The sequence below is a fragment of the Halosolutus sp. DAT137 genome, from assembly GCF_059736405.1.
The window spans coordinates 449,474-562,234 of the sequence record NZ_JCAQID010000007.1 but is presented as its reverse complement, the minus strand read 5'-3'; the positions used below and the strand labels follow the sequence as shown (position 1 = coordinate 562,234).

The following is a 112,761-nucleotide window of genomic DNA, read 5'->3' as shown; positions in this document are numbered from 1 at the left end:
CAGATAGATCAGTCCGACCTCCCCGAGGAGAACGATCGCATCCCCTCGCTCGATAATACCAGCTGCATTCGGACCGATCGCAGCCCCAACGAGGATGATTCCGATAATGCCGGGTAATCGATGGCGTTCCAAGAGGAGTGGCGCGACGAGAAAGATGACCATCGCCAACGCGAAGATTGTTACCGGATCTTCGACAGGAATGGTTTGAAACAGTGTCACTAGGAGTTCACCGTCGATCAAACGTCATACCACCGCTTCACCTATCCTCTCTCCGGTCGTTTTCGGCGATATCTTTGCGTCACAAACAGACAAGGGCCGGATTCCACGGCGAAATAGAGGTCTATTTGTCAATCTGGCGGAATCGATAGCGACTGGGTGTATCACCCTCTTACAGTTGTTCGAGGAGAAAGCCCACGACTTCAGTCGTGAGAGGAAGTCAGGTAGATGAGTAGATCGTTTTGTTGGAGTTCGAAATCGTGATCAGGTGCAAGGTGCAACTCGTCATTTCGAGTGACACCGATGATGCGGTCAATGTCGAGTGCTGAGAGTTCTACGTCCGGGTCGCTCAGACGAGAGAACAGGAGATCACTGTCGGTACCGCTAACGGGCTCGTCGAGGACAGCAGCAGCGACCATCTGTCCAGAGATATCCGATAACTCAAGGACGTAGTCAGCGCCTGCTCGTTTGACTCGTCCAACTGCCTCGCTCTCCGTCACTCGCACAAAAATATCGACTGTAGAATTCAACTCACGGGCGAGTAGTGTTGAGTACAGTGCTTGTCGGTCTTTCGGAAGCGAAATGATGACTGCGTCTGCATTTTCTACGCCCGCTTCTTGAAGTGTCTTCGTAGTGGTTGCGTCGCCGACGACATCTACGTGTTCGTCCTCGTCAATGTCTACGACGGTCGGATCCGCACCCCAGGTTTCCAACGCCGACCGAACGGTACTGCCAACCGTCCCGTGACCAAGGATAACGATTCGATCGGACGGTATTCCCCCACTCATCGCATAGTGCGTGGCGAGCGCTTGTCCGATTACCTGTCGTGGCTGTACGACGTACTCGACGCCAGCCGAGTGCAGATACTGTCGGAGTGTCGCGTCCTCAAGCGTTGCGGTTATCGGGACCATCGATGCCACATCGTGGACAGCGAGCGCAGCGTTCAGCGTCAACTGATCGTCGCCAGCGACGACCGCTGCCTGTGCCTTCTCGACCGAGGCTTTCCGGAGGTCAGATTCGGATTCTGGATCTCCGTGTAACACGGTGTGTCCGAGGTCGCGGAGTTCTGCTGCGCGATCTTGGTCTGTTTCGATGATTACGTAGGGGTGTTGATGAGCGTGTGACTCAATCTCGGTGATGAACGTGTGGACGAGCGGCGTGTGTCCGGAGATTACGACGTGATTTTCGAGTGGCTCAACAGTATCGAACCGTCGTTGCTGGATGAATTGACTAAACCAGGGCACGACGAATAGTGGCAGGAGGAGAAAGAGGAGCAGGATGCCAGTGAATTGCATCAGAATCGTGAACAGGTTCATGATCGTCGTTTCCCATGGTGCGTCTTGCCCGTATCCCGTGGTCGTCAACGACTGGACGACTGTCTGGAGGGCGGCAGCGAGAGAGAGGTTGCGGTCCTCGTATACAGCCATACCATACCAGTAAAAGGCCGTATAGACGCTCACGATGACGGCCACGATGACGATGTACACCGCGATGCGATACCCGAGGCTCAGCTTCGTTAACCGACGCGTCGTCTTCGTTGCCCAGCGATCGATACTCATCCCCATTCATCTATTCTCGCCATAGCCGAAGACTGCTGGGTCTTTCATCAGCAGTTGGGTGCTACTCGGCTCTCTTATCAGGAATGTACGTCGTCTTCTTCTCTCATTTCGAGCATATTCAGGTGCATAATGTGCAGGTGTGTTCCGACGCTGTATAGAAGCAGACCGAGTCCAACGAACAGCGCGGGCATCACGATCACCTCGTATATCGGGATCAGGTTCGGAACCGCGATCACCAGCAGTCCGACTAGGAAGGTAAGGACGATGATACTGAACCCGACCTGAAGGTACCTGTAGCACGTCTTCGCATCTGGTAACAGTTCTATTTTGTACTTCTCAGACATAGCCTTCTTTTCTATCAACCGTATACACGTGTCATCATTGTTAATCAGCACACCAAAGCGAGAATTAGATTGACTCGAACCTTCGATTGACGAGGAACCGTAATCGAAATTGTCGGTACCGATAAAACACGTTCGCGTACACCCAGATGAACGGCGTGAGTATTCCGGCGTCAACCGTGATTTCATCGATGTACTGAGTGTGCCCTTCTTCGGTCTCAGCGATCGTGATGGTGTGGTCCCAGTGAGAGACGAGCGTTCCCTCACCGTCGTCTCGGATTCGGTATCGCTGCCCTCCGGGAGTCGTCTCGACCGTCGGCTTGGAGACGTCTATCCACTGTTTTCCAAGTGGAAGGATCCCCATTGCGCGTAACGAAACGAGGTACCGCCCGTCGTCCCAGATCGCTGGAAACGACTCGGGATCGAGCGGAGCGAATGTCATCAGCGGCCACGAGACGAATAGCAGCAACTCGGGTCGGAGCACTTCGACCCACGCTCGCTCCGGCGTGCGCTCCAGTTCCGTAGCGATACGTGCCTGCATAGTAGATTACTACAACATCCCGGCTAATGAATTCGTGAGCGTCTCTCACCGTCTTTCAACGGTCTTCCTTGACCGTAAGCTACTGATTGTTGGCCAACTTATACTGTGAGATCTGCCCGTCGCAGGAGTTGGGCGTTGATTGCGACGATGACCGTACTCGCCGACATCAGGACGGCACCAAGAGCAGGTGAAAGCAGGATACCGATCGGAGCGAGGATGCCGGCTGCGAGCGGCAGCGCGAACACGTTGTAGCCGGCTGCCCAGACGAGGTTCTCCTGCATCTTTCGGTAGCTCTTCCGACTCAACCGGACGAGATGCGCGACGTCTCGCGGATCGTTCTCCACGAGGACGACGTCTGCGGACTCGACGGCGACGTCAGTTCCCGAACCGATGGCGATTCCGACGTCAGAACGCGTCAGTGCGGGTGCATCGTTCACCCCATCGCCGACCATCGCCACGAGCTTTTCCTGTTCTTGCAGCTCGATGATTTTCTTGTCCTTATCCTCCGGGAGGACTTCAGCGAAGTACGTGTCAATATCGAGTTCCTCAGAGACGGCCCGAGCGACGTCCTCAGAGTCACCGGTGAGCATTGCGACCTCGACGCCCATCTCGTGGAGGGCTTCGATCGCCTCGTAACTCTCGTCACGGATCACGTCCGCGAGTGCGACTGCGCCCACCACCTCGCCGTTCCGAAGCAGGTAAACGACGCCCTGTCCGCGCTTGCCGGCCTCGTCTGCGAACGCTTCGAGCCCCTCGTTTGGTTCGACATCGAGGTGACGAAGCAGGTTCGGCCCGCCGACGTAGACCGTCTCACCGTCTTGTACACTGTTTCCATCCACGCCGGGGGTCGCAGTGGCTTCGACTTCCACGGTTGCGCGAACCCCTCGACCTTCGAGCGCCTCGAACTCGCGGACGCTCGGCACGGAGAGGCCCCGCTCATCGGCTTCTTCGCGGATCGCTTCGGCGATCATGTGCTCGGAGTCGCCTTCGGCGGCGGCCATCACCGCCAGCAGTTCGTCCTCGTCCCTTTCGCCGGCTGTAATGACATCGACGACGCCTTGTTCACCCTTCGTAAGGGTGCCCGTCTTGTCGAAGACGATCGTATCCAGATTGCGCGCTTCCTCCATGGCGATTCGATCGCGGATGAGCATGCCGTTACGCGCTGCCATCGTCGTATTGATGGCGACGACCAGTGGAACGGCGAGTCCGAGCGCGTGCGGACAGGCTATCACGAGCACGGTGACGACCCGCTCGACGACCGCCAGCCCGAAGCCGGCCGCGACGGTCCACGCAGCGGCGGTGACAGCCGCCACCGCGATCGCCGCGTAGAACAGCCAGCCCGCCGCTCGGTCGGCGAGCACTTGGGTTCGGGACCGACTTTGCTGGGCCTCCTCGACCAGCCGCATGATTCCAGACAGCGTCGTCTCTTCGCCCGTCGCGGTGACGCGGACGCGGAGGCTGCCGTCGCGGTTGGTCGTCCCGCCGATCACCTCGTCGCCCGGTTCCTTTTTGATCGGCCGGGACTCGCCGGTGATCATCGCCTCGACGACGTTCGACTCACCCTCCTCGACGACGCCATCGGCGGGAATGTTAGCCCCGGGTCGCACGAGCACCAGATCGTCTTCCGCGAGTTCATCGACGCGGACTTCTTCGACCTCACCGTCCTCGATGATGCGTTCGGCCGTGTCCGGCATCAGCTCGGCTAACTCGTCGAGCGCGCCCGATGCCCGGCGCACGCTTCGCATCTCGATCCAGTGTCCGAGCAGAAAGATGACGATCAGCGTGACGAGTTCCCAGAAGAACGGCTCGCCGATCCCGAACGCGACTGCGGCAACGCTGTAGACGAACGCGACGCTGATAGCCAGCGAGATCAACAGCATCATTCCCGGTTCGCGGTTCCGGGCCTCAGCGGCACCCATCCGCAGGAACGGAACCCCACCGTAGAGGAAGACGATCGTGCCGAGAACTGGCCCGACGAACATGCTTCCGGGGAACGTTATGGCGGCGTAGCCAAACCACTCCTGGAGCATCGGGCTGTAGTAGAGAACTGGGAGCGAGAGGACGAGGCAGACGAAAAAGCGTTGCTTGAACATCTCCTCGTGACCGGCGTGATCCACGTGCGCCTCGTGGTCGGGGCCGGGGTGCTCTTCGTGTGCGTGATCGGACGGCTCGTGAGCGTGTTCCGTGTGTTCTTCCTCCCGATGCTCGCGTCGAGCTGACGGCGCTTCGGTTCCTTCGGTCTTCTCGGCAGTCAGTCCACAGACTCGACAGCACGGGCAATCACGGTCGGTCGGCTTTTCAGCCCGTGTTTGCTCTTCGTGGACGTGATGCGAATCGGGTGTGTCCGCGGGATCGTATTGTGACATGGGTAGTGCCTCCGTCGCAGCCGTTCCCGGGGTTCGTTGAGTCCTTCACTGAAGAGCCGCCCGCGAGGGACTAACGGAGTGGTTCGGAGACGGTCGCTGTTCCTGTTGTTCGCTACACAAGATCCTAATTATTGTGGGGTGTTTTCCCTCGTTCGGACAGAAATTCCCGAGAGAGCCCGAATAGTGGATTCGGGCATCAACAATCCCAGTCATCTTGCCACCCCTCCATCAGTTCGATCTCTTCTTGCTGGGACTCGATAATATTCTCTGCGAGGTCGGCAACGCGCTCGGATTCACCCTCGTCGAGAACGTGCTCGGACATCACGATGGCACCTTCGTGATGGCGAATCATGTGTTTGGCGAACAGGCAATCGAACTCCTCGTTTTCGGCGCGGCGGAGTTCCCGCCCGTCGTCATGGGTCATCATGTGCTCTCGCGGCATCATCTCCTCCATCTCGTCGGGGTGCATCCCGTTTCCCATCTCGTCATCGTCGTCGTGCATCCCATCTCCCATGCCATCACCGCGCATCATGCCACCCATCTCATGAGGCATCATACCGCCCACCTCGTCACAGCCAGCAACTTCGGCGTCGTCGAGCAAGTCACACATGAGATCGATCTCTGCTTCTTGCTCCTCGATGATCTCCATCCGGAGATCGAGTAATTCCTCCCGATCGGTTCGCTCCGGGATGAGTTCGGCCATCTGGATCGCTCTCTCGTGATGGGGAATCATCATCCGCACGAACATGATATCCACATCGTTGAACTCCTCATCCTGTGCGAACGCGATCGGCACCTGTGTAAGCGCCAGCGCGCCAGCCGCTACCTGTAGTAACTCACGTCTCTCCATTGCTGATCAGAACACAGCGATCCGTGTTCTGTCCGTAGCAGCACGGCTGCGAGGTTAACATTCACAGTCAGATTATGAGAGTGTAACTAAGCCTGAACGGTAAGACCTATCCACGATTCGATGAATGCTGATCCATTTCAACATACATTTCCTCTATGCCCGAAAACCGCCAGGTCTGGAGCTTTACGGGAGTCATCTTCGCAATCCTGTACGCATCGAACGTGTCGATAATGTATATCGTACAACTGTTCGTCTACATTCCGAGGGAGCAACGTGGTGACCTGAGTGAGAGTGAAGCGATTTTGCTGTCGGATACATTCGGGTCGTTCCTCCAGGCAGTAGACGGGCTCGGCTATCTGTTCATGGGACTGGCGTTCTTGGCTGCCGCTCCAGTCTTCATCACTCGCGGCCCAGAGCGGTGGATTCGATGGGGTTTCATCGCTAACGGTCTCGTCACCGTTCCGGTATTCCTCACGTATTTCGTCGATCCAGCGTTTATCCTGGTGGCAGGATCGTGGATCATTGCGGTTCCCGCTGCGACCGGTCTCGTTGCGATCAATTTCCGTCGGCAGCGTCGTGCCGTCACGCCGTAACGGGTCGCTCATCCCGAGCTCAACGGTACGGACAGCGATCACGCACTCGCATCAGACTCTGTTGGCCGGGCTGAGGAAATGCTCTCGTCACGATCGAGGCGTTCAGCGCGGACTTTGATCCCGCGGATCAGTCCACGCTCCATGATGAAATGCGGGAGTTCGTACGCCAGATATCGGAGGGCGTACCCGATGACTGTTCGGGGTTTTGGCTTTCGCCCCCGAACGATGAACCGCGTCGTCTCCCCGTTCGTCGAATCGAGATGGAACGTCCACGTCCCGTCGTCGTGTCCCTGGAGGACGAGCGTTCGGTTCGGTTCGATTCGTTTGACGATCATCGACGTGACCGGACTCTGTAGCCAGTACTCTTCGTGAACCATGCGAATCGTATCACCCTCTTCCAGTTCCTGAAGCTCCGAGACGATTCGATCGACGTTGTGGATGTCGGCACCGACGAGATTTTCCAGCCAGGTGTAACTGTAGAAGCCACCGCGTCCCTGTCCGAGTTGAACGATCCACGGCCACACGTCGTCACGTGGTGCCTCAACCGTGATCGCGCGGGTGGTTTCATCGCTCGGTTCGGGAACGAGGTCGTCGCCCGGCAGCTGTCGGCCGATCTCCTCGTCGGTGGCACCCCACGTTCTGTGCCACGGCCGGAGAAGAACATGATAACTCGTTACGAGCCCGGCCAACAGGAGCAGAATCAACGCACCGTCGTGCCGACGGGGTGCCGTCGAGGAAACTTCCGTTGTTTCTTCCCCTCGTCGAAAATGCGTGGCTGACTCGGATCGTGCGCGTTGATGAAATCGTCTCGGTATGGCTCCAAACATGGTCCTCACTGTAGCTCAATAGACCTCACGACGACAAATAACGGAACGTCGAGTTCATCGGGTGGATCGCTTGATGCCGATGGGAATACACTCTTCCACCTAATTTGGTTTCGAGATCAGCTCTTAGAGGCTGTTCGACTAAGAACTTCTATGACTAACGGACAAGCGTACACGGCAGCTGGGGTCCTCGCGTGTCTCGTGACGTCTGCTCTGGCGTTGGCGTTTGCCCCGATGCTCATGCCGGCGGGCTATTCCGGGATCTCCCATACGACGAGCGAATCGGCGGCCCAGGGGATTAACGGGGCGTGGCTCACACGTCTCGGATTCCTCCTCTTCGGCCTCGGCGTTATCTGGCTGGCAGCGCTGAAACGCCGTGCGTGGGGCCGCTGGGGGACAGTCCTCCATATCAGCTTCAGGATATTCATGATCGCTGCGGCTGTGTTCTCCGCCCGCCCGTGGGACTCGAATCTTCCCTACGATCCAATTGAGGAACTCCTGCACTCTGTTGCCGCAACGGTAGTAGGTTTCAGTTTCGCTTTTGGCGTGGTAGCGATCACCTTGCGACGTGCGAATCACGACTTGACATTTCGCTGGCTCGATGCGGCCGCCATCGCCGCGTCGGTAGCGCTTCCAGTAGGTATGATGTTGGCAACTGATGTCGCCGGCGCGCTGCAACGGGGAATATTCCTCGTAGCGTACGCTTGGTACGCACGAGAAACACTGCTGCTTATGAGGCGGGTAGCTGGCGAATAGAGGGGGATAACATCCACATCTCCGAGACGTATGTCAGTTAATCGTCCGGGAGATACTGCCGGCGCTGTCGAAGCTTCTCCCGTTCAGATCGCTGGTCATAGTGACGGTCCAGAACCGCCTCGCTGGCATCCATTCGATCGCTGACTACGTTCTCAGGAACGTCCGATTTCAGAAAATGAGTGATCGCGCCCCGTCGGACTGGATGGGGACTCAATGAGGAAGGACACGCATGTGAGTGTTCAGTAGGTTGGGCATCACAGCTGTCAAGATCCCGAGCGTGAGGGCAACTATCAGTGTAGACGCACGGACGCGTGTACTGGTAGACGATCGTCTGGCCACGGGTTCGACTCAAGCGATCGATTTTCGTCGCAAACAGCGGCTCACGGTCATGCTGATCAACGATTCTCGGATGGTTGACGGAGAGCCAGTCATCTAAGACTTCGCAGACCGGGTCACTTAGCGCGACGAGTCGTTCGCTTTTTTGCCCATTCTTGAGTGAGGTCCCTTCCTCGGGCCGGTGAACAAGCGTGAGGTACTGCTCATCGCTGTTATAGTCCTTCCTATCGAGCCCAATCGCTGCGCCGATACGGAGTCCCGTGTGCCAAAGGACCTCCATTAGTGCGTGTTCTAAGCGCGCGTAGCGATATTGGGCGAGGAACTGGAGCACCTGCTGGGCACGATCGGGATTCAGTAATTCGGATCGAGCATCGTCTTCGGTCGTCGTCGGAAGGATGATTTTCTCATCGAGCCCTGGTTCTACCGCATCGATCGTCGAACAGAATCGGAGGAACATTCTCAGGGTTGCCAGCTGCCCCTTCATGCTGGCGGTTGCCAGCCCGTCCTCATTCCTCCGTTTCACACGAAACCGGTGGATGTCTCGCCCGCTAAAGTCGTTGAGATTGTCGATACCGTCCTGTTCACACCACTGGACGAACTGCTTGAGACGATACCGGTGAGACTGGATTGTCGCGTCTGCGAGTTCGTGTCGCCGTTCGTCGAGGTACATCTGCATAGCCTCTGCTGGTCCGAGAGGTTCGAGGTGGTCTGTCATGGTCTCTCACTGAAGGCCGAAGACAGCGAGTTCTAAACGCTAGTTTAGGCGCTTCTCGCGTCCACTAACAGCTGGCTGAGAGTCCCGAAGATTCTGGACCTTCCCCGTCAGGGCCCATGGTTTGGGTGAATTGGAGTAAGAGGCTCACTGGGGGCCAAAAACGGCGCTTATTCAATTGCAGAACTCTTTGATCTGACGAGAGCATCCAGCATGTGCAGGGTTCTGAGCCAGTGGAATTTGGTACTTCGTATCTCGCACGACTCACCCGTCTTATACAGCAAATGGCAGAATTGGCGTATAACATTCAGAGGTTACATCCATCAGGAAAGCTATCTTCAGCGGACGTGACGAGGCCTACATCTGGAGTCTCACTAATCAACTACGGGAACTGGGTGCGTCACAACTAGAGGGATCAGTGGTTCTCACCGGATAGGTGCTGCAAGTAAAAGCTAATCCCCTTCGTTGCTATTTTTCAATACAATGGTCCGCCAGCTCCACCGATGGCATATCGTCTCGACGGTCGTCATTCTCGTTCTTGCTGCTGTTTCATCACTGCTCGGATTGTTCCGTACTGGTCACTATCGGGCCCCACCAGAACTCGTAGAAGCGTATCAAATACAGGACCTTACGATCCTCGTCGTCGGTATTCCTGTACTCGCTGCTGGGCTCTGGTACGCAATTCGGGGCTCGGTGCGGGGGCGAATCATCTGGATCGGTGGTTTAGCATATATGACGTACATGTGGGCTAGCATCGCCATCCAAATCCCGTTCAACGAACTGTTTCTCGTCTATACCGTACTGTTTGGGCTCTCACTCTTCACGTTCGTCGATGGGATGGTATCGACTGACGCTGAGAGAATCCGACAGACAGTGGAAGGACAAATCAACGTGGCACTGTACAGTGGAGCGCTGACCGCCATCGGACTCGGTCTTGGTGCACTCTGGCTGTCGGATGTCGTACCGCCGCTACTCACTGGGACGACACCGAGCCTCATCGAAGAGTCCGGCCAACAGGCGATGGCGACTCACGTCATCGATCTCGGCGTCGTGGTACCGTCGATCCTCCTCTCTGCAGTGTGGTTGTATCGCGAGCGCACTTGGGGATACGTCTTCGCCGGGGTCGTATTGGTCCTGGGTGCAACGCTCGCGGCACCAATTAGTATCATGACGCTGGTGTTTATGATGGGTGACACCGTTAGTGTCAGCCCCATCGCAGCCGTATTCACGTTTCTGCCGGTCCTCGTATCAGTGTTGTTGGCCGTAACCTATCTCCGCTCAATGGGGAGCCGAACGCATCCCTCAGCGGACGAGAACCATAAGCAATCTGTCTAACCTCGCACTCAGCACCACCCTGACAACGTATCCGTGTCAGATGAAATAGGAATACACCACTGCGACGAGGATTCCCAGGTTGACGACGATGCCAGCGTAGGCGACTGTGTAGTCAAGGGTGGTAAGGGCCAGCGAAAAGATCGCAACCGCACCCACCACCAACGGCCAGTAATCCCAGTCTACGAGTACTGCGGCGGCGGCAGCGACGAATCCGATGGCAGCCACTGCCCAGAGCATCCCGAACACACGGATACCCACGTCTCCTACATTCACCGCACTGCCGAGGAGCGTCGTCTTGTACGGGAATTCGGCGACATCGGCAAGTTCGAAATACACGGCGGTGCCGAAAAGATGAACCATCCCATGTCCAACGAGGATGATCGGTCCCACGTACGTCAGAAGACTCTTCATGTCTTAAACGATACAGTGTCTCAGAATGATTGTTCCGGTCTATGAGCTCCTGTGCCGAATGCAGCGTCCCGTCACCGCCCGCGTCGAAGGCTGCACTGGCGCACCGCGGTGCCAACCGGAGCGACTCCTGAGGCGGTGAGCGTGTATAGGCCACCGATCCCCCGCTCGTACCGTCTCGCATCGCTCACGACGCTGATACTGACGACAGTTGCCACCAGCGTCGGACTGTTCGTCCCGAACTTCTACCACGATCATCCAGTGTTGCTCCCGCAGATATACGGACAAGACCTGTTAACGCTCGTGGTCGGCGTTCCAGCCCTCGCTATTTCACTGTACTACGCGAACCGTGGATCACTACGGGGCTACGTCGTTTGGCTTGGCGTGACTGGCTACCTGTTGTATACCTACGCTTCGTACGCCTTCATGACTGCGTTCAACGAACTATATCTCGTGTATACGACGTTAGTCTGGCTGACGTTGTTCACGTTCGTCGGCGGGATGGCTCGGCTCGACGCAGCGACGCTGAAAGGGGACCTCGGTGAGGCCTCCGTTCGCCCCTACGTCGCCTTCCAGCTATCGCTGGCCGTATTAGTCTCGTTGCTATGGTTCTCAGAGATTCTGCCGGCGACCCTCTCGGGGACGACACCGGCGAGTATCGCCGAACCGGGACTCCCGACGTCAGTAATCTACTCGCTGGATCTTGGTATCATCGTTCCCGCATTTGCCCTGACGGCCTCCTGGCTCTGGAACCGTCGGGCCTGGGGATACGCGTTCACCGCCGTCCTGCTCGTGAAGATCGCCACGCTCGGCGGCGCAGTCTTAGCAATGGTCGGGTACATGATCCTCGATGGGCAGGCCGTGCCGCTGCCCCAGATCCTCATCTTTGGAACGCTGACGGCCATCAGTCTGTGGCTGATGGGTCGATTTCTGGTGGCAATCGATCCCGAGTCCGACCCGGTCCGGGCAGGAACATCGTAGATGAGCCCTCTGCGATCCGACGCTGTCAGTGGAATACCCTTAAGACGCGGGCCGCGGTCCTGTACCCATGCGACACGCACGTATTCTCAAACGCATTATCAGTGCGTCCGTTGCTCTCTTTATCCTCGGTCTCGCCGGCACCGTCTGGCGCCAGCATGAGACGGCCCGGCGTGTGGACGAACTTCGTCAGTCAGCGAACAGTGGGAGCGAGGCGGTGTTCACGGAAGATGACGTAGAAGGATTACCCGACCCTGTCCGTGAGTACCTGACCAACGCACTCCCGCAGGGACAACCGTACGCTGATCTGGTCCAGCTCGAACAGAACGGCAAACTGCGCCTGGGTGATGCGTCGTCACCGTGGAAGCCGTTCACCGCGACACAGCACGTCACCGTAGATCCGCCGGGATTCTATTGGGACGCGTCGATCAGACTCGCCCCGCTTCTCTCGTTGCGCGTCCGTGACCTGTTCTGTGACCGTGAAGGCACTGCGAGCCTGTCCCTGTTGGGCGTCATCCCGCTCGATAGAGCCAATTCGAGTCCGGAGTTAGAAGAAGCAGAATTGATGCGCTATCTCGCCGAGGCCGTCTGGTATCCGACCGCGCTCCTTCCCGCGGCGGGAATCGAGTGGGAGTCGATCGACGACAGTACGGCGAAAGCGACCGTCAAAGACGGACACGTGTCCGCCTCCCTGACGTTCTCGTTCAACGAGGACGACGAGGTGACCAGGGTCCACGCCGATCGGTATCGACGCGTGGATGACGGGTACGAGCTGACGTCCTGGTCGGGCTACTGGCAGAACTACGAGACGCGAAACGGCGTACGTGTGCCGACGGAGGGGGAGGTCGTCTGGCATCTTCCGGACGGTGACGTGCACGCATGGCGGGGACGGGTCACAGACATACAGTACGACGAATTCCGATCCTGTCGTGGACGTGAGCGACGACCCTGACTCTCTTCGCCTCGTCTGAATTCGATACCGGACAACGACTCCGTCTTCGTCCACCGACACTGCACGGGGTGTCGATGGGACTACTCGGACCATCGAGGGGGACTGGATGCGGTTGTCATCGGCTGGACCGTACTCGCGCTCGTGACGCTTCTGATAGTCCAACGATAGCCGTCACGAAGACTACCACAGAGAAAGCAACGATCGCACCGTGAACCGGTGGTTGTTCTAGTATCGAAAAACTATTCATCGGCGTACAGTGGAGATAGTATTCTACTGCTCCGTGACGGATACACAAGAAGACCTCAAACATATTTGAGTTACATTGCTGCCAATATGTAGGGATAGAGACAATATTTATGCCAGATTGAGGATTACAGCACGCTATGAAACTCTTCGAGTTTACCCGTGAGCGCCAGTGGGTCCCCATCACTGGATATCTGATCTACGTGTCTGCGCTCACGGCAGGGTACTATTACAACCTCACGTTCGTCCAACTGGGGCTGACCGATCTCGGAACGCAGAAGATCGGTATGCCCCCCGGGGACGTGTCGATAGTGATGGCCATACTTGCGCTGCTCACTCTCGTTGCAGCCGTCGTCAGCGGCGTCCTGATGGACCGGCGTGGATGGAGCACTGACCTGTACGTGAAGTTCCGGTTGCTCTTTCTGGTCATTTTTGTCCAACTGCTTCTGACGGTCGCTGCCCCACACGTGAGTACGATCGAACTGTTCGTGCTCTGGGTGATCGTCTGTTCGATGGCGCTCGGCGTCGGAATTCCGGTGTCTTTCAGCTTCATGCTCGATTTCGTTCCCGTGAGGGACCGCGGATACGTCGCTGCCGTCGTGGCAGGATTGTCGTTCTTCGTCGCAGCCCTGTATCCGATCGAGTGGCGAATCGACGAGTTTAGTCTCGTCATGAGTGCAATGATGGTTCCAGCTGTCCTCGTTCTCGCCGTTCTCTCTGTCAAGCGGTTCCGATTCGTCGATAGCCTCGCCAGTCAACACGAACGCGACACGTTCGGAACTGGCCGATTCTGCCGACCGGTACCGGTTCGGACGGTTAGTTTCGCGTTCCTGGGACCGGTTCTGTTGATGTTCGGCGTCTTCTTCATCGATAGCCTGGGCTTTCTCCGGATCATCGAAACGCCGCTGTACATCTACACGTCCTGGCAATCCCCCGACCTGAGCGTCCGGTTGTTTATCGCTGGCTTGCACGTCGTTGGGGCGCTCGCCGCTGGCGTCATCTACACGAATTTCGACCGAAATTGGCTGTTCTTCTGGGTGTTCGGCCTGTTCGCGTTCACGCACCTCCTGTATGTATTCCATATTCAGTTTGGAGCGGGTGATACCCCACCACTGGCACTGCCGATGTTCTACGTGCTCGCCGTCAGTTTCTACACGACACTCAACTTTGCGCTCTGGCCGGATCTCTCCACGCCCGAGACGATCGGCACGCACACGGCCCTCGGCGTCGGGATAGCGGGGTGGCTGGCGACCTTCTTGAGTACCTCGCTAGCGCTGTACTCCGAGGGGGTCGGACTCTCACTGCTGAACCATCTGACGTACGTGAACGCGCTGGCACTGCTGTTCGTCGTCGCACTTCCGGTGCTGCTATACGTGCATCGGATGGTTGAATTGGCTCGTGGAGGGACGACGCCATGAATCTGGAACTCATCCCGCTCTTGATAATCGTGCTACTCATGATTTCGGCGGGTGGTGCAGACGTCGAAACCACCGAGTTCGTTATTGAGGGAGACCACGAGATAACCGAGCACCGAGGGGCGTTGATCGTCGGGGATGCGACGGTCACGGTGCCGGCCGACGAAGCGGTGTCCGGTCCAGTCTACGTTATCGGTGGCGAGTTCCGGGTCCATGGAACAGTCGACGGTGACGTGACGCAACTCTCTGGATCACTCGTCGTCGAGGACGGTGCAACGATCGATGGAGAACTCCAGCACATTGGTGGGAGCGAGGAACTGTCTACCGAAGCAACAATTATGGAGCGGACCACTGTCGCGTTTGAATCCGCCGAACCCGGCCCGATCGCCGCGTATACGCCGATCGTGCTGACGACATTGATACTAGCGCTTGTGGGAGCGTTGCTCTCCCGAAAACAGGAACTACTACTCGATAATGTCGGGGCAGCCGCGAAAGATCATCCACTGATCAGCCTCACCGTGGGAGCACTCCTCTCCGTAACGTTCCTCTCCGTGTTTGTCTTCATGGCGTTTACCCTGATCCTCCTTCCTGTGAGCATACTCGGTCTTCTAATTGGTTTGTTGATCATTGCTTACGGAATCATCGCACTGGGATATCTCGCTGGTCGACAGTTGAACACCCCGCGAGTTGGGCTGGCGACCGGTCTCGGAGTCGTTGTTGTCATGGTGCTCTTACAGGTGATCGGGGTGATTCCGATCCTCGGGGACCTGATCACGGGTGGGCTTCTCCTGACCGGGCTGGGGGCTGTCGTACTAACGTACTTCGGACTGCAAGAATTCGAACCGGTATCGCTTCCGGAGTGACGTGGAGATTAACAGGCAGGAAGTAGCCGAATCGTCTCCTCACATTGCAATTATGACTGGACGCCCGCTGTCTCCGTAGGCGTAAGAGACGACACAGTGATCTTCGAGGACTCACTCACACGTCGGCAATCGAGCGCTGGATGTGAGTCCGTAGTGCGGCAGTGGCGAGTGAACCGGTGACGTGGCCTTTCTCCAAAACCCCAATATCGATCCCGTCGTATGCTGATCGTTGCTTTTCGAACTCGATGATCCGATCGTAGCGAGCGAGTAACGGATCACAGTCGTCGGAATCGGCGTCGGTGAAGCGGTCCTCAAAGTCGAGAACGTTGCGAAGTACTTCCGGGCTGGTTAGCGCTGGTTCAGCTGCCAGTTTTCGATAGATTGACGATACGAACATTTCTCCAAGTCGTGCCCCCGCAAACATCGGAACGTACCGATCGATACCCACACAGTAGGTGCGATGGAGATTGACAGCCCAGCCACCGAGACTGATACCCGCGGCAAGGATAGCAGGGCAGCCAGTCTCTCGTAATCGATCGGCCAGTGCCTCCATGAGCACAGCCGACGTAGCGAGCATCCCAACGAAGTTTTCGAGGTCGCCCATTGCCCGTATGTACTCCCTGTTCGAGCGGTCGTGAAACGGGGCTCGGAGGGCGATCAGGTTGACGTCTGGGTCGGCGTTTGTCCCAAAGAGGCGACGGAACGAATTTGAACTGAATCGCCCGAAGTCGAACGGTTGCTCGCCGCTTCCGTGATGATACAGCAGGGTCGGTACATCTGGCCCTCGCCACTGAGCGACGAGATATGCTGCCTGGAACTTCCCAACTGGAGTGGATGCAGATACTTCCTGAACACTCCCGGTCCGAACGTCTTCGATATCGATCGCGGTACCACTGACGACGTCACCGATTGGAGCGCTGGAGAGTGACCGCGAAAAGAACCCGGAATTTCGCACGAGTAGCCCACTCATCGAGATCGTCGCAACGTCGAGGAGTTCGTGTCTGTTCATCGGTCTCGTATCCCCATCTCATCGTAGCTCATTATAAGTTAATCACTACTGTCAGTAACCCGTGACCGCGACAATCTGGCTGGCTTCGCGGTAGTTCGCGGCGGCGAGGAGTGCAATATCAGCAACGAAGACGACGAGTTCACGTCGAGAAACGGTCCAGTCCCGGGGAACGGGTGTGCTCGAAATCCTCGCACCACCGGAGGCGGCGATCGCTGGTGTCGGATCATCACTTCTCTCGTTGCGACCGCGATGAGCACGAACGCGGTTAATTCGAATACTCCGTTCCGTCCCGGTATCGTCGCAAGTAAGGGAGATCCGCACCGTAGCGAGTGTGGGGCCTCGGTATCCAGACGAGCGCGCCCTGAATGGTCGTTACGACGACTACCAACATTTCAGGGGTACGTTCATCGACCAATTGGATAGTGATAGATGGATACTCAATATTCCGCTAGCTCGTAAGGCATACAATCATGTCAGCGTATCATCTCAAATTCGGAACCGTGATTGTGTTGATAAAACATAACCAAAACGACATGTTTATCAATATAGTCCAGTTTATTACGTCACATGTCGAGCAATCGGTTTCCCTGGATAGATACTCATCCCGTTGTTGCATTTGTCGTTGGCGCTTACGCATTCACATGGATGGTCTCGGCTCCAGCCGCGTTCATGGAAGAAGGTTGGACTCCGTGGATCCTCATCTACATCGGCAGTTTTGGCCCACTAGTGAGCGCAGCGGCAGTCACATGGTTGCGGGGCGACGAGGTCAGGGTCTGGGCACGCCAGATCCTCCGGTGGCGGGTCGGCTGGCGCTGGTGGATAGCCGCGTTCGGGGTCCCGATCACTATCGTGATGGTCACCACAGTCATTCTCCTGATTATTGGCGGACCAGTCGATCTCGATCAACCCTTCCAGTCGCCCGTTCTGATCGCCATCGTCTTCCTATTTGGTCTCACCGTTAGCGGTGGGTTGAACGAAGAGCCAGGGTGGCGCGGGTTCGCGCAACCCTATCTCAACGACCGATACGATGCGCTGACGGCGAGTCTCATTATCGGCGTGATCTGGGCCGTCTGGCACCTCCCGTACTTCCTCATCCCTTTCGCCCCCCATTCCGGATTCACCGTCGTCAATCAAGTCGGTTGGTTCGTCGGTATTATCCTATTGTCAATCATTCTCGCGTGGGCCTACAACAGCACTGGGAGCGTGCTGATCGTGATGGTCCTCCACGCCATGGTGAACACCGCCGACATCCTCCTCCCGCTGGCTCCCGATCAACTCGTCGTGGATGATGTCATCGTCGAAACCGCCGTCGCAACGGTCACCGTCACACAGCTCGCGGTCACACTCCTCGTCGTCATCGCTATCGTGGCGTACTTCGGCCGGGAATCTCTCGCTCGCGGTGAGATACCGGGAGTAGCTTACCTAAGAGGTGAGAAGCGATGAGTGGAAACGGACAATCCTCCTCACACTCACTGATTTCAGTACGAACATTCGGGTCGTTGTTCGGGCTGGGATTCGTCGGGATCGTCGCACTGGTGCTCACGATGCTCGTTCTAGATCCGAGTTACGCGGAACAGGCGGACCAACTCGGGGTGTCACTCGAACCCCTGGCGATCGCAACCGGTGTTCAGTCGGCCGTTATGCTCGCGGCCAGCGTGCTCGTAGGGCTGTTTCTCACACCACGAGTCGGATTTCAGTCCCACATCGTGAATCGCGTCGTCACCGGAAAGACCATTCTTTCGAACGTTCGATCGGAACTCAGACCGGCCGTCGGCGGAGGCATCGTAGTCGGCGCTGTCCTCATCGTTAGTAACTGGCTCGTGCCGACAGTCAGCGAGTCGGCACCAGAGATGACCGTCGGATCGTTGCTACAATCGGTTCCGCTTCGGATCCTGTACGGTGGTATCACGGAGGAACTCCTGCTTCGCTGGGGCGTGATGACGCTGATCGCGTTCGTCCTCTGGCAACTTACTGGGAAGCGGTCTGATGAGCCCGGGTCACGGCTGGTCTGGACCTCGATTATCGTCGCCGCCATACTGTTCGGCGTTCTTCACCTTCCAGCAGCTATCTCCGTGTACGGGCAACTCACCGGAGGGATTGTCGGGTTCATCGTCGGATTGAACGCGATCGGCGGGATCGTGTTCGGCTGGCTCTTCTGGCAGGAGAGTCTCGAAGCAGCAATCATCGCTCACGCCCTCGCTCACGTCGTCGGCGTCTCGTTCTGGCTCGTCACACTACTCGTCTGAGTTAGCGAGCTACCATTTCGTACGGTTGCTGAGTTATGATGACCGCGTCTTTGTTCCTTTTGTTCTCGTTCTTAGTCAGCATCTAGGGGTGGCCGTGGCACCGTATCTGCGTGAGATCTGGCGGCTCAATCGATGAACTGCCGCCGATTCTATGGTTCGAAAGATCAATCACGGATTTCTATGTCGCCGAAGAAAGCGACGCCTGACACGATCAGATCCGGATCTCCATCCGCATCACGACCTTCAGCGCGACGTGGTCGGCGGTCAATAATGTCGCCCAAGATAGAGATCGTCTCGAAGCGAACCTCCCACTCGGGCGGGACGCGCAGTTCCGCATCACCGAACACGGACACGACCTCTACGCTCGCAGGACGCGTTCTGACGCTCGCATCACGGAGGTCGAGTTCGCTATCACCGAAGACGGCGACGAGTTCCGCACCAGTGAACCGATCCGTGGTGATTCGTCGCTCGTCGCCCCCGAAGACGCTCACAACGGACACTTCGCCGATTGCATCGATACCCTCCAGTCGAACACGTTGCCGTCGCCGCGAGCGACCGATCATGAGCAGAAGGCCAAACAAGACGACGAACAGCGGCCACCAGGTACCGATCGCACCGTCCGGGAGGACACCGACGTTTCGAAGGAAGAACGTTCCTGCGATGGCGATGATCATGACCGGGCCGACGAGGTTGCGGAATTCGCTCCGAATCAAGGCCCACGCGCCCACCAAAACGAACAGCGCCGCGATCCAGCCCCACACCGAACGCATCTCGACGATTCCCGTCGTCGAGAGTAACAGCACGAGTCCGATAAGTACGATCACGCTCCCCGTCGTGAGACGTTCCGATAAGTTCCGCGTCATTACTGTAGATCACGATCAGGATACATAAGTGAATTGTTCAAATACAGAACAACAACAATTGGCTCGCCGAGTAGCCCGGTACTGTAGGGCTAAGACACTCAAGCCCGATATGTAACCGCTTCCCGTCACGATCTCTCGGTCTTACCATTGGCTATAGCATCCGTTCGAATCCATCGATACAGCCTGTTTGTCTCCGGGTTCGATGATCTCGCCGTGACCAGGGATGACTCGGTCGAAATCCCATGCAAGCACGTCCTGAATAGACCTGCGAAACGATGCGTCATTGGCGATCGTTCGCGCCACGCAGCCGGCAGGGTCATCGGTTACGAGCCTCGATCTCGCAGAACTCAGTGTTGGCTGGATCGTCTTGTTAGCGCTGCTGGTCGGATACTGGAATCTCGTCCAGTTCCTGTTGTTCCCGTACGAGGTTCGCGGGATGGAACGCGATCTAAATTGAGAAACGTATCTCCGATTGGAGATATCCCAGTCTGGCCACACCAGCAGCGAGGTCGGTAGTCAAATTTCGACGAATTGCGTTATAGCTCCTCAGGCTCTTCAATAACCTCCTTCAGCCGTTGAACGAACCGGGTTGCCGGTGCTCCATCGACAACGTCGTGGTCGAACGTCGCCGTGACGGACAGGTACTCGCGGGGCTCGATCTCGCCGTTGACGATCCCCGGCTTCTGGTCACTCCCGCCAACCGTGAGTTGAAGTGTGTAGTTCGTCGGCGTGATTCCCCACCCACTGCCGGTTCCGAACATTCCGACCGACGACACTGCTACGGTGCCTGCGATACGTTTCCAGCGTCGAGGAAACCACTGCGGGAGCCGAAAGAACAGCCGACGTATGGGTCCGGGTAGGCGAAAGGCCAAGGAGGCAAACCCCGGCTGTTGTCGTTCGCCCGGGTCCGTCTGGACTGTTCGAATTTCGTCGTGAATCGACTGCAGTGACCGCCGATTCGCCGCTCTGATGACGTGCGGAACGCCGATTCGGTTGCCATCGATTTTGACTTCGATGATGACCATCACGTCAACGTCGTCGAACTGAACGATCCGTCCCCGCCAGTCACGGTATGCGTTGACGCTCGGGTGATCTTCGATGGTTCGGGCCAGACAATGCACGAGAAACGCGGTGAACGAGAGTTGCTCGCCCGTTCTTTCCTCTCGGTCGTGAATACGCTGCTTGGCCTCGGTTACGTCGAACTCGACGAGCCCGTGAATGACGCTTCGACGGCCAGCCATGCGCATCGCGTCAACGGTTCCTCGCCGTTGTCTCGGGAACGTCTCGATCGTATCACGTGGCTCGCTCATTCGAGTTGTGCCTGGTCGTCAGCAGTCGGAGGTGTGATTCCGAGTCGTCCTTCGACGAATGCAGCGACGTCGGCGGCGAACGCCTCGACTTCGTCCCAATCCGTGAATTCGACGTCCCCGGACGGAGCCGCCTCGGGCATCTCGGTCATGTTTCGCTTGGCAATCTGTTTGATGACCAATCCTTTCAGGAACCCGTACTTCGTGTACCGCAACGCGCCACCGAACAGACCAATTCGATCGGGATGCCAGTCGGTTCCCTCGATGAACTCCTCGACGTAGCCAGCCGCCTGGGCTTCCCCGCCTTCGTCGGCTGAGGACAGCGATACCTGAAAGAAGGCGGTTGGTTTCGTCGCCAGCGTATCGCGGTTAGTTGTGACGAACTCACGGACCGATGGCTGGTGTTTGCCGGCGTGAATAGACGCGCCGACGAGGATCGCGTCGGAGTCGTCGACAGCGAAATTCGGCGAAATCTCACTTGCGTCCACCATCGTGGCTTCGTGGCCACGGTCGGTGAGCACGTCACTGATGCGAGTTGCAACGTTTTCCGTCTGTCCCTCACCGGTTCCGTAGAGCACGAGAAACGATGCCATGGTGAATCCCGTTGATCTAGCCCTGCAATGGCAATAAAGGGATAGCGGGTTTCAGAACTCATCCTCGTTCGGGTTGGCCTCTACCAGCCACCCGATGAACGTACTCTTCGGAGCGATAGTTCGTGATTGAGGGAGGCAACTGTTCTTATCTCAGTGGACGCACAGATGGGAAGTAGGACCTATCCATGGGAGTAAATCAAAACGATCAGATCGATCAGGAGGTGGTTGACGCTATCAGCGCGCTCGGAAATTCTCAGCGTTTGCAAATTTTACTGGCGTTAGGTGAGGTGGAACGAGAGCATCACGAACAGCGGTTCACGATGACGTTTACGGAATTATATAATGCGGTAGACGTCGATAGTTCGTCTCAGTTTTCGTATCACCTGAATCAACTCGTTGGACAGTTCGTCAGTGAGACACCAGACGGATACCGCCTGACGTATAGTGGGACCAAGATCGTCCGAGTTATTCGCTCCGGTGTCTACGAGAGTGCGGCAGCGTTTGAGGATCAGGAGATTTCCGGAGCCTGCGTGTTCTGCGATGAAACGACACTTCTGGCAACGCTCGACGTCGATCAGTTTCGTATACTATGCACGTCGTGTGACGCGATTCTCATTACTGATTTCTGCCCGCAAAGCCAAACTCGAAACCGAACCTCCGCGGAGATAATCGAGAGTTTTTGCTATCGTATCTGGAGTATGTACATTGACCTCCGAGGTGGTATCTGCCCGGAGTGTTTCGGCCCTGTCGATACTGTTGTTAGCCGGTATGAACACGGTGAAAACGCCCACCACATCTACAATAGCTCGTGTCGTGAATGCCAATTCTTGGTCAGTATGCCGGTCGAAGTACCGATTGCGTTTCACCCTGCTGTCCTCTCCCTATTCTGGGAACACGGTATATCGGTACTCGATGTTCCTCTCTGGGAACTGTACGAGTACATCACATCCGACGTGATTGCAATGGAGGTCGTCTCTGACGACCCGTTCGAAGCACGGTTCACTGTTACACTGAACGACGAGTCACTGTCTCTCAGAATGGACGATACCGTGACTATCACACTCGAACCGTGATCACGGGGAACCCTATTTTGCACGGCTAAGCCACTGAGATCTCGAACCGGAGTACCGGCTCATCGAAGCGAAGTTCGCGTAGGTGCGTACAGATCGTCTCAAATCTATTTGAGTTGAGTACCTGTCAATATGTAAGATAGACAACAATATTTATGCCAAAGCGATGATTGAGTGCCCCTATGGACAATCGAACACCAACTCTAAACTCCTTGTTGAGGTGTGACTATGGCCGCGATTGAAATCGAGAACCTCACCAAACGGTTCGGCGATGTCGTTGCTGTCGATAATCTCTCACTCCGGATCGAAGAAGGAGAGATATTCGGGTTTCTCGGCCCGAACGGCGCGGGAAAATCAACGACGATCGATATCTTGCTTGATTTCATCCGACCGACCGATGGGACCGCGACGGTACTCGGCCACGATGCCCAGATGGAGGGTGAGGCGGTCCGGCGGCGAACGGGAGTCCTCCCTGACGCCTACCACGTATACGATCGACTCACCGGTCTCCAGCACATCGAGTTCGTCCTGGAGATGAAAGGGGTAGACGAAGATCCGATGGCACTCCTCGAACGGGTACGAATCGCCGATGCTGCGGACCGAAAAGCGGGCGGGTACTCGAAAGGGATGCGTCAACGACTCGTCCTTGCGATGGCTCTCGTCGGCGATCCGGATCTACTCGTTCTCGACGAACCATCGACAGGGTTAGATCCGAATGGGGCCCGCGAGATGCGCGAAATAATTCGAGAAGAGAACGATCGAGGAACGACCGTTTTCTTTTCCAGCCACGTCATGGAACAGGTCGAGGCAGTGTGTGATCGTGTGGCGATCGTTGATCGGGGACAGCTCGTCGCCGTTGACACGATCGATGGACTCCGTGATGCGACCGAAACAGGAGAAACCCTGTACATCTACGTCTCTGAGATCGATGATGGGATTGTAGAGCAAGTGTCGGAACTCGACGGGGTCGGACGTGCCTCAGTTGATGATGGCCGGCTTCGGGTCACCGTTGATGGTGTCTCGAAGTTCGCCGTGTTGCATGCAATAGACGCTGATGTTGTCCCCATCCAGGATTTCTCGGTTGCCAAATCCTCGCTCGAAGATCTGTTCGTTCGGTATACCAATGACGAACAGGAGGTGCAGGCATGACTTGGTTTGTCATTTCGAAGAAGGATTTCCGAGACGCCGTCCAGTCACGGGCGTTGTGGGCACTCGTTACGGTATTTGTATTGCTCTCGGTGATCTCCGCGTACGCGTACATCGAAGTGCCAGAGATGTTCGGCGAGCCAGCGGGGGCAACGTTTGGTGGACTGATCTTTTTTATTGTCGGTCTCACTGGGCTATTTGTTCCCATCGCAGCCATCGTCGTTTGCTACAAATCTCTTGCTGGGGAGCGTGAATTGGGAAGCATCAAACTGCTTCTTTCGTTACCGACCACACGGTTGAACGTCTACGCAGGGAAAGTCGTTGGACGAGCGGCGGTACTTGCATTTGGGTTGGGTGTTGGACTCGTAATTGGACTCGGATTCGGGTCCTTACTCCTTGGTGGGATCCATGTCCTGTCGGTGCTGGTCTTCGTTCTCGTTACAATCGCATTTGCAGCGATCTACGCCGGAATTATGGTTGGGCTGTCGGCCACGACAGGATCCACGTCACGAGCCACGACACTCGCTCTCGGCTTCTTTGTCGTGTTCGAACTGTTCTGGGACGTCGTCCCAATGGGGATTCTATATGTCACCGAAGGCTTTTCGCTGCCGGCCGAAATCCCAGATTGGATCTTCCTCGTCACTCAGGTTTCGCCGTCGTCTGCCTACTTCACATCAATCGTTGCGCTGTTACCCGATCTTGCAGACGACGTTGGTGCTGATCCAGCGCAGGCTGGCGGAGGCGTCGAAGTAACGCTTGCCGAAGCCGACCCCTTCTACGTAACTCCCGAGGTCGGTCTCATCGTACTCGCCCTCTGGCTCATCGTTCCGTTCGCCGTGGGATACTACCGATTTAATTCTGCAGATCTGTAGCGCCGCAGTCATCAGTTGTCAGGGAGATACCGTCGTCGCTGCCGAAGTTTTTCGCGTTCTGATCGCTGACCGTAGTGGCGGTCCAGAACCGCCTCGCTGCAATCCATCCTATCACTCACGACGTTCTCGGGAACGTCAGATTTGAGAAAATGCGTGGTCGCACCACGTCGAACTGGGTGAGGACTCAACGAGGAGGGACACGCATGCGAGCGTTCGGTGGGTAGCGCGTCACAATTATCCAGATCCCGCTCATGAGGGCAATTATCAGTGTAGACGCACGGGCGCGTGTACTGGTAGACGATCGTCCGGCCACGCGTTAGACTCAAGCGAGCGATTTTCGTCGCAAACAGTGGCTCGCGTTCGCACTGATCACGGATTCCAGGGTGATTAACTGAAAGCCGGTCATCTGAGATTCCGCAAACTGGGTCACTCAGCGCGACGAGTCGTTCGCTCTTTCGCCCATTCTTGAGCGAGGTGTCTTCTTCTGGCCGATGAACGAGAGTGAGGTACTGCTCGTCAGCGTTGTAGTCGTCTCCATCAAGCCCGATGGCTTCTTCAACGCGCAGGCCAGTGTGCCAGAGGACTTCCATCAGCGCATGCTCCAAGCGTGCGTAACAACAATTGGTCAAGGAACTGGAGCACTTGCTGAGCACGATCGGCATTCAGTAATTCGGATCGAGCATCGTCTTCGGTCGTCGTCGGGAGGATAATCTTCTCGTCAAGTCCTGATTCTACCGCATCGATCGTCGCACAGAAGCGGAGAAACATTCTCAGGGTCGCCAGCTGTCCTTTCATACTGGCTGTTGCAAGATCGTCTTCGTTTCTGCGTTTGACGCGGAATCGGTGGATGTCTCGCCCGCCAAATTCGTTGAGATTGTCGATACCGTCCTGTTCACACCACTGCACGAACTGCTTGAGACGATACCGGTGTGACTGGATTGTCGCGTCTGCGAGTTTGTGTCGCCGTTCGTCGAGGTACATCTGCATAGCCTCTGCTGGTCCGAGAGGTTCGAGGTGGTCTGTCATGGTCTCTCATGAAGGCCGAAGACAACGAGTTCTAAACGCCACTCTTGGCGCTTGTAGCGTACACTAACAGCTGGCTGAGAGTCCCGGAACATTTCGGGCGTTCCCCGTCAGGGGCCCCGATCTATACACTCGCTCTATCACCACCCGCGGGAGCGGTGTGCAATGCGATTTAGTTTATCTGGATGACGTTCCCGTTCGACGTAGCGTGTAGATCCTCCCCGAGTGTGTATCCCTGATCGGATGCGAGATCTACGTATCCCGAAAATCCGCTGAGATCCTGGTGTGCCGGGATGATGTTCTCTGGTTGAAGCGCATCGAGCATCGTGTAGTGTCCTTCCTGGCAGAGGTGGCCCGAAACGTGAATGTCGGAGTAGACGCGCGCTCCTTGCATGCCGAGCAATTTCTCCGCTTGATACCGTTGCCCCTCGTTGGTCGGTTCGGGAATGACGCGTGCGGAGTAGACCACTTTATCGCCAGGTTCGAGTTCGAACGCGGTTTCACCGCGAGCCATTCGCGTGAGGAGCGCCCGCGGTTCGCCCTGGTGGCCCGTGACGATCGGCAGGAAATTTTCTTTGCCGTCGTTCATGATCCGCTCTAGAGTCTGTTCGATCGAGCGGCGGTAGCCAACCATCTCGACGTCCGATGGGAAATCGACGCCGATTCGCTTCGCCGTCCCCGAGTACGTTTCCATCGATCGACCGAGCAAGACCGGCGTCCGTCCGATCTCTCGTGAAAATTCGATGAGCGATTTGACCCGGGCGATATGGCTTGAGAACGTCGACGCGAGGATTGCACCATCGTAGTCTTCCATGCTGTAGAGGACGTCCCGGAGGTGTTCTCTTGCGACGCTCTCGCTGGGAGTCCTGCCTTTCTTGTTCGCGTTCGTACAGTCTTCGATGTAACAGAGGACACCTTCACGACCGATCTCACGGAAGCGGTTCATATCGATCGGGTCGCCAATGACCGGCGTGTGGTCGATGCGTTTGTCCAGTCCGTAGACGACCGCACCCTCTGGCGTGTGCAAGACCGGGTTGATCGCCTGGATGATCGAGTGGGTGACGTTGACGAATTCGAGTTCACAGCCGTGGTCACCGATCGGCATCGTTTCGCCAGCCTCCATTTTGACGAGCTCGTTATCGAAGTCGAACTTCTGTTCTTCCTCGATCTCATCGCTCACGAGTTCGATCGTAAACGGCGTCCCGACGATCGGTGCGTCGTACCGGTGAGCGAGTTTGCTGATCGCCCCGATGTGATCGAGGTGGCCGTGCGTTGGGACGATCGCCCGGACGTCCCCTTCGAGGTCGCTCATGACCCGATCGTCGGGGATCGCACCCATGTCGATCAGGTCGAGACTGTGCATCCCTTCCGTTCGGATGTTATCGTGGATGAGGACCTTCGACAGGTTCAGTCCCATGTCGAAGATCACGATGTCGTCACCGGCGCGAACAGCGGTCATCTGTCGTCCGACTTCCTCGTACCCGCCTATTGTCGCAATTTCAATTTCCATTGGTAGACCCGATCATAGCAATCCGTCGGAACGGTTCGCAGCCAGAATGGCCGCCTTCGTGGGAATCCGAACGTTCGGTGACGTGAGCGATCGAGTCGAACACGTCCTTGGCAATCCCAAAATCGAACGTTCGGTCCCAACCGTGTCCAAGGAGAGCGCCTCTTTCGGTTAGGTTGACAACGTCGCTCCGCACGTAAGTACTCCCGGATTGTCGGAGCGATACATCTCCTGTAGTAGAGGCGCCTCTCTTCGAGGTACATAGATCAGTGCGCGACGATTCGTCTTTCAAAGTCGATGCGGTACGAACGTCGGCACACTCACGGTGGAGTCTCCGACCTCGAGACCGAGACGGCTGTCAGGATCATCAGTGGCGAGGGGATTCGGCCGTCTCGGGTAGTCGCTTCGGTTGCCGCGCCGTCGGAATCGTCGTGTGCGGTCCAACGAGGGCGTTTTCCAGAGCGGTGTCAGTCACCGTCGCTTCGTGACCAACGAGCGTCGACTCGACGGCAGCGTCTTCGACGACGGCGTCTCGAAACACGACGGCGTGTTCGATCGATACGTTTCGCAACTCGGCGCCGGGCATGACCTGAACGTTCGGACCGAAATCGACGTTCGACAGCGTTGCCGTGTCGTGGACCCACTGCCCGCCGTCGAGATGCCAGTCGGTGGCAGCGAGGTACTCGCGTCGCGTTCCGATGTCGAACCACGGCTCGGCAAAGGTGAACGCCGACACCGCCGTGCGATCCTGTAGCCACTGAACGAACCAGCCCGGTTCGTCGGGATTGTTTCCACCGTCGAGATACGAGTCGAGACGGTCGAGCGTCTCGGGTGGAAACCCGTAGCACGCGATCGAAACCAGGGTGCTCTGTGGATCGTCGGGTTTCTCCTGAAAGTCGACGACGCGATCGCCGTTGCAGTCGACGAGACCGTAGGATTTCGCCTGCTCGGGCGAGCCGATGTCGTGAGCCGCGAGTGACGGAGTTTCGGTCTCTCGAAAGAACGTGACGAACTCGCGTACGTCGAACCCGAGCACGTTGTCGCCCCCGATTACGATCGTTTCGTCGGTAATATTCTCCCGCTCGACGAGTTCTGCGAGGGCACCGACGACGCCGAGTTTCTCGTCTTCTGCCGTCGTGCCTTCGACGGATACGGTGAGGCTGGCGTCCGTGGGTTCCTCGAGATGGTCGCGAAAGACCGACTCGAATCTAGCGTTCGTACTCACGTAGATGTCCTCGATCCGATCGTCCGCGGTGAGCTGTTCGAGGGTCTGATCGATCACCGTCGTCTCGCCGATCGGTAAGAACATTTTCGGCCGGTCTCGGGTGATCGGCCAGAGCCGCGTCGCGTACCCTCCTGCCAGCAGTATCGCATCCATACACTCACACTGCTATTTCATACATTTATATCTTTGTAATATATTATTAGTCTAATACAGTCTATAAGTAATAATAATACGTGGGTGGAATGCGAGATTTTATCACTGACCTGTTCGTGAATAGGACAATGGCATCGGACAAGCGCGTCTGTCTCGTTTCCGTTCACTGCGACCCCGCGATCGATATCGGTGGCGAGGAAGCGGGCGGTCAAAACGTGTACGTCCGGGAAGTCGGCGAGCAGTTGGCTCGATGCGGGTGGAACGTGGACCTGTTCACCAGGAAAACGGATCCGGGTCAGGAAACGGTCCACAGACACTCTCGGAACTGTCGAACGGTGCGCCTTTCGGCCGGTCCGGAGACCTTCGTCCCTCGCCAGGAACTTGCCGAATACACCGACGAGTTCGCCGCCGCCGTGAGGGAGTACTACGACGATCGCGGAGCGAAGCCGGCGGTCGTTCACACGAATTACTGGATATCGGGCGCGGTTGGCCTTGCGCTGCAGGATGCGTGGAACGTCCGCCTTTTTCACACATACCATTCGCTGGGCGCGGTCAAATACGACGCCGTCGAGGACGTTCCGCCGATCGCGGAGACTCGTCTCGAAATCGAGAACGCGTGTCTCGAACGCGCTGACGCCGTTATCGCGACGAGTCCGGTCGAAAAAGCCCACATGGAACGTCTTCTGGAGGCGTCGGGAACGATCACGATCGTCCCGTGTGGCACCGACACCGATCGATTCTCGCCACGCGATCGGCGCCGGGCTCGAGCGGAACTCGGTCTCCCGATCGAAGGCGACCTCGTCTGTTATCTGGGCCGCTTCGACAGGCGAAAGGGGATCGAAACGCTCGTCAGGGCGGTCGGAGACTGCCTCGAGGAGTCTCGGGATCGATCGCTCTCGCTGGTCATCGGCGGCGGCTGGAGTTCGGATAAGCCCGACGAAGCCGAGCGAAAGCGAATCGGTGAGATCGTCGACGAACTCGGAATCGCCTCGGTGACGACGTTCACCGGGCGACTCCCCGCCGACGCGCTTTCACAGTACTACTCCGCGGCGGACATCTGTGTCGTTCCGAGTCACTACGAACCGTTCGGCCTGGTCGCGATCGAAGCGATGGCGTGTGAAACGCCGGTGATCGCGAGCGACGTCGGCGGGTTGGGATACACGATCGAGCATCGGGAAACCGGACTGCTGGTTCCACCGCGGGACGTAAACGCGTTTGCCGATGCGATCGACGAGGTACTGACTGACGACGAACTCCGTGCAACGCTCGGCGCACAGGGTCGAACGCGCGTCGTCTCGAAGTTCAGTTGGGAATCGGTCGCAGCTGCCCTCGTTCGACAGTACGAGACCGCTGGGACGACTCCACAGCCAGAAGCCAACACGATTCCACAGCCCGAAGCAGACGCGCAAGCGAATCACGAGGGGAGCGACGAATGACGGCCGGTCGGGACTCGAATACACCGGAGGTGATCGGCGTCGATATCGATGGCGTCCTCGTCGATCACATCTCCACCCGATGTAAACTCATGCGAGACCTTTACGACGTGGATATCCGCCCTGAAGACGTCGAGACGCCGCGCCCGCCGATTCCGGTGGAGGGCATCTCGAGAGCGGATTTCAATCGTGAACTGCACGAGAATTATCCCGAGCTGTTCGTCCAGATGACTCCCATCGAGGGGGCGATTGCGGCGTTAGACGAACTGCGAGGAGCCGATCGCGAAATCTGGCTCGTCACCCATCGACTGACCTCGATCGAGCAGTACAGCGATCGGTGGCTCGCAACGCACGACGTTCCCTTCGATACGGTCATCTACGAGGCTCCGGAGAATAAGGCGGATATCGCGGAAATCGACCTGCTAATCGACGACACTCCTCGGGTCGTCCGCGACAGTTCTCGATCGGGGCTCCCGTCGATACTGTTTACCAGACGGTACAACCGCCACGTCGACCTCACGCATCCGGATGCGTATCGAATTGCGAACGCACCCACGCTGGAACGGCAGTGGGAGCGGATCGTTCGATTGATCGAGGAACGGGCACCGTCTCGGTGACTACAGGGACGTGAAGTACCTCGGGGACAAGCCCCGAGGCTTCACCGTTTTGAGCGCACGTCCCAAAACGGGCCGTGCCGTCGCGGGCGAATGTAATTCCCCCCGACCTTCCCAAGATGAGTCGGCTGGAATTACCACCCGAACGTTCGCTGCGTCGTGAGGGTCGGTCGCTCCACTCGACCCGACAACACCCGTCTCACCCGGATGCTATGACCCTCACGATGCTACTTCATCGGTAGGCTTTACAATTGATACGTCGTACTGTTCGGTATGAACGTTGACGAACTCCTCGAAGGGGAATCACTCACGGGCCGACAGGCAGCAATCATTTTCTTTACGTTTCTCCTTCTCATCGTCCTGGCTGGGCTCTTTCTGATCGTCTTCAGTGACCTGTTCCGAGGGATCATCGGAGCCGTCTGAAATGGATGCGTACGGCGATCCGAGGACGAATACAGCAGCGCACTCCGGCGTTTGTGCCACAAGCAGTTGGCAGGGGTCTAACACAATCAAAAACCATCAGAACAGGGCCGACGACGCCGTCTCTCCTTACGACTCCGGTCTGGGGTGCCGTGGCGAGGTCGCCTCGACCGAGACGTCTCGAGCGGTCCGGAGCGAGCGATCGAAGAACTCCGCGTGAGCGCGGATTTCGGTCTCGTCCCACTCCCACCACGACAGCTCGAGCAGCGCCTCCCTGACGGGCTCCGGGAACCGCCACCCGATCCGTTCGGCGGGCGTTCCGGCGACGATCGCGTACGGTTCGACGTCTTTCGTAACGATCGCCCCGGCGGCGATGACGGCCCCGTGGCCGATCGTCACACCGGAGAGGACGGTCGATCGGGCACCGAACCAGACGTCGCTTCCGACCGTGATCGGGCCTTTCGTAGTGTACGGTAACTCGCTGTCGAGAACCGTCTCGTAGAGGCGACGCTGAACTGATGGCTTCCCAGTCTCGTGGTTTGGTTCCTGAAAGATCGTGTTTCGGGCGATCGCACAGTAGTTTCCGACGGCGACGTCGCCGATGAGTTCACACCCAGGTTCCAGATTCGTCCCTCGTCCGACCGTGACAGTACCACTGAGAATCGTTCGTGCACTCAGTCTCGCACGCGCCCGGAGGTCGATGGTTCCCCGAAGCAGACACCGCGGTGCGATCTGGGCGGACGGTGCGACGCGTAGCGTCGTCTCGCTCAGTGCGTTGACGAGTCCGTGAGTCCGCTGTGGATATCCGAGCATCGAAAGAACGGTCTCGGAGAGATCGTCGAGGGGCATGAGATCTACTACAGCCATTCGTCCGCTTAATAAATCACGACCGTTTCACCGTGTTCGGTGCGTGTACTTTGACAAGCGATAAAAAAGCAGTACCTACCAGTCTGCAGGTCGCAACCGGGTGTCGAGCGATTACGTCTATAGTAGCTACTGAACGTCGATGCACACCTGATCGCAGGACGGCGTTGCGATCAGTGTGTAACTCGTTTCGGTGGCTCCTATAGCTGGGGTGACCGTCGCCCCCTCTTGGACATCCTTGCGGCGGCGTCATCGCACCACTGACGCGGACGAGCATACGCCTTCGAGTGATGTCGGACCGGGAGCTACAGCTCGTCGAGATACTGTGCTTCCCACTCTCGGCGGTGCTCGATCTGGCGACGCCCATCGTCGCTGATCGCGTAATAGTTCGTTCGGCGGTCGAGTTGGCCTTTTTCGACGTAGCCTTTGTTGACGAGGGTATCGAGGTTCGGATACAGTCGACCGTGATTGATATCGCTGCTGTAGTAGGTCTCAATCTCGTCTTTTACGTCCTGTCCCGACGGCTGGTCGGCTCCCGCGATGACGTACAGGAGGTCTCGCTGGAACCCGGTCAGATCGTCCATGGGGTATCTATCTATTCCCACCGGCAGACTGCGTGTTTGTTATCGATAACGTATTAGTTGTTTGCCGTTCGGATCCGGGTCCGTAATCGACGGGCCGATCCCGATGGTGGGCCCTTCTTATCGTAGCCGTCGACTACAACGTGCGATCGGTGGTCCGTCGGATCGACTGACCAGTCGCTCGTCGAACAGTGTTCTGAAGAATTGAAAATCGATACGGTACCCGTTACCGAACGCAGAAAGCCGTGTTACAGGCGGTTGACGTTGGTGGCGCGGGGGCCTTTGGGGGCCTGTTCGATATCGAATTCGATCTCTGTGCCTTCTTCGAGGTCCGGACCGCCAACGTCTTCCATGTGGAAGAATACGTCATCGTCCGCGTCGTCCGTCTCAATGAAACCGTAGCCGCCTGTGTCGTTGAAGAAATCAACGTTTCCTTTCGCCATTGCAATTCAATCAAACCCCGACACACGTATAACAGTTGTGTTATAGATTTCCTCTCGAAACGAAAATAACTCACGTCGGATACTGCTGTCTCTCGACTCATTTTCGTAAAAACGCGTGGAACGAGTTTTCTCGGACAGCCGAAATGATGGCTCTCACCGCAACAGAACGTCGACACTCCTGTTGCGAGAGCTGACCGGAGACCAACCCTCGAGCGCTGTGTGGCGGTGACAGGTCGCTCCCCACGAGACCGCGTCGAGGGCGAGAGAACCGCTATCGGCAACAGTGCCGACCGACCGTTCGTCCAGAACTGCCGCGTCCTGATACTGGTACGAAACCGCACGGGTACCGTTCACACGGCCCTGACCATCGCTGACGAGTATTGGAGTCGCCCCGAAATCCGACCTGAATAGCACCGTTTAGGTACGTTGACTGGAAACGCAGGAACTATGACTCACCGTTCCGACACACCGACGATCGCACAGGTGTCGCTGATCGGACTGTTCGTGGCGGCACTCGTCACGGCACAGCTGACCGCCTCGAAGGTGCTCGCGTTCGACCTTCCGTTCGCGCTTCCGATCACGGGTGGGGAACTCGTACTCCCCGGTGCCGCGCTCGCGTACGCGCTGACGTTCCTCGCGAGCGACTGTTACACCGAACTGTACGGCAAGCGAGCGGGACAAGTCGTCGTCAACGTTGCCTTTGCCCTGAATTTCGTCGTGCTGGTGCTCGTCTGGTCGACCATCGCCGCCCCCGCCGCCGAGGCGAGCGTCGACCCCGCGGCCTTCGAGACGGCACTCGGCGCGTCGACGAACGTCGTCCTCGGCAGCCTCGTCGCCTACCTCGTCAGCCAGAACTGGGACGTCTGGCTCTTTCACAAGATCCGTGAGGAAACCGGGACCGAGAAACTCTGGCTCCGAAATATCGTCTCGACCGGCACGAGTCAAGCCATCGACACCGTCATCTTCGTCTCGATCGCGTTCGCCCTCGCGCCTGCCCTCCTCGGCGTCGGCATCGTCTTGCCGCTCGACGCGATTCTGGCGTTGATCGTCGGCCAGTACCTGCTGAAACTCGCGATCGCGGTTCTCGACACGCCGGTCGTCTACGCCGTCGTCGCGCTCGTCCGATCGCGGGACGGCTCGGACGCCGGCGACGCGTCGATCGCGTAGTCGACGAGCGCCCGCTTCCTGTCGGACTTTTAGTTCCCCGCGCCCGAGCCACGGGTATGGACGATCGCGTTCGCGAACACGCCGAGGTACTGGTCGACTGGAGTGCGCGGGTCCAAGCGGGCGACAACGTAGTTCTCACGGTCGGGCCCGACGCCCACGAACTTGCCGTTGCAGTCGCGGAGACGCTCGGCAAGCGAGGGGCGAACCTGCTCGCAACCTACAGTTCCGGGGAGATTATGCGCGCGTATCTTCGGGCACACGACGGCGAGTTCGACGAAAACCCGGTCCACGAACTCGCACTCCTGGAGGAAACCGACGTCTACCTCTCGCTGGGTGGTGGCCGAAACACGAGCGCGACCGCCGACGTTCCGGGCCAGACGCGGCAGGCTTTCGACAGCGCGCGCACCGAGATCCGCGAGGCCCGGTTCGATACCCGCTGGGTCTCGACGGTCCACCCGACGCGATCGCTCGCCCAGCAAGCGAACATGGCCTACGAAGAGTACCAGGAGTTCGCGTACGACGCCATCCTGCGAGACTGGGAGTCGCTGGCCGAAGAGATGGCCCAGCTGAAAACGCTTCTCGACGAGGGCAGCGAGGTGCGACTCGTCTCGAACGGAACGGATCTCACGATGTCGATCGAGGGCCGGATCGCCGTTAACAGCGCGGCTTCGGTCGCCTACGACTCGCACAACCTACCGAGCGGCGAGGTTTTCACCGCACCCGCTGCTACCGAGGGTGAGGTCACGTTCGACGTTCCGATGACGATTCGCGGGACGCCGGTTCGGGACGTTCGGCTCACCTTCGAGGGCGGTGCGGTCGTGGACTACGCGGCCGACCAGGGCGCGGACGTGATCGGAGAGATCCTCGAGACGGACGAGGGTGCGCGCCGTCTGGGCGAACTCGGCGTCGGGATGAACCGCGGGATCGATCGGTACACGGACAACATCCTGTTCGACGAAAAGATGGGCGAGACGGTCCACCTCGCGCTCGGCAGAGCCTACGACGCGTGCCTCCCCGAGGGCGAGTCGGGCAACGACTCCGCCGTCCACGTCGATCTCATCTGTGACGTTAGCGAGGAGTCTCGACTCGAGATCGACGGTGAGGTCGTCCAGCGAGACGGACAGTTTCGGTGGGAAGAGCGCGATTCGAAGCGAACGGAGTGAGCGAGAATCGCGGATAGCGAACGGCGACCACCGGGAGCCGTGAGTAGCGGGACTCGGAGCGAGCGCGGTTCGGAGCGAGCGCGATTCGAAGCGAACGGAGTGAGTGAGAACCGCGGATACTGAGCGGCGAGTGTAGCGGGCAGCGAGAAGGCGCTCGAAACGTAGCCCACAGGCTCGACGAACGATGCCCGTGACGAAAGACACGATCGAGCAGAAACACCTTAACGACGGTAATCACAGCCTACCACCCGTCTCTCCGGCCTTGAGATCGTCGAAGCCGCCGCATAGTAATGTGTGGGAGCGGCTTCCGTGCTGGTACCGCCGTGGCTGGTGGCGGTCAGTAACCGGCCTTGGGGCGGGCCGTTGTGCACCGCCCCTGTCCCCCGTTCGACAGTTGTCTGCCCGCCCTGCCGGAGGCGGTACGTATCCGGCGCTCACCGGTTCCATTATTTTCATTCGTCGCCAACTGGCGCTATGCGCAACCGACTCCGGGCGGGCGTCGCAATCTACAATGACGGCTACTACCACGCCGCACACGACGCCTGGGAGGGGTACTGGCTCGACCTCGAGACCGGCACCGACGACGAGCGCCTGCTACACGGGTTGATTCAGTTCACGGCCGCCGTCTATCACGCCCGCAATCGAAACTGGGCGGGTGCCGTCGGCCTCGCTACGAGCGCTCGCGAGTACCTCGCGGCCCTCCCCGCGGACTACCGCGACGTTGGTCTCGACCCGGTTCGCTCCGCTCTGGAGACGCTGGCGACCGATCCCGAAGTCATCGAGCGTCGCCCCCCGCAGTCGATCGAACACGAGGGAACCGTCCCCACTCTCGGGACCCTCGATTTCGAGGCGATGGCGGTCGCGGCGACCGTCCTCGCCGCGGAACTCGGGTTCGAGGCGGAACCGATCGCGCGGGCACGAAGCTACGCGGAACGCGACCTCGCGGCCGGTAACGACGGGAGCCGGTTCATTTCGCTGCTGTTCGATTTCGTCCGCGAGGACGACCACCGCGGGATCGTGTTCCAGCGGTTGCAGGCCCACGTCGATCGGCGGTGCGCTCGCGAAAGGGACGTTGACGCGCTGTTTTGACGTAGACTGCTCCGGAGTCCGATCGCTCGCACGGTCGATATCGCTCTCGACACCTGATAGCAGGCTGTCAGGCCGAATCCCGGACGCGTGACTCCGAGGCGATTCACCGCGGAGGGGCTGTCATACGAATCAGTGTCCGTATCAGAGGTTCGGATCGACTTCGATCAGGTTAAGCTCCGAATTTCGGAACGATGCGGAGTCGTCGAACGTTCCCGAATCGCCTTCGTCGACGTCGAGTTCGTCTTCGTCGACCAGGATATAGCCGAGGATACCCACCGACCCGCCGACGTCGATCTCGATGGCGTAGGCCTGCCAGTCGTCGGGACTGTCGAACTCGCCGTCGAACGACGCCAGGATTTCGTCTTTCACCGACGTATCGAACTGGGCGAGGACCTCGAAGTCCACGTCCGGCAGGTAGTACTGGCCGGGGACGACGACTTCCTCTTCGTTCTGGGCGGTCGCTGTCCCCGTTACGGCGCTGGCACCGACTCCGAGCGCGGTGGCGGCGAGCGCTCCCTCTTTCAGCCGGCTGCGATCTGAATCCGTAGACGGGTTCTGGTGTTCCATTGTCATGGTGTTTCACCCCATTTTCGGGCTCGGGACTATTGGCCGACGCGACGAATAAACGCCTTCGATCGTTCCCCCCTACCCCGATCGAGTAATACCCAACTGAGTCAGGTCGGGTCGCTCGCTTGCCGTCCAATCGCCCGTTTGCGCCTGATGCCTCCGAATCACGCCCGCGGCGAAAATATATCGACAACCGTTGTTTTATCCGAAAATAATTCTGGTGTCTCTGATACGTCAGCAGAATCGTCACATCTCGGTCGGCGGCCGCGTCGGAGACTGCGAGAACTCGATCGTCAGTCGTGTCGGGCCGAGTTGTCCCGTGGCTCGTAGCCGAGCACATCGCGGGCGCGATCGATCGAGTAGTACTTGCGATCGTTGTCGGAGATGCCGTAGACGATCTCGTACTCGTAGTCGGCGCGGATGCAGCGATCGAAGAGGTGGGCACAATCCCGGTAGGAGAGCCACATGGCCTGCCCGCGCTCGTAGTCGATCGGCGGGTGGCCTTCGGTGAGGTTGCCGATGCGGACGTTGCTGACGGAGATGCCGTACTCGTCGTGGTAGTACCGACCGAGCGATTCGCCGGCGACTTTCGAGACGCCGTAGAGGTTCCCCGGTCGGGGGAGTTCGGTGCCGTCGAGCAGGTAGTCGTCGTGGGAGCGGTACATCTCCGGCGTGCGCTCGTCGGTTTCGTAGGCCCCGACGGCGTGGTTCGAGGAGGCGAAGACGACCTTTTCGACGCCGGCGTTGACGGCGGTCTCGAAGACCGTCTGGGTCCCGTCGATGTTGTTCGTTAGGACGCTCTCCCACGGTGCTTCCGGACGCGGGTCGCCCGCGAGGTGGACTACCACGTCGATTCCTTCCATCGCCTCGCGGACGGCAGTTTCGTTGGTGATATCCGCGACGACGAATTCGCCTGGGTGGTCGTCCGTCGGCGGGTCGCGATCCATCAAGCGCCACTCGTGCTCGTCGGCGAGGCCGCCGAGGATCGCCTCTCCGACGCGCCCCGCAGCCCCCGTGAGCAGGACCGACTGTGCCATTCGTTCGGTGTGAGGCAGAGAGCCGATAAGTACCATGCGATTCCGGGTTCGTCCGATCGTCACTGACACACGTCGGCGGGTTGCCATGCTGACCCGAGGCGGCGCCGTCACGTGCCACCGGTCCAGACTGCAAGCACGGACCGGAACCCCCTTGCCGACCGCCGGCAAGAACTCGAATATGTCCGATGGCCCACCGGCAGACGCCCAGCCAACCGACGCCGAAACCGCCTGTTTCGAGGCCGGGATCAAGTTCGGCTCGCTCTATCACCAGTTCGCCGGCGCGCCGATCTCGCCCGACAGCGCGTCCAGTCTCGCGCGAGCGATGGAGGAATCGATCGAGAACCAGCCCCACTGCGTGGACGTCACGGTCGATGTCAAAACCGACGAGGTCGAAGCGGCTCTCGCGGATTCGACCGCCAGCTACACGGAACTGACGGGCCGGTTTATCGACGCCGAAATCGTCATCAAGTACGAGGGCTGTACGGTCGTTACCCGCATGGAGATGGACGACGGCTACCCGCTGATGCGCCTCGAATCCGTCCGCGATCGGAACTGATCGCGATCGGCCGTCGCGTTGACGGTTTTTCCGATCACCTTCCTTTCGAAACCTCGCTGCCGATCGATCGATACTGTCTCGCTGCCGTCCGTTTTCACTTTCACTTTCGGGCTATCTTTTAACCCCAATCCCCGTGAAGGTGGTACCATGAGTCAAGCGACGCTCGGTGACGACGACGAACTGTTCGGTGAAGCGGCCAACGAGATGCGTGAGGACGTCGAATCCTCGCTCGAAGCGGCCTGGGATGCGTTACCCGACGCCGACGACATCTGGGAGAGCGACGCTGACAACGTTCTCGGGGTCCTCAACGGACTCAAGTCCGCACTCGACGCCGGCGACGCCGAGGACCATCTTCGCGACGCCAAAAAGTGGTTCACGATGGGGCAGCGAGCCGACGCCTTCGACGACGCCGACGATCTCGAGGAAGAGATTGGCGACCTCGAGGACGCGGTTACGGACATCTCGGATGCGGGCGAGCAGGTCGGCGATCTCACGTCGACGATTCCCGGCCTTCGGAGCACGCTCGAAGCCGCCGGTCCGGACGACGACGCTGACGACGCCGAGGGTGACGAGGACGAGTAACGATCGCTCCCGGACACCCGCTGTCGTCACCGTGCCGTCACCGGCGTTCAGCGATCGTCGGGTCGAGAGATATCCCGTTCGGCGACCGCCTCGAGCAGCCTTGCGAGTGACTCCGCTGCCAGGTCGAGCAGTGTCTTACCGAGTTGTGCGTCGCCGGCCGTCGGATCGCCGACGACGCCGTTTCCGGTAAATTCTGCCGAGTCGTAGGCCAGATTCGCGTGACTCGTCCACTCGCCCCAGCGATCGGCCCGACCGTCCCGCGCGTCTTCCATGCGGTCCTCGCGGACGAGTTCCGGTTCGACGTGGCGAAGGAGTGCCGTTTCGAGCGGGCCGCCGTGGCCCATCTCGGCGGAGTGCTCCCCGACTGCATCGAACCACGTAAACGGGACGGCGTAGGCCGCCCCCGATCGAGTCAGGCCGCCGCCGACCTCCCGTAGCGCGTCGATATTCCCACCGTGACCGTTGACCAGCACGACCCGATCGAACCCGTGATAGGCGAGGCTCTCGACGGCGTCGCGGACGTACGCTCTGAACGTGTCCTCGGAGACCCACATCGTGCCGGGAAACTGGCGGTGTTCTTCCGCGATCCCGATCGGAATCGCCGGCGCGCGAACCACGTCGCGATCGAACCGATCGAGAGCCGCGTCCGCGACGGCCTCGGCGGTAATCACGTCCGTTCCCAGCGGCGCGTGGGGCCCGTGTTGTTCCGTGCTGCCGACGGGGACGACCGCGAGGTCGGTGTCGGCGTCCCGAAGGTCGGTCCAGGTCGCCTCGGAGAGGTTCATACCAGTGTGCTCCGAGCGAGCGGACATGAAACCACGGGTGGAGCGTCCGCGAACAACGGATCGGGCATCCGCGAACCACGAGTCGGACGTCCGCGATCGTCTTTCACGATCTGCTTGCGAGCGCCGATCGGGTGGTTTTCTCCCGCCGAGTCGAACCGGTTTGCATGTACCGCGGTGGGGACCTCCTGGAGGTCGTTCACGGCACCGTCCCCGACTGGCTACTCGTGCTCGCAGCGATCGTCACGCAACTCGGTAACGTCTGGGTTCTCGTCGGGATCACGATCGTCGCCTCCTGGATTCTCACGGTAGGCGGGGGGCGAAACGGGGCCAGTCGTGGAGACGATTCTGAGGTTCCTGACGGCCTCGATCGCGACGTGAGCGGCCCCTGGACGGTCGGCGTGCTCTTCGGCGCGTTTGCGCTGTTGACTGCCCTGAAGTACGATTTCGCACTGGCCCGGCCGCTACTCACTCCGGTGGCACCCGCCCTGTTGCCGGCCACGCTCGAGTCGCTGTTCGTCGCAACCGTGACCATCGGCGGGTACGGCTTTCCAAGCGGGCACGCCCTCGGATCGGCCGTCGCGTACGGACTGTTGGCGACGACGCTCCGGGTCGGGTCCTGGCGTGTGCGGTTCGCCGTCGCTGCAGTTCTGACCGTCTCGATCGCGCTCTCGCGGGTGGTCCTCGCGGTACACTACCCGACCGACATCGTCGTCGGACTCGCCGTTGGCGTCGCCTACCTCGGCGGCGTCCTGTGGCTTCTCGATCGAACCGCGATCGATCGAACGACGGTCGCGTTCGCGCTCGCACTCGGACTCTCGATCGTCGCGATCGTCAGTAGCGGTGCCGGCGGCCGGTCGGTCACGTACGGCGCGTTCGCCGCGAGCGGACTCGCAGTTTGGTCGATCGGCCGGCCGCCGGATCGAGCGCCCCACCGGATATCGCTACGCGGCGGGGTAACAACGGTTGCCCTCGTTGCGCTCGCCGCGATTGGCGTTCTCTGGGGCGGTCCCGTCTCGATCGCTCTGGGTGCGTTCCTCGGTGTTGTGACTGTTCTTCCAGCGGTTGACGTGAACCGCCGGACGGTGGCGAACGCAGGGCCAACCGGTATCCCTAACGGCCCGCAGTATCCGACCATGGCCGACGAAAACCGCGAACTCGGCGTCGAACTCGGTGACCTCGAGCGGGAACTCGAGAGCCAGGAGTATCCGGTCAGCCAGGACGACCTGCTCGAAGAGCACGGCGACGAAGAGATCGACATGGGCGAGGAGACGATGACGCTCGAGGAACTCATCGGGCCGCTGAACGAAGACGAGTACGAGGACTACGGTGCGGTCAAGCAGGCGATCATGAACATGGTCAGCGACGAGGCGATCGGCCGGAAAAACTACAGCGATCGGACGCCGCCGGCGACCGGCGAGCAGCGACAGGACGAGGGCGCGCCGGACCAGGAGGGCCAGAGTGGACAGGAGTCGTTTTGAAATCGGGCGGTCGAATCGCGGGGACCGCCGCGGCATCGTACGGTCTGGTGCACCTGTAACCGGTGTCCCTGCATGACGGGGCGGAGGTAGGCCGAAACTGACGGACAGGGGTTCGTATCGGGAGTTGCATCGATCGACACTTTCTGGTAGCCTGCGATTAGTTACCAGCCTAATGAGACGTGGACCAGGGGAGCGGCGGATCAAACTCGGCGGATTTGCGGTCGCACTCGTGGGATTTCTGCTCACGAGATTTATGGTTGCAACCGCGTTCGTTTTCGAGGATTCGTTTCTCCGGTTCGTCGTGACCGGTGGGATCCCGTTGGTTGTCGGCCTCTCGCTGACCGTTTTCGGTGTCGGACTCGCGATCAGTACGTTCTCTCGGGCAACCGTGAACACCATCGCGAAGTGGTGTATGCTCGGACTCTCCGGAATGGCTGTTATTGCCGGTGCCAGCGTCTTCGATACGGGTTCGATGGATGTCATCTCCGAACTGTCGGCACCGTTGCTCGCCAACATCTTACTCGGCGGTGCCGTCGCCGGAACGATCATCGGTGTTCGATCCGCACAGCGGCAGCGACAGCGTTGCGAACTACAGCACCACGTCGATCGAGCGACGCTCGTCAACCGCGTGCTTCGCCACGAAGTTTTGAACGCCGTCACGATCGTTCGGGGCTATGCCGGCCTGTTCCGTGAGGCGGACGGGACCGAGGGAGCGACCGTCGACGCGGCGAACGCCATCCGCGACGAGTCAGTCCGCATCGAGAGCGCGATCTCACAGGTCGAGTTCCTCAACGATCGCGCAGGGGCGAAAATCGAGGGCGCGGTCGACCTCGGTGCGGTGCTCGAGGCAGAACTCGAGGCGATCCGCGATCGATATCCGGACGCCGAGATTAGGGTCCGAGGCGAGCTCCCCGTGTCCTGTCCGGTCGTCGGCACCGATCGACTCGGAACGGTCTTTGAACACCTCCTCGAGAACGCGGTCGTCCATACCGATGACGGGGTCACGGTCTGGCTGTCCGTCGTCGAGGACGCCGCCGGAGTCACCATCAGGATCGCAGACGACGGCGACGGACTCGATCGCGATCAGCGCCAGCTTCTCGAACGCGGTGTCGTCCCCGAGTACGACGATCCGTCCTCGGGGTTCGGACTTACGTTCAGTCGACTACTCGTCGACCGAACGGGCGGAGCGATCACCATCGGTGATGTCGAGTCCGGGGCGGATGGAACCGTTCTCGACGTTCGACTCCGCAAGCCGTCGCCGGGCAACGGTCGCGACCCCACGGTTACGCCGTATGGTATTACGTCGGCCGAGCTGTCGATCGCCGCCGCCGTTTCGGTCGTCGCAGGGGTTGCGATGGGCGTCGTTCTGAACACGCTCGCTGGTCTTCTCCCCGTTATCGGTTCGCTGTACGGCGTCTCGAATCCGATCGTCGGGTGGACGACGCACCTGTTTCACAGCGTCGTTTTCGGACTGCTTTTCGCCGGAGCGGTGACGCTCCCGTCGCTGGAACGGCACGGTGACAAACTCAGTATTTCGACGCTCCTCGGAATCGGATACGGATCCATCCTCTGGCTCATCGCAGCGGGGCTGATCATGCCGGTCTGGCTCTCGCTCGTCGGGATCGACGCGTCGCTTCCCAATCTGACCGGCGTGAGCCTGCTCGCCCACGTCGTCTGGGGGGCAGTCCTCGGTGGGGGCTACGCGATCGGGAGTTCCCGATTCGTCGAGTAGGTTCTGACCCTTCGCCCAGACGGACTCCTGTCCGTTATTTCCGGTGTACCTGCCTCCATCGTGGGGGGACACCGGTTCACAGGTACAACAGTCCGCCTCAGACGGATTCGTGTCATCGATTACCGCCGATCGGCCAAGACGGTTCGCCGTTCGGCGGTACCGACGGACACGAATCCGTATCAGTCGTCGTCGTCGCCAACGTCTGCGTCGACCTCCGTCCGCGCCTGCCGGCGCTGGGCGCGCTCGATGAACTCCTGTGGCAGGTTGTCGATCTCGCCGGCCTGGACGCCCCAGAGGTGCGAGTAGAGTCCGCCGTTTGCCAGGAGCGCCTCGTGAGTGCCACGCTCGACGATCTCGCCGCCTTCGAGGACCAGAATCCGATCGGCGTCTTTGATCGTCGAGAGGCGATGGGCGATCGCGAACGTCGTCCGATCCGCGGCGAGGTCGTCGATCGACCGCTGGATGAGCATCTCAGTTTCGGTGTCGACGTCGCTGGTGGCTTCGTCCAGCACGAGAATGTCGGGGTCTTTGAGGATCGCACGAGCGATCGAGAGCCGCTGGCGCTGGCCCCCGGAAAGTTTGACGCCGCGTTCCCCGACTTCGGTGTCGTATCCCTCCGGCAAATTCTGGATGAACTCGTGGGCTTCGGCCATCTTCGCCGCCTCGACGACGGCCTCGCGATCGGCGTCGAACGTCCCGTACCGGATGTTCTCGGCGACGGTGCCGTAGAAGAGGAAGGTATCCTGGCCGACGTAGCCCATCGACTCCCGGAGGCTCCGAAGGGTCACGTCGCGAACGTCCGTGCCATCGATCCGGATCGCGCCCGCGTCGACGTCGTACAGCCTGAGCAGGAGTTTGAGCACTGTCGACTTGCCGGCACCTGTCGGGCCGACGAGCGCGACCGTTTCGCCACCCTCGGCGGTGAAATCGATGTTCTCGACGATCGGTTCCGTGTCTCCCGGGTCGTGGTGCGCTTCGGTCGATCGGTCCGAGTCGTTGTGCATTTCTGTCGGCCGATCCGAGGCGCGTGCCCCCTCGCTATTCTCGTAGCCGAACGTGACCCGATCGTACTCGACGCGCCCCTCGGTAACCTCGAGGTCGCCGGCCGCGGGATCCTCTCCGACGCGATCGGGTTCGTCCATCAGGCCGAAGATGCGCGCCGAGGAAGCCCGAGCGCGCTGGTACATATTGATTATCTGGCCAAACTGGGCCATCGGCCAGATGAACCGCTGGGTGTAGAGGACGAAGACGACGAACATCCCCTCGCTCAACTCGCCCGAAAAGGGGCCCGGTGTGCCCCCGATGACCCAGAGGCCGCCGACGACGAACGTGATGACGAAGCCGATTCCGGCGAGCACGCGCAGCGCGGGGAAGAACTTGATTCGGGTCGTGATGGCGTCCCAGTTGGCGTCGAAGTACTCCTTGGAGACGTCCTCGACGCGATCGGATTCGTAGGATTCGGTCGTACTCGATTTGATGACGCTGATGCCGCCGAGGTTGTTCTCGAGTCGCGAGTTGACCTTGCCGACGGTCGACCTGACGACGGCGTACTTCGGCTGGATGATCCTGATGAACAGGTACGTAAAGGCCGCGATCAGCGGGACCGGAAGCAGGGCGACCAGTGCGAGTTGCCAGTTGATCGCAACCAGGAGCGCGCCGATGCCCAGGACCATTACCACCAGTCGGAACAGGGAGTTCATCCCGTCGTTCAGAAACTTCTCGAGCCGGTTGACGTCGTTCGAGAGGATCGACATCATCTCGCCGGTCTGCTTGTCCGCGAAAAACGCCATGTTCAGCCGCTGCATCTTGTCGTAGGTGTCGGTCCGGATCTCGTGTTGGATGTGCTGGGCGAACGTGTTGAACCCCCAGTTTCGGGTCCAGTGAAAGACCGCGCTGAACAGGAACGCCCCCGAGATGATGGCGATCGTCAGCCAGAACTGCTCCATTCGTCCGGCGGGAACGTACGGGGCGACGGCACCTCCGCCGATCGGGAACGACTCGGCGTAGCCCGCCTCTTGCAGGATCACCGCGTCGATCGCAACGCCGAGCATGAGCGCTGGCAGGAGATCGAGAATCCGGGCGGCGATACTCGCGAGGATGCCGACCGTTGCGGACTGCCAGTACCCCGACCCGTACTCGAGGAACAGTCGCTTCATCGGATTCTCGATCTCCTCGCGCTGTTCTTCGAACGGGTCGTCTTCGTCCCAGTCGACGCCGCTCATTATCTCGCTTCCGGGACCGTCGCCAATAAGGGTTTGCTACGAACCGAAACCCGCCGGTTCGGCGGACGACCGATTCGGAGCGATCGACGCGCTGGCCGCCGTCACTGACCCGCTTTCCGCCGTCACCGACCCGCTGTTCGCCGTCACCGACCCGCTGTTCGCCGTCACCGACTCGCGTGCCGCCGTCGCGGAATCGATCGCCTCCGCGGGCGCTGGGCTCGATGCCGTCTGCAGCACGCTGACTTCGTTGGACTCGAGGTCGATCGAGACCTCGTCACCGACCGCGATGCCCGTCTCGTTTGCGTAGCCGCGTGGCACTTCGAGAACCCACTTCGCTCGCCCGGAGTACCGGAGGTCCTCGCCGTCCTCGTCGGCTTCGGGTGCTCGGGCGTGTTCGATCGTCGTGATCTCTCGATCGGCGTCGATGAAGATGATGTCGATGTCGAAGTCCATCTCCCGCATCACGTAGGTCCGCTCGCCCTCGCTCGGATGGACGAACAACATCCCGGTTCCCGGCTCGAGTGACTCGTGATCGCTCAACCCGGTGTACCGTTCGGCCTGGGAGTCTGCGACTTCGACATCGACGACCGCTTTCGGCTCTCCCTCCTCGTCGAGGACGTGGACTTCGCCCTCCTCTGCTCCCCACGGTGCGGAGACGACCCCGGTCTGGACGAGCACCACGAGCGCGATCGCGACCACGGCGATCGCGAGCAGCCCCTTCCAGACGCGTTCGAGAACCATGCCCGGATATCTGCCACGCGAGAAAGTAAAGGTTATTCGGACGGGGCGATTTGACCAGGGTACGGGCTCGTGGTCTAGCTGGTTATGACGCGGCCTTTACAAGGCCGAGGTCGGTGGTTCGAACCCGCCCGAGCCCATTTTTGTGGCGAGCAACCCGCGAGCCACAGAAATGTACGCGAGGGCGGTTCGAACCAGACCAGTCGCAGCGGCCGAACGACGTGAGGCCGATCGTCTGGGCGAGGTTCGAACCCGCCCGAGCCCACTACTGCTGTCGCGAACGATCCGCGAGCGACGGCATCGTAATGAACGTCTCGCGTACCGATCGTCCGTTCGCATCGATGCGTACCGTTCCCGGGCCTCGCTTACGATCGGTTTCGAGACGTTTTGACGCGATGGGCGAGTAGCGACGCGATCCCGCCGAGACTCGCGACGACGCCGAACCCTGGGACGGAGTCGGACGCCCCGTCGTCATCTTCGTTCGAGTTCCCACCGTCACCGGTGTCGGTACTGTCGGTTCCATCACTCGTTCCGTTTTCAGCGGGCCCGTCGCCCGAAGCCTCGTCCGATTCGTCCGGTTCGCTCATCTCCGGATCGGACTCCGTCCCGCCGTCATCGCTTCCCAGCCCGTCCTCGTCATCCAGTTCTTCGTCGCCGCGCGTGGCGATGCGAGCGAACACCGGTTCGTCGTACTCGAAGGTTCGATCCTCGAGGACGTACGTGACGTGGACCGACGACGGCGTGGCCGCTGCCAGCTCGTCACGACCGATACCGGGATCGTCATCGTCCGTACCCCAGACGGAGACGATCGCCCCGGGGTCGTCGCCCGGCACTCTCGTCGAGACACCGCCCCCGACTCGTCCGTCATCGATCTCGAGTTCGTCCGCCACGTGGTCTGTAGCAGCTCTTGCAGCGGCGCTTCGCGTACGGAGTCGTCCCCACCGTTCCCACGCCATCGTTTCGTACACCGGCTCTCGTTCCGGCGGGTCGTCGCCGTCACGTTCCCCTGGATCGCCGGCTGTACGCCACGCCGCGACGTACCGGACTTCGTCGGTGTCTTCGAGGTACTTGACGTGCTCGTCGTCTTCTGTCGTCTCCACGTCGAGTGATTCGTCGCGTTCTCCCCGGACGATTTCCGTGCGTTCCTGAGCGGGCACCTGTCCGCTACCGCCATCGGCCACGACGCCGTCCGCAGCGAGTGCCGTTCCGGAGATGGCGACTGCGATCGTTGACAGGACCGAACGCCGATTCATACTGATCCGTTACGTCAGACCTGATGAATATCTTTACATAACTCAAAAATCGATTTCACCGATCGCTGCGTTGGACGGCCGCGTTCCCTGTTGTACACGTGTGCTCTCGACCAGCGGAGAGCGCTGACCGACTCGCCCGGAATACGACGATACGTTAGCCTCTGTGGGCGACCCGTTCAAATCTCAATCGCTCGTCTCCAAACGGCCCGATGTCACGGGTGTCGGCACTTTCAACGGTTCCGTTTTCGAGACTGCGCTGTGGCGTCGGGTTAGTATCGTCTCGGTATTTTTCGATGCCCCCTCGAACCGACCGCGAATAACCGATTGTAGCCGGCGATTGCAAGGAGTAGTACTATACTACGATCGGTCAGTCAGTGCTTGAGTCGGGCGACGTTTTCGCGAATCTGGCCGAGCAGTCCCTCGTCGGACTCGGCCTCGAGGGCGGTGTGCAGCGTCGAGTTTTCGGGTTCGTCCTTGACCACGACGCGGAGGTACGGTTCGAGTTGCTTGAAATTATCCGCGAGAACGACGGTGTGGTTTTCCTCGTCGTGGTCGACCACACCGGCGTCGGCAAGTTTCGGGACGTGACACTGGACGGAGGAGACGTAGACGCTCTTGTACTCGTTTTTCGCAACCTCTTCAGGTGGCACATCGTGTTCCCAGCCAGCGACTTGCTCGGCGACCGTCGATAGTTCGATCGGTCCGTCCTGTCCGCGGAGGGCGTACAGCAAGTAGCGGCGACGGCGGTTCGCCAGCAGTTCCAGGATGATGTCTGCCGACAGTTCGACATCCTCCTGGTCCGAGGCAAGGGCATCCATAACACGATGTTACCCGTCAGCGCAGAAAAGGGTGTCTTGAATATCCGAAATTCCAACCAACGGGATACAGGGACCGGCTACTCCGGCTGTATTCTCACTATTACTGATCATCGGTCGGCGTTCGATCGCATTACTCCGGGAAATGACTCGTTCCACCGGTCGCTAGATGACGATGCCGATTCGAAATCCTTTTTTATACCATGGCCGGAGAGATAGATGAGCCGCCTTAGCTCAGACTGGGAGAGCACTCGACTGAAGATCGAGCTGTCCCCGGTTCAAATCCGGGAGGCGGCATACTTTTCGCGAGGCAACTTGCCGAGCGGAAAGTATCCACCGACCGGTTTGAATCCTAGAAGTCGCAGCGGTCGAGCGTAGCGAGAGCGACCGTCTTCTTCCGGTTCAAATCCGGGAGGCGGCACTTCTCATTGCGAACAACTTCGTGAGCGGTGAGACTGCGATCCGATCGGAGTTGAACTAGACCGAGGCTCTGTGAGCGTAGTGAGCAGATTCTCGGGCGTAGTCCACAACTCGGGAGTCGGTATCCCCTTACCGGTTGAATTAAGACCGACAGCCTACGTGCCGTCCTGCGATTAGCACTTCACTCGTGCGAGTTCGATCGGTGAGTGAGCGTGCCCACTCACGTCTTGTGTTCTGCGAATATTCATACGGATTGGGGACAATATTACTACCGACAAACTCCCTTCTTGAGCCGCCTGCGCTATGAATTCGACATTCAACTAAATTCCTCTCCAAATGTGTGGTCACTCCTCGAAGCCGCAAACCGCAAACACGGGAAGGGATTCCTGTGGCAGCAAGGTAGCCTCGTCACCACGTATCATTTGAGAACTGTCGATTTTTCATTAACACGTCTGAGAATTTTGCCATAGGGTGTACGTCCACCCAAGATTGAAAATGTGTGCAATATATGTGAGACAGCATGGGTACAAAGTTACGGAAGTAATTCCCCTTGAACCGGGTGAAATTGAGGTTCAACAACCGGAAAGCGGTTCGAGTAGGCTCAATCTCTTGTCGTAGTCGCTATTCAACGAGAAGTGAATCCTTATAAGCGATAGCAAACCATTTTACACCACGTATGAGTAAGGCGCTTCCATTTCGCTGGTACGGTGGTAAATACAGTCATCTTGACTTTATATTGGCACAGCTCCCGAAGGCTCACCAATACATAGAGCCATTTGGCGGAAGCGCCGCAGTTCTAATAAACCGAGAACCAAGCCCTGTAGAAACATATAACGATTTAGACAGCGACGTAGTGACTTTCTTTAAGATTCTCCGTGAGGATCGGGATGAACTTCTCGAAAAGATAGCACTCACTCCATTTAGCCGTGAAGAACTCGCTCATGCAGTCGAGCAGAAGAACAACGATGAACTAAGCAATATGGAGCAGGCTCGGTTGTTCTTTGTCCGTGCAGGTCAGACGCGTTCTGGATTGGCCCAGGAGGCCACGCCCGGACGATGGGCCTACTGCAAATCAACCTCGCGTCGAGATATGTCGGGTGCAGTTTCACGGTGGCACGGAAGACTCGAACAACTATACGACGTTGCAGACCGGCTCCGTCGAGTCCAAATCGAGAACAAACCTGCTATCGAGGTTGTCGAGCGTCACGATGATGAAGACGCCTTGTTCTACTGCGACCCACCATATCCGCACGGAACAAGAGGAGACACTAACTCGTATGGTCACGAGATGAGTGATGAGGAACACCGGGAATTAGCCGAGGTTCTTCGGAATGCAGAGGGGAAAGTTGCTGTCTCTGGATACAAGTGTGATCTGTATAGAGAAGTCTTCGAGGATTACGGTTGGAACCGTGTTGACGCTGAGGAGAAGACGATGCACACGACCAAAGATAAGCGGCAAGAGAGTCTTTGGTTGAATTACGAACCGCCGAATCGTCACGTAAATCCCGGTCTCGACAAAGACGCTAATCAGCAAACGCTCTCCGAGGTGTCAGATGAGTAATTATGTCGAACCTTCCCTTCATATTGCTTTTTTGCGATATATGACATTTATGTGCTATATTAGAAGTACGTCTCGGTGTCTAACTTGGCGGAAGAGAATGTCAGTTCTGAGGAAGCCTCGAAGATTCTGAACCGAGAATGGAAACACGTTCAATCCGATGACCAAACCGATTACATAGACGATGACTTTGTTCGGACGAAAATCAAGGAAGTTCTAACCGATTCGAACAAGACGTATCGCTACATCTTGGTGAATGCCGCACTCTCGAAGGCGACGAATCCTAACATTCACTATCGGGCTTTGCAGGCAGGGTCTTCGCTTGAAGGTGCATACGATGCTCGTTCTGTCGCACACGATGCTCTGGTTCCTTGGGAGAAAGGGCACGGTGAGCGTCTTGGAGGAAGTCCTGAACCCTTCGTGAATAATCCTGCTCGCCACCCTGAAGTTGATACCAGTAATCGTGCCCGCTCAAGTCAGAAGCAGGAACGTCTCTACAAATTGTTACAGCGGATGCAAAACCAAGTCGAAGAGGGGGAACTCAACCCAACCAACATTCTTCGGCAGACCTTGCAAGCAGTCTCGGAATTAGAGTCGAAAACAGTTGAGTTCGAATCGCCATCTGATGCACCATACGACGTAATCGCTCTCAATATTAGAGAGTATCTGAGAGAATCAGGTAACGGTGAACGCCTACCTGCCGCCGTTGCAGGTATTATGCAGACTTACTACGAACACGCTGGTGAAGGTGATTGGCGGGTAGACTGCGAACACGCTAATGTCTCTGACGAGTTTTCGAAGGCGGCAGGTGACGTTGAAATCTTCTACGATGATGAGTTGCACAAGGCGATGGAAATTAAGGACAAACCTGCCACACAGAGTTCAGTTCAACACGCTATTGAGAAGGGGCGCATAAACGAACTCGGTGAATATCTGTACGTCCTTGGTGCGGGATTCAAACCGGGAGAGGAAGGTGATGCACGTCAAGAAGCGGAAGATGCACCTATCGAGCTCATATTCATCACTCCCGATGAACTTATAAGCTCTCTGAAACTTGTTGACGACGTTGAGCGAGTCTTTTTTCTTGAAACCGTTGGCAAGTTCTTGAACGATATGCGGGCCAATCAGTCGAATAAGAACGCATTCACGGAGATGGTTGAATCTATCAAGTAAACATATGCCGGTTTCAACCGATATAATGTAAATAAGGGATACGCTTTAATCCAGTAGATAGCGTGTCTCTCATTGGTGAAACTAAGATGCAGGTTCTCCGTCTTCTAAATGAGTCACCATCTCATGGATATAAGATGCATAAGGAAATTGGTGTTACTACTTCGACCATTTATCAACATTTTGATGAACTTGAGGAGGCAGGTATGGTTGAATCTAATCCAGTCGAAGGCGATACTCGCAATCGGACGGAATACCGTATTACTGAGAAAGGCCGTCAACTGCTCGACCTACTCACCGAAGAGGAATAAGACGGGTTCTGGAATTTTGACAACCTTCGTGGCCAAGGATTCAAAAGCAGTCTGTCATCAGAAGGCGAACACCTGTGTTTCAATGAATATGTGTGAACACAAAGGGCATTTCGGCACTGTCTAGTTGAGTCGGTTTGGGAAGCGAATAGAATTGTTGAGTGAATTGGCTTAGTGCTCGTAGACCTGCTCAGCGGGGGCTGTGAGGCTGATTTAGAAGAACCTTGGAAGAATGAGTGGACGGCGACGCCCGTCAGGGCACTACAACTTTCAGAGACCGTACCAAGCACTCGATGGAAAGACGCCGGCCGGAGAGGTGCTAAACTAGACAGTGTTCTATCATCGAGGGTTTCAGTGACTTTACCCTTCTATAGTGCAAACTGAACTGAATTACACACCGATCGCACTGTCCGTGGTTCTCGCTCACTTCGATCGCTCCGGACTACGTTTACTCCGAACTGCACTCCCGTCGTGCGATCGGGTGTGCAGTGACGTTCAGTGGCTACTATTGGTCACTCGATCGCGACCAGATACGCCAGCAGGACGACGTTGATCAGCACGCCCACCGCGCCCTTTTCGACCAGCAGATCGAGCCGGCCGTCCCACATCGAGACGATGACGATCGTCGAGAGGAGCGCCGAACCGACGACGATCCCAGCCCACCAATCCAGTCGGAGCACGTAGCCCGCGCCGCCGAGAGCGAACCCCACCGCCACCGCAACGTACAGTACGCTAGCCGCGGTCAGGATCGTCCCCTCGGGTGCGATCGACGAGAGGAGCCAGGAGTGACCGTTCCACCCCATCTGATCCTCGACCTCGATCCAGCCCCGACTCAACACGACGTACCACAGGTGGACGAACCCGTGGAGCACGAGGAAGATCCCGAAGACAAGCCTAAACACGGCGGTCACCACGATCGCTGCGATTTGCCAGGTACTCCCGAACGAACGGCCGCGACGCGAGCGGGACCAGCGGGCAGCGACCCCGTACCGGGTGGCTCCGTGCTCGCATCACGCGTCCTCTCCGGAGCGATCCGGGGTCGATACCGGGTTGCAGTCGTCGACTACGGACGCCGCTGACGGGTGTCGAGGGCCGATCGATCGCAGGAACCGGCCCAGCAGCGCGAGACTCGACAGCGTCAGGGTGCCGAAGACGGCGAGGACGGGGATCGGAACGAGCTGGCCGTCGCGGAGCTGGAAGGCGGCCATCGCCAGCACGGCCAGCCCGAGCGTCGCCGCCTTCACGAGGAGCACGGCGGTGAACGCGTACCCCCACGCCCGACGCTCGCGAAGCCAGTACGCCGTGAGTAGGAACGCCGGTAGGATGATCCCCAGGTCGAGCGAGTGGATGACCGACGTCGGTAGTGCCGCCTCGGCAACGCTTGGCGGCGTCGTCCCGGCGACGATTGCGGGCACCACTTCGGCCAGCCACAGGAACGCGACGAGCGCTGCCAGCAGGACCTGGAAGGCGACGTACGGTCGAACGGAGAGCCCCTCGGCGGCCCGCTTCACCTCGGTGGCGTCGAGTCGGACCAGCCCGCCGACGAAGGTGACCAGGGTGAGCCACAGCAGCGTCGTGTAGACGAGGTACAGTTCGTTGAACGCCGTCATGAACGCGTAGGAGGCGTACGTGTACAGCAGGTAGCCGTCCACGCCGAGCCAGACGACGTAGCCGCGCAGCGATCCCCGGGCGGCGTAGTACAGCGCGATCGCAAAAACTGGCAGTGCCACGAACAGCGTCAGCAGGTCCTGCCCGTAGAGCTGCGGGAGGAGCACCGGGGCGTCCCGGTAGAATCCGGGGACGAACAGCCCGACGATCGTCGCGATCGCAGCGAGAACGATCGTCGCGAGAGACGCGAGGGCGTACGGTCGAGGAAGCGAGCCGTTGGTTCGGGTCACGGGTTGCCTCGCGGGACATCGAAGTCGGTGCTCGTCGCCGTCGCCCTGTGGCTGGATCCAAGACGGGTAAACGGTGAGCGCATCGTCGATCGACAGAGATAGATCACCCAGCGCAATAAAGCGCGATTCTGATTCTCGGCTTCCGAGAGTCGATTCCGTCGGTACGGATCGCCTCGGTTCGAAGCCCGGAATCGGTCACTGCGGCGTCGGGCGACGTGGTCGATCGCGACTGTCAGTCGGCGGTCGCCGCCGTCCCGTCGGTCTCGGCGCGCATCGTCGCGATCGTGCTGTAGATCACGGCGCCGCTGACTAGCAGGGCCGAGAGCATGATCAGCGCGAAGCTGATCGTACTCAGGACCTCGATCCCGAGGGAGTCGCCGATCTGCCGGAACGCGACCGCGATCGAGCCGCCGAGCAACATCAGTCCGAAGTAGATCTTGATGTCGCCCTCGTCGACGATGCTCGTCGCGGCCGAGCCGATTCGTGCGCCGAGCGCGCTGCCGGCGATCAGCGGTGCGACGATCGAGAGGTCGACGCCGCCTTCCATCCCGTAGAGGTAGGAGCCGATCCCGCCGGAGATGACGATCTCGAAGAGATCGGTTCCGACCGCTACGGGGACCGGGACCCCGATGAGGTAGAACATCGCGGGCATCCGGATGAAGCCGCCGCCGACGCCGAGAAAGCCCGACAGCAGCCCCGTGACGAACGCAACGCCGAGAACCACCCACAGCGAGACGCTGAGGCCGCCCGTGATCGTCACCATCGGCGGCACGTGGTACGACTGGATCTTCTTGGCGATATTCGGGATAGCGTCCGGATCGATCTCGGCGCCGGGATCGTGGTGGCCGCCGCCGCTGTCGTCGCCGTCACCGCCGAGGGCATTGTACGTGACGAACAGCCCGATCGCGCCCAGCAGAAAGACGTAGGTGACGCCGATGACGCCGCTGGCGAGACCGAGTTCCTCCAGGTAGAAGACGCTGATCCGTCCCACCTCGATGCCGACGGAGGTTCCGACGACCATCAATCCGCCGAGTTTGTAGTCGACCTGTCCTAGGTCGTGGTGTTTCAGCGTGGCGATCACGGCCGTCCCGAAGACGAACGCCATGCCGCTCCCGACGGCGACGCGGGCGGGGTACCCCATCACGAGCAGCGCGGGCGTCACGAGGAAGGAGCCGCCCATTCCGAAGAAACCGAACAGCACGCCGATCATGAAGCCGAAGCTCACGAACAACACGAGTATCGTCAGTGCGATTCCGAAGAGTTCCATTTACGCGCGCTTGATCCGCTCGATCAGGGGGTTCGCTACGACCTGCTCGAGTGCGCCATAGCCCACGTAGAGGACGATCGCCTCGACGAGGACGGCGCTGACGAGCACGCCTGCCTGTACTGGTGGTGAAAACGTCGCGAGGTCGATCATGCGTCTCGACCCCGATCGGAGTTCGATCGTGTGTGGATCATGGCTTACTGTTCACTCCCCTCTATCCGAAGTACAGATATAACGCTTTTGGGTTTACTACACAATATTATTGCAGACTATCTCACGGCTATCCAACGCGAATATTTCTGTATGTTACCAAGATATAGCGGTTCGTTCTCGGACGGAGTCTACCGTAGAATGCGTCGAAACCGATCGCGTGGCGACAATCGTTCCGATGTCGAAGACGTATCGGATCGCTCTGTCACCGGGACCACGAGTCGTCCGCCCGAGACGATCGGTGATCGCACCTGTTTTACCGCGCGCGAACTACTCCTTGTATTGGATTATCCAAACAATATTATACCACCGACCCATATCATGGGTATGAAAGCGGTCTGTGCGACCGACCTCTCGGCAGCGAGTGAGGCGACCATCCAGAGCGAGACGTGCCTCGAGTGTCTCGGCCGAATCGGCGTCGACGAGATCCACCTCGTCACCGTCGTCCCGTCGAACGTCCACGCGGGGATGCCCGGTATCGACTTCGAAGGCCGACGCCGGCGCGCCCTCGACCGGTACCGCCGGGTCATCGAGGCTGCCGGGTTCGAAGTCGAGACGCACGTCGTCCGCGGGACGCCACACCGACGAATCAACGGGATCGCCGGGACGATCGGCGCGAGCATGACGATCGTCGGCTCGCGCGGGAAGAGCCCGCTCGAGAACCGCGTCATCGGCTCGACCGCGCGCAACCTCTCTCGGACGACGGTCGTCCCGTTGCTCGTCAACCGAATCGAACGCGGAGTCGAGGAGCCTGATGTCGTCAGAGAACACCTGTTCCGGCGGGTGCTGTACGCGACCGACTTCTCCGAAAACGCCGATCGGGCGTTCGAGGCGTTCTCGTACCTGCGTCACGCGACCGGGGAGGTAACGCTCGTCCACGTCGAGACGCCGAAGGATCCGGGACTTCCGGACGACGACGACCCGGTCGAGCGACTCGCGGAGCTGGCGGCCCGGCTCGAAGACTGGGGGATCGAGACGCGAACCGAGATTCGACAGGGCGATCCGGCGGACGAGATCCTCGACGCCGAGGCGGAGCACGAGCCGACGACGATCCTCGTCGGCTCTCGCGGCCACAGCCGGCTCCGGCGTCTGTTACTCGGCAGCGTTTCCGAGGATATCGTGGCCCGCGCGAACGGGAACGTGATGCTCGTCCCGCCGGAGCGGACGGTCTGACGACCGCGATCGACGACAGGCCCAGCGCGCTACGGCTGTCGATCGAACAGCACTCCCGGTCCGTCGATCGCCAATCCGGTCACTCGTCGAAGGTCCCACAGCGTCGCCCCGTTGCTCGTCACGACTGGGACGCCGAGTTCGGCTTCGAGGCGATCGATCGCCGCGAGCGAGCGGTAGTTCGTACAGGAGACGAACACGGCGTCGATCGCCTCGGAATCGCTAGCGGCCGCGTCCGCGTCACCGCCGGTCGCGCCCGCATCTCCATCGACCGCGTCCGCCTCGACGTGTTCGAGCACCTGTTCGGCGGCGTCGTCGGGTGTTAGTGCCCCAATCTCCGTGTTTGCCTCGATGCCGCGGCCGCCTATCGAGACGACCTCGTAGCCCGCGGCCGCGAGGAAGTCCCGCTCTTTCTCGTCGAGATCGGCGGTGTACGGCGTCACCACGGCCAGTCGATCGACTTCGAGCGCCTCGAGCGCCCGAATCACCGATCGCGCCGTCGCCACGGCCGGGACGCCCGCCGCGGATCCCAGTCGGTCCTCGAGTTCGGCGTCGAACCCCGGTCCGTGGAGCAGGCTGCCGGTGGTACAGGCGTAGGCGATCGCGTCGACGTCCGCGTGGCCGAGGAGTTCGGCCGCCCGTGCGGCGTCGTCGCTCATCGCATCCAGTGCGTCGACGGTCACCGACTCGAGGGCCATTCTCCCGCCGTGGACGGTCACGGTTGCCGGGAGGGCCGCCCGGAACTCCGGTTCGGCTGTCGTGTTCGAGGAGGGAACGATCAACCCGATTCGGCCGTCGATCGCATCCTCGTGGCGCTCGTCGTCGGCTCCGTCACCAGTCATTATCGATCGCCCTCGTCCGCTGGAGTGGCTCGTTTCTCCGCGAGCCGATCGGCCTCGATCGCCGCCGGGCCTCTGTCTGCCGGATCGCCGTGACCGCCGCCGCCGGGTGTGCGAACCGTGACTGTGGTGCCTGCTTCGACGTCGACGGTCGTCTTTGCCGCCACCTGCTCGCCGTCGAGCAGGTTCTCCCCGACCGCGCCGTTTTCGCCGCCGGCGACGCCTTTCGGGGCGTGCCTGCGGCGCTCGGTCAACAGGGAGACCGTCGCGTCGGTTTCGACGGTGACCGATCGCTCCAGCCCGAGTCCGCCGCGGAACTGGCCGCAGCCGCCGCTGTCCGGGCGGAACGCGTATCGCTCGACTCGGAGCGGGTACTCGGACTCGATCGATTCGATGGGCGTGTTCAGGGTGTTCGTCATCCCGACCTGGACGCCGTCCATCCCGTCGCGGTCGGCGCGGCCGCCGAACCCGCCGCCGATCGTCTCGTAGTAGGTGAACGAGCCGTCCCGCGCGCCGATGGTCAGGTTGTTCATCGTGCCCTGACTCTGGGCCGGGACGCGATCGGGTGCGGCCCCGGCGAGGGCCGTGAAGACCACGTCCGTTACGCGCTGGCTGGTCTCGACGTTCCCGCCGACGACGGCGGCGGGCACCGCCGGATTGAGCAACGAGCCTTCGGGTGCGTAGACGCTCACCGGCTCGTAACAGCCGTGATTCGGGGGGATTTCGGGATCCGTGATACAGCGCACGACGAAGTAGACCGCGCTCTTCGCGACCGCCAGCGGCGCGTTGAGATTGCCCGCGAGCTGGTCGTCCGTGCCCGTGAAGTCGACGCCGATCGACGCCCCGTCGACCGTTACCGTCACGGCGATCTGGATATCGTCCTCGGTGACGCCGTCGCCCTCGAGCACATCGGTCGCCTCGTAAGTGCCGTCCGGCAGCGCCGCGATTTCGTCTTCGATTCGCTCGCGCGAGTAGTCGATCACGGCGTCGAACCCGTCGAGGACGGTCTCGCGGCCGTGTTCGTCGAACAGCGCGGCGAGTCTGGCCTCGGCGCGGTCGTTCGCCGCGAGTTGTGCGCGGAGGTCGGCGCGGCGCTCTCGGGGGTTTCTGACGTTCGCGAGCACCAGCGCGCGGACGTCCTCGCGGACCTCGCCGCCCTCGACGAGCCGCGTCGGCGGGAGTCGCAACCCCTCCTGGTAGATTTCCTGTGCCCCTGCGGGCATGCTGCCGGGGGTCATCCCCCCGACGTCGGCGTGGTGGGCTCGGGAAACGGCGTAGCCGACGATCTCTCTGCTCTCGATGGGGTCACCTTCGGAATTGTCGAGCGTGGGCGCGATCGGAGACACCATCGTCACGTCCGGCAGGTGCGTCCCGCCGGTGAACGGGTCGTTGAGGACGAACACGTCGCCCGGTTTCGGCTCGTACTCGCGGACGGCGTCGACGGCCGCGGGCATCGCGCCGAGGTGGACCGGGATGTGCTCGGCCTGGGCGATCATGCGCCCCTCGGCGTCGAACAGCGCCGTCGAGCAGTCCCGGCGCTCCTTGATGTTCGGCGAGTACGCCCCGCGGATCAGGGTCTGGCCCATCTCCTCGGCGACGCTCTCGAGTTGGTTTCGCAGTACCTCGAGCGTGACCGGGTCGATCCCGGCGTCGCTCCCGTCCGTCGTTCCTTTCGTCTTGTCGCTCATTGGTGGCCCCTCCGGGCGTTCCCCGTTCGACTCATCACGAGCGTGCCGTCCGCGAGAATCTCGCCGTCCCAGGTCGGCGGGACGACGGTCGTACTTTCCGCCTGTTCGAGGACCGCCGGCCCCGAGAGCGTCGTGCCCGCCTCGAGCCGATCGCGGTCGTAGACGGTCGCCTCGCGCTCGCCGGTGCCCGGGAAGTGTGCGTTTCGGGTGCTGACGATCGCATCTCCTTCGCCGTCGTGGCGAACGGTCGGCTCGGTGCCGGGAACGGTCGCCGTCGCGCGAAGGTTGACGATCTCGATTTCGGCGTCCAGTTCGTAGCCGTAGGCCCGCTCGTGGGCCGCGTGGAAACGCTCTGCGATCGCCTCGAGATCGATCGATTCGTCGACCGACACGGTCAACTCGAAGCTCTGGCCGGCGTACCGGCAGTCGGCCGCGCGTTCGACCCGCGCCCGGTCGCGATCGGAGGCGTCCGCGAGCACGTCCGCGACGAGGTCGTCGTAGACCGACTCGAGTCTCCCCCTGTCGGCTCCCTCGAGATCGACGCCGACGGTTCGGACCGCATCGTAGCTCTCGTCGGCCGCGAGCAGTCCGAACGCCGAGAGCACGCCGCCCGGCCGCGGGACGACGACGCGATCGACTTCGAGCGCCTCCGCGAGCGCGGCGGCGTGCATCGGTCCCGCGCCCCCGAACGCGACGAGCGCGAACTCTCGCGGGTCGTGGCCCCGTTCGACCGTCACCGATCGGATCGTCCGGGTCATCGTCGCGTTTGCGACCCGAAAGACGCCGCGGGCTGCCTCCAGCGCGTCGTCGAGTCCGGCCTCGTCGGCCAGTCGCTCGAGCGCGTCGTGGGCCGCCTCCACGTCGAGGGTCATCTCGCCGCCGAGTGCCGTTTCGGGGCCGATGTAGCCGAGTACGACGTTGGCGTCCGTCACGGTGGGTTCGGTCCCGCCCTTGCCGTAACAGGCCGGGCCGGGTTCGGCACCCGACGATCGGGGACCGACCCGAAGCGCGCCGCCGGCGTCGACCCAGGCGATCGAGCCGCCGCCCGCGCCGACGGTGTTCACGTCGACCATCGGCGTTCGGATCGGGAGGCCGTCGATTTCCGCGTCGGTCGTCCGCTCGGCCTGCCCGTCGCGGACGAGGCTCACGTCGCTCGAGGTGCCACCCATGTCGAAGGTGACGAGCCCTTCGACGTCGTCATCGTCGACGGTCGCAGCCGCGCCGACGACCCCGGCAGCGGGGCCGGACAGCGTCGTCGTCACGGCGTGTTCGCGGACCGTTTCGGGATCCGCGATCCCGCCGTTTGCCTGCATGATCCGCGGGGCCGGAATCCCCGCGTCGGCCGCTTCGTCGACGAGTCGGCCGACGTAGCGATCGATCGCCGGGCGAACGTAGGCGTCGACGGCGGTCGTCGACGTTCGCTCGAACTCGCGGAACTCCGCGAGCACCTCGTGGGAGGCCGAGACGGGCACGTCGAGTTCCTCGCGCAGCGTCTCCGCGACGACCTGCTCGTTTGCCGGATCGGCGTAGGCGTGGAGCAAGGAGATGGCGACAGCTTCGACGTCGTGATCGCGCAGGGTCGCCGCGAGGGCTCGAACCTCGTCGCGATCGACTCCGCGTTCGACGCCGTCGATCGTCGTTCGCTCGTCGATCTCGAACCGGCGCTGGCGGGGAACCAGCGGGTCCGGCTTCTCGGCGTCGAGATCGTAGAGATCCGGTCGATTCTGTCGCCCGATTTCGAGCACGTCTCGGAAGCCGCCGGTGGTGACCAACGCCGTCTTCGCACCCCCTCGCTCGAGCAGGGCGTTGACCGAGACGGTCATCGCGTGGGCGAACTCGTCGATCTCGCCGGGGTCGATACCGGCGCGATCGCAGGCCTTTCGAAGCCCCTCGAGCACGCCGACGTGCTGTGGGTCGGTCGTCGGCACCTTCGCGGTGACGAGCCGATCGTCGACCGAGAGCGCCACGTCGGTGAACGTGCCCCCGACGTCGACGCCGATTCGGGTCGTGGCGCCATCCTGAACGGCGTTGTCCGTCAGTTCGCTTTCGTCCATTGATACGTCACCATTCGAGTCCGCCGCGTTTATATCGTTCATTCAGTCAGAGGATCAAAACGTCGTAGAGCGTTTGGAGACCGATTCCGACCACGACGAGCGTAACGATCCCGCCGAGGACGTTCTGGAGGGTGGTGTTGGTGTGTTCGCCGAGCAGGCCGTCGTTGTTCATCGCGTAGATGAGGAAGACGGCGAGGATCGGGAGGAGGAGCCCGTTGGCGACCTGTGCGAAGACGATCACCTCGACCGGGTTGTAATCGAGCGCCGAGAAGACGATTCCCGTGGCGAGGATCGTTCCCCAGATCGCCCGGAAGCGCGTCGAGGTGAGATCGCGTTCCCAGCCGAGTGCCCCGGCAGTCGCGTACGCTCCGGCAAGCGGTGCGCTCATCGCGCTGGTAAAGCCGGCCGCGAAGAGTCCGATCGCGAAGAACGTCAGCGCGTAGCCGCCGAAGAGCGGCTCGAGCTGGTCGGCCATCTCGCCGACGTCGGCGATCGAGGTTCCTTCGGGGAACACCGAGGCGGCGGTGACGACGATCGAGGTCGTGATAATCCCGCCGACGATGATCATCACGATCGTGTCGGTGCGACACTCAGCGAGGTCGCTCGCTCCGCTCCAGCGCTCCTGGACGGTACTGGCGTGCAAGAACAGGTTGTAGCCGACGACGGTCGTCCCGACGAGGCCGGCGATCAGGTACGCCGACCCCTCGGGAACCGTCGGCACGAGGCCGCCGCCGAGTGCGGTAACGTCCGGGCGAACGAGGATCGCGTTGATGACGAACGCCAGCCCCATGACCACGACGAGTCCGATGAACACCCGTTCGATCAGTTTATAGTTCCCCGTCCACAGCAACGCGCCGGCGATGACGCCGATGATCGGTCCCCAGATATTCTCGCTGATGCCGGTGATCGTCGACAGCCCGGCCGCGCCGCCGACGATGTTCCCGGTCTGGAACGCCGCCGTTCCGATTCCGATCGCGCTCACGACGAGCACGACTGTCGCCCCTTTCGCGAACGGGTTCGAGAACTCGTTTCGTAACGCCTCGCCCAGTCCCTCTTTCGAGATCAGGCCGAGTCGCGCGCTCATCTCCTGGAGAACGATCGTCGCGACGATCGAGAACGCGATCGTCCAGACGAGCAGGTAGGCGTACTCGGCACCGATGACGCTTGCAGTCGTTACGGTTCCCGGACCGACGAACGCCGCTGCAACCAGCGCGCCCGGTCCGATCGCCTTCAGTCGGTCTGCGATTCCCATGATATGTGTCCACATACACCCCTTGTAGAAACTACCAAAAAGGTTGTTGAGAGCTGGACATACGATCGATTACGATTCCACTCTCGGTGATGTTCGGTGTGTGAACGAGTATGCAGGTGTATGATGACTAGCGGGGAACAAAACCGAAGCCATCGCAGGAGATGAACCGGCAACGGAAACTACTCGGCAGGAGATGAACCGTCAGCGATCGCCACCGGGGGTCAGAGTTCGGTGATAATAACTTTCGAGACGCCCCGATCGATCTCGATGTCCGTCGGCATGTCGACGGTGGACCGGTCGATGAACCTGGTCATAAACCATTGGATCGGCTCGGAGGGGAAGACGATGTGGTGGACCGCATCTTCTTCGCGGCGAACTTCGAGAAAGCCACAGAACGACAGCCACTCGAGCAGTTCGCCCACCTCGTCGAATCGGGCCGCGTACTCACGGGCGTGATAATCCGAGACGCGATCGGCCGCCTCCACGAACGCGGGGTCGGGGTCGCCGCCGTCGTAGGCGTGTTCGAGGAACGCGTGCAGGAAGTCGACGTCGAGGAGGACGTGCTCCCCGGAGGTGAGCATCTGGTAGTACTGTTCTAAATTCTCGCTGGGCCGTCCGCTGGCGGCCTCGAAGTTCGCCGCGTAGAAGGCCAATGCACGGCGAACGACTTCGCTCTGGCTCTTGTCGGTCTCGGCGAGCAACCGCTCGAGTGCCGCCGTCGAGTCGTCGTCGAGCGAGACCGTGACTCGTTGGGTCATGCTACCACGTAGAACGCGAGACGGGTATAGTTCACGGCAAAGCGGCGGCATCCAGTCAACTCAGAACCACGTTACGGGGTGGCGATCTCGGTTGCGATCGCGGGCACCGACTCCGCCACCGAGTGCTCATTCGGACGCCTGCCACCGAGCGCCGACTCCGAACGCCCTCGGCCGAGCACTGATTTCGAACCGCCGTTGTCGAACACCGAGTTCGAAAGCACTTCCGTCGCTGCGTCCGTGGTATCGGGTATGACCGACGTGACGAGGGCTGATGGCGACGGTGGCGAGGAAGCGAGTGACGACTCCAGCCACGTCGTCACCGCGTTCCTCCGCAACCGCGGACGGGTGCTCCTCTTGCGCCGTAGCGACGCCGTCGGCACCTACCGGGGCCAGTGGGGCGGCGTCTCCGGCTTCGCAGAGGGCGACCCCGATGAGCAGGTCCGCCGCGAAATCCGCGAGGAGACGGGGCTCACCGATGCGGATCTCTCGCTCGTCCGATCGGGCCGGCCGGTCTCCGTCGAGGACCCAGACCTCGGTCGGGAGTGGGTCGTTCACCCCTCCCTTTTCGACTGCGAGACGCGCGAAATCGACCTGAACGAGGAACACGACGACTCCGAATGGGTCTCGCCCACCGTCATCGTCGACCCCGACAACGATCGCGAGACAGTCCCCGTACTCTGGACGGCCTACGAGCGCGTCGCGCCGACGGTGCGATCGATCGCGGCCGACGAAGACCACGGCGCTGCCACGCTCTCCGTTCGAGCCATCGAAGTGCTTCGCGATCGCGCGGCCGTCTCGGTTGCCGAGCGATCGGCGTACGGTCGCGACCCGACGGGCGAGTGGGACGAACTGACCGCACTCGCCGGCCGACTGATAGAAGCGCGACCGTCGATGGCCGTCCTCAGAAACCGGGTGAACCGGGTGATGGCCGAGGCGATCGATGAGAGAGGCGGGAGCGAGGCGGACGACGACGAAACTGGAGACGGGGCGGACAACGACGGGGCGGACGACGACGGGGGGGACGACGACGCAAGCGACGGATCACCGTGTGCACACGCCGTGCTCGCGGCGGCTCGCTCGGGGATCGATCGCGCACTCGCTGCCGACGACGAGGCCGCAGCGAACGCGGCCGAGCGAATCGACGGGAGTGTCGCGACCCTTTCTCGCTCCGGAACGGTTCTCGACGCGATTCGCGAGGGCGCACCGTCGCGGGTGTTCGTCGCAGAGTCTCGGCCGGCCCGGGAAGGCGTCGACGTGGCGGAAACGTTCGCGGACGACTGCCCAGTCACGCTCCACACCGATGCGGCCGTGGCCCACGTCCTCGCGACCGAGAGGGTCGATCGCGTCCTCGTCGGCGCGGACACGATTCTTCCCGACGGCTCCGTGGTGAACAAGACGGGAACCCGCGGGCTGGCGATCGCAGCCCAGCGCGAGGGAATTCCGGTCACCGTCGTCGCGGCCACGGACAAGGTCTCGACCCGCGAGGGGGTGAATCTGGAGTCCGGCGATCGATCCGCGGTGTACGACGGCCCGGCCGCGATCGACGTGTCGAATCCGACGTTCGACGTGACCCCCGCCGACTGCGTGAGCGAGTTCGTGACCGAGCGGGGCGTGCTGGAGTCGGACGCGATTCGGTCGGTCGCCGAGGAGTTGCGCGATCTCGAGACGTGGCACTCGAGCGGTAAAGCGACAGACGGAAACCCCTCCCGCCGGTAGATTCGGCTGGCGGCAGTGACGAAGAGTTACCCCCACTGAGCCCCGTGTGACGAGGGATTTTCTCCGAGCCGCCATCTCATACTCGTTGTTGCGGTGGGAACTTTGAACCTCACCTCGTCCGTACCAGCCGGTATGCCACCGCAGTTCGCCCTCGATCGACTCGGCGTCCACGACTCCGTCGACGCGGTGTTCCCCGCGTCGGAACTTCGCGAGTACCTTTCCGATCTCCCAATTGCCGTACGCGTCGTCGGAGATGACGGGATTGAGTCCTGTGATGCGATCGTCACGCTCGAACACCGCGAGGCGTTTTTCGAGCTGGACTGGGTTCACTCGATTCAGGCGGGCGTCGATCGATTTCCGTTCGACGAGTTCGAGACCAACGATGTGGTGCTGACCAATAGCACGGGCATTCACGATCGAACGGTCGGTGAGACGGTCGCAGGGTACCTCCTCGCGTTCGCTCGGCGGCTACACGATCACGTCGCCAACCAGCAGGACCGCCGCTGGGAGTCTCCCGAGTGGGACGACGGGTTCACGCTCCCCGGAACGTCGGCCTGTGTCGTCGGAACGGGTACCCTCGGCAGCGGCGTCGCGGAGGTTCTCGGGGCACTCGGGGTCCACGTTACCGGCGTCCGTCGCTCCGGCGATCCCGTCCCCGGTTTCGAGACGATGCACCCGAACGACGAACTCCACGAGGCGATCGCCGACGCCGACTTCGTGATCGTCACGGTCCCGCTGACCGACGAAACCCACCACCTCTTCGGGGCCGCGGAGTTCGACGCGATGGACGAGGACGCCTACTTCGTCAACGTCGCCCGCGGCGGCGTCGTCGACCAGCCGGCGCTCGTCGACGCGCTCGACTCGGGATCGATCGCGGGTGCTGCCCTCGACGTGTTCGAGACCGAACCGCTCCCAGTGGACTCTCCGCTGTGGGGAATGGACGAGGTGATCGTTACCCCCCACTGCGCGGCGTTCACGCGGGACTACTTCCGCGACACCGGGGACATCGTCCGCGAGAACGTCGATCGACTCGAACGCGGCGATGGGTTCCACAACCGGGTGGTGTAGACAGCCAGCGATCGCTCCTCGTCGACGATCGACCCTCGCAAGTGATCGCCTCCAGGGTGGGAGGAGGGACGCCGCACCGTCCAGTCGATTACAGCGACAGCGTCTCGAATCGATCGGGAAAGACGACCCGGCCGTCGAACTCGGTTTCCGCCTCTCGCTGCAGTCGGACCGGTCGGTCGTACCGATCGGCGACGTGGACGAGCCAGAGTTCTTCGGCGTCGGTCGCGTCAGCGAACGCGCCGGCCTCTCGAGCAGTGGCGTGGCCGAGGTCGACCGCGAGGTCGGCGTGCTCGTCGGCGTACATCGATTCGTGAATAACGATGTCACAGCTGTCGACAGCGTCCCGGAGCGCGGGGGTCGCCGTCGTATCCGCGGTGTAGACAATCCGTCTGTCGCCGTCGAAAACGAGTCCCTGCGTCGGAACGGCGTGGTCGGCCGGGCAGACCTCGACGGCCACGTCGCCGACGGCGAAGCGATCGCCGACGGCCGTCTCCCGAATTCGATCGTCCTCGGCCAGCAGTTCGTCGAGACCGGGCGTCACGACGCCGGTGAGCGTGCGCAGATCGGCGAGTGTCTCCTCACTTCCGCGAACCGTCAGCGGGTGCTCCGGTTCGGCGGCACGAATCGCACCGATTCGGGTGAAAAACCGTCCGAGGAGGAAGAACGGAACGCCGAGCAGGTGGTCCGCATGCGAGTGCGTACAGAAGAGGTCGGTCACGTCGCCGGGCGAGTAGTCCAGGTCCTCGAGGGTCGCCGCGATCTGCGTGCCCGCGTCGACGAGCAGACACTCCTCGCCGGTATCCAACAGGAGGTGAACCGTCTCGCCGACGCGCGGATAGGCCGCCGTCCCGAGCAGTCGAAGGGTTGCCATGGTCCGGATTTCGTGCGGAGTTGATTCGGTGTTACGAAGTTGCCATGCCGTGGCACGGTGTCGTCGGGCGATGGTACGGCGTCGTCGTGCAGGGTTTCGATCCGGTGTGCGGTGGGACAGAACCGACACGAGAGAACCGCCCGACTACGAGGGATCGAAGAGACCCGGATCGTCGTGCTCGAAGACGGCGACGCGGGTGCCGTCGAGGCGCTGGACGTGACTGTAGGTGACGCCCTCGCGCTCTGCGGCCTCGAAACACGCCGTCGCCTGCTCGTGCTCGAACGCTCCGGCGAGGCAGACGGCGACGCGATTCTCGGGATCGCTGACGACCGTCACCACGTACTCCGTCCCGTCTACGACGGCGAGATACGCCTCCGAACTCGAGAACGTAGTCCGATCGAACAGCGCCTCCAGCTCGTCGGCGTCGTCACCCTGGACGACGTGAACGAGTCCGAACCGATCGTCCGGGCCGGCGTCCGGGCTGACCGGCGCAGTGTCTCCGGCGGCGATCGGCAGCGTTTCCCACCCCTCGTCTTCGAGTTCGGCGGCCATCGATCGCATATCCGCAAGCGTCGCCTCCCACGGCGTCGAGTCGTCCATCTCTACGTGATCGTTTCGCTCGCGAGACGAAAACGTATCGGAGTGTTCGGCGGTCGATCATCGACGAGGGGACTGGTCGTCCGTACCCTCACCCTCGTCCGTGGGTCAGACGCCGATTCCGAACACGGCTTCCATGATGTACGAAAACAACAGCACCACCGCGCCGGCGAGCGTCAGTTTCGCCGGCTCCGAGAACCGCGCAGGTCGCGGCAGAATCCACGCTGCCGGCAGGGTCGCCTCGAGCAGCGATCGCAGGCGCGAGGGTTCGTCCCGTGGAATCGGCGGCCCGTGTCCGGCTTCGGGGTCCGTGCCGAGTTCGACGCTCGATCGCCACTGAAGGGCGGCGACGCCGAACAGGAGGAGGCCGACGACGAACAGCACGTGTTTGACCGTCACGAGATCGAAGCCGGCGACGAGCGTCACTCCCGCCGTCCCCGCCGTTACCAGGCCGGCGACGAGACAGGCGGCGAGAATCGCATCGAGGATCGCGAGCGCGGTCCGCATCGCTCAGTTCCACGTCGTGGGGTCGGCCACGGCCGGTTCGTCGATTCCGTCGCGGTGGCGGTGACAGCGACTCGTTCGCCCGGTCTCGTCGACGACGTGGGACTCCGGCAAGACGGCGTCGCAGTCGCTTCCAAACCGTTCGCGGAGGTGCTCGAGTGCAGCCCGTTCGCCCCCCTCGGCCAGTTTTCGCTCGGTTTCCTCGAGTTCCGCTTCGACGCGCTCGGGGACGGTCACGTCCTCGAACACCGACTCCCGAACGGCCGCGAAGTCGGCCGCCGGATCGTCGATCCCGATCGCTCGCCGGAGGCGAGTCGACAGGGTGTCGGTGCCCCGCGATCGCTCCCGGAGCACGTCCCGGAGCACGTCGAGCTGTCCCCAGAGGTCCTCCGAGAGGTCCCAGTCCTCTGGCCGGATCTTCATCGGACAGCGCGTCGAGAGCGGACAGCCCGTCGGCGGGTCGCGAGGACTCGGCGGCGAGCCGCGAAGCGGAATCCGCTCGGTGTCGACGGTCGGATCGGGCGTCGGAATCGCTGAGAGCAGCGTTCGCGTGTACGGATTCGCCGGGTCCGTAAACAGCTGCTCCGTCTCCCCTAGCTCCATGATGTTTCCGAGGTACATCACGGCGATGCGATCGCAGGCGTGGCGGACCACAGAGAGGTCGTGGGCGATCAGCAGGTAGGTCAGGCCGAACTCGTCTTGTAAGTCGTTGAGTAGGTTCAGAATCTTCGCCTGCACCGAGACATCGAGTGCGCTCGTCGGTTCGTCGAGGACGACGAAGTCGGGGTTGAGCGCGAGCGCCCGGGCGATCCCGATGCGCTGGCGCTGCCCGCCGGAGAACTGATGGGGATACCGGTAGTAGTGTTCCGGCCGCAGCCCGACCGTCTCGAGCAGTTCCCGCACGCGGGCCCGGCGTTCTCGCGGCGTCTTCCACTCGTAGGAATCGAGTGGCTCCCGGATGATCTTTCCGACGGTGAGCCGATCGTTCATACTCGAATCGGGGTCCTGAAAGACGATTTGGGCGTTCTTTCGCCAGGCCCTGAGTTCCTCGCCGCTCAGGGTCGCGACGTCCGTCCCGTCGTACTCGACCGTTCCGTCGGTCGGCGTCTCGAGACGGACCAGCGTGCGTCCGAGCGTCGTCTTCCCACAGCCGCTTTCACCGACCAGCCCGAGGGTTTCGCCGCGACGGATGTCGAAGCTGACGCCGTCGACGGCTTTGACCGGGGCAGCCGAGAGCGGGCCGCCAGTCTCGTAGTACGTTTTCAGGTCTCGGACGGAGACGAGCGGCTCCGACTGGGCGTCCCGAGTCGCGTCCGCGTCGGCGTCCGTTCGGTGCAACTGGCTCATTCGTCGGTCACCTCGTCGATTCGGTCGGACTCGTCGTGTCGAGTGATGCGTTCGTCCTCGGACATGTGTTCGGGATACAGCAGACAGGAGACGCTGTGTCGATCCGGGTGGACCGACGCACTGTCGTCGTCCGTCGCGGAGTCGGCACGTCCTGTCGGTGAATCGTTGTCGTCGCGTCCGGGCGCGTCGTCGATCGTCACCGTCGACGGATGCACGCGCTCACAGCCGTCGATCGCTTTCGGACAGCGAGGCGCGAACCGACACGAACGCGCGGGTTCGGTCGCCGTCGGCACCTCGCCCTCGATCGTCTCGAGTCGCGTCGCGCCGGGGTTGCGGCCCGGAATGCTCGAGAGCAGCCCCTGCGTGTAGGGGTGTTTCGGCGCGGCGAACAGGTCTTCGACTGGCGCTCGCTCGATGAGTTCGCCCGCGTACATGACGGCGACGCGGTCCGCGATTTCGGCGATGACGCCGATATCGTGGGTGATGAAGATCATCGCCAGATCCCGTTCGCGCTGGATCTCCTGGAGCAGGTCGAGGATCTGTGCCTGCGTCGTTACGTCCAGGGCCGTCGTCGGCTCGTCACAGATCAGCAGATCCGGATCGCAAGCGAGTGCCATCGCGATCAGCGCCCGTTGGCGCATGCCCCCGGAGAACTCGTGGGGGTATTCGTCGAGGCGTCGCTCCGCATCCGGGATGTTCACCGACTCCAGAAGCGCGGCGGCTTCCTTCGTGGCGGCCTTTCCGGTCAGATCCTGATGCAGTTCCAGTGCCTCTTTGATCTGGTTGCCGACGGTATACACCGGGTTGAGGCTCGTCATCGGATCCTGGAAGATCATCCCGATGTCACCGCCACGGTAGGCTCGCAGCTCCGATTCGGACTTCCCGACCAGATTCTCGCCGCGGTAGCGAATCTCCCCCTCGACTCGGCCGGGTGAGTCGACCAGGCCCATGATCGATCGGGCCGTGACGCTCTTACCCGACCCGCTCTCGCCGACGATGCCGAGCGTTTCGCCTTCGCGAACGGCGAAGTTGATGCCGTCGACGGCGTGGATGCGTTCTTTGTCCGTTCGGAAGACGGTTCGCAGGTTCTCGACGGCGAGCAACGGTTCGCCGTCGGTCGATGCTGGCTCCGGCCGGTGGTGTGCGCGTTCGCTCATGCGCCCGTCCCCCCTGCGGCGGCTTCGTCGGATGCGCCGTCCGAGTCGCCGCCGATGTCACTCTGTGGATCGATCGCGTCGCGGATGCCGTCACCGAGTGCGTTGAACGCCGTCACGACGAGGACGATGAACAGCCCCGGAATGAGCGAGATGTGCCACGAACTGGTCGTGACGTAGTCCTGGCCGGCGTCGATCGCACGGCCCCACTCGGGAGTCGGGGAATCGACGCCCAGGCCTAGAAAGGAGAGCCCCGCGACGCCGACGATGATCCCCCCGAGGGTCATCGAGGCGTAGATCAACAGGTAGCCCAGAACGTAGGGGAGCATGTGTCTGCGCATCGTCGTCGTCGGTGCCTGGCCGTAGCTTCTAGCGGCGTCGATCCACTCCTTCTCTGCGACCTGTAACGCGGGGCCGCGTATCGCTCGCCACAGCGCCGGCCACCCCGTCGCCCCGAAGATCAACGCGAGCACGATCGCGCCGCTGTAGAGACCGCCGAGCCACGTGTCCGCGAGGATCACCGACAGCAATACCAACAAGAGCAATCGCGGCATCGCCTGCACCGAGTCGCTCGCCAGGACGAAAGAGAGGTCGAGTTTCCCCTTGTAGTACGCCCCGAAGAGCGCGAACGTCGCGGCCGCGATGCCGCTGATCGTCAGGCTCAACAGCCCGATCAGAAGCGAGACCCGCGCCCCGAAGGCCATGAACGTGAACAGGTCGCCGCCAGAGGGTAACGTGCCGATCGGGTGGAACCGATCGTAGTCGTCGTAGCTCAGCGGCCCGATGTTCGAGTCGCCGCCCCGCGAGGACGACTCGCGGTTCGCGTCGCCGACCGTCGTCTCGACGAGCTCGCCGGCATCGGCGTCGTAGTACTCGATCGTGTGCGAGTACGGGTTCTCGATGTTCTGTTCGACCGGCGCGGTCGCAAGCGCCGGTGCGAACAGCGCGAGCACCAGAAACGCGAGTACGATGACGATCCCGAACTGGCCCCAGCGGTGCCCTCGCAACCGATCGACGATGTCGTCTCTCGGCGTCCAGTCGGCGTACCGGTAGTGTCGTCGAAAGAGGACGTACGCGTACCAGAGCCACGCGAGGAAGACGAACGCGTAGGCGTAGACGAGAACGACCCGGAGTCCCCACGCGATCGCCGGCGAGAGGCCGAGGAACGTACCCTGCCAGCCCTCGCCGGGGACGTGGGTGCCCTCGTTCGGAATCGTCTCTCGCGAGAGCAACACCGGCAGGTCTGCGACCCACTGGCCGACCGCGCCGACGATCGACGCGCCGGGAATTGTGGGAAGCGGTCCCAGAACGAGCGCCCACGGCAGCGTGTTGACGACGAAATTCGCGATCGCCCCGAACTGGACGGCGACGAGTACTGCAAATCCGGCCGCCCAGAGCATCGCTGGCCGGGGATTGGCCGCGATCCGATCGCGGAGCGGGTCGTCGTCGAACGACGCTGATTGCTGTGCTGTCCTCGTACGCGGGTCGTCGGTCCGTTCGTTCGAATCAGTCATGCACCACCCTCCTCGAGTCCGACGCGCGGGTCGATGATCGTATACAGGATGTCCTGGATGATGTTCACGCTCACGAGGACGAGAATAAAGACGTACATGAGCGACGCCACGAGCGGGAGGTCACCGTTGATGACGGCCTGGAAGAAGAGGTAGCCGAGACCGTTGATACCGAAGACGACCTCGACGAGTACTGCACCCCCGATCAGGAGAAACGCTTCGCTCGTGATGACCGGCACCAGCGGGATGAGCGCGTTCCGGAAGACGTGTTTCCAGACGATTTTCTTCGCGGAGAGCCCTTTCGCCTTGGCCGTCTCGACGTAGTTCGAGTTGATCGTCTCGAGAACGGCGGTGCGGCCGATCCGCATTTCGTTACCCATCGACGCCGACCCGAGGACGAGCGCTGCCGGCAGGACGCGTTTAAATTCGCGGACGAACCCGTCTCGCGTCGAGATGTCGCTGAAATCGTAGGCACCGGTCACCTGGCTCTGGACGACGAACCCGCTCCAGTCGAACCCGAAGACGTACTGCTGGGACTGGGCGAACAGCGCCAGCAGGATGATCGCGAGCCAGAAGTTCGGCATCGCTCGCCAGACGATCCCGCTGAACGAGACGAGGTAGTCCGCCCGCGTGTTCGGGTTGAGTCCGGCGTAAAACCCGAGCGGGATGCCGACGAAGATCGCGATCAGGATCGACCAGATCCCGAGCCAGAGCGTCCGCGGCGCGTACGTCAGGATCAGGTCGTACGTGTTCGCGCCGGGGCTGAGAACCCACGACTGTCCCAGGTTGAACGTCAACAGGTCGGTCATGAACTCGACGTACTGTTCCCACAGGGGTTGGGTCAGGCCGAGTTGTTCTCGCGTTCGCTCGTACTGGGCCTGGGCTGACGGCGTGTCCGGCGAGCCGACGATCGCGGCGGCCGGATCGATCGGTCCCAGCCGGATGATCAGGAACGTCAACGAGGTGCCGAAGATGACGACGGGGATCGCGAGGAGAAGCCGGCGCAGGAGATAGCCGAGTCGACTCATTGCTCCCTCTCGTCGCGTCCGATCGTCGATCTCCTGTGTGTGGACGTCCCGAATCCGACGGGAAGCCGCCGGGCGGGCGGCTGACCACGGGTCGATCTCATAGTGTCGTTGTGTTTGTTCATCGCCGAACGAATGTTACGATTTGCGGGACCGAACGGATCGGTCGCCTCGGTTGCCGTCAGGGCTGGCCGTCGATCGAGACCGTGTTGTACTGCTGGTATTCCATGACGCCGTGCATCGGCATGTCGACCCAGTCGTAGGCAAAGCGGTGGACGCGCTCGTGGAGGAGCGGCAACTGGGCGACCATGTCCCAGTTTGCCGCCTCGATCCGCTCGAAAGCCTCGTTTCGGGCCGCCTCCTCTTCGTCGGTAGCGCCGCGGTTGTCGAGGTACTGGTCCCAGGCGTCCGCGGCGTCGTCAGCGTACTCCTCGTCGACGCCGCCGGAAATTCTGGTGAACTGGGGCGCGTCCGGCGTCGGGTGAAGGAACCGGTGGAAGATGTCCGGACCCGGGTAATCCATCCGGTCCCAGAGGGTGAAGGCGTCCATCGTCCCTTCGATGGCCCGGTTGATGATCGTCGCGAACGGTGCCTCGTCGATCGACATGTCGATGTGAGCGGCCTGGACCTGCGAGGCCAGCAACTCGCCAAAGTCCTGCCAGATGCTCTCTGGCATCACCGTCAGCGTCATCTCGTACATGTCGTCTTCGTCGTAGCCCGCCTCTTCCATGACCTGACGGGCCTCGTCGATCTGTTCTTCGGCGTAGCCGTAGGGATACTCCTCCTCGGCGTGCTCCCAGTAGGCATCCTCGCCGCCGGGGTACGTCGACGGGGTAATGATGTGGTAGGCCGGGTCGTACATGTCGTTGAACTCGTTTTCGGCCAGTCGGTGCTGGTCGATGACGTGTGCGATCGCCCGGCGAGCAGCGAGGTCGTCCGTGTTCTCCGTGTTGAACACGATGTAGTGGGAGACGAGGACCTCCGAGGACATGTACTGGACCGTCTCGTCGTTGTCCAGCGGACCGTAGGTTCCGAACTCACGGCCCTGGTCGTCGGTCTCCTCGGTCTCGAGCAGGTCGGGATCGAACTGGGCGGGTTCCATCGTGAACACGTCGAGGTTCTGGTTCAACGCCCGGTTGAGTCGCGCGTTCGAGTCGTCCATGATCGACCAGTGGACGCCGTCGATGCTGGCGACCTCGCCGTGGTAGTCGTCGAAGCGCTCGATCGAGAGGTGGCTGCCTTCCTCCCACTCCTCGAACTGGAAGGGGCCGGTTCCGATCGGGTTCTCGGTTCCGAACTCGCTGCGTTCCATCTCGCCGTCGTAGCCTTCGATGTCGCCGACGACGCCTTCCGGCGTGACGGCAAAGGAGATGTTCGCTAGCTGGTCGAGAGTGATGTAGAACGGTCGGGCGAGTTCGACTCTGAGCGTGTAGTCGTCGACGGCCTCGACGGCGATCGAGTCCGGGACGAGTTCGCCGTCTTCATCGCGCTCGTGGGCGATCTCGAACGTGTCGAACAGGTCGTCTGCGTTACGCGTGTCGGGCGACTCGGCCATCCGCCGCCACGAGTAGACGAAGTCGTCGGCAGTCATTTCGCTGCCGTCGTGGAACTGGACGCCCTCTTTGAGGTCGAACTCGTAGACTCGTCCGTCGTCCTCGGTCCTCCAGTCCTCGGCGAGCTGTCCTTCGACCGGCAGCGACCCGTTCGTGTGCGTGGTCAGTCGCTCGTAGATGTTGTACTCGCCCACGCTGTCGAGCTGGATGATCACCGGATCGAGCGAACTGATCGAGTCGACGGCCATCCGGAGATAGGTGCCGTCGACGTCTTCGCCGTTCTCCTCGTCGATCTCCTCGCCGCCGCTGCAGCCGGCGAGTGCCGTCGCGGCTGCGGTCCCACCGGCAGCCAGGAACGATCGTCGTGAGAGATCGGTTCGTACGGTGTGTCCATCTGCCCCCTCGGTATTGCTCATGAACTACTGTCAAAACTCGTGAAATAGTTGAAAAGCCTTTCGAGATTTGGATACGTTTCTGCGTCCGGGGGACAATAGATCACACTATCGAACCCCTTCCCGATATTACCAAGCTATTATCCAAAAATTGAACTCGAAAACGAGTGGTACTACGCTGACATCAGTCGGACGGTGTCGAGAACGCGCCGCCGAGTGGTGACCGGCGATCGCCGGGCCAGCGGAGATCGAAGACCGATCGGAGCGGAAGACCGTTGAGACGGTCTCCTGTACCGAGTTACTGGTGAAAGGGGACCGTTCCAGCAGCCGGATCGCGATCGTTTCGGGTGTGTCGCCAGTAGTCAGTCTGAAACGCGATCGTCGGCTCGAGCGCGCGAGACGACGGTCAGAAGAATTTGAACAGATCGTCCCGGTTCGCCTCGTGGAGGTGATCGCGGACGGCCTCGTTCAACGGGTCGATCTGCCCGCGCTTGGCGGTGATCGGCGCGATCGTCTCCTGCCACTGCTTCCACGGCGGGTAGAGACCGAGTCGATCGCAGAGTTCGTTCAGGCGCTCGTCGCGATCGTCGACCTTGTCCATCTTGTTGACGGCGACGACGACCGGGATGCCGAGATCGCGCAGGAAGTGAAACATCTCGACGTCGTAGGGGATTTCGTCCGGGCCGGAGTGGCGATCGATGATGTCGATGACGCTCTTGCCGTCGACGACGAGGATCGCAACGAGAACGTTCTCGGCATATTCCTCCAGGTAGTGGACGATGTTTGTCTTGATTTCCTCGCGGTAATCCTCGTGGACGCCGCTCATAAAGCCGAAGCCGGGGAGGTCGGTGATGACGAAGTCCTCGGGGGCCCAGTCGTAGTGATTCGGCTGGCGGGTAACGCCGGGTTTCCCGCCGGTGTCGAAGCTGTGGCCGGTGAGTTCGCGCATGAGCGTGGACTTGCCGACGTTCGAGCGGCCGACGAGGACCACTTCGGCGTCGCGATCGGGGCGCGTATCGAACATACCTCACGCGAGGGACCGCGGGCGGTTATACCCACCGCGACGCGGCGAGAGCGCCGTAAGTTATAGTCCCAGGGCGTCTCATCCATCCACGTGCGACTGGTACAGTTGACGGTTCCGACGGGGAAGCGGGAGACGATCCTCTCGACGCTCGACGATCGGAAGATCGACTACGTCCTCACTGACGAGGACAGCAGCCGGGACTATACGGCAGTGGTTTATTTCCCACTGCCCGCGGCGGCCGTCGAACCCATTCTCGACGAACTTCAGGAGGCAGGGGTCAGCGAGGACGCGTATACGGTCGTCGTCGACGCCGAGACGGTCGTCTCCCGCCGGTTCGAGGAGCTGAAAGCGGAGTACGACGATGGCGACGTCGAATCCGATCGCATCTCACGCCAGGAACTCCAGGCCGAAGCGGACTCGCTGACGCCGACGTTCCGCATCTACGCGACGATGACGATCATCAGCGCAGTCGTCGCGACGGCGGGGCTCCTGCTCAACTCGCCGGCGGTCGTCGTCGGCTCGATGGTGATCGCGCCGCTGATCGGGCCGGCACTCGGTGCCAGCGTCGGCTCGGTGATCGACGACGAGGTCCTGTTTCGCGAGAGCGTGACCTACCAGATCATCGGCGTCGTGCTCGCGATCGCGGCGGCGGCCATCTTCGCCTGGGTAGTCAAGACGACGAACATCGTTCCGCCGGGGTTGAATATCGCTGCCGTCGACGAAATCTCCGAACGGCTCGCGCCGGATCTTCTGTCGCTCGTGATCGCCCTCGGTGCCGGCGTCGCGGGAATCGTCAGTATCGCGACCGGCATCTCCGTCGCGCTCGTCGGCGTCATGATCGCCGCGGCGCTGATTCCGCCGGCCGCCGCCGCAGGTGTCGCGCTCGCGTGGGGCCAGCCGTCGGCCGCGATCGGCTCGACCGCGCTCGTGCTGGTCAACGTCCTCTCGGTGAACCTCGCCGGACTCCTGACGCTGTGGTACGTCGGCTACCGGCCGGAGAACCTGTTCGACCTCAGCGAGACGGAATCGCGCGTTCGCCGACGAGTCGTCGGGCTCGTCGTGATCGTGTTGATATTCGCAGTGTTTCTCGGCGCGATCACGTACACGTCGTGGGCGGCCGGCAACTTCGAGGAGAACGCCCGCGAAGAGGTCGAACTCGCCCTCGAACAGGAGGAGTACGAACAGTTCCAGTTGCTCGATCTCGAGGTCGTCATGGACGACAACTATCCGTTTCGCGGGCCGGATCGGGTGGTCGTCACGATCGGTGGACCTCCCGGTGAGTCAGCGCCGGGATTGGCGGACGTGATTCACGAACGGGTCAACCGTCACTCCGAGGACGGCGTCGGCGTCGAGGTCAGATACGTCGACGTCGTCGAGCGTTGACCGGGGACGATCGGGCCGTCGCGGTCGGAAGCGCCCGCCGTCGGGCTGTCGTGGCCGGTAGGATTATGCGGGTCTGGACCTGTTTTCGGCAATACGGAACGAGGGGATGGTCCGAGCTGCCGTCGTTCAGGTCGTGTTGTTCATCGCCGCCATCAGCGTCGCGACGTTGTTCGCCGGAATGATCGTCACGGAGACGGGGCTGTACGCCCAGTCCGTCGACGCCGAGGCGGACAGGACCGTCGCCGAAATCGACGCCGAGATCGCGATCGCTACCGACCCGGAAGCGGGGGCCACCTACGACGAAGACGGCGCTGACGGTGTGGCGGGGGTGGTCACGCTGTACGTCAAGAACGTCGGCGGCGGGACGCTCTCACCCGCTGCGATCGACGTTCTCGTCGACGGCGAGTACGCCGACACCACTTCGGTCACCGTTCTCGACGCCGACCACGATCACTGGCGCGCCGGCTCGATCGTCGAACTGAACGCGACGGCGACGCTCGATCCGGGCGAGCACCGGGCGCTCGTGTCGATCGACGGGGCGCGGGATCACCTCACCTTCGAACACCGGATCGCTCGGTGGCTGAGTCCCGACGCCGAGGACGGGACCGGCGACGACTGTGACGCCGAAGCGTGTACCGTCTATCTGGACGAAACGGACACGCTCCGCCTGGAGATGGAGACCGAACAGCCACAGACGGGCGAACGCATCGAGTACGCGAGTAGTAACGAGAGCGTCGGCACGGTCGATCCGGAGGCGGACGATACCGATCAGAACGGAACCGGCGCGACGACCCTCACGCTCGAGGCGGCGGGCGAGACGACAGTCACGCTAGATGCCGGCTGGGACGACGACGCGATCGACATTACCGTCGAAGAGTCGCGAACCTGAGTGGGGGATGTAGTATCGCTTTGACGCCGCGGTCCGATCGCGGCCGGATTCTGCCACCGGTCACCGGCCACGAAGTCGATCGACCAACGGAACGCTCGACGTGGAACCGCGCTCGTGTTCGGTGCCGTTCTCGCCACTGTCGTCAACATCGTTTGCGTCGTCGTCGCCGCTCGTCTCGTCGCGTCCGAACCGCCGTCGAAGCCACGTTCGCGGGCCGCCGATCCGGTTGACGAGATACGTCGGAAAGTAGAGGGCGGCGACTCCCAGGGCGAAAAAGCCCGTCCCGGCGACGTACCGGCCCGATCGGAGGAACTCGACGCCGACGATGAACATCGGGCCGGCCATCGACATTCCGGCGGCGGTCTGGAGCATCCAGAGGATCCCCGGTCCCTTCATGGCGATCGCGGCCTCGGCGCTGTCGAGTGTACCGGTCTACGTTGTACGCGTGTCGGTCCAGTTCGCATCGGTCGTCTCGCAGTCACTGTTAGTCCTCGAACGGCAACGTCGGCTCGTGATCGACGGCTGCAACGGCTGCGTCGAGAACGGTCTCGACGTTCTCGCCGGTTTCGACGCTCATGTTGAAATCGGCGTCGGGATCGGCCGTCCACCGATCGGTTCGATCGACTTTGTTCGCCACCGTCAGTACTGGCACGTCCTCGAACTGGGCTGCAATCGAGTCGCGCAGTTCCAGTTGCGCATCGAGCGGGTAGCCACACTCGCCGCTGGGATCGACCATGACGAGCATGCAGTCACTGAGATGTTCGACGGCGCTGACGGCCTGTGATTCGATCTCGTTGCGTTCCGCCGGCGGGCGATCGAGCAGGCCGGGCGTGTCGACGATCTGGTAGCGGACGTGATCGCGCGTGAAGTGGCCGACGCCGATCCCCTTCGTCGTGAACGGGTAGGAAGCCGTTTCGCCGCGGGCGTTCGTCACGTCGTTGACGAACGAGGATTTGCCGACGTTGGGGTAGCCCGCGACGACGATCGTCGGCTCGTCGGGATTGATCTCGGGCAGGCCGCGCAAGTCGTTACGCGATTTGTTGATGTAGAGCAGTTCGTCGTCGATCTGCTCGACGATGTCCGCGAGCCGGGCGAAGGCCTGTTTCCGGTGTTTCCGGGCCGTATCGACGTCGGTCTTCCGGAGTCGGGGCTGGTACTCCTCGTGAATCTCGCGGGCCTTGCGGCTGGCCCACATCACCTCCGAGAGGCTCTGGCGGAGTTTATCGACATCAACGATCGCGTCCGCGAGTTCGTAGTAAAACGGGTGGACGTCGTCTTCGTACTCGAAGTCGGGCCACGCCGTGACCACGTTCTCCAGGTTATCGGAAATGATGTTTGCCGCCGTCTGGAGCATCGACTGCTGGGCCTCGAGACCCCCTTTGGCCTTGCCGGCCCGCGCTGCCCGCGAAAACGCCTTGTCGATCAGCTCTTCCGACGTGGGCGTCGTCGGAAGGTCTTCGAAAATCATGCCGATAGCTAGACGGCGCATTCTTAAAAGGTCGTTCGTTACGTCGCCGGCTGTCACTGGCTGGCAGGGCGGGCCGCTTGGCAGATTGCAGACTGGGCCGCTCGACGGATTGCAGACCGGGCCGTTGCGGATTGCAGACTGGGCTGGTCAGTCGGTTGCAGGCGGAGCGAACCCGGCTCGCGGCGGTCGACTCGCGATCGACGGTTCGATCGCTCGCCGTGGGCTTATTTTCTCCGAGCCCCTACGACCGACCATGACGAACTGGCGTGCCGTGCTCATCGGCTTTCTCGTCGCGGCGGTGCTCGGAATCATCGGTCTCACGCTCCCCGGCGTCGGACAGCTCGCGGCGGGGCTGATCGGCGGCTTCGTCGCCGGCTACCTCGCTGGCGGCGGTCTCGCTCGGGGCTTCTGGCACGGACTGCTCGCGGGCGCGCTCGGGGGCATCGTGGGCGGACTCCTCATCGCCCTCGTCGTCGGCATCGCCGGCTGGGCGGGCGGCCCCCTCGGCGGTGCGATCACCGGCGTCGCCGGCATCGGTATCTTCGCGATCGCCGTCATCGTCTCGTTCGTGATGGCGATCGAGAGCGCGATCGCGGGCGCTGTTGGCGGCGTGCTCAATCCCGATCGGCCCGAGTATCCTCGTGACTCCTATCAGTAAGGTCGAGGCATTCCCTACAGCCCAGTAGCATATCTCCGGTGACGAGTCGATTCGGTGAGCCGTGTGAGAGAGTTTTAGGTCGTGCGAAAAAATATATGCATACTGATAAGTTTTAAGTCCGTGGGGCGACAAAGGTGCGTTGTGATGAATACACAGCAGTCGGTCCGACAGGAAGCGGACACGGTCGAAGAGAACGCACTCCGACTCGACACCGAAAAGGCCGAACAGATCGTCGACGCGCTAAACACGGACCTCGCCGACGCGTACGTCCTCTACCACCAGCTCCACAAACACCACTGGAACGTCGAGGGGGCGGAATTCCTCGAGATTCACGTCTTCCTCCAGGAGGTCTACGAGGACGTCGAAGACGCCGCCGACGACCTCGCGGAGCGACTGCAGGCTCTCGGTGGCGTCCCGCACGCGAGCATGACGACGCTCGCCGAGAAGGCGACCGTCGAGCCGGAAGACGAGGACGTCTACGACGTTCGGACGTCGCTCGAAAACGATCTGGAGATGATGGGCGACATCATCGAGAGCTACCGACAACACGTCGAACTCGCCGAGGGACTCGGCGACTACGCGACGGGCGAGATGCTCCGCGAACAACTGGCGACGATCGAAGAACACACACACCACATCGAACACTACCTCGAAGACGACACGCTCGTTCTGGAGTCAGCGACGAACTGAGCTGCGGTCCGGGGTACGCGACGCGTCGCGACCGTCTCGTTATTTGACGCCCGGTGCGTTTTCGTCGGTCCGTCCGGGGAGTTCCAGCTCTATTTCGAGTTCCGGGTCACCGACCCCGTCGAAGTCGATTTCGAGTTCGACCGGCTCACCGAAGGCGAACGGAAGTTCCCACTCGTCGTCGACCAGCGTGAGTTCCTCGCCGTCGCGAAGCTGTTCGCCGAGTGCGATCAGGAACGAGCCAGCTTCGCTCGCGTCGAGTCGGTACTCCTGTTCGAACTTGCGTCCCGTTCGGATCGTCGTTCGATCGTCGTCCCCGTCGGTCTCTGATGGTGTCTCTGGCATGGTTCGTTTCGCTACCGGACCTGTTCGATACTCACGTCGCTTGCGATCCAGCCGTCGGCGTTTCCGGACTCGATGAATACGACTTTCTCCGGCGCGCTCTCACAGACGATTAGATCCGGTCTCTGATCCGATTCAGACTCCGATCGAGCCTCGGCGTGGGACTCCGTACTGGCGGCCATATCTCCTTTTAGGCCTACCTAAAATATAAATCGTCTGGTCTCCGCCGAGCGTCTCGACGTCCCCGGACGGGCTGTGGTCGCCCACCCGATCGCTACGAAGAATCCCCGGAACACTGGCCGGGGAGGGTCTCGGCGGTTTGCGCGCGAGGACCGGTCTCGATCGGAAGCGTCGCGATCAACCGTTCGGTAACCGTCGGGCTGACCGTCCCGGCGAGTTCCATCGCCTCGCGCTCGTACTCCTCGAGGTCGAGGACGACTCGGAAGAACCACGACAGCGTGACGTACGCTTCGTGGAGTTCCGCAGCGGTCTCGTGGCCCGTTTTCGTAAGTGTCGCCCCCTCGTAGGGCTCGTGGGTAATCAGCCCGTCCGACTCGAGTCGCTGGAACATCTCCGTCGTGGCCGCCGGTGATCGATCGAGCATCTCGGCGATCGTGCCGGGTGAGACGGGTGGCGACTGTCGATGTTCCGTGATGTACAGCGCCAGGAGATACTGTGTGGCCCGTGTCATCGATCGGTGCCTCCATCGATACCCGAAGTCGTCCCGTGAGTGCTCGGCGTCATCTCGATCACACCCTCCGCGTAAGGTGGTCCCGTACCGCTCGCTGACACTCCCGGCACGCGGTATCGAGCCGGGAAACGGTCACCAGAACCGGATACGCTGTCGACAGGTCTCCGTAGAGGTACGGGACGAGGTTCCGGTGTCGGAGTCTGGTCTCAACGGCCCGTCCGGTCGCCGTGCGGAGAAACGACTGCCGATCGGTCGCGAGTTCGCCGCAGCGCTCGCGGTGGGTCGCCAACGTCTCGTGGCGAGACCGGAGCGCGTCGAAGCCGAGTTCGATCAGGGGCGTCTCGTCGGTGGTCGCGATCCACCCCGTAATCTCGTCGACCGTCTCGCTTGCGTCTTCGAGGGACGCGAGCTCGCGATCGAGTGCCTCACGTGTGACCTCCATCTCGGTCCGCCGGCTCTGGGCCTCCGCGAGTACGCCGCGTTTCAACGGTTCCGAAAACGGCGTGTTCGACGCCGGCGCGAGCGCGACGGCGATCGTGTCGCTCAACTCGCTTCGAATCGTTTCGAGGAGTGGCTCGGACCCGTCCACGTCGGCGACGCTGTGTGGGCGAATCGTCTCGGCGAACGCAGTTCGAACCGCCTCGCAGCCGCCAGTAGTCGATACGCTCGTCCGACGTTGCGCTCCCGCCGTCGAGACGACACTCTGCGTGGCCGTCGGCGTCGACGCAGACGGAAGGCCGGCGACGCGATCCATAAACGATTCGATCGCCTCGATCTTCGCCTCGATCGCCGCCCGTTCGCCTCGAACCCTGTCTTGAGCCGTATCGATTGCTGTCGAGACACTCATACTTACAGCTCCGTGCGAATCGGTGTGCGAGTCAGTCCGTTCGGCTCGCCGCCGCGACCGAGTTCGAGCGTGAGTTGCCAGCCGTCGTCGATCGATTCGACCTCGGTCCTCGTCGGCGGCCGCTCCAGTCCGTGGCGGAAGAGGTCGACCGTGATGGGCAACACCGGCAGACACCCGTCCCGTGGCGACAGCGCGTATCCGGACCACCGCACGACGACCGATCGACTCCAGTCGTCGAGGGCGGTCGACCACGACGAGCGCGAAAACCCCTCGACGAGGCCGTACTCCTGTAACTCGGAGAACGTTGCGGATACCGGTTCGTCGGCCTTCGGCGGCGGATCGAGGCGGCGGGCCGCCCGAGCGAGGACCGCGGCCTGTTCGTGCGGCGAGAGCCGCTGGGAAAGCTCTCCAGCCATGCTTTCGAGCAGACACAGACAGAGTTCATCGGGATCCGTCAGCTGCTCGGCCAACTCGAAGTAGCGGTCCATGATCGCCGTCTCGACGCCGTGATAGCCGCCGTCGGAGAGCGCCTCGAATACGACGGCGGCGATCCGATGACAGAACTCGACTATCTGTCGCCGGTCCGCGTTTCGGTGCGATCGAGTGATGATCGGCTCGGTAAGCGTCCACCGCTCGTCGTTCGAACAGCAGGTGTCTGACCCGCCGGCGTAGTCGTGGTGGGGGCGTCGATCGTACTCCTGACAGACGATGATGTCGTAGCACGGAACCTGCGGATCGTATCCGCGGAGTGCGGCCCGGTACTGTTCGGTCGCGCGGGCGGCCGCCCGTGCCGTTGCTCTGTTCTCGAAGCGCAGCCCCGCCGCGGGGACGGGACGATCGCCGTAGCGCGCACAGACGAGGTGGTACTCGCCCGACTCGGTGGCGAGCGTCTCGATGTGCTTGCGAATGTCGTCGAGTGTGGTTCCGATCATCGGTCCGTTCTCGGTGTCGCTGGCGTTCGATTCGTGCCCGCCGACGGCTCACAGGCGCGGACGGTACCCTGCTCGGCGCCCACGGACTCGTCGGTGCCGCTCCGACCGGATGGCAGGGTCGGCTGGCACCCACCCCCAGAATCTGTGGACACGAGCGATCAGTTTCTCCGGGGACTCGGATGCGTGCGCCGTTCGTCCGGACGAGACTCGGCGGCGGCGTTACCGACGACCATTACGTCTTTCGGAACGGTGCTCCCCATCGCTCAGATCTCTCCGTTGACGATATCTGCCAGCCGCTGGCGATCGAACAGCTGTTCGTCTGCCGGCGTCTCGCCCAGCCCGTGCCACGCCCCGAATTCGTCAGGATGCAGTTGCTTGGCGAGCATCTCCGTCTGGAAGAGGTTGATGATCGGGCCCTGGTAGGCGGTTCCGCCCAGATAGAGGCGATCGTTCTGGACGGCGGTCAGTTCCCTCCCCAGGGAATCGTCGGTCATCGATTCGATCGTGACCCGTGCTTCCTCCCGGTTGGGGACGCCGAAGTGGAAGACGAACGCGTCCGGATCGTACTCGACGAGTCCTTCGTAGTCCATTTTGACCGAGGACTCGCCGCCGTATGCGCCCGCGAACGCGTCCGTTACGCCCAGATCGCGGTACTGCTTTTTGCCGTAGGTTTTTTCGACCTCGGATATCGGGTTGTAGACCGCGAACGACCCGTTCTGCGGGTCGGGCCACGTCGGGTGGATCAGCCCGATCGACGGTCGCTCGGACGCCGGTGGCAGGCGATCGATGACCGACTCGATCGTCTCCCGGTGGAGGTCCGCCATCGCCGTCGCGCGCTCTTGTTGCTGGAACGCCTGACCGTAGATTTCGAGCTGTTCCCGGATGCTGTAGTACTCGTAGGGTTGCCCGTCGGGCCACGCCCCATCGTAGAAGTCCTCGCCGCGTTTCCGCCGGCTCGCGTTGCCGAGAAACGGCGCGACGGTCTCGATGATCTCCTCGATATCGTCGTTCTCGAAATTCCAGAGTCGGTTCGGATCGACCGTGATGAGGTCGGGTTCCAGTTCGTAAAACCGCTCCTTGTCGACGTTCCCCTCGTCGGTGATGAGGTAGCCCCAGTCGTCGGTGTCGACCGAGACGCCGGGCAGTTCGTCGTAGAAGCCGGTATATCCCACCCAGCTCAACATGTCGACCAGCCCGTTGGCCTGACCGAGGGCCACCCCGATGTCCGCGTCCATGCCGAAGCCGGCGATCCACCGTTCGGGAACGTCGTCGAACGTCACCTCGCCAACGGGGTCCATCGTCACCGTGTACGACTCGTCACCGTCGCCATCATTGTCGTTGGTCGACTCCGTCTCCGAAACCGGCTCCGAACCGTCGCTCGTACAGCCCGCCAGGAGGGTTCCGCCGACGATCGCCCCGCCGTACTTCATCGTCTCTCTGCGCGTCGGTGCCTCTGTACCGTGTTGAACCGTGTTGTTGTCCTTCATGGTTAGAATTCTCCGTCGATGATCTCCGCAACGCGCTGTCGATCGAACAGCTGTTCGTCTGCCGGAACGTCGAGCGGGGCGTCCAGATCGACCTCGCCGAACTCCTCGGGGAAGAACAGCCGCGCGGTCAGTTCCGTCTGGAAGGCGTTAATCAGGGGTCCCTGTTCGGCGGTCGGGCCGGGGAGCACGCGTCCCTCCTGTACCGCGGTAAGCTGGCTCCCGACGTCGTGGGTTTCCATGGGCTCGACGAACTGTTCGCGGAATGCCTCGGTGTCGAAGGCTCCGTCGCCGTCGAAGGTGACTGAACCGGTGGTGACACCCCAGTGAACGACGATCATGTCGGGGTCGACATCCAGCATCGTCTCGTAGTCGGTCTGTCCGTACTGGCCGGTTTCCACCTCGGCGAACGCGTCAGCCTCGACGAGATCGAGGTCGCGATAGGGCTTCATTTCGTAGCCGTCGTCCTCCAGATAGAGGACGTAGAACTCGCCTTGCTCCGGGGCGGAGCCGCTGTTGATCAGACCGATCGACGGCGGGTCCGGATTCGCCGGCAGACGCGAGTCGATCTCCGAGTGCAGGTCGTCGTGGAGGTCGAACCACGCCTCGGCGCGCTCGCGCTCGTCGAAGACGGTTGCGACGGCGTCGAACGCCTCCATCATCGACGGGGCCTGCTCAGGATAGCCCAACTCCTGTTGCCACTCGCCTCTGATCCGGCGGTTGTGGCAGCCGAAAAACGGCGCGACGCCGTCGCTGATTTCGTCCGTATCGACCTCGTCCCAGTTGGTGTCCCACGCTTCGAGCAGATTCGGGTCGATGAGGAACAGGTCGGAATCGCGCTCGTAGAACGTCTCTTTCGACCAGCCGTCGCCCTGCCACAGCGGCGGATACCCGGCGTCGTAGTCGATATCGAACCGATCGTAGAACAGCGTAGGAGCGCTGTATCTGTTCGTCTGGAGCGTCTCCGCCTGCCCGAGCGAGACGACCATGTCCGCCCAGCCCATATTGTAGGTGGTGACCGACTCGGGGACATCGTCGAATTCCAGACAGCCAACCGGAAAGAGACACGCCTCGCGCGCGTCTCCGGTCTCCCCGTCCGAATCCGGCCCGTCGGTACCGCTGGAATCGGTATCCGAATTTCCGCCGGTACAGCCTGCGAGGAGGCTGCCGCCGACGATCGTCCCGCCGTACTTGATTGCGTCTCTGCGCGTCGGTGCTTCTGTATCGTGTTGAACCGTATTGTTGTCCCTCATGTTCAGAATTCTCCGTTGATGATGTCCGCCACTCGCGCGTGGTCGAACAGCTGTTCGTCTTCGCTAAACGCCGGGTAGCCGTCCCCGGTCTCGTATTTCGGCCACTCTCCAAACTGGTCCGGATAGAGCTGCTTCGCCGTCATTTCCAGTTGGAGCAGGTTCTGGAGCGGTCCCTGGAAGGACTGACCGGACGCGTAGAAGCGATCGTTCTGCACCGCGGTGAGTTCCGACCCGACCGGATCGGTTTCGACGGTCTCGACGATCGATTCCCAGTCGTAAAACGGCGTCACCGCGAAATTGTGGAGGATGACGTCCGGATCGATCTCCAGCAGTCCCTCGAAGTCGTAGCTGGCGTCGTAGTTCTCGTCGTAGGTCCGGTTGCTGTTGGCAAAGGCGTCGCGGGCCCCCAGCGGACGAACGTGGGCTTTTCCGAAGCCGGGCCCGGAGATCTTGTACGGCGAGAACTTCCCATCCCAGAACGCCACCAGCCCGACCGTCGGCCGTTCGCTCGCGGGCGGTAGATTCGATCGAATCGTCGCGTACAGATCGTCGTAGACCGCTTTGAGCGTCGCGAAGCGCTCTTCTTCCTGAAAGACCGCCGCGACCCGCTCGGTAATCTCCCAGATGGTGTAGTACTGGTAGCCCTCCGCCCAGTCCTCTGGCGGACTCGTGTGTTCGCGGCTGTAGCGGTTCGCAAAGAACGGTCCGACGGTCTGACGGATCTCCTCGGTGTCCGCCGTCGACCACCCTTCGAACGTCGACAGCCACGCCGGGTCGATCAGGTGGACGTCGCTGTCGAGTTCGTAGAGCAGTTCCCGGTCGAACGAGCCGTTCGAGAACAGCTCCGTGAGTCCGTCGCCGTCGAAGGAAACGCCATCGAAGTGATCGATGAAATACGAGAGCGTGGACTCGTACGAGGCGAATCCCAGCGAGTTGAGCGCGTCCTGGTGACCCAATGCGACGAGCATATCCGCGTACTGCGGACTGTAGGCCATCACGTTCGACGGGACCTCCTCGAACTCGACGGCTCCGACCGGCGACATCGTCACCGAGTACGGTTCGCCACCGGGTTCCGACCCATCCACGTCGCCGTCCGATTCCTCGCTCGACTCTTCGCCCGAATCACCGCTCGTACATCCAGCAAGAAGGCTCCCGCCGACGATCGTGCCCCCGTACGTGATCGTCTCCCTGCGCGTCGGTGTGCCGCGTGTCGTCTCGTCTCTGGCCATATTTTTAGGCTCACCTAAACCATCATAACCGTTTCGATTTTTAGGCTGGCCAAAAAATCACCGTTCCGCGATCGAGTCGACCGATCGATCGACGACCGCCTCGGGGAGGGACTCGATCTCGCCGGCCTGAATTCCCCAGAGGCTCGCGTACAGCCCGTTCGCTGCCAGTAGCTTCTCGTGGGTCCCGCGCTCGACGACGCGACCGTCTTCGAGGACGACGATCGTATCGGCGTTGTTGATCGTCGAGAGCCGGTGGGCGATCGCGAGCGTCGTCCGGTCGGCGGCCAGCCGGTCGAGCGATCGCTGGATGAGGTACTCTGTCTCCGTGTCCACGGCCGAGGTCGCCTCGTCGAGCAGCAGAATTCTGGGGTCCTGTAGTACGGTGCGAGCGATGGCGATCCGCTGGCGCTGGCCGCCCGAAAGCTTCACGCCGCGCTCGCCCACGCGGGTGTCGTATCCGTCCGAGAGGTTCTGGATGAACTCGTGGGCCGCAGCCGCCTTCGCCGCGTCGACGACCTCCTCGCGGGAGGCCCCGAACCGACCGTAGCGGATGTTCTCGGCGATCGTCCCGTCGAACAGGAACGTCTCCTGGCTCACGTAGCCGATCGACGACCGCAGGTGCGCGAGTTTCACGTCTCGAACGTCGCGGCCGTCGATCCGAACCGCGCCCTCCGTCACCTCGTAGAGTCGCAAGAGGAGTTTGGCGACGGTCGATTTGCCCGCTCCCGTCGGGCCGACGATCGCGACCGTCTCGCCGGGTTCGATCTCGATATCGACGTTCTCGAGGACGGTTTCACCGTCCGTCTCGCCGGAGTTGTTCTCTTCTGCGGGACGTCCCCCACCGTCGTCGTACGCGAACGTGACATTGTCGTACTCGATTCGTCCTTCGATCGATTCGAGGCCGATCGCGTCCGAGCCGGTTTCGATGCGGACGGGCACGTCCATCAGCCCGCAGATTCGTTTACCGGAGGCGCGGGCGTTCTCGTACCAGTCGACGATGTTCGAAAGCTGGGCCATCGGTCCGGTCAGCCGCTGGGTCAGGAGCATGAAGACGACGAACTCGCCGGTGGTGAGGTCGCCGGAGAAAAACGGCGGCGGTCCCGAGAACACCCAGAGACCGCCGACGACGAACGTTGCGAGCAGCGCCGCGCCCGTGATCAGTTCCATCCCCGGCCGATAGAAGTAACTCAGCTTCAACACGTCCATCTGGGCGTCGAAGACGTCCCGAGAGACGCCGCGGACGCGTTCGTTCTCGTAGGCCTCGGTTCCCGTCGTTTTGACGAGTTGGATGCCGCTGAGTCCGTTCTCGATGCGGGTGTTCAGGTCGCCGATGGTCTCCCGGACGGTCGTGTATCGGGGTTCGATGACGCGGACGAACCACCAGGTAAAGCCCACGAGCAGCGGTACCGCTCCCAGTGTGAAGAGTGCGAGTTGCCAGTTCGTATACAACAACGCGGCGGTGATACCGACGACGATCACACCGATTCGAACGCTGTCTCCGAGCGCATTGTCGAAAAATATCTCCAGATTCGAGGTGTCGTTATTGAGAATCGACATGATCTCGCCGGTTTCCTTGTTGTCGAAGAATGTCATGTCGAGGCGCTGCATCTTCTCGTAGGCCTCGGTTCGAATCGTGTACATCACGCCGTGGGCGAAGAAGTTCATCGCCACCCCGCGAACCCACTGCAGTATCGCCCCGCCTGCGAGAGCGATGGCGACGATAATCGCGGAGAGCCGGAACTGCGCGGTCGGCTCCGTCGGGAGCCACGCCTCGGGGACCAGCGGCAGCGCGTACGCGCTCTCGCCCGTGAAGACGGCGTCGATCGTCGTCCCGAGTACGATCGGCGTCACGAGCACCGACCCGTAGGCGAACACGCTCGCGAGGAGTCCGACGGCGAGCCAGCGCCATTCGCCGCGGCCGTAGTTCCGAGACAGGCGAACCAGCGGCTGCGTTACCTGCTCGCGATAGGCGTCGAGCGCCGTCTCGAATCCGTCGCCGTCGTCGGTCACCGATCGGCCTCCGGATCGTCGTGTCTGGCGCGAAGCGGCGTCACCCGCGGTCCGCGATCGGTGCGTTCGACCTCGGCGTCGACTTCGAACACGTCCGCGAGCATCCGCTCGGTGACGACCGCTTCGGGGGCGCCCCGAGACCGAATCTCGCCGTCTTTGAGGACGACCATGCGGTCTGCAAGGCGGGCCGCCTGCTCGATGTCGTGGAGGACGACGACGACCGTGACCTCGCTGTCCTCGCGGAGCGTCTCGATGATCTCCATCACCTCGAGTTGGTGGTGGAGATCCAGAAACGTCGTCGGCTCGTCGAGCAACAGGACGTCGGTGTCCTGGGCGAGGACCATCGCGATCCACGCTAGCTGTTTTTGGCCGCCGCTGAGGCTGCCGACCTCGCGATCGCGGAGGTGGCCACAGCCGGCCAGTTCGATCGCCTCGTCGACCGCTCGGCGGTCCGCGTCGGTCACAGGCTCGAAGAACCCGCGGTGGGGGTACCGACCGTGGAAGACGAGTTCCTCGACGCTGATGCTGTCGGGCGAGGTGCTCTCCTGGGAGAGCAAGCCGAGTTTTCTGGCGAGGGCCTTCGTCTCCATCTGGTGGACGTCCCGGCCGTCGAGCACCACCGTCCCTTCGTCGGGGGTGAGCTGATTCGCCAGCCCCTTCAGGAGCGTGCTCTTGCCCGAGCCGTTCGGACCGACCAGCGCGGTGACGGCTCCGGGCTCGGCGGCGATCGATTCGCCGTCGATCACTGGCTCCTCGGTGGCCGGATACCCCAGCACCAGCGTCTCGCCGTCGAGTTCGCTCGCGGCGTTCGTCGGCGGCGTGCGGTTTTCTTCACTCTCGTCCGATTGCAGGATCGACGCCCTGTTCAGTACCATTCGGCTGTCACCCGCGTTCTGTTCGCTGCCATTCAGATTTCACCCATGTTCTGCTGTCTCCGCATGAGATACAGGAAGTACGGTCCGCCGACGAGTCCGGTGACGATGCCGACGGGAATCTGCGCGTCGGCCCCGACGAGCACGCTCATGCCGAGTCGTGCGCCGACATCGGCACCCACCATCAGTGCGGGGCCGACGAACAGACAGCCGACGATCAGCTTCTTGTAGTCGCTGCCGACCAGATTCCGGACCACGTGCGGGACGATCAACCCGACGAAGCCGACGATGCCCGCGACCGCGATGCTCGCGGCGGCGGCCAGCACGGCGACCCCCGACAGTGCGAACCGGACCTTCTCGATCGACATACCCAGCGACTTCGCGGTCTGTTCGCCCAGCAAGAGGACGTTGAGCTGTCGGGAGCCAGCGATCGCCAGCAACACGGCTACCGCCGTCCATGGGAGCGCGATGCGAACCTGCTCCCAGTCCGTGCCGGTGAGCGAGCCGGTGGTCCACGCGATCGCCGACTGGACGACGCCGATGTCGTCGGCGAAGAAGAACAGCGCCGTCTGCAGACTGCTGAACACGGTCCCCACGATTACGCCCGCCAGCACGAGTCGAACCGGCGACGTGCCGTTCTTCCAGGCGATGGCGTAGACGATCAGGAATGCGACCGCCCCGCCGGCCGAGGCGATGATCGGCAGGAACGCCGAGAGGCTGCCGAAGACGACCAGCGTCAGCAGAATCATCAGTCCTGCACCCGAGGAAACCCCGAGGATGAACGGACTCGCGAGTTCGTTTCGCGTGACCGCCTGGAAGATCGCCCCGGACACCGAGAGGTTCATGCCGACGAGGACGGCGACGAACACCCGCGGCAGGCGGATGTTCCAGACGATGAGGCTCTCGGTTTGCATCTCCGGCATTTCGCCGCCGAACAGGAACGCGTTCCAGGCCTGTCCGTTGAAGATCACCGCCGGATCGAAGACAGCCTGCCAGGCCTGCCCGATCGTCATCGAAAACGCGCCGAAACTCACCTGGATCAACCCACCGACGAAGACGACCGCGAGACTGCCGAGCGCGACCGCGACGAGTTTCGGATCGAACAGCCACGCGATCCGGCTGGTCCCCGTCGTCGAGACGGGGTCGTTTACGCCGCCGATCGGTGATTCGCCGCTCATGGTGCTCGAAGCTCCGATTCGGTCGTTTCGTCGGCGTACTGGCGTATCGTTTCGTCGTCGATTGCCTCCAGCAGCGCCGTCTCGTCGACGGCTCGGACGACGGCCTCCGGGTCGAGGTGGGCCGCGATCGTCTCCTGTCCCGTCTCGGCTCGCGCCTCGATCTCCGCCGGCGTGACGTACGACGACAGCGAGTCGTCGATCGACGCCTCGCGAACGCGCCGGAACCGCTCGGAATCGGGATCGATCGGCGCGGTCTCGGCGTGGTGGTCGTCGAACCACTCGACCCACGCCTCGCGATCGGCCCACTCGTCGTCGCGTTCGGCCTTGCGGCGCACCCAGTCGACGCCGACGGCGGCGTCCTCCCACCAGCCGTCGTCGATACGGGCGTCGGCCACGACCCGGCGGGCGATCCGCGCACCGCGTCCGGCCGCGACGATCGCCTGCATGTCGGCCTCGTCGGAGGGCGAGGCGACGTACAGGCCATCGACGGGGGTGGTACCGTCCGTCTCGGCGTAGTCACCGCTGAAGGTCTCGTGTTCCTCGCCGTCGTGTTCGTACGTCTCGAACATCGCCGCGTCGTCGTCCAGCCCGCGCATGTACTCGCCGTCGTAGCGCGTCGCGGCGACGACTCGTCGGGCGGTGACCGGCTCGCCCTCCTGGGGTTCGACGACGAACCCGTCGCCGTCGTCGGTTCGATCGATCGATTCGACCAGGTCGGAGACGAACGCACAGCCGGCGGTCTCGGCGTGGTCGTGTATCAGCCCGTACAGCGTCTCGATGTCGATTCCGGCGGGGAATCCGAGGTAGTTCTCCAGGTAGGCACACCGCTTGATCGACGATCGGCCGCGATCGAAGATGACCGTCTCGAGCCCCGCTCGGGCGGTGAACACGCCCGCCGAGCAACCTGCCGGACCGCCGCCGACGATGGCGACGTCGTGGTCGTACTCGGTGTGTCCCTCCGTTGTCGCCTCAGTTTCGGTCATTCGTCGAAGTTCCCGCTGATGATGTCTGCAACGCGTTGGCGATCGAATAGCCGTTCGTCCGCCGGAACGTTCGGGTACTGCTCGGGATCGAACGCGCCAAACTCCTCGGGATAGAGTTGCCGCGCCGTGAGTTCGGTCTGGAAGAGGTTGACGATGGGTCCCTGTTCGCCCCACGCGCCGGGCAAGATGTTCCCTTCTCGAACCGCAGTCAACTGCTGGCCGACCGAGTGGTCTCGCATCGGTTCGAGCCAGGTCGACTGAAACTCCTCGTAATCGAAGTCCGTTCCACCGTGCTCGCCGATACCCCAGTGGACGATGAGCACGTCCGGATCGACGTCGAGGAGGTACTCGTAATCCGCCTCGCTGCCGCCGCCGTCGGTGTCCTCGAACGCGCTCACCGCACCGAGGTCGCGGTAGGTCTTCAGTTCGTAGCCGTCCGCGGAGATGTCCATCGGATAGAACAGGTTCTCCGATGGCTCCGACCCGCCGTTGATCAGCCCGACGGCGGTTCGATCGCTCTTGGGCGGGAGACGCGACTGAACCTCGTCGATGACGTCCGCGTGAATCTCCGCGAGCGCCTCGTAGCGATCTTCCTTCTGGAAGACGGCTGCGACTTTCTCGAACGCTTCGTACAGAGTATACAGCGGGTAGTCGTGTTCCGCCCGAAAGTCACGACGGCGACGACAGTTGTTTCCACAGATCGGACCGACCATCTCACCGATCTCGTCGAGGTCCCCGTCGTCCCAGCTATCGTCCCAGTATTTGATCGCGATGGGATCGAGGAAGTGAACGTCGGCGTCAGTTTCGTAGAACACCTCCTTATCGTAGCCGCCGTCCTTCCAGAAGTCGACGTTCGCGTCTCGATCGATCGATACGTCGACCTCGTCGTAAAATAGCTGCGGGGCCGGGTAGGAGCCGTTCGAGAGAATCCCGTCCTCGACGCCGAGTGCGACACCCATGTCGACCCACGCACCGCCTTCGGCGACCCACGTCTCCGGAATTTCGTCGAACCGAACGGTCCCGGCCGGCTCGATGTCGACGCTGTAGCCATCGGTTTCGTCCGTTCCTCCCGTAGCATCCACTTCGTTGCCGGCGTCCGTCTCATCGGTACATCCGGCGAGCATGCCGCCGACTGCGACCGATCCGCCGTACGTGAGCGCGTCTCTTCGCGTCAGGCTCCCGTCTCCAGTCGTGTCGTCGTTGTTCATTGGTCGTCTCCGGTAATGATACCCGCAACTTCGTCGCGATCGAACAGTTCGCCGTCGAACGCCTCGGGGTAGAGCAACGTCGCGAACCGCTCGGTGAGGAACAGATTTTGAATCGGGCCCTGGTAGATCGGGCCGCCCCGGTAGACATCCTCGTTCTGGACCGCGGTGAGTTCGCTCGCAACGTCGTGATCTTCCATGTACGCGAGGACCGTCTCGACGAACTCGTCACGGCTCTTGTCCTCGTGGCCGCGCACGAACAGCATCTCCGGATCGACGTCCAGCATCGTCTCGTAGTCGATCTGTCCGCGATCGTCCGTCGAGAGTCCCTCGATGCCGGTGCCCGACAGCGCGTCCGAGACGCCCAGATCGTGGAAGTGTTTCTTGTTCGTCCCCATGTCGGTGAGTCGGTACGGCGAGAACGCGTCGGGCTCGTCGGAGCCGGCAAAACAGAGGAGTCCGCTCGGACGGCTGTCGGCCGACGGCAGCGCCGTCTGAACTCGAGTGATGAGGTCTTCGTGGACGGATGCGAACGCCGCGTACCGGTCTTCCTGCTGGAAGATCCGTGCGACTTTCTCGAACGCCTCGTACATGTCGTAGTACCGGTAGTCGTGCCACGGATCCGTCCGCCGGAAAATCGTGTTGCCGATGAAGGGTGCGACGGTTTCGGTTAGCTCGTCGATGTCGGACTCGTCGAGTCCAAAAAAGGCGTTCTCGAGGAGCCACCGCGGGTCAGTGAGGTGGACGTCGTTGTCCAGTTCGTAGTAGAGTTCCCTGTCGATCCCCTCGTCGTAGATTTCGGTGATACTGTCCTCGTCGACGCTGACCCCGTCGAGTTCGTCGTAGTAACCGGTGTGATAGCGGGATTTGACGCCGACGGCGGTGAGTCCGTCCGCCTGGCCGAGCGCGACGCCCATATCGGCGTATCCCGGGAAGTACGACTCCCACGTCTGCGGGACGGCTTCGAATTCGACTTCTCCGACAGGGGCCATCTCGACCGTATAGGGTTCGCCCTGCGCGGACGACTCCGACGAGTCCGGCGATTCCGACGGTTCGGAATCCGCGTCGCTGTCGTCAGCACATCCCGCTAACAGGCTCCCGGTCACGACCGCCCCACCGTACCTGATATAGCTCCGCCGCGTCGGTCCGCCGTTCCCGTCCGTTTCTCTCGACATACGTTTTAGGCTTACCTAAATATATAAATCGCTTTCGAATTTTAGGCGGGCCTAAATCTAGCATCGATGTCAGTACGGGCCGCCACACTGCGGACACAGCGGCGGTCCGTCGTCCGGAAGTGCCTGCCCGCAGTGTGGACACGTCCCGTCGGCGTCGGGTGCCGTGATCTCCTCGACGATCGCCTCGGTCGTCTCGCGGATCGATTCGACGGTGCCGATTTTCTCGATGCCCGTTTCTTTTCGCTCGTCGCTCTCGCTCCCTTCTCTTCGATCGTTTGCACGCCGTTCCTCTCGATCGTCGTCATCTGCACCTTCTTTCGCTTGCCCATCACCTGCGATCGCCCTGCGCGCAAACTGCGCGCGCTCGCTCACGAACGACTCCTCGTCGCGTAGCGCCTCGAGATCGGTCTCGAACCGCGGCGACTCCATCCCTGCCCGCTCGAGCAAGCCGATCGCCTCCGCGGCCCGGCCGCGAACGTAGGGGCTTTCGTCGCCCAGTTTCGCCGTCAGTGCGTCGCCGACAGCCGCAACCTGTTCCGGGTGCGCGGTGGCGACGGCGACCAGCACCGTCGTCAGGTGGTATCGGACGAGTTCGTCGTCGTCCTCGAGGTGCGTTGTGAGATTCGATACCTGGTGGCGGAGTCGCCCTGGGTTGCCCAGCGCGACGTATTCCAGCGCCTTCGCCAGTTTCTCCGTGACCTCCGGTTCGTCGAACTCGATACCGATCCGGAGATCCGCGAGTATCTCGGGCGAGCCGACATCTTCGGGGTATTCGAGGGAAACGTAGCCGAGCGCCTCGGCCGATCGAGCCCGAACGTAGTAGAATTCGTCCTCGTCGGCCAATCGAGCCGCGAGCGCCGGAACGATCGGCCGGACCGAATCGGGGTTCGGTTCCGCGATCGCGACGATCAGCTTCGCAGTCGTCAGCCGAACGGCGCGTTCGTCGTCGGTTAGAAACGGCGCCAGTGACGGGACGAGCGGTCCGAGGGTCTCCGATCGATCCGCCGCGAGCGGTTTGAGTCTGCGTAGTGTCTCTTTTCGTCCGTTCGCCTCCGCTTCGGCAAGTCGTCCGAGCTGTGAAACCGCCTCCTCGACGTTCTCTTCCTCGACGGCGGCGGCGATCGAGTCCGGCGACGGCGGCTGATTCGAGTCGCTCATCGGGCCTAGTGTATCTTCGCCGTCTCACCGTCGACTAATAAATTCGAGTGTCCCGAAGTCGCCGCCCGCAGGTGGTCGGATCGAACCTTACAGCAGTCCGTCTCATACGGATTAGTGTCATCAATTACCGCCGATTGGCCAATACGGTTCGCCGTTCGGCGGTAACTACGGACACTAATCCGTATCAGGCCGAGGCCATCTCGCGACAGCTCTCCGCACATTCCGGCAGGATCTCTGCACAGGCCTGACAGTGATCGTGATCGTGCTGTTCGCACTCCTCGGCACACTCCTCGCAGATGTCAGCACAGAGTTCGCCCAGTTCCTGGTGGTATCCCGAGTTGCGAGCCATCCATCGGGCGTGTAGTGAGGCGACGTCCGCGACGTCTCGACAGAGCCGGACGCAACGTGCCATCTCCTCACCCTCGTCGAGGCAGGCGTCTGCACACCACTCACACACCTGTGCGGCCTCGAGACAGTTGTCGATACAGTCTTGCATGTGGTCGTCCGCGTGATCGATCTGTTGGAGTGCCATCCAGAGCACCGACATCCTGTGACCGAATCAAGCTGATACGGGCACCTGCAAGCACCTGTGCTCGCGCTCGCGTCCACACCACGTCCGCCGATCGAACGTCCACGATCGATCGCTTATCGACGTGCCTCGAGTTCCGCCTCGAGATCCGAAAGCTCCATCTCTTTCATCGAGAGCAAGACCAGCAGGTGGTAGACGATATCGGCGGCCTCGTAGGCCACCTCGTCGGTATCGTCGTCTTTCGCTGCGAGAACGAGTTCGGTCGTCTCTTCGCCGAGTTTCTCTAACACTGCGTTTTCCCCCTTCTCGTGGGTGAACAGCGACGCGGTGTAGGAGCCTTCGGGTAGCGTCTCTTTGCGATCCTCGATGACAGCAAACAGTTCCGCGAGTGTGTCGTCCATCTACATCTCACCGGATACGTTGCGAATGTCTTCAAGCTGTTCGAACGTCTCGCTGTCGTCCCGGCCGTCCTCGAAAACGTCTTTTGTCACCTCGATCGGCGCGTTCGTTCGGGCGGCGAGTGCGAGTGAGTCGCTGGGGCGGGCGTCGACGATCGTTTCACCGCGCGGGGTCTGGAGGTGGAGGTCGGCGATGTACGTCCCGCCCTCCCCGTCGCCGTGCTGTTCGATTTCGTTGACGACGACGCGATCGATCCGGCTGCCGAGTTCTTCCATCACGTCGAGCAAGAGATCGTGTGTCAGCGGGCGACCGATGTCGTCGGCCTCCAGACCGCGGGCGATGCTGGTCGCCTCGGTAAACCCGATAAAGATCGGGACGACATCGTCTTCGCCGGCAATGTCGAGGACGACGACCGGCACCGGTCCCTGTGGCGTCCCCGCGACGCGTACCGCGTCGATAGATGCATCCATACCCCCACGGATGGGTGCAGGGATGAAAAACCTGCCCGACGGCGAGTGCATGCACCAGCAGCCGACGCCCGTCGAATACCCACCGCAATGCACTTCGTAGCGCGCCCCCACCACAGTGCACCTCGTAGCGCGGTCCCACCACAGTGCACCTCGTAGCGCGGTCCCACCACGATGCACCTCGTAGCGCGGTCCCACCGCAGTTACGCTCCGCGGCGCGGCTCGTCGGCCGCCGGCACGGCCGCGTCATCGTTCTCGAAGAAGGCCAGCCTGTGAATCCGGCTATCCGTCGTCAGTTCGGGGTGAAACGACGTGGCGACGACCGGCCCGTCCCGGACCGCGACCGGTCGATCGTCCCACGTCGCAAGAATTTCGCAGTCGCCGACGACGTCGATCGCTGGTGCACGGATGAACACCGCAGGATACAGTCGATCGTCCTCGAGTCCGCTGACGTCCAGCGGTGCCTCGAAGCTGTCTTTCTGGCGGCCGAAGGCGTTTCGTTCGACGCTCACGTCGACGAGTCCGAGTTCGTCGACGCGATCGTCTCCCGCGTCAGCGGACGCGACGATCAGCCCGGCACAGGTCGCCAGAAGTGGCTTTCCGTCGGCGACGTGCTGTCGGATCTCCGCGTCGATCCCCTCGCCGCGGACGAGCCGAGAGATCGTCGTCGACTCCCCGCCGGGCATCGCGAGCAGGTCACACTCCGGGACGACTCCGGCCTCGCGAATGTCCCGGACGGTCACCTCGCGACCGTGAGCCTGGGCCGCCCGTTCGATCGCGGCTGCGTGCTCTTCGACGTCGCCCTGCACGGCGACGACCCCTGCAACGAGTGACATACCGATCGGTTGGGAGAGGACCCTCAAAAAGGGCGCGCCACGCGGTCGCGAACTCGAAGCCACGGCCGAGACCAGTCCGAACCGGACGTGGATGCACTCGAGACCGACGGAGAGAAGAGACTGCGACCGTCACGAAAACTGATAAAACGGTGCTTCCGATCGAGTTACGCGATGAACGTGAGCAGTTGAACGAGGACGCCAAGCATGACGCCGGTCGCGATGACCGTCTTCGGATCGATCCGAATCGCGTTCGAGTCCTCGCTGTCAAAGTACCGGACCAGGCCGGCACTGGACATCAGCCCGCCAGTGTTCTGTCCTTTATCCATACGCGACCTTACAGTCCCCGGAAACTAAATCTTTCGTCGCGTCCTCCTCGGACCGATCGGGTGGCGTCTCGACCAGGTCTCCTCGCCTCGTCGGGGTTGGGGCGTGTGAACACGAGTGGGAAACCCTTATGCGCGGCGCGTGGCAACTACTCGTGAACCGTATGACTGTCACACTTAAGGACTTCTACGCGGACTGGTGTGGCCCGTGCAAGACCCAGGACCCGATTCTCGAGGAACTCGAGGACGACTGGGCGGGCCGATTCGAAGTCGAGAAAGTAAACGTCGACGAACAACAGGACATCGCCAACGAGTATCAGGTTCGATCGCTGCCGACGCTCGTTATCGAAAACGAGGACGGCATCGTCGAGCGCTTCGTCGGTGTCACACAGCGCGAAGACATCGAAGACGCCCTCGAATCCGCTGGCGCATAACCCGACCGCCGCTGATCGCCAGCATGCGCCGGTCCGCTCGCATCGATTATTTGATGTGGCGCCAGCGTACCGACTCCGACTGTCCGGTCCCGTTTTATTTTCGATTACTGCGGATGCCGCCAGTGCCGTCGTCTCTAACCGCTGCTGATCGGAACGAACACCATCGTGACCCGAGAGCAGAGGGTGCCGGGGACGGCCGTTTTCGCTCGTCCGAGTGGGCCAACAGTGTCTGATTGGGATCGTGTTCGATTGTCACCGCATTCGGGTTACACTCTGTGTAGTAGATCCACACATGAGGTTCTGTTTCAGGTACCATCTACATCAATTACAGAACATTCATGATGTTCGATCGCATCTGTTTGTGTATGAACTCCGACCTGGAGTCCATCGGCGAGGAACCGCCGGCCGAACCGGATGTCGTCGCCGCAATCGACGAGATCGGAGGACGCGAGCACGTCGTCATTGCCGACATCACGCGGGACGACTGCTGGCTGATGACTCCGGAGACGGAGACCACGTCCCTCGCGGAGTGGCGATAACGCCCCGCAGACTGCATTTTCGGGTGGCGTACGTCGATCGAACGATCGTCGAGTACCATCGTTGCCGACTCGATCGTCGACGCGTTCTGACGGCCGGCGTTACACCCACTTCACGCCGACGTCGTGCATGTCCTCGTTGTACTTTGCGATGTTGATGACCAGCGGCGTGACGCTTTCGACTTCGGCAGCGTTGGCCAGCGGGCCGACGTCGAGTGCGCGAAGCCCCTCGATTTCGTTCGCGAGGTTCCGGACGGTTCGTTTCGCGTCGGCGTCGTCGCCGACGACGAGCGTATCGAGGTCGAACTCGTTGTCGAGGTTCGACAGCGCGTCGGCCGCGAGATTGTGGAATGCGCCGACGACCGGGACCTCGTCGGGGGCCCGCTGGGCGACGAGTTCGGAGACACTCCCGACGCCGGGCGGGTGGTAGTGAAGTCCGTCCTCGTCTCCTTTCATGCCGACGGCGGGCGTGACGAGGATCGTCTCCTCGTCGAGCGTCCCCTCGACGGCTTCGACCGTGTCGCCGACGTAGTACGGCGGTACCGAGAGAACGACGACGTCCGCCCGATCGGCCGCCATCTCGTTGACGAAGCCCGTGATCTTCGCCTCGACGCCGCGCTCGTCGAGTTCGTCTTCGTACTCCGCAACCGCGTCGCGGGCCTTCTCGGGATCACGCGATCCGATGAGCACTTCGTGATCCGTATCGCGCGCAAAGCGCAGTGCGAGTCCCGCGCCGATGTCGCCCGTTCCGCCGAGTAGTGCGATTCGCATACTCGCCCCTGGGAACGGCATCCGAATAAAAGGGTGGGGGGCGGCCGATCTCGCCGCGATCGCGGGTACCGCCGATCGTTCAGCCGTCCGTCTCGACGGTCACGGATACCTCGTCGACCACCTCCCCCTCGCTCTCGATTCGCACCGGGAACGTCTCCGTCCGTCTCGTCGGATACGTCTCGTAGCCGAGCGTGAGCCGATCGCTCGCTCCCGGGGCGACGGTCGCTCTTTGCGTGTCGACCACGGTCGGGTCGTGGCCGACGACGAGGTCGATCTCACGAGTGGCCGGCCCGGTCCCGAGGTTCTCGGCGGTGACGGTGACCGCGAGGTCCTCGCCCGCACGGACGGGCGCGTTTGTTTCAGCGATCGAGAGTTCGATAGGTGTCTCGTCCGCGAGCGGCCCCACCTCCCACGTCTCGCGGGGTGAAAGTGCGGTTCCGTCGGTCGCGATGACCCACGGCTGGACGTGGCAGGTGTGACAAAGCCGTTCGGCGTCGACGGTCAGCCGAGCGGTGTCCGACCCACCGGAAAGGGCGGTCACGTCGAGGATCACGTCGGCCAGGGTGAGCCACCAGACGACGCGATCGAGATCACCGTCGGGGTCGGTGACGTCGAGTTCGAAGGTGGCGAGTTCGCCACGCGTGTAGGACAGTTGCCCCGGTCGCGGGCGCTGGCCGACGATCGACGGCGACGCGTTTCCGTCTTCGTCCACGTCGACCGTCCAGTGGGCAGTGTACGTCTCGCTCTCGCCGGTCGGAATAACGGCTGCGGCGACGTCGTAGCTCCCCGCCGCGTCGAACGACTCCCACCGGTAATCGAAGCCCGTTTCGGCGTAGTACGTCGCCTGCCAGGGACCGCCGACACCGCCGACGCGATCGCCGTCGACCCACCAGACGGTCGTCTGTGACTCGTCGGGGTCGACGGCACCCGCCTCGAACAGCACGTCGGTTCCCGGCCGTACCGCGAGTTCTCGGTCGGGTCGGGCGCTCGACAGCGGCGTTGCCCCGATCACGCTGACGGTTTGCTCGGCCGCACCTCCCTCCGTTTCCACTCGAACCGGAAACTCGCTATCCCGCGCCACCGGATACGTGTAGAACCCCTGTGAAATCTCTCGCGTCTCGCCGGCCTCGATCGTCGTCCGGATTCGGCCGACGCGCTCGGGATCGTTTCCGACCACAAGATCCACGTCGGTTCGGACGGCGGTCGATCCCCGGTTCTCGACGGCAGCCGTGACATCGAGCCACGCGCCGGCACCGACGGGAGCGTTCGTCTCGACGATCGACACCGCGAGCGAGTCGTTCGCGGACACACTCGATCGTCCCGTTTCGTTATCAGCGGCAGTTCGATCGGGGTCCGTGCGTCGACTTCGTCCCCTCGTCGAGAGCAGTGCCCCACTGACCGTGACGCTCGTTAGCACCCGGCGTCGCGTTGGTCCGCTCATCGTGAAACGGACGGTGCGTCGAGAGCAAAAAGAGGGGGTACCGTTGTCTCCGAAAGCCGTCGTTTCACGCCGGTAGGTGCCCTGTAAACGCGATCTCTGACATTTGCCTCACGTGCAATCTTCGTCCTCATCGGGATTACCGTAGCCAGCTAGAGATCTCGAAACCGGGCCTTCGGCGCTGTGTCTCGGTTCTTTAGAGGGAAACTATGAATTCCTACGATAATCCCTATCAGTAGCGGCCCGAGCGGACTCGACCCGCGCGGACACGGTTCGTCGGGGTAGGCTCGATCGATCGACGGTACACCGATCTCCTCGGGTTACAGCGGACCGATCGCTTCGTGGGTGCGGCGCGGTATCTCCTCGGATCGTGCGATGCGCCAGCCGTCGCAGATTCAGGGTGCATCGTCGTCGTCCGGGTTCATCGCCGCGCCGAGTTCGCCGCCGTAGGCGTCGCGCTCTTGAACCTCGCGCAGTCGCTGCTCGAGGCGTTCTGCGATCGCCTGCCGGCGCTGTTCGTCGACCGATGGGTCGTTTTTAAGCGCTTGCAAATCCTCGCGGGCCGTCCGCAGGATCGACACGGCTTCTTCGGCGTCGCGATCGGTCACCTGGCCGAGACGGCGTTCGACGTCGTCGAGCGTCTGGTCGGTCATTAGCAGTCCGTCGACGCCGCGGCCGTTGAAACTGGGGCCGGTACTCGCCACGTCGACCGCGCGGTCGGAATCTCCGGGACGAGCGGACGGTGCTTCCATTACCTCCGCACTCGTCGTCCCGGTATGACTCGCCCTGCCGTTATCGCTCACCGCGGCTACGCCGGCGTCGCACCCGAGAACACGATCGCTGCGGCGACCGCCGCCGCCGATCGTGCCGAGTGTTCGATGCTCGAAATCGACGTCCAGCCTGCAGCCTGCGGGACGCCGGTCGTGATCCACGACGAGCGCCTCGAGGGCCGTCGTGACGGCCGCCCGCTGACCGACTCGTCGGGACTCGTCTGGGAGACCGACCTCGACACGCTCCGTGAGACGCGAGTCCTGGGAACTGAGGAGACCGTGCCGACGCTTGCGGCGTTTCTCGCGGCGCTCCCGGCAACGATCGGCGTCAACGTCGAGCTAAAAAATCCCGGACGGAAAGACCTGCGGTTCGGCGAGTCGCTTGCAACTGCAGAGCGCGACGATCGATGCGCAGTCTGGACTCCGTTCGTCGAACGCGTCGTCGAGGACTGTGGCGCATTCGACGGCGAGGTCCTGTTTTCGTCGTTCTGTGAGGGTGCACTCGCAGCGCTCCGGGAGATCGGCCCGGCCTACGCCGCCGCAGCGCTCGTCTGGGACGACCTCGAAGCCGGAGTCGAGATCGCCCGACGGTACGACTGCGAGGCGATCCACCCACCCCGGAACGCGATCGCGGGCACGCCGCTTTCGCGGACAGCGTACGCCGGGATCGCGGGCCAGGAGCCGGCGATCGACATCGTGGAGACGGCCCACGACGAGGGGCGGTCGGTCAACGTCTGGACGATCGAGACCTGGCAGCAGTTCGACCAGCTGGCGGCGGCCGGCGTCGACGGGATCATCGTCGACTATCCCGGTCTCGGCGGGTCGACGCAGTCCCCGGAGACAGGGTCGTGATTCGCCGGCAGCCGAGACGCGATCTGGGGCGATCTCAATCTTCTGTTCCGTCCTGCCACTCGGGCCGATGCGAGCGTGGTTCTCGTCGCCTGCGCTTTCCCGAAAGCCCCTCGTTCGCCGGCCCCTCCAGTAGCTCGCCGTCGGGTGCGAACCGCGAGCCGTGACAGGGACAGTCCCAGCTTTCCTCGCCGTCGTTCCACTCGACCAGACAGTACATGTGCGGACAGACCGCGGAAACGGCGTGGAGGTCGCCGTCCTCGTCGCGCGCACAGGCGATCGGTTTCCCTCCCTCGCGGAGGACCCGCCCCTCGCCGCGGTCGAGCGTCGATCGATCGGGAGTCAACAGCGTGCGCGCCCAGTCGGTGAGAAACTCGCTCGCGGCGTCGGCGTTCTCGGTGAGGGTGTTGCCGATCGACGTCGTCGGGGTGAACCGAAGCGGATCGAACAGATCGAGTGCAGGCGGGTTTTCGCCGGCGATTTTCGCGGCGAGGAGCCGTCCGGCGGTGACGCCGTTTGTCATCCCCCAGCCGCGAAAGCCGGTCGCGACGAAGACGTTCTCGGTTCCCGCACCGGCACGGCCGACGAACGGCACCCTGTCGGCCGGCTTGTAGTCCTGTGTCGACCACCGGTAGACAATCTCGTCGACCGGGAACCGATCGCGCACCCAGCGGGCGAGCCTGCGGTACCGATCGGCAGTCGAGCCACCCTGCCCTGTCTTGTGGTTCTCGCCGCCGACGAGCAGGAGTTCGCCGTCCTCACCGCGGTGGGTGCGAACCGATCGGTAGTTGTCGCCGGTGCGGTAGTACATCCCCTCGGGCGGCGTCCCGTCGAGGCGGATTCCGAGCACGTAGGAGCGTTTGGGGTACATTCGGGCGAAGTAGCCGCCGCGATCGAGAATCGGAAAGCCGGTCGCGACGACGACCTGCCGCGCGGTGACGGTCCCACGGTCGGTCCGGACGCGACACGGCGTCCCCGGTTCGACGTCGGTCACCTGAGTCTCCTCGAAGACCGCCGCGTCCTCGTCCGCTCGGAGTTCCCCGGCGATCGCGAGCAGGTAGGATCGCGGGTGAAACCAGGCCTGGTCGTCGAACCGGACGGCGGCTGCGGCCCGCTCGAAGGGGGGAACCGAGGTGACGTAGGTGGCGTCGAGTCCTGCCGCGCGGGCGGCGTCGGTCTCGCGTTCGATCTCGTCGGGGCTATTGCTGTAGAGATACGAGGGCTGGCGCTCGAAACCGCAGTCGACCCCGAGTTCTTCGATCCGACGCTCGACGGCGTCGATCGACTCCTCCTGAACGGTCGCGTACCGACTGGCTTGCCGGCGGCCGAACTCCCGACGCAGGTGGTCGTAGACCAGCCCGTGCTGGCTGGTCAGCTTTGCGGTCGACTTGCCCGTGACGCCCGTCGCCACCCGATCACGCTCGAGGACGGCGACCGACCGGCCACGGTCGCGCAGTTCGATCGCCGTCGAGAGTCCGGCGATTCCGGCTCCGATCACGCAGACGTCCACGGCTCGATCGCCGTCGAGTCGTTTCGGAGGTGGGTCGTCCTCGCGGGTCGTCGCGAGCCAGACGGAGATCGGTTCACCGGGGAGATCGTCGCCGCGGGAGAACTCTTCGCCCATCGGTCCGAAGCGCTACATCGACGACGGAGAAAAAACGAGGGGGCGCTACAGGGGTCGCCCGCGGCCACTATTTTCGTCCTCGTCGTTTTTTTGACCCGGTTCGCACCCTGCCGATCGGTCAGTATCGCGTCTCGGTCGTCGTCTATATCTTCCAGATGTTTTCCTATGGGTGGATTTCAGTGTAGATGTGGTGGTTATTGTCTGAAAAAGATAGAACTTGCTGCAACGGGAACCTTTACAATAAGTCAAATGGTAACAAGTGCTGTGGTGGTGATGAGAACAAGTCACAAACAATTCACACGGCTGGAACATACTCGTGGCTCGTACACTGTGCCGGTGTGGCTCCGGTGATTGGCTTCACCGTGTGCCATCCCAAGTTGCCACGCGGCTCCGTACTCCGGCCCGTGGCAACTCGTTTTGTTACCCGCCCCGTCGGCGCTCTCTGGCCCGACGGAGGCGTACTCTTCGATCGCGCGTGCTGAGGCGCTCCTCGCAGACATCCCACTGCGCCGAGAGGCATCGACTCGATCGCGTTCACCCGCGTTCATAGTGGCCACTGAAACGATTACACACTGATCGCAACGCCGTCCTACGATCAGATGTGCATTGATTTTCAGTAGCTACTATCTTACCCGTTGTCCGCCAGTTCCGGGACAACCGCGACGAGTCTGCGGGTTGCCGGTCTGTCAGATCGTCTTATTCGACCAGAAGTGCCGGTACGTCGTTGATCGAGTCACAGATTGCTGCTGCGCCCTCGTCCTCGTACTTTCGCCGTCCGTCCTCGCCAGTCAGTCCGCCGGTGAGCACGCCGATCCCGTGGTACGCTCGTCCGGGATCGGCCTCGCTCGCGTTGACCGCCGTCCGAACGTCGTCCAGCGTATCTCCCACGAATGCGACGCTGCCGGCATCGAATCGCTCCGCGAGGACGGTCAACGCCCGCGGGTGGGGTTTCCCTTCCTCCCAGTCGTCCATCGTAAACCGGTAGTCGATCGGAATCGCGTCGTCGAGACCGACTCGATCGAGCGCGATCTCGGCTTCGGCTTCCGGCCGGCCGGTCAGGATTCCGACGTCGTAGTTCGCCAGTAGCGTCTCGCGCGTCTCCTCGTCGAGCAAGACCGGTTCGTCGTGGATGAATCCGCGCGTCTCGAAATCGGGGTCGCCCCCCTCGAGTCCGCGGTAGAGGTCCGCGCCGAGGTACAACTGCTGGAATACGTCCCGCAGTTCCTCGCGATCCCACCGCGATTTCACGCGCTGAGTCGCCTGCGCCCCGATCGCCTTCCGAACGACGGTTTCTGCGGCCTCGAGTCCGCCGCCTTCGGCAGCGATTCCGTCGGTAAACTCCGCGATCGAGTCGCGGTATCCTTCGTTCGTCGCGAGCACGTAGAGCGCGGCAGCGTACGTAAGTTCCCAGTCGTTGTTGAACCCGCCCGCGTCCTTGAACTGCTGAATGTCGGCGCGGCGGATCGTCCGTTCGTAGACGTGTTCGACGGACTCGACGATCGCCCGCCGGTAGGAGTCGGCGACGTCGACGAGTACGCCGTCGACGTCCAGTACGACTGCGTCTGCGTTCATATCTATCCCAAGCGGACGCGAGCGATAAATGCGATCGGATTTCCGTCGGGCGACCGGTTTCCGCTCGGCGGGCCGGGTGAGTCAGATCGTGATGACACCGGCGAGAACGAAGGCTCCCAGTCCGAGCGCCAGCGCGTACGCCACGTCGGCCCACAGCCACGACAGCAGGTTGGCGACGTAGATCACGACGACGACCGGAATCCCGAGCAATACGACTGGCGATGTGCGCCATTCAGCCCTCGATCGGGTCCAGAGCGTGTTCGCGTCGCCCGTGCTGGGAAACGCCGAGATGCCGACGGAGAGGCCCAGCGAGCACAGCACGACAGCAGCGACGACCGTTTCGTTAGACGCTGACAGCAATCCTGCTGGACCCCCAGTCCCGGCGATGAGTGCCGCGAGGCCGAGAAAGATCCCGAATGCGACGATCGTGTTGACGAGAAACGGGGCGACGCTGATCGCAAACGACGCCCGGTAGCGTTCGGGTTGGGCGTGGGCGACGTAGCCGGCCGGATCGCCGAATCGAAAGTAGACCACGTCGACGACCGGAACGCCGACGAAGTCACAGGCCTTCTTGTGTGCAAACTCGTGGACCACGACGCCCGGGATCGCAAAGAGTCGACCGGCGAACCAGAGTACGTAGCCGAGACCCACGACGAGCGCCGCGATTGCGGCGATAGCGACCACGGCTACGGCTGCGAGTAGGGCGTACTCAGACACCATCGCTTGCTGCACTCTTTCCAGCACCGATAAATCGTTCGCGTCCCAGTCTCCTCGATCCACCTCGTTCTGGGGCACGCTCGATCGACATCTCAGATCGAGCCGGATCGAGCCACGTACAGCGTTTCCGCCTCGATCGTCTTCCGTTCGACGGGGACGGCGGGCTGGTCGCCCCCGAGGGTCGTAAACAGGAAGTCGGCGTCGACTGCACGGGCGACCTCGAGTGCGGGTCGGTGGAGTTCTGGCGGCAGGTTTCGGGCGTAGATGGCATCCGCGTCAGCGTAGACCGCACGATCGGGGTCGACGATATCGTCGCGGACGAACCGGACGCCGTCGGGAACCTCGCGATCGTAGAGGTCAGTTGCCGTCACGGCAACCCCGCGTTGGGCCAGCGCGTCAGCGAGATCAGGTCGCCGGCCGACCCCGATCTCGACGACGCGATCGTACGCTGAGAGGTAATCACACATTGCCAGTACAGTCCGGTTCTCGTGGGCCACGGCGGGACGTTTATGCTGTCCGCGGCCATAGCCCTTGCCATGCTCGTCGATATCGTACCGGTCGGCAACGTCCCCGCGCGAGTCAAGCGGGTCGCGTCCTCGGCGTTGCGATCGGTATACGACTGCGACGTGACGATCAGCGAGTCGCAGTCGGTCCCCAACGGTGCATACGACTCCGGCCGGAACCAGTACTGTGCGGAGACGTTCATCCAACTCGCCGAACGCGTGGGTCGCGGTGAAAAGAACATCGCGATTACCCCTCACGACCTCTTTTACCGTCGCCGGAACTACGTCTTCGGGCTGGCCTATCTCGACGGCAGTGGCAGCGTCGTCTCGACCTACCGCCTCCAGACCTCGAGCGACGGCGGCTTCTCGAACAAGAGCGCGAGCGACATCTTTGCCGATCGCGTCCGCAAGGAGATCGTTCACGAGATCGGCCACACCTACGGGCTCGAACACTGTGACAACAACCGCTGCGTGATGAACTTCTCACCCACCGTCCGCGAGGTCGATATCAAAGAAGAGTCGCTGTGTGGCAGCTGTCAACGGCTCATTAGTTGACTCCGACCGCAGCTCACGGTTCACTATCGAGGATGACCCAGTGTTAGCGATGTCGGTACCCCTGTTCAGGAATCGATCACGGCCGATCGGCGCTACTGTACTATGTCGAATCGGGCCGAGATCAGGGCGCGTAGTAGTACTCGCCTTCGCGTTTCTGTTCCCGATCGAGCTGTGACTCTGGCTTGTTGATCCGCGGACGCGAGGTCCGCTCGTCCCGGCGGAACGTGACTTCGAGGTTTGCGAGGAACTCGTTCATCCCGTCGCGCATCGCCTCCGGCTGGCTGGCGTGACCGTGGACGGCCGGCTCGCCGTCGAAGACCAGCAGCCGATCGGCAAGCAGGTCGATCATGTAGATGTCGTGGTCGATGACCATGACGGTCGCGTCCTGCTGTTCGGCGTAACGCCGGATCGCCTTGGTGGCCTGGACCCGCTGTTCGACGTCGAGGTGGGCCGAGGGTTCGTCGAGCAAGTAGAGATCCGCCGAATCGGAGAGGCAGGCCGCGATCGCGACCCGCTGGCGCTCCCCGCCGGAGAGATCCGAGAGGTTCTGTTCCATGATCCGCTCTAACTGGAGCGGCTGGGCGATCTCGGTGTTCCAGTAGGAGGAGCCGAACTGGTCGGTGATCGAAGAGAGGAAGGCGTCGACCCGCATGTGCTGGTCGATCGTCACGTACTGGGGTTTGTAGGAAATTTCGAGATCCAGATCCGCGTCCCCCTCGTCGGGTTCGAGATCCCCGGTCAACAACTTCGCGAAGGTCGATTTCCCGATCCCGTTGGGACCGACGATGCCGAGCACTTCGTTTTCGCGGATTGCACCGCCGTCGATCTCGAGCGAGAACTCTCCCTCGCCGTAGCTCTTGGTGAGGTCGGGGTACTCGACGAGCGTATCCGCGCGAGTCACGGTTCGAGGCGCGTGTTCTTCGAACTCGATCGGATTCGGCCGAATCCGCATGTTCTCGTTGTCGAGATAGCCCGCGAGATACTCGTTGATGCCGTTTCGTACCGACTTGGGTGCGGTGATGACACCGTAGGCACCAGGTTCACCGTAGGCGACGTGGAGCGTATCCGCGAGCAAATCGAGAATTGCGAGGTCGTGTTCGACGACGAGCATCGACTTGCCCTCCTCTTCAGCGAGGTCCCGGATCAATCGTGCGGCGGTCACGCGCTGGCCGATGTCGAGGTACGGCGTCACCTCGTCGAGGAAGTAGAAGTCCGTATCCCGCGCAAGCGTGGCGGCGATCGCGACCCGCTGGAGTTCTCCGCCGGAGAGATCGTCGATCGACTGATCCATGACGGGACCGATCGAGAGTCGTTCGACGAGCGAGTCCAACGCGTCGCGTTCGTCCGTCCGCTCGAGCAACGCTCGCGTGTTGCCGTCGAACTGATTCGGAATCTGGTCGACGTACTGGGGTTTCTGTGCGACGGTGACCTCGCCGTCGCGAACGTCGGCGATGTAATCTTGCAGTTCGGTTCCGCGGTAGGCGTCAAGTACGTCGTCCCAGCCCGGCGGATCGGCGTGCTGGCCGAGGTTCGGCTCGAGTTCGCCGGCGAGAATGCGGACGGCCGTCGTTTTCCCGATCCCGTTCGGTCCGAGAATCCCCGTTACCTGCCCTTCCTGCGGGGCGGGCAGTCCGTAGAGCGAGAAGGCGTTCTCGCCGTAGCGGTGGGCCGGCTCCTCCTGCAGTTCCTGTGGCAGGTTGATGATCTCGATCGCGTCGAACGGACACTTCTCGACGCAGATGCCACAGGTTTCGCCCAGACAGATCTCCTCTGAGATGTGGACCTGATCGGGCTGGCCCTGCATCGTTTCTTCGCCTCGGAGCGTGATGCACTCCTTGCCCGTCCGGTTTGGCGGACAGTAATTTTTACACTCGTAGCTACAGCGATCGGGCTGGCACCGATCTAAATCTACGACGGCGATGCTGTCGTCGGCCATCTTAGCTTGCCTCCGCAGTGAGCAGGATGCCCCACGTCACGAACCACATGGAAAACGTCATAAACGTGACGAAGAGGTAGTGTTTCATCCCAACCTCGTCCTCTTCGTAGATCCCCGAGTTGTTGAGCAAGGGAATCTGGACGAGAATCGCACCCACGACGAGGAACAGCGCCCGCGTATCCGACGCCGCGTCGCTGGAGAGTCCGATCCAGGTCGCGGAGACGAGGGCGACGCCAACCCCGAGCAGCGCGGCGAGTGCCGTCACGCTGATCGAGCGAATGTGTTCGCGTCGGTCGCTGATCGATTCGGTCGACATGAGTCGAACTCTGTTTTCGGAGGTGAAAAGGGGTTCGGGTTGCGTTTTACCGGCCATCCGTCCCCGGCGATCGGGCCGGAAGAGGGGGCGGCTGACCGACGAATCCGATCAACTCACTTCGACCGCGTCGACTTCGATATCGATGTCGGAGTCGGCTCCCGTCACATCGTCTTCCGAACTGCTCGACGAACCGAGCCTGTCGAGGTTGGATTCGTCGACGAAGATGATTTCCGAGTCGGCCATCTCCTCGCTTCGGACGGTCACCCTCTTATCGTTGCCGCCTTCGTCGCCGTCGTTCCTGCTTGTCTGCCAAAGGAGCGTGATCTCTCCCGGCCCGTCGACTGTTTCCGTGTCGACGACCCGCTCGCCGCCGTCGTCCTCAACGAGTAGCGTGATCGTCTGCTCCGTATCCGGGTCGTCGTTCTGGTACAGATTCGTGACGTTCACGTCGATCGTCGCAGTTTCACCAGCGGAGACGTCTTCGGCGTCCGTGATCTCGACGCCGAGACCACCCTCGGCTTCGAGTTCCCAGGCAAACCGCGGGTAGCCCCCGTTTTCGATCTCGCCGGTCGTGCTGTTGAGATCGTACACCGGCTCCCAGATATCCCAGTCGAGGTTCGCCATCGTTCCCTCGGCGTCCGCCCTGGTGACGCCGGGGTACTGTTCGTAGAACTCGTCGTCGCGATCGTCGGGTAACACCGACGGGCCGCGCATCTCCTCGTCGGAGAGGGCGATGTCGTCGGGTTCTGCGTACCCGTCCAGTTCACCGATGCTGATGAAGTTCTCGTCGGAGTAGACGCTGTCGTCGAAGGTGTCGTCGTCGTCTTCCATCCGGCCGGCGATCGCACCGGCCACCTGCGGATCGAGCGCGCCCCGATTGACGACATCGTAGGGATCGACGCGTTCGACGGTGTCACCCGCCCAGTACAACTGTTGCATCTCGCTCGGGTTGTCAGACGTCCAGCCGACGATCCCGCCGACGGCGGAGTTGCCGGTGACGTTTCCGGTCGAGTAGGCCGTCGACACTTCCGTCTCGAAGCCAGTCCCGCCGACGATGCCGCCGATACCGAGGTTCGGTTGGCTGTAACTGTTCTGCCAGGGGTGTTCGTTGTCGCCCGCGGCTGGCACCCCTCCGCTGACGTCCGCCGTCGAGACCAGCTGGTTGTCCAGGTCGGCGTCGTGACCGTGTCCGACGAGTCCGCCGACCTGCTGGTACTGCGCTTCGACGGTCCCGCTGACCGACGAGTCCATGATGGTCCCGCCAGCGCCGCCGACCAGGCCACCGACGACGGTCTTGCCGCGGATGTCGACATCCTCCAGCCGAACGTTTTCGATCGTCACCCCTTCGCCGAACGCGGAGCTCCCCTCGAACTCGGCGGTGATCGCGAACAACCCGACGAACGGCTCGTCGTACCGATCGATCGTGAGTCCCTCGATCTTGTGTGCCTGGCCGTCGAAGTCGCCCTCGAAGGCGGTCCCACCCTGTCCGTCGAACTGCTCGCCGATCGGCTCGAAGCCGTCGCCGTCGTTCCAGTGTTCGGTCCCCTGGGCCTGGATGTCGTCGACGAGAACGTAGTCTGCGGTGAGGTCGTTTTCTTCGATACACTGGAGTTGATCGACGGTTTCGATCTGATACGGATCACTGCTCGTCCCGCTGCCGTCGTATTCGACCTCGCTACAGACGGGACCGTCCCGCTCGATCACGACCACGTCGTCCAGCGCGTCGTCGTCGGTGCTGACGGTCACACGGTGGGTGAGCGGATTTTCGACCGTTTCGTACGACAGCGAGACGGTTTCTGTGTTACCCTCGTCTACGCTCACGGTTTCGGTGACTGCGCTTCCCTGATCGCCGGGGTCGACCGTAATCTCCTGTTCGGCGTCGCCACCGACGCTCTCGAACGTGGCGTCGATCGTGACCTCGTAGGCGTTCCCGTCGCGCGGTTCCAGCGTCGCTCCCGACACCGTCCCGCGGTTTCCGTTCCCGGTGACGTCTTCGGTTTCCCCGCTCTCGATCGACTCCAGCGGCCAGTGGGCGACGAGCCCGCTGGAGACGTCTCCGCCATCGTACAGGTCGGTGACATCGTTCGTCGAGAGGTCGCGATCGTACAACCGAACATCACTGATCTGTCCGTCGAAGTGTTCGTTGCTCCACTGGCCGATCCTGAACGGTTTGTCGTTCCCGGTGTCGAGGTCGTTTTCGGCGCTCGCGACTTCCGTTCCGTCGGCGTAGATCGTCGTCTCGTCACCGTCCCAGACGACCGCGAAGTGGACCCACCGGTCCTTGCTTTCGTACTCGAAGTCGATATCCGAACTGCCCCAGAACTGCGCTCGCCACTCGTCGGTCCCCTGGCGGGTGCGCAACGAGAAGTCTTCGCCTGTGCTCTGCGTTCCCATCTCGAAGATCCCGCCGCCGTTGAAGTCCTCGGTGTGAACCCAGGCCGTAACCGTCTTTTCGGCGTCACCTCCGACGCCGAGGTCGGCCGGCGTCTGCCCTGTCTCGACGCGATCGTCGCTTCCATCGAACGAGAGTACGTCGGTGCCTTCCTGCTG

Annotated in this window: 110 protein-coding genes, 2 tRNA genes and 4 pseudogenes (2 of these 116 only partly in view); 40 read left to right on the top strand and 76 right to left on the bottom strand. The window is 61.7% G+C overall.

Translation table 11 applies throughout. The annotated features are described in order from the left end of the window. The 6 genes from AC6I6L_RS12445 to AC6I6L_RS12420 all read right to left on the bottom strand — a co-directional run. Positions 1–219 carry the 5' end (the start) of a cation:proton antiporter gene (locus AC6I6L_RS12445; RefSeq protein WP_497918081.1) on the bottom strand. Its footprint begins 1,845 nt before the window's first position, so only the first 219 of its 2,064 coding nucleotides appear in the window; its start codon is at positions 217–219; its stop codon lies beyond the left edge, outside the window. 200 nt (positions 220–419) lie between these two features. Then, positions 420–1,781 (bottom strand): potassium channel family protein, encoded by a 1,362-nt coding sequence (locus AC6I6L_RS12440; protein ID WP_497918080.1) that lies wholly within the window; start codon positions 1,779–1,781, stop codon positions 420–422. A 71-nt stretch (positions 1,782–1,852) separates the two neighbouring features. Further along, entirely contained in the window at positions 1,853–2,119 is a 267-nt protein-coding gene (locus AC6I6L_RS12435; RefSeq protein ID WP_497918079.1) for a hypothetical protein, read from the bottom strand. Between the two features lie 64 nt (positions 2,120–2,183). Then, a complete protein-coding gene (locus AC6I6L_RS12430; RefSeq protein WP_497918078.1) occupies positions 2,184–2,657 on the bottom strand; it encodes a hypothetical protein in 474 nt (157 codons plus the stop codon). 98 nt (positions 2,658–2,755) lie between these two features. Then, entirely contained in the window at positions 2,756–5,023 is a 2,268-nt protein-coding gene (locus tag AC6I6L_RS12425; protein ID WP_497918077.1) for a heavy metal translocating P-type ATPase, read from the bottom strand. Between the two features lie 196 nt (positions 5,024–5,219). After that, positions 5,220–5,873 carry a DUF305 domain-containing protein gene (locus AC6I6L_RS12420; RefSeq protein ID WP_497918076.1) on the bottom strand — a complete coding sequence of 218 codons (654 nt, stop codon included), beginning with the start codon at positions 5,871–5,873 and terminating at the stop codon, positions 5,220–5,222. Positions 5,874–6,103: 230 nt separating this feature from the next. On the opposite strand from AC6I6L_RS12420, the gene AC6I6L_RS12415 reads away from it, so the two are divergent. Next, positions 6,104–6,466 carry a hypothetical protein gene (locus AC6I6L_RS12415; protein ID WP_497918075.1) on the top strand — a complete coding sequence of 121 codons (363 nt, stop codon included), beginning with the start codon at positions 6,104–6,106 and terminating at the stop codon, positions 6,464–6,466. A gap of 38 nt (positions 6,467–6,504) precedes the next feature. Here the strand turns inward: AC6I6L_RS12415 and AC6I6L_RS12410 are convergent, their stop codons facing one another. Then, entirely contained in the window at positions 6,505–7,170 is a 666-nt protein-coding gene (locus tag AC6I6L_RS12410; protein WP_497918074.1) for a hypothetical protein, read from the bottom strand. A gap of 273 nt (positions 7,171–7,443) precedes the next feature. On the opposite strand from AC6I6L_RS12410, the gene AC6I6L_RS12405 reads away from it, so the two are divergent. Next, positions 7,444–8,046 carry a DUF998 domain-containing protein gene (locus AC6I6L_RS12405; RefSeq protein WP_497918073.1) on the top strand — a complete coding sequence of 201 codons (603 nt, stop codon included), beginning with the start codon at positions 7,444–7,446 and terminating at the stop codon, positions 8,044–8,046. Between the two features lie 37 nt (positions 8,047–8,083). On the opposite strand, the gene AC6I6L_RS12400 is transcribed toward AC6I6L_RS12405, so the two are convergent. Next, positions 8,084–9,097, bottom strand: coding sequence for a tyrosine-type recombinase/integrase (locus tag AC6I6L_RS12400; RefSeq protein WP_497918072.1), 1,014 nt, complete (start codon positions 9,095–9,097; stop codon positions 8,084–8,086). Positions 9,098–9,577: 480 nt separating this feature from the next. Here AC6I6L_RS12400 and AC6I6L_RS12395 point away from each other — a divergent pair, with 480 nt between their 5' ends. Then, positions 9,578–10,429, top strand: a complete 852-nt coding sequence (locus tag AC6I6L_RS12395; protein ID WP_497918071.1) for a hypothetical protein — start codon at positions 9,578–9,580, stop codon at positions 10,427–10,429. A gap of 36 nt (positions 10,430–10,465) precedes the next feature. Here AC6I6L_RS12395 and AC6I6L_RS12390 read toward each other — a convergent pair whose 3' ends face one another. Beyond that, positions 10,466–10,840 carry an ABC transporter permease gene (locus AC6I6L_RS12390; protein WP_497918070.1) on the bottom strand — a complete coding sequence of 125 codons (375 nt, stop codon included), beginning with the start codon at positions 10,838–10,840 and terminating at the stop codon, positions 10,466–10,468. 135 nt (positions 10,841–10,975) lie between these two features. Between AC6I6L_RS12390 and AC6I6L_RS12385 the strand changes: the two genes are divergently transcribed. From AC6I6L_RS12385 to AC6I6L_RS12370, 4 genes are all read left to right on the top strand, one after another. Next, the gene (locus tag AC6I6L_RS12385; RefSeq protein WP_497918069.1) at positions 10,976–11,818 is read left to right on the top strand and encodes a hypothetical protein; all 843 of its coding nucleotides are present in this window, start codon (positions 10,976–10,978) and stop codon (positions 11,816–11,818) included. 67 nt (positions 11,819–11,885) lie between these two features. Beyond that, the gene (locus AC6I6L_RS12380; protein WP_497918068.1) at positions 11,886–12,767 is read left to right on the top strand and encodes a DUF6920 family protein; all 882 of its coding nucleotides are present in this window, start codon (positions 11,886–11,888) and stop codon (positions 12,765–12,767) included. Between the two features lie 383 nt (positions 12,768–13,150). Continuing rightward, positions 13,151–14,428, top strand: a complete 1,278-nt coding sequence (locus tag AC6I6L_RS12375; protein ID WP_497918067.1) for an MFS transporter — start codon at positions 13,151–13,153, stop codon at positions 14,426–14,428. Continuing rightward, positions 14,425–15,288, top strand: coding sequence for a bactofilin family protein (locus AC6I6L_RS12370; protein WP_497918066.1), 864 nt, complete (start codon positions 14,425–14,427; stop codon positions 15,286–15,288). The genes AC6I6L_RS12375 and AC6I6L_RS12370 overlap by 4 nt, the downstream gene beginning before the upstream one ends. A gap of 115 nt (positions 15,289–15,403) precedes the next feature. Here the strand turns inward: AC6I6L_RS12370 and AC6I6L_RS12365 are convergent, their stop codons facing one another. Beyond that, positions 15,404–16,297 carry an alpha/beta hydrolase gene (locus AC6I6L_RS12365; RefSeq protein ID WP_497918065.1) on the bottom strand — a complete coding sequence of 298 codons (894 nt, stop codon included), beginning with the start codon at positions 16,295–16,297 and terminating at the stop codon, positions 15,404–15,406. Positions 16,298–16,864: 567 nt separating this feature from the next. Here AC6I6L_RS12365 and AC6I6L_RS12360 point away from each other — a divergent pair. Continuing rightward, positions 16,865–17,740, top strand: coding sequence for a CPBP family intramembrane glutamic endopeptidase (locus tag AC6I6L_RS12360; RefSeq protein WP_497918064.1), 876 nt, complete (start codon positions 16,865–16,867; stop codon positions 17,738–17,740). Then, positions 17,737–18,543, top strand: a complete 807-nt coding sequence (locus AC6I6L_RS12355) for a CPBP family glutamic-type intramembrane protease (RefSeq protein WP_497918063.1) — start codon at positions 17,737–17,739, stop codon at positions 18,541–18,543. The genes AC6I6L_RS12360 and AC6I6L_RS12355 overlap by 4 nt, the downstream gene beginning before the upstream one ends. A 164-nt stretch (positions 18,544–18,707) precedes the next feature. On the opposite strand, the gene AC6I6L_RS12350 is transcribed toward AC6I6L_RS12355, so the two are convergent. After that, positions 18,708–19,406 carry a LiaF transmembrane domain-containing protein gene (locus AC6I6L_RS12350; RefSeq protein WP_497918062.1) on the bottom strand — a complete coding sequence of 233 codons (699 nt, stop codon included), beginning with the start codon at positions 19,404–19,406 and terminating at the stop codon, positions 18,708–18,710. A gap of 283 nt (positions 19,407–19,689) precedes the next feature. On the opposite strand from AC6I6L_RS12350, the gene AC6I6L_RS12345 reads away from it, so the two are divergent. Beyond that, on the top strand, positions 19,690–19,863 hold the full coding sequence (locus AC6I6L_RS12345) for a hypothetical protein (RefSeq protein ID WP_497918061.1): 174 nt from the start codon (positions 19,690–19,692) through the stop codon (positions 19,861–19,863). A 79-nt stretch (positions 19,864–19,942) separates the two neighbouring features. On the opposite strand, the gene AC6I6L_RS12340 is transcribed toward AC6I6L_RS12345, so the two are convergent. Both AC6I6L_RS12340 and AC6I6L_RS12335 read right to left on the bottom strand, forming a co-directional pair. Then, on the bottom strand, positions 19,943–20,716 hold the full coding sequence (locus tag AC6I6L_RS12340) for a 2-oxo acid dehydrogenase subunit E2 (protein ID WP_497918060.1): 774 nt from the start codon (positions 20,714–20,716) through the stop codon (positions 19,943–19,945). After that, positions 20,713–21,306: a flavodoxin domain-containing protein gene (locus tag AC6I6L_RS12335; protein ID WP_497918059.1), complete on the bottom strand. Its 594-nt coding sequence runs from the start codon at positions 21,304–21,306 to the stop codon at positions 20,713–20,715. Before AC6I6L_RS12335 ends, AC6I6L_RS12340 begins: the two co-directional genes overlap by 4 nt. Before the next feature lie 185 nt (positions 21,307–21,491). Here AC6I6L_RS12335 and AC6I6L_RS12330 point away from each other — a divergent pair, with 185 nt between their 5' ends. From AC6I6L_RS12330 to AC6I6L_RS12320, 3 genes are all read left to right on the top strand, one after another. Continuing rightward, entirely contained in the window at positions 21,492–22,379 is an 888-nt protein-coding gene (locus AC6I6L_RS12330) for an ArsR/SmtB family transcription factor (RefSeq protein ID WP_497918058.1), read from the top strand. Between the two features lie 225 nt (positions 22,380–22,604). Continuing rightward, the gene (locus tag AC6I6L_RS12325; RefSeq protein ID WP_497918057.1) at positions 22,605–23,525 is read left to right on the top strand and encodes an ABC transporter ATP-binding protein; all 921 of its coding nucleotides are present in this window, start codon (positions 22,605–22,607) and stop codon (positions 23,523–23,525) included. Beyond that, complete coding sequence (locus tag AC6I6L_RS12320) at positions 23,522–24,394, top strand: ABC transporter permease subunit (RefSeq protein WP_497918056.1); 873 nt, start codon at positions 23,522–23,524, stop codon at positions 24,392–24,394. Before AC6I6L_RS12325 ends, AC6I6L_RS12320 begins: the two co-directional genes overlap by 4 nt. 11 nt (positions 24,395–24,405) lie before the next feature. Here the strand turns inward: AC6I6L_RS12320 and AC6I6L_RS12315 are convergent. The 3 genes and pseudogenes from AC6I6L_RS12315 to AC6I6L_RS12305 form a co-directional block, all read right to left on the bottom strand. After that, a pseudogene (locus AC6I6L_RS12315) lies at positions 24,406–25,420 on the bottom strand (tyrosine-type recombinase/integrase). 169 nt (positions 25,421–25,589) lie between these two features. Beyond that, on the bottom strand, positions 25,590–26,927 hold the full coding sequence (locus tag AC6I6L_RS12310) for an RNase J family beta-CASP ribonuclease (RefSeq protein WP_497918055.1): 1,338 nt from the start codon (positions 26,925–26,927) through the stop codon (positions 25,590–25,592). A 364-nt stretch (positions 26,928–27,291) separates the two neighbouring features. Next, positions 27,292–28,302 (bottom strand): nucleotidyltransferase family protein, encoded by a 1,011-nt coding sequence (locus AC6I6L_RS12305; RefSeq protein ID WP_497918054.1) that lies wholly within the window; start codon positions 28,300–28,302, stop codon positions 27,292–27,294. Positions 28,303–28,430: 128 nt separating this feature from the next. On the opposite strand from AC6I6L_RS12305, the gene AC6I6L_RS12300 reads away from it, so the two are divergent. The 3 genes from AC6I6L_RS12300 (at position 28,431) to AC6I6L_RS12290 (ending at position 30,772) form a co-directional block, all read left to right on the top strand. Further along, positions 28,431–29,738 (top strand): glycosyltransferase, encoded by a 1,308-nt coding sequence (locus AC6I6L_RS12300; protein ID WP_497918053.1) that lies wholly within the window; start codon positions 28,431–28,433, stop codon positions 29,736–29,738. After that, positions 29,735–30,352, top strand: coding sequence for a 5' nucleotidase, NT5C type (locus AC6I6L_RS12295; protein WP_497918052.1), 618 nt, complete (start codon positions 29,735–29,737; stop codon positions 30,350–30,352). Before AC6I6L_RS12300 ends, AC6I6L_RS12295 begins: the two co-directional genes overlap by 4 nt. Before the next feature lie 270 nt (positions 30,353–30,622). Further along, complete coding sequence (locus AC6I6L_RS12290) at positions 30,623–30,772, top strand: hypothetical protein (protein WP_497918051.1); 150 nt, start codon at positions 30,623–30,625, stop codon at positions 30,770–30,772. 126 nt (positions 30,773–30,898) lie between these two features. Here AC6I6L_RS12290 and AC6I6L_RS12285 read toward each other — a convergent pair whose 3' ends face one another. From AC6I6L_RS12285 to AC6I6L_RS12275, 3 genes are all read right to left on the bottom strand, one after another. Next, positions 30,899–31,618: a CatB-related O-acetyltransferase gene (locus AC6I6L_RS12285; RefSeq protein ID WP_497918206.1), complete on the bottom strand. Its 720-nt coding sequence runs from the start codon at positions 31,616–31,618 to the stop codon at positions 30,899–30,901. A 320-nt stretch (positions 31,619–31,938) separates the two neighbouring features. Beyond that, the gene (locus AC6I6L_RS12280) at positions 31,939–32,217 is read right to left on the bottom strand and encodes a PadR family transcriptional regulator (RefSeq protein ID WP_497918050.1); all 279 of its coding nucleotides are present in this window, start codon (positions 32,215–32,217) and stop codon (positions 31,939–31,941) included. A 245-nt stretch (positions 32,218–32,462) separates the two neighbouring features. After that, a complete protein-coding gene (locus AC6I6L_RS12275; protein ID WP_497918049.1) occupies positions 32,463–32,657 on the bottom strand; it encodes a cold-shock protein in 195 nt (64 codons plus the stop codon). A gap of 447 nt (positions 32,658–33,104) precedes the next feature. Between AC6I6L_RS12275 and AC6I6L_RS12270 the strand changes: the two genes are divergently transcribed. The 3 genes from AC6I6L_RS12270 (at position 33,105) to AC6I6L_RS12260 (ending at position 36,076) form a co-directional block, all read left to right on the top strand. Then, a complete protein-coding gene (locus AC6I6L_RS12270) occupies positions 33,105–33,824 on the top strand; it encodes a queuosine precursor transporter (protein ID WP_497918048.1) in 720 nt (239 codons plus the stop codon). Between the two features lie 56 nt (positions 33,825–33,880). Continuing rightward, on the top strand, positions 33,881–34,987 hold the full coding sequence (locus AC6I6L_RS12265) for an aminopeptidase (protein WP_497918047.1): 1,107 nt from the start codon (positions 33,881–33,883) through the stop codon (positions 34,985–34,987). A gap of 474 nt (positions 34,988–35,461) precedes the next feature. Beyond that, positions 35,462–36,076 carry a DUF309 domain-containing protein gene (locus AC6I6L_RS12260; RefSeq protein ID WP_497918046.1) on the top strand — a complete coding sequence of 205 codons (615 nt, stop codon included), beginning with the start codon at positions 35,462–35,464 and terminating at the stop codon, positions 36,074–36,076. Between the two features lie 141 nt (positions 36,077–36,217). On the opposite strand, the gene AC6I6L_RS12255 is transcribed toward AC6I6L_RS12260, so the two are convergent. Further along, positions 36,218–36,649 (bottom strand): calcium-binding protein, encoded by a 432-nt coding sequence (locus AC6I6L_RS12255; RefSeq protein ID WP_497918045.1) that lies wholly within the window; start codon positions 36,647–36,649, stop codon positions 36,218–36,220. A gap of 287 nt (positions 36,650–36,936) precedes the next feature. After that, complete coding sequence (azf, locus tag AC6I6L_RS12250; RefSeq protein ID WP_497918044.1) at positions 36,937–37,680, bottom strand: NAD-dependent glucose-6-phosphate dehydrogenase Azf; 744 nt, start codon at positions 37,678–37,680, stop codon at positions 36,937–36,939. Positions 37,681–37,858: 178 nt separating this feature from the next. Between azf and AC6I6L_RS12245 the strand changes: the two genes are divergently transcribed. Both AC6I6L_RS12245 and AC6I6L_RS12240 read left to right on the top strand, forming a co-directional pair. After that, positions 37,859–38,236, top strand: coding sequence for a dihydroneopterin aldolase family protein (locus AC6I6L_RS12245; RefSeq protein WP_497918043.1), 378 nt, complete (start codon positions 37,859–37,861; stop codon positions 38,234–38,236). 147 nt (positions 38,237–38,383) lie between these two features. Continuing rightward, positions 38,384–38,818: a DUF5790 family protein gene (locus AC6I6L_RS12240; protein WP_497918042.1), complete on the top strand. Its 435-nt coding sequence runs from the start codon at positions 38,384–38,386 to the stop codon at positions 38,816–38,818. A gap of 47 nt (positions 38,819–38,865) precedes the next feature. Here the strand turns inward: AC6I6L_RS12240 and AC6I6L_RS12235 are convergent, their stop codons facing one another. Next, positions 38,866–39,603, bottom strand: a complete 738-nt coding sequence (locus tag AC6I6L_RS12235; protein WP_497918041.1) for a creatininase family protein — start codon at positions 39,601–39,603, stop codon at positions 38,866–38,868. A gap of 164 nt (positions 39,604–39,767) precedes the next feature. Here AC6I6L_RS12235 and AC6I6L_RS12230 point away from each other — a divergent pair. The 3 genes and pseudogenes from AC6I6L_RS12230 to AC6I6L_RS12220 all read left to right on the top strand — a co-directional run. Continuing rightward, a pseudogene (locus AC6I6L_RS12230) lies at positions 39,768–40,352 on the top strand (phosphatase PAP2 family protein); the annotation flags it as partial. 384 nt (positions 40,353–40,736) lie between these two features. Then, entirely contained in the window at positions 40,737–41,081 is a 345-nt protein-coding gene (locus tag AC6I6L_RS12225) for a DUF5789 family protein (RefSeq protein WP_497918205.1), read from the top strand. Between the two features lie 172 nt (positions 41,082–41,253). Next, complete coding sequence (locus tag AC6I6L_RS12220; RefSeq protein WP_497918040.1) at positions 41,254–42,813, top strand: sensor histidine kinase; 1,560 nt, start codon at positions 41,254–41,256, stop codon at positions 42,811–42,813. 179 nt (positions 42,814–42,992) lie between these two features. Here AC6I6L_RS12220 and AC6I6L_RS12215 read toward each other — a convergent pair whose 3' ends face one another. Both AC6I6L_RS12215 and AC6I6L_RS12210 read right to left on the bottom strand, forming a co-directional pair. After that, entirely contained in the window at positions 42,993–45,035 is a 2,043-nt protein-coding gene (locus AC6I6L_RS12215) for an ABC transporter ATP-binding protein (protein WP_497918039.1), read from the bottom strand. Positions 45,036–45,287: 252 nt separating this feature from the next. Beyond that, a pseudogene (locus AC6I6L_RS12210) lies at positions 45,288–45,776 on the bottom strand (DUF192 domain-containing protein); the annotation flags it as partial. Positions 45,777–45,839: 63 nt separating this feature from the next. Here AC6I6L_RS12210 and AC6I6L_RS12205 point away from each other — a divergent pair. Continuing rightward, positions 45,840–45,913, top strand: a tRNA-Val gene (locus tag AC6I6L_RS12205). A gap of 225 nt (positions 45,914–46,138) precedes the next feature. Here AC6I6L_RS12205 and AC6I6L_RS12200 read toward each other — a convergent pair. Both AC6I6L_RS12200 and AC6I6L_RS12195 read right to left on the bottom strand, forming a co-directional pair. Further along, positions 46,139–47,026 (bottom strand): hypothetical protein, encoded by an 888-nt coding sequence (locus AC6I6L_RS12200; RefSeq protein WP_497918038.1) that lies wholly within the window; start codon positions 47,024–47,026, stop codon positions 46,139–46,141. Between the two features lie 371 nt (positions 47,027–47,397). Next, positions 47,398–47,844 carry a DUF7344 domain-containing protein gene (locus tag AC6I6L_RS12195; protein ID WP_497918037.1) on the bottom strand — a complete coding sequence of 149 codons (447 nt, stop codon included), beginning with the start codon at positions 47,842–47,844 and terminating at the stop codon, positions 47,398–47,400. Positions 47,845–48,064: 220 nt separating this feature from the next. On the opposite strand from AC6I6L_RS12195, the gene AC6I6L_RS12190 reads away from it, so the two are divergent. The 4 genes from AC6I6L_RS12190 (at position 48,065) to AC6I6L_RS12175 (ending at position 51,300) form a co-directional block, all read left to right on the top strand. Beyond that, positions 48,065–48,138: transfer RNA gene (locus tag AC6I6L_RS12190), tRNA-Phe, on the top strand. A gap of 799 nt (positions 48,139–48,937) precedes the next feature. Further along, the gene (locus tag AC6I6L_RS12185; RefSeq protein WP_497918036.1) at positions 48,938–49,822 is read left to right on the top strand and encodes a DNA adenine methylase; all 885 of its coding nucleotides are present in this window, start codon (positions 48,938–48,940) and stop codon (positions 49,820–49,822) included. 75 nt (positions 49,823–49,897) lie between these two features. After that, on the top strand, positions 49,898–50,992 hold the full coding sequence (locus AC6I6L_RS12180) for a restriction endonuclease, SacI family (protein WP_497918035.1): 1,095 nt from the start codon (positions 49,898–49,900) through the stop codon (positions 50,990–50,992). A gap of 86 nt (positions 50,993–51,078) precedes the next feature. After that, on the top strand, positions 51,079–51,300 hold the full coding sequence (locus AC6I6L_RS12175; protein WP_497918034.1) for a PadR family transcriptional regulator: 222 nt from the start codon (positions 51,079–51,081) through the stop codon (positions 51,298–51,300). Between the two features lie 509 nt (positions 51,301–51,809). On the opposite strand, the gene AC6I6L_RS12170 is transcribed toward AC6I6L_RS12175, so the two are convergent. From AC6I6L_RS12170 to AC6I6L_RS12155, 4 genes are all read right to left on the bottom strand, one after another. Next, positions 51,810–52,199, bottom strand: coding sequence for a hypothetical protein (locus AC6I6L_RS12170; RefSeq protein WP_497918033.1), 390 nt, complete (start codon positions 52,197–52,199; stop codon positions 51,810–51,812). Positions 52,200–52,307: 108 nt separating this feature from the next. Next, the gene (locus AC6I6L_RS12165) at positions 52,308–53,195 is read right to left on the bottom strand and encodes a hypothetical protein (protein ID WP_497918032.1); all 888 of its coding nucleotides are present in this window, start codon (positions 53,193–53,195) and stop codon (positions 52,308–52,310) included. Between the two features lie 232 nt (positions 53,196–53,427). After that, entirely contained in the window at positions 53,428–54,462 is a 1,035-nt protein-coding gene (locus tag AC6I6L_RS12160) for a sulfite exporter TauE/SafE family protein (RefSeq protein ID WP_497918031.1), read from the bottom strand. Continuing rightward, positions 54,463–54,612, bottom strand: coding sequence for a DUF7512 family protein (locus AC6I6L_RS12155; protein WP_497918030.1), 150 nt, complete (start codon positions 54,610–54,612; stop codon positions 54,463–54,465). A gap of 384 nt (positions 54,613–54,996) precedes the next feature. Between AC6I6L_RS12155 and AC6I6L_RS12150 the strand changes: the two genes are divergently transcribed. Continuing rightward, complete coding sequence (locus AC6I6L_RS12150) at positions 54,997–55,842, top strand: universal stress protein (protein ID WP_497918029.1); 846 nt, start codon at positions 54,997–54,999, stop codon at positions 55,840–55,842. 29 nt (positions 55,843–55,871) lie between these two features. On the opposite strand, the gene AC6I6L_RS12145 is transcribed toward AC6I6L_RS12150, so the two are convergent. The 5 genes and pseudogenes from AC6I6L_RS12145 to AC6I6L_RS12125 form a co-directional block, all read right to left on the bottom strand. Next, entirely contained in the window at positions 55,872–56,681 is an 810-nt protein-coding gene (locus tag AC6I6L_RS12145; RefSeq protein ID WP_497918028.1) for a maleate cis-trans isomerase family protein, read from the bottom strand. After that, positions 56,681–58,366, bottom strand: coding sequence for a hydantoinase B/oxoprolinase family protein (locus AC6I6L_RS12140; protein ID WP_497918027.1), 1,686 nt, complete (start codon positions 58,364–58,366; stop codon positions 56,681–56,683). Before AC6I6L_RS12140 ends, AC6I6L_RS12145 begins: the two co-directional genes overlap by 1 nt. Positions 58,367–58,386: 20 nt before the next feature. Then, a pseudogene (locus tag AC6I6L_RS12135) lies at positions 58,387–60,420 on the bottom strand (hydantoinase/oxoprolinase family protein); the annotation flags it as partial. Between the two features lie 46 nt (positions 60,421–60,466). After that, positions 60,467–61,672, bottom strand: a complete 1,206-nt coding sequence (locus tag AC6I6L_RS12130) for an Nramp family divalent metal transporter (RefSeq protein WP_497918026.1) — start codon at positions 61,670–61,672, stop codon at positions 60,467–60,469. Positions 61,673–61,893: 221 nt separating this feature from the next. After that, positions 61,894–62,430, bottom strand: coding sequence for a ribbon-helix-helix protein, CopG family (locus tag AC6I6L_RS12125; protein ID WP_497918025.1), 537 nt, complete (start codon positions 62,428–62,430; stop codon positions 61,894–61,896). A gap of 249 nt (positions 62,431–62,679) precedes the next feature. Between AC6I6L_RS12125 and AC6I6L_RS12120 the strand changes: the two genes are divergently transcribed. After that, positions 62,680–64,146, top strand: a complete 1,467-nt coding sequence (locus AC6I6L_RS12120; RefSeq protein ID WP_497918024.1) for an eIF2B alpha/beta/delta subunit family protein — start codon at positions 62,680–62,682, stop codon at positions 64,144–64,146. Between the two features lie 132 nt (positions 64,147–64,278). Next, a complete protein-coding gene (gene ddh / locus AC6I6L_RS12115; protein ID WP_497918023.1) occupies positions 64,279–65,214 on the top strand; it encodes a D-2-hydroxyacid dehydrogenase in 936 nt (311 codons plus the stop codon). Positions 65,215–65,302: 88 nt separating this feature from the next. On the opposite strand, the gene AC6I6L_RS12110 is transcribed toward ddh, so the two are convergent. The 9 genes from AC6I6L_RS12110 to engB all read right to left on the bottom strand — a co-directional run bounded on the left by AC6I6L_RS12110 (position 65,303) and on the right by engB (position 75,192). Then, positions 65,303–66,085, bottom strand: coding sequence for an MBL fold metallo-hydrolase (locus AC6I6L_RS12110; RefSeq protein WP_497918022.1), 783 nt, complete (start codon positions 66,083–66,085; stop codon positions 65,303–65,305). Between the two features lie 144 nt (positions 66,086–66,229). After that, positions 66,230–66,685: a DUF7529 family protein gene (locus AC6I6L_RS12105; RefSeq protein WP_497918021.1), complete on the bottom strand. Its 456-nt coding sequence runs from the start codon at positions 66,683–66,685 to the stop codon at positions 66,230–66,232. A gap of 105 nt (positions 66,686–66,790) precedes the next feature. Beyond that, a complete protein-coding gene (locus tag AC6I6L_RS12100) occupies positions 66,791–67,189 on the bottom strand; it encodes a DUF7555 family protein (protein WP_497918020.1) in 399 nt (132 codons plus the stop codon). A gap of 3 nt (positions 67,190–67,192) precedes the next feature. Next, positions 67,193–68,533: an ABC transporter ATP-binding protein gene (locus AC6I6L_RS12095; protein ID WP_497918019.1), complete on the bottom strand. Its 1,341-nt coding sequence runs from the start codon at positions 68,531–68,533 to the stop codon at positions 67,193–67,195. Next, positions 68,530–69,690 (bottom strand): ABC transporter ATP-binding protein, encoded by a 1,161-nt coding sequence (locus AC6I6L_RS12090; RefSeq protein WP_497918018.1) that lies wholly within the window; start codon positions 69,688–69,690, stop codon positions 68,530–68,532. The genes AC6I6L_RS12095 and AC6I6L_RS12090 overlap by 4 nt, the downstream gene beginning before the upstream one ends. Then, the gene (locus tag AC6I6L_RS12085; protein WP_497918017.1) at positions 69,687–71,201 is read right to left on the bottom strand and encodes an ABC transporter permease; all 1,515 of its coding nucleotides are present in this window, start codon (positions 71,199–71,201) and stop codon (positions 69,687–69,689) included. Before AC6I6L_RS12085 ends, AC6I6L_RS12090 begins: the two co-directional genes overlap by 4 nt. Then, positions 71,198–72,226, bottom strand: coding sequence for an ABC transporter permease (locus tag AC6I6L_RS12080; RefSeq protein WP_497918016.1), 1,029 nt, complete (start codon positions 72,224–72,226; stop codon positions 71,198–71,200). The genes AC6I6L_RS12085 and AC6I6L_RS12080 overlap by 4 nt, the downstream gene beginning before the upstream one ends. Positions 72,227–72,404: 178 nt before the next feature. Further along, the gene (locus AC6I6L_RS12075; RefSeq protein WP_497918015.1) at positions 72,405–74,192 is read right to left on the bottom strand and encodes an ABC transporter substrate-binding protein; all 1,788 of its coding nucleotides are present in this window, start codon (positions 74,190–74,192) and stop codon (positions 72,405–72,407) included. 382 nt (positions 74,193–74,574) lie between these two features. Beyond that, the gene (gene engB, locus AC6I6L_RS12070) at positions 74,575–75,192 is read right to left on the bottom strand and encodes a GTP-binding protein EngB (protein WP_497918014.1); all 618 of its coding nucleotides are present in this window, start codon (positions 75,190–75,192) and stop codon (positions 74,575–74,577) included. 90 nt (positions 75,193–75,282) lie between these two features. On the opposite strand from engB, the gene AC6I6L_RS12065 reads away from it, so the two are divergent. Together AC6I6L_RS12065 and arlG are read left to right on the top strand one after the other, a co-directional pair. After that, positions 75,283–76,575: a TIGR00341 family protein gene (locus tag AC6I6L_RS12065; RefSeq protein WP_497918013.1), complete on the top strand. Its 1,293-nt coding sequence runs from the start codon at positions 75,283–75,285 to the stop codon at positions 76,573–76,575. Between the two features lie 106 nt (positions 76,576–76,681). Further along, on the top strand, positions 76,682–77,464 hold the full coding sequence (arlG, locus tag AC6I6L_RS12060; protein ID WP_497918012.1) for an archaellum stator protein ArlG: 783 nt from the start codon (positions 76,682–76,684) through the stop codon (positions 77,462–77,464). A 60-nt stretch (positions 77,465–77,524) separates the two neighbouring features. On the opposite strand, the gene AC6I6L_RS12055 is transcribed toward arlG, so the two are convergent. Both AC6I6L_RS12055 and AC6I6L_RS12050 read right to left on the bottom strand, forming a co-directional pair. After that, on the bottom strand, positions 77,525–77,860 hold the full coding sequence (locus AC6I6L_RS12055) for a hypothetical protein (RefSeq protein WP_497918011.1): 336 nt from the start codon (positions 77,858–77,860) through the stop codon (positions 77,525–77,527). An 88-nt stretch (positions 77,861–77,948) separates the two neighbouring features. Continuing rightward, positions 77,949–78,932: an NOG1 family protein gene (locus tag AC6I6L_RS12050; protein WP_497918010.1), complete on the bottom strand. Its 984-nt coding sequence runs from the start codon at positions 78,930–78,932 to the stop codon at positions 77,949–77,951. A gap of 253 nt (positions 78,933–79,185) precedes the next feature. On the opposite strand from AC6I6L_RS12050, the gene AC6I6L_RS12045 reads away from it, so the two are divergent. Both AC6I6L_RS12045 and dpsA read left to right on the top strand, forming a co-directional pair. Beyond that, entirely contained in the window at positions 79,186–79,590 is a 405-nt protein-coding gene (locus tag AC6I6L_RS12045; protein ID WP_497918009.1) for a DUF5518 domain-containing protein, read from the top strand. A 144-nt stretch (positions 79,591–79,734) separates the two neighbouring features. Next, entirely contained in the window at positions 79,735–80,280 is a 546-nt protein-coding gene (dpsA, locus tag AC6I6L_RS12040; protein WP_497918008.1) for a DNA starvation/stationary phase protection protein DpsA, read from the top strand. A gap of 39 nt (positions 80,281–80,319) precedes the next feature. On the opposite strand, the gene AC6I6L_RS12035 is transcribed toward dpsA, so the two are convergent. The 20 genes from AC6I6L_RS12035 to AC6I6L_RS11940 all read right to left on the bottom strand — a co-directional run bounded on the left by AC6I6L_RS12035 (position 80,320) and on the right by AC6I6L_RS11940 (position 98,193). Then, positions 80,320–80,622 (bottom strand): amphi-Trp domain-containing protein, encoded by a 303-nt coding sequence (locus AC6I6L_RS12035; RefSeq protein WP_497918007.1) that lies wholly within the window; start codon positions 80,620–80,622, stop codon positions 80,320–80,322. A gap of 11 nt (positions 80,623–80,633) precedes the next feature. Further along, on the bottom strand, positions 80,634–80,801 hold the full coding sequence (locus AC6I6L_RS12030) for a hypothetical protein (protein WP_497918006.1): 168 nt from the start codon (positions 80,799–80,801) through the stop codon (positions 80,634–80,636). A gap of 92 nt (positions 80,802–80,893) precedes the next feature. Continuing rightward, on the bottom strand, positions 80,894–81,310 hold the full coding sequence (locus AC6I6L_RS12025; protein WP_497918005.1) for a metal-dependent transcriptional regulator: 417 nt from the start codon (positions 81,308–81,310) through the stop codon (positions 80,894–80,896). A 58-nt stretch (positions 81,311–81,368) separates the two neighbouring features. After that, positions 81,369–82,157 (bottom strand): DUF7260 family protein, encoded by a 789-nt coding sequence (locus AC6I6L_RS12020; RefSeq protein WP_497918004.1) that lies wholly within the window; start codon positions 82,155–82,157, stop codon positions 81,369–81,371. 2 nt (positions 82,158–82,159) lie between these two features. After that, a complete protein-coding gene (locus AC6I6L_RS12015) occupies positions 82,160–83,089 on the bottom strand; it encodes a DUF7551 domain-containing protein (protein WP_497918003.1) in 930 nt (309 codons plus the stop codon). 263 nt (positions 83,090–83,352) lie between these two features. Further along, positions 83,353–84,576, bottom strand: a complete 1,224-nt coding sequence (locus tag AC6I6L_RS12010) for an ABC transporter substrate-binding protein (protein ID WP_497918002.1) — start codon at positions 84,574–84,576, stop codon at positions 83,353–83,355. Positions 84,577–84,578: 2 nt separating this feature from the next. Next, complete coding sequence (locus tag AC6I6L_RS12005) at positions 84,579–85,826, bottom strand: ABC transporter substrate-binding protein (protein ID WP_497918001.1); 1,248 nt, start codon at positions 85,824–85,826, stop codon at positions 84,579–84,581. A gap of 2 nt (positions 85,827–85,828) precedes the next feature. After that, on the bottom strand, positions 85,829–87,055 hold the full coding sequence (locus AC6I6L_RS12000; protein ID WP_497918000.1) for an ABC transporter substrate-binding protein: 1,227 nt from the start codon (positions 87,053–87,055) through the stop codon (positions 85,829–85,831). A 57-nt stretch (positions 87,056–87,112) separates the two neighbouring features. Next, positions 87,113–89,065, bottom strand: a complete 1,953-nt coding sequence (locus AC6I6L_RS11995; protein ID WP_497917999.1) for an ABC transporter ATP-binding protein — start codon at positions 89,063–89,065, stop codon at positions 87,113–87,115. Further along, positions 89,062–89,940 carry an ABC transporter ATP-binding protein gene (locus AC6I6L_RS11990; protein ID WP_497917998.1) on the bottom strand — a complete coding sequence of 293 codons (879 nt, stop codon included), beginning with the start codon at positions 89,938–89,940 and terminating at the stop codon, positions 89,062–89,064. The genes AC6I6L_RS11995 and AC6I6L_RS11990 overlap by 4 nt, the downstream gene beginning before the upstream one ends. Before the next feature lie 32 nt (positions 89,941–89,972). Continuing rightward, a complete protein-coding gene (locus AC6I6L_RS11985) occupies positions 89,973–91,115 on the bottom strand; it encodes a FecCD family ABC transporter permease (RefSeq protein ID WP_497917997.1) in 1,143 nt (380 codons plus the stop codon). Further along, positions 91,112–92,098 (bottom strand): NAD(P)/FAD-dependent oxidoreductase, encoded by a 987-nt coding sequence (locus AC6I6L_RS11980; protein ID WP_497917996.1) that lies wholly within the window; start codon positions 92,096–92,098, stop codon positions 91,112–91,114. Before AC6I6L_RS11980 ends, AC6I6L_RS11985 begins: the two co-directional genes overlap by 4 nt. Next, complete coding sequence (locus tag AC6I6L_RS11975; RefSeq protein WP_497917995.1) at positions 92,095–93,306, bottom strand: ABC transporter substrate-binding protein; 1,212 nt, start codon at positions 93,304–93,306, stop codon at positions 92,095–92,097. Before AC6I6L_RS11975 ends, AC6I6L_RS11980 begins: the two co-directional genes overlap by 4 nt. Then, positions 93,303–94,478, bottom strand: a complete 1,176-nt coding sequence (locus AC6I6L_RS11970) for an ABC transporter substrate-binding protein (RefSeq protein ID WP_497917994.1) — start codon at positions 94,476–94,478, stop codon at positions 93,303–93,305. Before AC6I6L_RS11970 ends, AC6I6L_RS11975 begins: the two co-directional genes overlap by 4 nt. Positions 94,479–94,547: 69 nt before the next feature. Then, positions 94,548–95,636 carry a HEAT repeat domain-containing protein gene (locus tag AC6I6L_RS11965; protein ID WP_497917993.1) on the bottom strand — a complete coding sequence of 363 codons (1,089 nt, stop codon included), beginning with the start codon at positions 95,634–95,636 and terminating at the stop codon, positions 94,548–94,550. A gap of 184 nt (positions 95,637–95,820) precedes the next feature. Further along, a complete protein-coding gene (locus AC6I6L_RS11960) occupies positions 95,821–96,168 on the bottom strand; it encodes a four-helix bundle copper-binding protein (protein ID WP_497917992.1) in 348 nt (115 codons plus the stop codon). 113 nt (positions 96,169–96,281) lie between these two features. Next, complete coding sequence (gene hisE / locus AC6I6L_RS11955; RefSeq protein WP_497917991.1) at positions 96,282–96,566, bottom strand: phosphoribosyl-ATP diphosphatase; 285 nt, start codon at positions 96,564–96,566, stop codon at positions 96,282–96,284. Continuing rightward, positions 96,567–97,034 (bottom strand): bifunctional nuclease family protein, encoded by a 468-nt coding sequence (locus AC6I6L_RS11950; RefSeq protein ID WP_497917990.1) that lies wholly within the window; start codon positions 97,032–97,034, stop codon positions 96,567–96,569. 200 nt (positions 97,035–97,234) lie between these two features. After that, a complete protein-coding gene (pdxT, locus tag AC6I6L_RS11945; RefSeq protein WP_497917989.1) occupies positions 97,235–97,867 on the bottom strand; it encodes a pyridoxal 5'-phosphate synthase glutaminase subunit PdxT in 633 nt (210 codons plus the stop codon). A gap of 164 nt (positions 97,868–98,031) precedes the next feature. Beyond that, positions 98,032–98,193, bottom strand: coding sequence for a preprotein translocase subunit Sec61beta (locus AC6I6L_RS11940; protein ID WP_497917988.1), 162 nt, complete (start codon positions 98,191–98,193; stop codon positions 98,032–98,034). Between the two features lie 128 nt (positions 98,194–98,321). Between AC6I6L_RS11940 and AC6I6L_RS11935 the strand changes: the two genes are divergently transcribed. Both AC6I6L_RS11935 and AC6I6L_RS11930 read left to right on the top strand, forming a co-directional pair. After that, entirely contained in the window at positions 98,322–98,624 is a 303-nt protein-coding gene (locus tag AC6I6L_RS11935) for a thioredoxin family protein (protein ID WP_497917987.1), read from the top strand. Between the two features lie 365 nt (positions 98,625–98,989). Beyond that, positions 98,990–99,163 (top strand): DUF7556 family protein, encoded by a 174-nt coding sequence (locus AC6I6L_RS11930; RefSeq protein WP_497917986.1) that lies wholly within the window; start codon positions 98,990–98,992, stop codon positions 99,161–99,163. 99 nt (positions 99,164–99,262) lie between these two features. Here the strand turns inward: AC6I6L_RS11930 and npdG are convergent, their stop codons facing one another. The 3 genes from npdG to AC6I6L_RS11915 form a co-directional block, all read right to left on the bottom strand. Continuing rightward, positions 99,263–99,931 (bottom strand): NADPH-dependent F420 reductase, encoded by a 669-nt coding sequence (gene npdG / locus AC6I6L_RS11925; RefSeq protein WP_497917985.1) that lies wholly within the window; start codon positions 99,929–99,931, stop codon positions 99,263–99,265. Between the two features lie 79 nt (positions 99,932–100,010). Then, positions 100,011–101,372: a hypothetical protein gene (locus tag AC6I6L_RS11920; RefSeq protein ID WP_497917984.1), complete on the bottom strand. Its 1,362-nt coding sequence runs from the start codon at positions 101,370–101,372 to the stop codon at positions 100,011–100,013. A 392-nt stretch (positions 101,373–101,764) separates the two neighbouring features. Next, on the bottom strand, positions 101,765–102,022 hold the full coding sequence (locus AC6I6L_RS11915; protein WP_497918204.1) for a hypothetical protein: 258 nt from the start codon (positions 102,020–102,022) through the stop codon (positions 101,765–101,767). A gap of 123 nt (positions 102,023–102,145) precedes the next feature. On the opposite strand from AC6I6L_RS11915, the gene AC6I6L_RS11910 reads away from it, so the two are divergent. Further along, a complete protein-coding gene (locus AC6I6L_RS11910; protein WP_497917983.1) occupies positions 102,146–102,991 on the top strand; it encodes a glycerophosphodiester phosphodiesterase in 846 nt (281 codons plus the stop codon). 34 nt (positions 102,992–103,025) lie between these two features. Here the strand turns inward: AC6I6L_RS11910 and AC6I6L_RS11905 are convergent, their stop codons facing one another. The 4 genes from AC6I6L_RS11905 to AC6I6L_RS11890 form a co-directional block, all read right to left on the bottom strand. Next, entirely contained in the window at positions 103,026–104,612 is a 1,587-nt protein-coding gene (locus tag AC6I6L_RS11905) for an FAD-dependent oxidoreductase (protein ID WP_497917982.1), read from the bottom strand. Positions 104,613–105,308: 696 nt separating this feature from the next. Beyond that, on the bottom strand, positions 105,309–106,184 hold the full coding sequence (locus AC6I6L_RS11900) for a TIGR01548 family HAD-type hydrolase (protein WP_497917981.1): 876 nt from the start codon (positions 106,182–106,184) through the stop codon (positions 105,309–105,311). A gap of 81 nt (positions 106,185–106,265) precedes the next feature. After that, positions 106,266–106,904 carry a DUF3267 domain-containing protein gene (locus tag AC6I6L_RS11895; protein ID WP_497917980.1) on the bottom strand — a complete coding sequence of 213 codons (639 nt, stop codon included), beginning with the start codon at positions 106,902–106,904 and terminating at the stop codon, positions 106,266–106,268. An 89-nt stretch (positions 106,905–106,993) separates the two neighbouring features. Further along, positions 106,994–107,368: a UPF0146 family protein gene (locus tag AC6I6L_RS11890; protein ID WP_497917979.1), complete on the bottom strand. Its 375-nt coding sequence runs from the start codon at positions 107,366–107,368 to the stop codon at positions 106,994–106,996. 69 nt (positions 107,369–107,437) lie between these two features. Between AC6I6L_RS11890 and AC6I6L_RS11885 the strand changes: the two genes are divergently transcribed. Continuing rightward, a complete protein-coding gene (locus tag AC6I6L_RS11885) occupies positions 107,438–107,959 on the top strand; it encodes an archaemetzincin family Zn-dependent metalloprotease (RefSeq protein WP_497917978.1) in 522 nt (173 codons plus the stop codon). 121 nt (positions 107,960–108,080) lie between these two features. Here the strand turns inward: AC6I6L_RS11885 and AC6I6L_RS11880 are convergent, their stop codons facing one another. The 3 genes from AC6I6L_RS11880 to AC6I6L_RS11870 form a co-directional block, all read right to left on the bottom strand. Further along, on the bottom strand, positions 108,081–109,895 hold the full coding sequence (locus AC6I6L_RS11880) for a ribosome biogenesis/translation initiation ATPase RLI (protein WP_497917977.1): 1,815 nt from the start codon (positions 109,893–109,895) through the stop codon (positions 108,081–108,083). A gap of 1 nt (position 109,896) precedes the next feature. Then, positions 109,897–110,211 (bottom strand): EMC6-like membrane protein, encoded by a 315-nt coding sequence (locus tag AC6I6L_RS11875; RefSeq protein ID WP_497917976.1) that lies wholly within the window; start codon positions 110,209–110,211, stop codon positions 109,897–109,899. 108 nt (positions 110,212–110,319) lie between these two features. Continuing rightward, a protein-coding gene (locus AC6I6L_RS11870) for a DUF7289 family protein (protein WP_497917975.1) crosses the window boundary here: on the bottom strand, positions 110,320–112,761 show its 3' portion. Its footprint extends 1,542 nt past the window's final position; the window shows 2,442 of its 3,984 coding nt (coding positions 1,543–3,984); the start codon falls outside the window, past its right edge; its stop codon occupies positions 110,320–110,322.

Coding starts and splice junctions, on each gene's coding strand:
- AC6I6L_RS11885 (WP_497917978.1), top strand. CDS start 107,438: ATGCTCGTCGATATCGTACCGGTCGGCAACGTCCCCGCGCGAGTCAAG.
- AC6I6L_RS12325 (WP_497918057.1), top strand. CDS start 22,605: ATGGCCGCGATTGAAATCGAGAACCTCACCAAACGGTTCGGCGATGTC.
- AC6I6L_RS12245 (WP_497918043.1), top strand. CDS start 37,859: ATGTCCGATGGCCCACCGGCAGACGCCCAGCCAACCGACGCCGAAACC.
- AC6I6L_RS11900 (WP_497917981.1), bottom strand. CDS start 106,184: ATGAACGCAGACGCAGTCGTACTGGACGTCGACGGCGTACTCGTCGAC.
- AC6I6L_RS11975 (WP_497917995.1), bottom strand. CDS start 93,306: ATGAACAACGACGACACGACTGGAGACGGGAGCCTGACGCGAAGAGAC.
- engB (WP_497918014.1), bottom strand. CDS start 75,192: ATGTTCGATACGCGCCCCGATCGCGACGCCGAAGTGGTCCTCGTCGGC.
- AC6I6L_RS12020 (WP_497918004.1), bottom strand. CDS start 82,157: ATGAGTGTCTCGACAGCAATCGATACGGCTCAAGACAGGGTTCGAGGC.
- hisE (WP_497917991.1), bottom strand. CDS start 96,566: ATGGACGACACACTCGCGGAACTGTTTGCTGTCATCGAGGATCGCAAA.
- AC6I6L_RS11910 (WP_497917983.1), top strand. CDS start 102,146: ATGACTCGCCCTGCCGTTATCGCTCACCGCGGCTACGCCGGCGTCGCA.
- AC6I6L_RS12270 (WP_497918048.1), top strand. CDS start 33,105: ATGACTCACCGTTCCGACACACCGACGATCGCACAGGTGTCGCTGATC.
- AC6I6L_RS12405 (WP_497918073.1), top strand. CDS start 7,444: ATGACTAACGGACAAGCGTACACGGCAGCTGGGGTCCTCGCGTGTCTC.
- AC6I6L_RS11965 (WP_497917993.1), bottom strand. CDS start 95,636: ATGAGCGACTCGAATCAGCCGCCGTCGCCGGACTCGATCGCCGCCGCC.
- AC6I6L_RS12125 (WP_497918025.1), bottom strand. CDS start 62,430: ATGACCCAACGAGTCACGGTCTCGCTCGACGACGACTCGACGGCGGCA.
- AC6I6L_RS11915 (WP_497918204.1), bottom strand. CDS start 102,022: ATGACCGACCAGACGCTCGACGACGTCGAACGCCGTCTCGGCCAGGTG.
- AC6I6L_RS12240 (WP_497918042.1), top strand. CDS start 38,384: ATGAGTCAAGCGACGCTCGGTGACGACGACGAACTGTTCGGTGAAGCG.
- AC6I6L_RS11990 (WP_497917998.1), bottom strand. CDS start 89,940: ATGGTACTGAACAGGGCGTCGATCCTGCAATCGGACGAGAGTGAAGAA.
- AC6I6L_RS11970 (WP_497917994.1), bottom strand. CDS start 94,478: ATGTCGAGAGAAACGGACGGGAACGGCGGACCGACGCGGCGGAGCTAT.
- AC6I6L_RS12055 (WP_497918011.1), bottom strand. CDS start 77,860: ATGAAGGGACCGGGGATCCTCTGGATGCTCCAGACCGCCGCCGGAATG.
- AC6I6L_RS12400 (WP_497918072.1), bottom strand. CDS start 9,097: ATGACAGACCACCTCGAACCTCTCGGACCAGCAGAGGCTATGCAGATG.
- AC6I6L_RS12420 (WP_497918076.1), bottom strand. CDS start 5,873: ATGGAGAGACGTGAGTTACTACAGGTAGCGGCTGGCGCGCTGGCGCTT.
- azf (WP_497918044.1), bottom strand. CDS start 37,680: ATGGCACAGTCGGTCCTGCTCACGGGGGCTGCGGGGCGCGTCGGAGAG.
- AC6I6L_RS12305 (WP_497918054.1), bottom strand. CDS start 28,302: ATGGATGCGATACTGCTGGCAGGAGGGTACGCGACGCGGCTCTGGCCG.
- AC6I6L_RS12295 (WP_497918052.1), top strand. CDS start 29,735: ATGACGGCCGGTCGGGACTCGAATACACCGGAGGTGATCGGCGTCGAT.
- AC6I6L_RS12075 (WP_497918015.1), bottom strand. CDS start 74,192: ATGAGCAATACCGAGGGGGCAGATGGACACACCGTACGAACCGATCTC.
- AC6I6L_RS12300 (WP_497918053.1), top strand. CDS start 28,431: ATGGCATCGGACAAGCGCGTCTGTCTCGTTTCCGTTCACTGCGACCCC.
- AC6I6L_RS12105 (WP_497918021.1), bottom strand. CDS start 66,685: ATGGACGACTCGACGCCGTGGGAGGCGACGCTTGCGGATATGCGATCG.
- AC6I6L_RS12030 (WP_497918006.1), bottom strand. CDS start 80,801: ATGGCCGCCAGTACGGAGTCCCACGCCGAGGCTCGATCGGAGTCTGAA.
- AC6I6L_RS12375 (WP_497918067.1), top strand. CDS start 13,151: ATGAAACTCTTCGAGTTTACCCGTGAGCGCCAGTGGGTCCCCATCACT.
- AC6I6L_RS12215 (WP_497918039.1), bottom strand. CDS start 45,035: ATGAGCGGCGTCGACTGGGACGAAGACGACCCGTTCGAAGAACAGCGC.
- AC6I6L_RS12130 (WP_497918026.1), bottom strand. CDS start 61,672: ATGGGAATCGCAGACCGACTGAAGGCGATCGGACCGGGCGCGCTGGTT.
- AC6I6L_RS11960 (WP_497917992.1), bottom strand. CDS start 96,168: ATGGCACTCCAACAGATCGATCACGCGGACGACCACATGCAAGACTGT.
- AC6I6L_RS12095 (WP_497918019.1), bottom strand. CDS start 68,533: ATGAGCCAGTTGCACCGAACGGACGCCGACGCGGACGCGACTCGGGAC.
- AC6I6L_RS12085 (WP_497918017.1), bottom strand. CDS start 71,201: ATGACTGATTCGAACGAACGGACCGACGACCCGCGTACGAGGACAGCA.
- AC6I6L_RS12010 (WP_497918002.1), bottom strand. CDS start 84,576: ATGAAGGACAACAACACGGTTCAACACGGTACAGAGGCACCGACGCGC.
- AC6I6L_RS12195 (WP_497918037.1), bottom strand. CDS start 47,844: ATGGATGCCCTTGCCTCGGACCAGGAGGATGTCGAACTGTCGGCAGAC.
- AC6I6L_RS11980 (WP_497917996.1), bottom strand. CDS start 92,098: ATGACCGAAACTGAGGCGACAACGGAGGGACACACCGAGTACGACCAC.
- AC6I6L_RS12035 (WP_497918007.1), bottom strand. CDS start 80,622: ATGCCAGAGACACCATCAGAGACCGACGGGGACGACGATCGAACGACG.
- AC6I6L_RS11905 (WP_497917982.1), bottom strand. CDS start 104,612: ATGGGCGAAGAGTTCTCCCGCGGCGACGATCTCCCCGGTGAACCGATC.
- AC6I6L_RS12100 (WP_497918020.1), bottom strand. CDS start 67,189: ATGCGGACCGCGCTCGCGATCCTCGATGCGATTCTCGCCGCCTGTCTC.
- AC6I6L_RS12290 (WP_497918051.1), top strand. CDS start 30,623: ATGAACGTTGACGAACTCCTCGAAGGGGAATCACTCACGGGCCGACAG.
- AC6I6L_RS12285 (WP_497918206.1), bottom strand. CDS start 31,618: ATGCCCCTCGACGATCTCTCCGAGACCGTTCTTTCGATGCTCGGATAT.
- AC6I6L_RS12185 (WP_497918036.1), top strand. CDS start 48,938: ATGAGTAAGGCGCTTCCATTTCGCTGGTACGGTGGTAAATACAGTCAT.
- ddh (WP_497918023.1), top strand. CDS start 64,279: ATGCCACCGCAGTTCGCCCTCGATCGACTCGGCGTCCACGACTCCGTC.
- AC6I6L_RS11935 (WP_497917987.1), top strand. CDS start 98,322: ATGCGCGGCGCGTGGCAACTACTCGTGAACCGTATGACTGTCACACTT.
- AC6I6L_RS12110 (WP_497918022.1), bottom strand. CDS start 66,085: ATGGCAACCCTTCGACTGCTCGGGACGGCGGCCTATCCGCGCGTCGGC.
- AC6I6L_RS12350 (WP_497918062.1), bottom strand. CDS start 19,406: ATGACGCGGAACTTATCGGAACGTCTCACGACGGGGAGCGTGATCGTA.
- AC6I6L_RS11895 (WP_497917980.1), bottom strand. CDS start 106,904: ATGGTGTCTGAGTACGCCCTACTCGCAGCCGTAGCCGTGGTCGCTATC.
- AC6I6L_RS12380 (WP_497918068.1), top strand. CDS start 11,886: ATGCGACACGCACGTATTCTCAAACGCATTATCAGTGCGTCCGTTGCT.
- AC6I6L_RS12425 (WP_497918077.1), bottom strand. CDS start 5,023: ATGTCACAATACGATCCCGCGGACACACCCGATTCGCATCACGTCCAC.
- AC6I6L_RS12365 (WP_497918065.1), bottom strand. CDS start 16,297: ATGAACAGACACGAACTCCTCGACGTTGCGACGATCTCGATGAGTGGG.
- AC6I6L_RS12140 (WP_497918027.1), bottom strand. CDS start 58,366: ATGAGCGACAAGACGAAAGGAACGACGGACGGGAGCGACGCCGGGATC.
- AC6I6L_RS12025 (WP_497918005.1), bottom strand. CDS start 81,310: ATGACACGGGCCACACAGTATCTCCTGGCGCTGTACATCACGGAACAT.
- AC6I6L_RS12015 (WP_497918003.1), bottom strand. CDS start 83,089: ATGATCGGAACCACACTCGACGACATTCGCAAGCACATCGAGACGCTC.
- pdxT (WP_497917989.1), bottom strand. CDS start 97,867: ATGTCACTCGTTGCAGGGGTCGTCGCCGTGCAGGGCGACGTCGAAGAG.
- AC6I6L_RS12320 (WP_497918056.1), top strand. CDS start 23,522: ATGACTTGGTTTGTCATTTCGAAGAAGGATTTCCGAGACGCCGTCCAG.
- AC6I6L_RS12050 (WP_497918010.1), bottom strand. CDS start 78,932: ATGATTTTCGAAGACCTTCCGACGACGCCCACGTCGGAAGAGCTGATC.
- AC6I6L_RS12235 (WP_497918041.1), bottom strand. CDS start 39,603: ATGAACCTCTCCGAGGCGACCTGGACCGACCTTCGGGACGCCGACACC.
- AC6I6L_RS12160 (WP_497918031.1), bottom strand. CDS start 54,462: ATGGAACTCTTCGGAATCGCACTGACGATACTCGTGTTGTTCGTGAGC.
- AC6I6L_RS12005 (WP_497918001.1), bottom strand. CDS start 85,826: ATGAGGGACAACAATACGGTTCAACACGATACAGAAGCACCGACGCGC.
- AC6I6L_RS11890 (WP_497917979.1), bottom strand. CDS start 107,368: ATGTGTGATTACCTCTCAGCGTACGATCGCGTCGTCGAGATCGGGGTC.
- AC6I6L_RS12255 (WP_497918045.1), bottom strand. CDS start 36,649: ATGACAATGGAACACCAGAACCCGTCTACGGATTCAGATCGCAGCCGG.
- AC6I6L_RS11940 (WP_497917988.1), bottom strand. CDS start 98,193: ATGGATAAAGGACAGAACACTGGCGGGCTGATGTCCAGTGCCGGCCTG.
- arlG (WP_497918012.1), top strand. CDS start 76,682: ATGGTCCGAGCTGCCGTCGTTCAGGTCGTGTTGTTCATCGCCGCCATC.
- AC6I6L_RS11920 (WP_497917984.1), bottom strand. CDS start 101,372: ATGAGCGGACCAACGCGACGCCGGGTGCTAACGAGCGTCACGGTCAGT.
- AC6I6L_RS12330 (WP_497918058.1), top strand. CDS start 21,492: ATGGGAGTAAATCAAAACGATCAGATCGATCAGGAGGTGGTTGACGCT.
- AC6I6L_RS12145 (WP_497918028.1), bottom strand. CDS start 56,681: ATGACTGGTGACGGAGCCGACGACGAGCGCCACGAGGATGCGATCGAC.
- AC6I6L_RS12045 (WP_497918009.1), top strand. CDS start 79,186: ATGACGAACTGGCGTGCCGTGCTCATCGGCTTTCTCGTCGCGGCGGTG.
- AC6I6L_RS12225 (WP_497918205.1), top strand. CDS start 40,737: ATGGCCGACGAAAACCGCGAACTCGGCGTCGAACTCGGTGACCTCGAG.
- npdG (WP_497917985.1), bottom strand. CDS start 99,931: ATGCGAATCGCACTACTCGGCGGAACGGGCGACATCGGCGCGGGACTC.
- AC6I6L_RS12080 (WP_497918016.1), bottom strand. CDS start 72,226: ATGAGTCGACTCGGCTATCTCCTGCGCCGGCTTCTCCTCGCGATCCCC.
- AC6I6L_RS12370 (WP_497918066.1), top strand. CDS start 14,425: ATGAATCTGGAACTCATCCCGCTCTTGATAATCGTGCTACTCATGATT.
- AC6I6L_RS11930 (WP_497917986.1), top strand. CDS start 98,990: ATGAACTCCGACCTGGAGTCCATCGGCGAGGAACCGCCGGCCGAACCG.
- AC6I6L_RS11950 (WP_497917990.1), bottom strand. CDS start 97,034: ATGGATGCATCTATCGACGCGGTACGCGTCGCGGGGACGCCACAGGGA.
- AC6I6L_RS12360 (WP_497918064.1), top strand. CDS start 16,865: ATGTCGAGCAATCGGTTTCCCTGGATAGATACTCATCCCGTTGTTGCA.
- AC6I6L_RS12435 (WP_497918079.1), bottom strand. CDS start 2,119: ATGTCTGAGAAGTACAAAATAGAACTGTTACCAGATGCGAAGACGTGC.
- AC6I6L_RS12280 (WP_497918050.1), bottom strand. CDS start 32,217: ATGGACGATCTGACCGGGTTCCAGCGAGACCTCCTGTACGTCATCGCG.
- AC6I6L_RS12340 (WP_497918060.1), bottom strand. CDS start 20,716: ATGAGCGAGCCACGTGATACGATCGAGACGTTCCCGAGACAACGGCGA.
- AC6I6L_RS12200 (WP_497918038.1), bottom strand. CDS start 47,026: ATGAATCGGCGTTCGGTCCTGTCAACGATCGCAGTCGCCATCTCCGGA.
- AC6I6L_RS12275 (WP_497918049.1), bottom strand. CDS start 32,657: ATGGCGAAAGGAAACGTTGATTTCTTCAACGACACAGGCGGCTACGGT.
- AC6I6L_RS12090 (WP_497918018.1), bottom strand. CDS start 69,690: ATGAGCGAACGCGCACACCACCGGCCGGAGCCAGCATCGACCGACGGC.
- AC6I6L_RS12415 (WP_497918075.1), top strand. CDS start 6,104: ATGTATATCGTACAACTGTTCGTCTACATTCCGAGGGAGCAACGTGGT.
- AC6I6L_RS11880 (WP_497917977.1), bottom strand. CDS start 109,895: ATGGCCGACGACAGCATCGCCGTCGTAGATTTAGATCGGTGCCAGCCC.
- AC6I6L_RS12260 (WP_497918046.1), top strand. CDS start 35,462: ATGCGCAACCGACTCCGGGCGGGCGTCGCAATCTACAATGACGGCTAC.
- AC6I6L_RS12310 (WP_497918055.1), bottom strand. CDS start 26,927: ATGGAAATTGAAATTGCGACAATAGGCGGGTACGAGGAAGTCGGACGA.
- dpsA (WP_497918008.1), top strand. CDS start 79,735: ATGAATACACAGCAGTCGGTCCGACAGGAAGCGGACACGGTCGAAGAG.
- AC6I6L_RS11985 (WP_497917997.1), bottom strand. CDS start 91,115: ATGAGCGGCGAATCACCGATCGGCGGCGTAAACGACCCCGTCTCGACG.
- AC6I6L_RS12395 (WP_497918071.1), top strand. CDS start 9,578: ATGGTCCGCCAGCTCCACCGATGGCATATCGTCTCGACGGTCGTCATT.
- AC6I6L_RS12175 (WP_497918034.1), top strand. CDS start 51,079: ATGCAGGTTCTCCGTCTTCTAAATGAGTCACCATCTCATGGATATAAG.
- AC6I6L_RS12430 (WP_497918078.1), bottom strand. CDS start 2,657: ATGCAGGCACGTATCGCTACGGAACTGGAGCGCACGCCGGAGCGAGCG.
- AC6I6L_RS12390 (WP_497918070.1), bottom strand. CDS start 10,840: ATGAAGAGTCTTCTGACGTACGTGGGACCGATCATCCTCGTTGGACAT.
- AC6I6L_RS12150 (WP_497918029.1), top strand. CDS start 54,997: ATGAAAGCGGTCTGTGCGACCGACCTCTCGGCAGCGAGTGAGGCGACC.
- AC6I6L_RS12120 (WP_497918024.1), top strand. CDS start 62,680: ATGACCGACGTGACGAGGGCTGATGGCGACGGTGGCGAGGAAGCGAGT.
- AC6I6L_RS12265 (WP_497918047.1), top strand. CDS start 33,881: ATGGACGATCGCGTTCGCGAACACGCCGAGGTACTGGTCGACTGGAGT.
- AC6I6L_RS12220 (WP_497918040.1), top strand. CDS start 41,254: ATGAGACGTGGACCAGGGGAGCGGCGGATCAAACTCGGCGGATTTGCG.
- AC6I6L_RS12335 (WP_497918059.1), bottom strand. CDS start 21,306: ATGGCATCGTTTCTCGTGCTCTACGGAACCGGTGAGGGACAGACGGAA.
- AC6I6L_RS12155 (WP_497918030.1), bottom strand. CDS start 54,612: ATGATCGACCTCGCGACGTTTTCACCACCAGTACAGGCAGGCGTGCTC.
- AC6I6L_RS12355 (WP_497918063.1), top strand. CDS start 17,737: ATGAGTGGAAACGGACAATCCTCCTCACACTCACTGATTTCAGTACGA.
- AC6I6L_RS12000 (WP_497918000.1), bottom strand. CDS start 87,055: ATGGCCAGAGACGAGACGACACGCGGCACACCGACGCGCAGGGAGACG.
- AC6I6L_RS11875 (WP_497917976.1), bottom strand. CDS start 110,211: ATGTCGACCGAATCGATCAGCGACCGACGCGAACACATTCGCTCGATC.
- AC6I6L_RS12440 (WP_497918080.1), bottom strand. CDS start 1,781: ATGGGGATGAGTATCGATCGCTGGGCAACGAAGACGACGCGTCGGTTA.